This window comes from Sphingobacterium thalpophilum, from assembly GCF_901482695.1.
GTDB classification, from domain to species: domain Bacteria; phylum Bacteroidota; class Bacteroidia; order Sphingobacteriales; family Sphingobacteriaceae; genus Sphingobacterium; species Sphingobacterium thalpophilum.
Genome location: NZ_LR590484.1, coordinates 3,573,545 through 3,688,887, shown reverse-complemented (window position 1 = coordinate 3,688,887; position 115,343 = coordinate 3,573,545). Strand labels below are relative to the sequence as shown.

76 protein-coding genes, 2 tRNA genes and 3 rRNA genes (2 of these 81 running past the window's edge) are annotated in these 115,343 nt (G+C 44.3%); 23 read left to right on the top strand and 58 right to left on the bottom strand.

Annotated elements, in window-relative coordinates:
• The 13 genes from FGL37_RS15130 to FGL37_RS15070 form a co-directional block, all read right to left on the bottom strand.
• Positions 1-300: the start of a hypothetical protein gene (locus FGL37_RS15130; RefSeq protein WP_051606631.1), read on the bottom strand. 2,424 nt of this gene lie to the left of the window's left edge; only the first 300 of its 2,724 coding nucleotides appear in the window; the start codon lies at positions 298-300; its stop codon lies beyond the left edge, outside the window.
• A gap of 127 nt (positions 301-427) precedes the next feature.
• Positions 428-1,891, bottom strand: a complete 1,464-nt coding sequence (cls, locus tag FGL37_RS15125) for a cardiolipin synthase (RefSeq protein WP_037532539.1) — start codon at positions 1,889-1,891, stop codon at positions 428-430.
• Positions 1,892-1,945: 54 nt separating this feature from the next.
• Positions 1,946-2,638 (bottom strand): sulfite exporter TauE/SafE family protein, encoded by a 693-nt coding sequence (locus tag FGL37_RS15120; RefSeq protein ID WP_028069183.1) that lies wholly within the window; start codon positions 2,636-2,638, stop codon positions 1,946-1,948.
• 2 nt (positions 2,639-2,640) lie between these two features.
• The gene (locus tag FGL37_RS15115) at positions 2,641-3,063 is read right to left on the bottom strand and encodes a FixH family protein (protein ID WP_028069184.1); all 423 of its coding nucleotides are present in this window, start codon (positions 3,061-3,063) and stop codon (positions 2,641-2,643) included.
• 11 nt (positions 3,064-3,074) lie between these two features.
• Positions 3,075-4,463, bottom strand: a complete 1,389-nt coding sequence (gene ccoG / locus FGL37_RS15110) for a cytochrome c oxidase accessory protein CcoG (protein WP_028069185.1) — start codon at positions 4,461-4,463, stop codon at positions 3,075-3,077.
• An 11-nt stretch (positions 4,464-4,474) separates the two neighbouring features.
• The gene (locus FGL37_RS15105) at positions 4,475-5,368 is read right to left on the bottom strand and encodes a cbb3-type cytochrome c oxidase N-terminal domain-containing protein (protein WP_081817812.1); all 894 of its coding nucleotides are present in this window, start codon (positions 5,366-5,368) and stop codon (positions 4,475-4,477) included.
• A 3-nt stretch (positions 5,369-5,371) separates the two neighbouring features.
• Positions 5,372-5,569, bottom strand: a complete 198-nt coding sequence (locus tag FGL37_RS15100) for a hypothetical protein (protein WP_028069186.1) — start codon at positions 5,567-5,569, stop codon at positions 5,372-5,374.
• A gap of 4 nt (positions 5,570-5,573) precedes the next feature.
• Entirely contained in the window at positions 5,574-7,712 is a 2,139-nt protein-coding gene (gene ccoN / locus FGL37_RS15095; protein WP_028069187.1) for a cytochrome-c oxidase, cbb3-type subunit I, read from the bottom strand.
• A gap of 340 nt (positions 7,713-8,052) precedes the next feature.
• Positions 8,053-8,164, bottom strand: a 5S ribosomal RNA gene (gene rrf, locus FGL37_RS15090).
• Positions 8,165-8,310: 146 nt separating this feature from the next.
• Positions 8,311-11,194 (bottom strand): 23S ribosomal RNA (locus FGL37_RS15085).
• Between the two features lie 273 nt (positions 11,195-11,467).
• Positions 11,468-11,541: transfer RNA gene (locus FGL37_RS15080), tRNA-Ala, on the bottom strand.
• Positions 11,542-11,552: 11 nt separating this feature from the next.
• Positions 11,553-11,626, bottom strand: a tRNA-Ile gene (locus tag FGL37_RS15075).
• A 122-nt stretch (positions 11,627-11,748) separates the two neighbouring features.
• A 16S ribosomal RNA gene (locus FGL37_RS15070) occupies positions 11,749-13,276 on the bottom strand.
• Together the 16S, 23S and 5S rRNA genes with 2 tRNA genes alongside form the textbook arrangement of a ribosomal RNA operon.
• Before the next feature lie 600 nt (positions 13,277-13,876).
• On the opposite strand from FGL37_RS15070, the gene FGL37_RS15065 reads away from it, so the two are divergent.
• Together FGL37_RS15065 and FGL37_RS15060 are read left to right on the top strand one after the other, a co-directional pair.
• On the top strand, positions 13,877-14,056 hold the full coding sequence (locus FGL37_RS15065) for a hypothetical protein (protein ID WP_138096888.1): 180 nt from the start codon (positions 13,877-13,879) through the stop codon (positions 14,054-14,056).
• 688 nt (positions 14,057-14,744) lie between these two features.
• The gene (locus tag FGL37_RS15060) at positions 14,745-15,767 is read left to right on the top strand and encodes a LacI family DNA-binding transcriptional regulator (protein ID WP_028069903.1); all 1,023 of its coding nucleotides are present in this window, start codon (positions 14,745-14,747) and stop codon (positions 15,765-15,767) included.
• A gap of 131 nt (positions 15,768-15,898) precedes the next feature.
• Here FGL37_RS15060 and uxuA read toward each other — a convergent pair whose 3' ends face one another.
• The 9 genes from uxuA to ettA form a co-directional block, all read right to left on the bottom strand.
• Complete coding sequence (gene uxuA, locus FGL37_RS15055; RefSeq protein WP_028069902.1) at positions 15,899-17,059, bottom strand: mannonate dehydratase; 1,161 nt, start codon at positions 17,057-17,059, stop codon at positions 15,899-15,901.
• An 11-nt stretch (positions 17,060-17,070) separates the two neighbouring features.
• Positions 17,071-17,889: an SDR family oxidoreductase gene (locus FGL37_RS15050; RefSeq protein WP_028069901.1), complete on the bottom strand. Its 819-nt coding sequence runs from the start codon at positions 17,887-17,889 to the stop codon at positions 17,071-17,073.
• 105 nt (positions 17,890-17,994) lie between these two features.
• Entirely contained in the window at positions 17,995-18,159 is a 165-nt protein-coding gene (gene ccoS / locus FGL37_RS15045; RefSeq protein ID WP_028069900.1) for a cbb3-type cytochrome oxidase assembly protein CcoS, read from the bottom strand.
• Between the two features lie 5 nt (positions 18,160-18,164).
• The gene (locus tag FGL37_RS15040) at positions 18,165-20,567 is read right to left on the bottom strand and encodes a heavy metal translocating P-type ATPase (RefSeq protein WP_028069899.1); all 2,403 of its coding nucleotides are present in this window, start codon (positions 20,565-20,567) and stop codon (positions 18,165-18,167) included.
• A 10-nt stretch (positions 20,568-20,577) separates the two neighbouring features.
• Complete coding sequence (hemN, locus tag FGL37_RS15035; protein WP_028069898.1) at positions 20,578-21,948, bottom strand: oxygen-independent coproporphyrinogen III oxidase; 1,371 nt, start codon at positions 21,946-21,948, stop codon at positions 20,578-20,580.
• A gap of 6 nt (positions 21,949-21,954) precedes the next feature.
• Positions 21,955-22,365 carry a Rossmann-fold NAD(P)-binding domain-containing protein gene (locus FGL37_RS15030; RefSeq protein ID WP_028069897.1) on the bottom strand — a complete coding sequence of 137 codons (411 nt, stop codon included), beginning with the start codon at positions 22,363-22,365 and terminating at the stop codon, positions 21,955-21,957.
• A 164-nt stretch (positions 22,366-22,529) separates the two neighbouring features.
• On the bottom strand, positions 22,530-23,597 hold the full coding sequence (locus FGL37_RS15025) for a response regulator (protein WP_028069896.1): 1,068 nt from the start codon (positions 23,595-23,597) through the stop codon (positions 22,530-22,532).
• Between the two features lie 27 nt (positions 23,598-23,624).
• Positions 23,625-24,815, bottom strand: a complete 1,191-nt coding sequence (locus tag FGL37_RS15020; RefSeq protein ID WP_028069895.1) for a PAS domain-containing sensor histidine kinase — start codon at positions 24,813-24,815, stop codon at positions 23,625-23,627.
• A 9-nt stretch (positions 24,816-24,824) separates the two neighbouring features.
• On the bottom strand, positions 24,825-26,507 hold the full coding sequence (gene ettA, locus FGL37_RS15015; RefSeq protein ID WP_028069894.1) for an energy-dependent translational throttle protein EttA: 1,683 nt from the start codon (positions 26,505-26,507) through the stop codon (positions 24,825-24,827).
• Between the two features lie 185 nt (positions 26,508-26,692).
• Between ettA and FGL37_RS15010 the strand changes: the two genes are divergently transcribed.
• A complete protein-coding gene (locus FGL37_RS15010; protein ID WP_028069893.1) occupies positions 26,693-29,221 on the top strand; it encodes an ATP-dependent Clp protease ATP-binding subunit in 2,529 nt (842 codons plus the stop codon).
• 136 nt (positions 29,222-29,357) lie between these two features.
• Positions 29,358-29,813: a hypothetical protein gene (locus FGL37_RS15005; RefSeq protein ID WP_051606854.1), complete on the top strand. Its 456-nt coding sequence runs from the start codon at positions 29,358-29,360 to the stop codon at positions 29,811-29,813.
• A 236-nt stretch (positions 29,814-30,049) separates the two neighbouring features.
• On the opposite strand, the gene FGL37_RS15000 is transcribed toward FGL37_RS15005, so the two are convergent.
• The 9 genes from FGL37_RS15000 to recN form a co-directional block, all read right to left on the bottom strand.
• Entirely contained in the window at positions 30,050-31,903 is a 1,854-nt protein-coding gene (locus tag FGL37_RS15000) for a carbon starvation CstA family protein (protein WP_232048710.1), read from the bottom strand.
• A 37-nt stretch (positions 31,904-31,940) separates the two neighbouring features.
• Positions 31,941-33,854, bottom strand: a complete 1,914-nt coding sequence (locus FGL37_RS14995) for an FAD-dependent oxidoreductase (RefSeq protein WP_051606852.1) — start codon at positions 33,852-33,854, stop codon at positions 31,941-31,943.
• Positions 33,844-34,788 (bottom strand): hypothetical protein, encoded by a 945-nt coding sequence (locus FGL37_RS14990; protein WP_028069890.1) that lies wholly within the window; start codon positions 34,786-34,788, stop codon positions 33,844-33,846. The genes FGL37_RS14995 and FGL37_RS14990 overlap by 11 nt, the downstream gene beginning before the upstream one ends.
• Positions 34,781-37,258, bottom strand: coding sequence for a hypothetical protein (locus FGL37_RS14985; RefSeq protein WP_028069889.1), 2,478 nt, complete (start codon positions 37,256-37,258; stop codon positions 34,781-34,783). Before FGL37_RS14985 ends, FGL37_RS14990 begins: the two co-directional genes overlap by 8 nt.
• Positions 37,258-38,940 carry a RagB/SusD family nutrient uptake outer membrane protein gene (locus tag FGL37_RS14980; RefSeq protein ID WP_028069888.1) on the bottom strand — a complete coding sequence of 561 codons (1,683 nt, stop codon included), beginning with the start codon at positions 38,938-38,940 and terminating at the stop codon, positions 37,258-37,260. The genes FGL37_RS14985 and FGL37_RS14980 overlap by 1 nt, the downstream gene beginning before the upstream one ends.
• Before the next feature lie 6 nt (positions 38,941-38,946).
• Positions 38,947-42,045, bottom strand: coding sequence for a SusC/RagA family TonB-linked outer membrane protein (locus tag FGL37_RS14975; RefSeq protein ID WP_037533181.1), 3,099 nt, complete (start codon positions 42,043-42,045; stop codon positions 38,947-38,949).
• Positions 42,046-42,110: 65 nt separating this feature from the next.
• Positions 42,111-43,202, bottom strand: a complete 1,092-nt coding sequence (locus tag FGL37_RS14970; protein ID WP_028069887.1) for a FecR family protein — start codon at positions 43,200-43,202, stop codon at positions 42,111-42,113.
• 89 nt (positions 43,203-43,291) lie between these two features.
• On the bottom strand, positions 43,292-43,885 hold the full coding sequence (locus FGL37_RS14965) for an RNA polymerase sigma factor (protein ID WP_051606846.1): 594 nt from the start codon (positions 43,883-43,885) through the stop codon (positions 43,292-43,294).
• Between the two features lie 236 nt (positions 43,886-44,121).
• A complete protein-coding gene (gene recN, locus FGL37_RS14960; RefSeq protein WP_028069885.1) occupies positions 44,122-45,783 on the bottom strand; it encodes a DNA repair protein RecN in 1,662 nt (553 codons plus the stop codon).
• Between the two features lie 420 nt (positions 45,784-46,203).
• Here recN and FGL37_RS14955 point away from each other — a divergent pair, with 420 nt between their 5' ends.
• Complete coding sequence (locus FGL37_RS14955; RefSeq protein WP_028069884.1) at positions 46,204-46,818, top strand: SprT-like domain-containing protein; 615 nt, start codon at positions 46,204-46,206, stop codon at positions 46,816-46,818.
• A 67-nt stretch (positions 46,819-46,885) separates the two neighbouring features.
• Positions 46,886-47,299 carry a hypothetical protein gene (locus FGL37_RS14950; RefSeq protein ID WP_028069883.1) on the top strand — a complete coding sequence of 138 codons (414 nt, stop codon included), beginning with the start codon at positions 46,886-46,888 and terminating at the stop codon, positions 47,297-47,299.
• Positions 47,300-47,592: 293 nt separating this feature from the next.
• On the opposite strand, the gene FGL37_RS14945 is transcribed toward FGL37_RS14950, so the two are convergent.
• The 3 genes from FGL37_RS14945 to FGL37_RS14935 form a co-directional block, all read right to left on the bottom strand.
• Complete coding sequence (locus tag FGL37_RS14945; RefSeq protein WP_028069882.1) at positions 47,593-47,853, bottom strand: hypothetical protein; 261 nt, start codon at positions 47,851-47,853, stop codon at positions 47,593-47,595.
• 336 nt (positions 47,854-48,189) lie between these two features.
• Positions 48,190-50,880, bottom strand: coding sequence for a carboxypeptidase-like regulatory domain-containing protein (locus FGL37_RS14940; protein ID WP_028069881.1), 2,691 nt, complete (start codon positions 50,878-50,880; stop codon positions 48,190-48,192).
• Between the two features lie 159 nt (positions 50,881-51,039).
• A complete protein-coding gene (locus FGL37_RS14935; protein ID WP_160169487.1) occupies positions 51,040-52,254 on the bottom strand; it encodes a DUF4934 domain-containing protein in 1,215 nt (404 codons plus the stop codon).
• A 704-nt stretch (positions 52,255-52,958) separates the two neighbouring features.
• Here FGL37_RS14935 and FGL37_RS14930 point away from each other — a divergent pair.
• Together FGL37_RS14930 and FGL37_RS14925 are read left to right on the top strand one after the other, a co-directional pair.
• Positions 52,959-53,561, top strand: a complete 603-nt coding sequence (locus FGL37_RS14930) for an SMI1/KNR4 family protein (RefSeq protein WP_028069878.1) — start codon at positions 52,959-52,961, stop codon at positions 53,559-53,561.
• Between the two features lie 89 nt (positions 53,562-53,650).
• Entirely contained in the window at positions 53,651-54,607 is a 957-nt protein-coding gene (locus FGL37_RS14925; protein ID WP_138096886.1) for a hypothetical protein, read from the top strand.
• Positions 54,608-54,733: 126 nt separating this feature from the next.
• Here FGL37_RS14925 and FGL37_RS14920 read toward each other — a convergent pair whose 3' ends face one another.
• The 7 genes from FGL37_RS14920 to FGL37_RS14890 form a co-directional block, all read right to left on the bottom strand.
• A complete protein-coding gene (locus FGL37_RS14920) occupies positions 54,734-56,590 on the bottom strand; it encodes a DUF4859 domain-containing protein (protein ID WP_028069876.1) in 1,857 nt (618 codons plus the stop codon).
• Positions 56,591-56,616: 26 nt separating this feature from the next.
• Positions 56,617-57,585 carry a hypothetical protein gene (locus tag FGL37_RS14915; RefSeq protein WP_028069875.1) on the bottom strand — a complete coding sequence of 323 codons (969 nt, stop codon included), beginning with the start codon at positions 57,583-57,585 and terminating at the stop codon, positions 56,617-56,619.
• A gap of 79 nt (positions 57,586-57,664) precedes the next feature.
• Entirely contained in the window at positions 57,665-58,807 is a 1,143-nt protein-coding gene (locus FGL37_RS14910) for a DUF4859 domain-containing protein (RefSeq protein ID WP_028069874.1), read from the bottom strand.
• Between the two features lie 19 nt (positions 58,808-58,826).
• Positions 58,827-60,302 (bottom strand): RagB/SusD family nutrient uptake outer membrane protein, encoded by a 1,476-nt coding sequence (locus FGL37_RS14905; protein WP_028069873.1) that lies wholly within the window; start codon positions 60,300-60,302, stop codon positions 58,827-58,829.
• A gap of 45 nt (positions 60,303-60,347) precedes the next feature.
• Positions 60,348-63,515 carry a SusC/RagA family TonB-linked outer membrane protein gene (locus tag FGL37_RS14900; protein ID WP_028069872.1) on the bottom strand — a complete coding sequence of 1,056 codons (3,168 nt, stop codon included), beginning with the start codon at positions 63,513-63,515 and terminating at the stop codon, positions 60,348-60,350.
• 256 nt (positions 63,516-63,771) lie between these two features.
• Complete coding sequence (locus tag FGL37_RS14895; protein ID WP_051606844.1) at positions 63,772-67,179, bottom strand: family 43 glycosylhydrolase; 3,408 nt, start codon at positions 67,177-67,179, stop codon at positions 63,772-63,774.
• A 51-nt stretch (positions 67,180-67,230) separates the two neighbouring features.
• Positions 67,231-68,091 carry a helix-turn-helix domain-containing protein gene (locus FGL37_RS14890; RefSeq protein WP_028069871.1) on the bottom strand — a complete coding sequence of 287 codons (861 nt, stop codon included), beginning with the start codon at positions 68,089-68,091 and terminating at the stop codon, positions 67,231-67,233.
• 410 nt (positions 68,092-68,501) lie between these two features.
• Here FGL37_RS14890 and FGL37_RS14885 point away from each other — a divergent pair, with 410 nt between their 5' ends.
• Positions 68,502-69,380 (top strand): hypothetical protein, encoded by an 879-nt coding sequence (locus tag FGL37_RS14885; RefSeq protein WP_051606842.1) that lies wholly within the window; start codon positions 68,502-68,504, stop codon positions 69,378-69,380.
• Between the two features lie 147 nt (positions 69,381-69,527).
• Here FGL37_RS14885 and FGL37_RS14880 read toward each other — a convergent pair whose 3' ends face one another.
• Positions 69,528-71,738 carry a TlpA family protein disulfide reductase gene (locus FGL37_RS14880; RefSeq protein ID WP_051606840.1) on the bottom strand — a complete coding sequence of 737 codons (2,211 nt, stop codon included), beginning with the start codon at positions 71,736-71,738 and terminating at the stop codon, positions 69,528-69,530.
• Between the two features lie 376 nt (positions 71,739-72,114).
• Here FGL37_RS14880 and FGL37_RS14875 point away from each other — a divergent pair, with 376 nt between their 5' ends.
• A complete protein-coding gene (locus FGL37_RS14875; RefSeq protein WP_028069870.1) occupies positions 72,115-72,642 on the top strand; it encodes a hypothetical protein in 528 nt (175 codons plus the stop codon).
• A 74-nt stretch (positions 72,643-72,716) separates the two neighbouring features.
• Here the strand turns inward: FGL37_RS14875 and tamL are convergent, their stop codons facing one another.
• Positions 72,717-75,068, bottom strand: coding sequence for a translocation and assembly module lipoprotein TamL (tamL, locus tag FGL37_RS14870; RefSeq protein WP_028069869.1), 2,352 nt, complete (start codon positions 75,066-75,068; stop codon positions 72,717-72,719).
• Between the two features lie 8 nt (positions 75,069-75,076).
• Between tamL and FGL37_RS14865 the strand changes: the two genes are divergently transcribed.
• The 4 genes from FGL37_RS14865 (at position 75,077) to FGL37_RS14850 (ending at position 78,904) form a co-directional block, all read left to right on the top strand.
• Positions 75,077-75,826, top strand: a complete 750-nt coding sequence (locus FGL37_RS14865) for a TrmH family RNA methyltransferase (protein WP_028069868.1) — start codon at positions 75,077-75,079, stop codon at positions 75,824-75,826.
• 190 nt (positions 75,827-76,016) lie between these two features.
• Positions 76,017-77,186, top strand: a complete 1,170-nt coding sequence (locus FGL37_RS14860; RefSeq protein ID WP_028069867.1) for an MFS transporter — start codon at positions 76,017-76,019, stop codon at positions 77,184-77,186.
• Positions 77,187-77,306: 120 nt separating this feature from the next.
• On the top strand, positions 77,307-78,221 hold the full coding sequence (locus tag FGL37_RS14855) for a hypothetical protein (protein WP_028069866.1): 915 nt from the start codon (positions 77,307-77,309) through the stop codon (positions 78,219-78,221).
• Positions 78,218-78,904 carry an ABC transporter ATP-binding protein gene (locus FGL37_RS14850; RefSeq protein WP_028069865.1) on the top strand — a complete coding sequence of 229 codons (687 nt, stop codon included), beginning with the start codon at positions 78,218-78,220 and terminating at the stop codon, positions 78,902-78,904. Before FGL37_RS14855 ends, FGL37_RS14850 begins: the two co-directional genes overlap by 4 nt.
• 67 nt (positions 78,905-78,971) lie before the next feature.
• On the opposite strand, the gene FGL37_RS14845 is transcribed toward FGL37_RS14850, so the two are convergent.
• From FGL37_RS14845 to FGL37_RS14835, 3 genes are all read right to left on the bottom strand, one after another.
• On the bottom strand, positions 78,972-80,384 hold the full coding sequence (locus tag FGL37_RS14845; protein ID WP_028069864.1) for an exo-alpha-sialidase: 1,413 nt from the start codon (positions 80,382-80,384) through the stop codon (positions 78,972-78,974).
• A gap of 17 nt (positions 80,385-80,401) precedes the next feature.
• Positions 80,402-82,705, bottom strand: coding sequence for a TonB-dependent receptor domain-containing protein (locus FGL37_RS14840; RefSeq protein ID WP_028069863.1), 2,304 nt, complete (start codon positions 82,703-82,705; stop codon positions 80,402-80,404).
• A gap of 132 nt (positions 82,706-82,837) precedes the next feature.
• Entirely contained in the window at positions 82,838-83,227 is a 390-nt protein-coding gene (locus FGL37_RS14835) for a hypothetical protein (RefSeq protein ID WP_138096882.1), read from the bottom strand.
• A gap of 241 nt (positions 83,228-83,468) precedes the next feature.
• On the opposite strand from FGL37_RS14835, the gene FGL37_RS14830 reads away from it, so the two are divergent.
• Complete coding sequence (locus tag FGL37_RS14830; RefSeq protein WP_028069860.1) at positions 83,469-86,180, top strand: DNA gyrase/topoisomerase IV subunit A; 2,712 nt, start codon at positions 83,469-83,471, stop codon at positions 86,178-86,180.
• A gap of 89 nt (positions 86,181-86,269) precedes the next feature.
• Here FGL37_RS14830 and msrA read toward each other — a convergent pair whose 3' ends face one another.
• Together msrA and FGL37_RS14820 are read right to left on the bottom strand one after the other, a co-directional pair.
• Positions 86,270-86,785, bottom strand: a complete 516-nt coding sequence (gene msrA / locus FGL37_RS14825) for a peptide-methionine (S)-S-oxide reductase MsrA (RefSeq protein WP_028069859.1) — start codon at positions 86,783-86,785, stop codon at positions 86,270-86,272.
• A gap of 98 nt (positions 86,786-86,883) precedes the next feature.
• A complete protein-coding gene (locus tag FGL37_RS14820; RefSeq protein ID WP_028069858.1) occupies positions 86,884-87,915 on the bottom strand; it encodes a glycosylasparaginase in 1,032 nt (343 codons plus the stop codon).
• A gap of 304 nt (positions 87,916-88,219) precedes the next feature.
• Here FGL37_RS14820 and FGL37_RS14815 point away from each other — a divergent pair, with 304 nt between their 5' ends.
• The 4 genes from FGL37_RS14815 (at position 88,220) to FGL37_RS14800 (ending at position 95,433) form a co-directional block, all read left to right on the top strand.
• On the top strand, positions 88,220-89,446 hold the full coding sequence (locus tag FGL37_RS14815) for a C40 family peptidase (RefSeq protein ID WP_028069857.1): 1,227 nt from the start codon (positions 88,220-88,222) through the stop codon (positions 89,444-89,446).
• Positions 89,447-90,508: a dipeptide epimerase gene (locus FGL37_RS14810; protein WP_051606838.1), complete on the top strand. Its 1,062-nt coding sequence runs from the start codon at positions 89,447-89,449 to the stop codon at positions 90,506-90,508. It abuts the gene before it with no gap.
• A gap of 205 nt (positions 90,509-90,713) precedes the next feature.
• Entirely contained in the window at positions 90,714-93,926 is a 3,213-nt protein-coding gene (locus FGL37_RS14805) for a SusC/RagA family TonB-linked outer membrane protein (protein WP_028069856.1), read from the top strand.
• 19 nt (positions 93,927-93,945) lie between these two features.
• Positions 93,946-95,433, top strand: a complete 1,488-nt coding sequence (locus tag FGL37_RS14800) for a RagB/SusD family nutrient uptake outer membrane protein (RefSeq protein ID WP_037533176.1) — start codon at positions 93,946-93,948, stop codon at positions 95,431-95,433.
• 107 nt (positions 95,434-95,540) lie between these two features.
• Here FGL37_RS14800 and FGL37_RS14795 read toward each other — a convergent pair whose 3' ends face one another.
• From FGL37_RS14795 to alaS, 6 genes are all read right to left on the bottom strand, one after another.
• The gene (locus FGL37_RS14795; protein ID WP_081817860.1) at positions 95,541-96,950 is read right to left on the bottom strand and encodes a M14 family zinc carboxypeptidase; all 1,410 of its coding nucleotides are present in this window, start codon (positions 96,948-96,950) and stop codon (positions 95,541-95,543) included.
• The gene (locus FGL37_RS14790; protein ID WP_028069854.1) at positions 96,947-98,008 is read right to left on the bottom strand and encodes a S66 peptidase family protein; all 1,062 of its coding nucleotides are present in this window, start codon (positions 98,006-98,008) and stop codon (positions 96,947-96,949) included. Before FGL37_RS14790 ends, FGL37_RS14795 begins: the two co-directional genes overlap by 4 nt.
• Positions 98,009-98,019: 11 nt before the next feature.
• Entirely contained in the window at positions 98,020-99,357 is a 1,338-nt protein-coding gene (locus FGL37_RS14785) for a dihydroorotase (protein WP_028069853.1), read from the bottom strand.
• Between the two features lie 188 nt (positions 99,358-99,545).
• Positions 99,546-100,241 carry a response regulator transcription factor gene (locus FGL37_RS14780; RefSeq protein ID WP_028069852.1) on the bottom strand — a complete coding sequence of 232 codons (696 nt, stop codon included), beginning with the start codon at positions 100,239-100,241 and terminating at the stop codon, positions 99,546-99,548.
• A 103-nt stretch (positions 100,242-100,344) separates the two neighbouring features.
• Positions 100,345-101,442, bottom strand: coding sequence for a TlpA disulfide reductase family protein (locus tag FGL37_RS14775; RefSeq protein ID WP_028069851.1), 1,098 nt, complete (start codon positions 101,440-101,442; stop codon positions 100,345-100,347).
• A gap of 13 nt (positions 101,443-101,455) precedes the next feature.
• Positions 101,456-104,068, bottom strand: coding sequence for an alanine--tRNA ligase (gene alaS, locus FGL37_RS14770; protein WP_028069850.1), 2,613 nt, complete (start codon positions 104,066-104,068; stop codon positions 101,456-101,458).
• Between the two features lie 427 nt (positions 104,069-104,495).
• On the opposite strand from alaS, the gene FGL37_RS14765 reads away from it, so the two are divergent.
• The 3 genes from FGL37_RS14765 to FGL37_RS14755 all read left to right on the top strand — a co-directional run bounded on the left by FGL37_RS14765 (position 104,496) and on the right by FGL37_RS14755 (position 107,634).
• Positions 104,496-105,344, top strand: coding sequence for a universal stress protein (locus FGL37_RS14765; RefSeq protein WP_028069849.1), 849 nt, complete (start codon positions 104,496-104,498; stop codon positions 105,342-105,344).
• A gap of 11 nt (positions 105,345-105,355) precedes the next feature.
• Positions 105,356-106,198: a universal stress protein gene (locus FGL37_RS14760; protein ID WP_028069848.1), complete on the top strand. Its 843-nt coding sequence runs from the start codon at positions 105,356-105,358 to the stop codon at positions 106,196-106,198.
• 89 nt (positions 106,199-106,287) lie between these two features.
• On the top strand, positions 106,288-107,634 hold the full coding sequence (locus FGL37_RS14755) for an OmpA family protein (protein WP_028069847.1): 1,347 nt from the start codon (positions 106,288-106,290) through the stop codon (positions 107,632-107,634).
• Between the two features lie 186 nt (positions 107,635-107,820).
• On the opposite strand, the gene FGL37_RS14750 is transcribed toward FGL37_RS14755, so the two are convergent.
• The 4 genes from FGL37_RS14750 to FGL37_RS14735 form a co-directional block, all read right to left on the bottom strand.
• Complete coding sequence (locus FGL37_RS14750; RefSeq protein ID WP_028069846.1) at positions 107,821-108,630, bottom strand: hypothetical protein; 810 nt, start codon at positions 108,628-108,630, stop codon at positions 107,821-107,823.
• 120 nt (positions 108,631-108,750) lie between these two features.
• Positions 108,751-112,101 carry a TonB-dependent receptor gene (locus FGL37_RS14745; protein WP_232048709.1) on the bottom strand — a complete coding sequence of 1,117 codons (3,351 nt, stop codon included), beginning with the start codon at positions 112,099-112,101 and terminating at the stop codon, positions 108,751-108,753.
• Between the two features lie 159 nt (positions 112,102-112,260).
• Positions 112,261-113,226, bottom strand: coding sequence for a FecR domain-containing protein (locus FGL37_RS14740; protein WP_028069844.1), 966 nt, complete (start codon positions 113,224-113,226; stop codon positions 112,261-112,263).
• Between the two features lie 99 nt (positions 113,227-113,325).
• The gene (locus FGL37_RS14735) at positions 113,326-113,940 is read right to left on the bottom strand and encodes an RNA polymerase sigma factor (RefSeq protein WP_051606836.1); all 615 of its coding nucleotides are present in this window, start codon (positions 113,938-113,940) and stop codon (positions 113,326-113,328) included.
• 247 nt (positions 113,941-114,187) lie between these two features.
• On the opposite strand from FGL37_RS14735, the gene FGL37_RS14730 reads away from it, so the two are divergent.
• Positions 114,188-115,343, top strand: the 5' portion of a protein-coding gene (locus FGL37_RS14730; RefSeq protein WP_028069843.1) for a DEAD/DEAH box helicase. 656 nt of this gene lie beyond the right edge of the window; only the first 1,156 of its 1,812 coding nucleotides appear in the window; it begins with the start codon at positions 114,188-114,190; its stop codon lies off the right edge, out of view.

Below are 115,343 nucleotides of genomic sequence, written 5' to 3'. Positions count from 1 at the left end.
GGGCACCCTAAGCGTCTGGATCAATGAATCACGGCTATTCAGCACTTCGACATAGACAATCTTACTGGGTTCATACTCTGCGAGATTACGGGACAGATAGGAAGAAAACCATAATGTATCACCAACGGCATAGTAAGGTTTATCAAAATGTAAGTGTACTTTCTCAACCGGATAAACCTGAAAATATTTCTGAACGCGTTCTACGATCGTATTAATAGGCAATGTAGGCGCGGTCTGCGCATAACTAGACCCCATTCCTAATAGTCCTATCGATAAAGTCAATAGTTTGATGTGCTTCATTGAAAGTCTTAGAATAAAAAATGAATAGCTAAATATATTCAATTTTAGGCAAAGACCAACCCTATCAGGGCATTTTTAACATTTATCAGATCAAATCAAGACCCCAAAAACGCATATACCACATCACTTAGAGCAAGGGAGCCAGTAAGCGGCAGATCGAGTCCACTCCCCTCTTCCATCTGCTCCGCTGCATCCATTTTCGAATAGTAATTAATTCAGAATCGTCGATATCTTCCAGAAACTGGGCACAGAGCCGATCACAGACCGCTTTGTCTGAAACGATGCCTGATATCTCAAAATTGATATAGAAACTTCTGATATCCAGATTAGTGGTACCTATATACGCCAGTTTTCCGTCGATACAGATTGTTTTGGCATGTAGAAAACCTTTAGTGTACAGGTATACGTTGACTCCCCTTTCGAGCAGGGGTTTGATAAAAGAAAAGGAAGCGTGCTGTACGAAAAAAGAATCCGATTGTGCTGGCAACATGAGATCGACACGGACGCCCGAAGAAACCGCCAGCATCAAAGCTGTAGTCAACTGGTCACTTGGGATAAAATAAGGCGTACATAGCTGCACATACTCCTTCGCTTCGTTGATCCCCGCAATAATGGCTTCCATATTGAATGGTGCGGGCGACCCCGGATCGCTAGCCGTAAAACCTACGCCGCTAGCATCCTCCTCGCTCACTGGAAACCGATTTAAATACCCTTTGCTAAGCTCAAAAGGCTCTCCATCGGTTTGGTTCCAGCTGTTCCAAAACTGGATTTGCAAGGTATTTACAGCAGCCCCAACAACCATCATTGACGTATCCCGCCAATAAATTTCATTTTTTTCATTATTGATATAACGGTCCGATATATTGATTCCGCCTACAAAACCGACTTTGCCGTCGATAACTGCAATCTTACGGTGATTTCTATAATTGCTATTGGCCAGAGAAGTGAACGTTACCGGAAGAAAAGCTTCATAGCTAAAGTCCGGCTTGTGCCTGCGCAGATATTTAATCACATCAGGCGCACCAAAACTGTCTAAAATCAGCCGTACCGTGACACCTGATTGTGATTTCTCTTCCAGAATCTGCAATATCTCGCGGCCAATTTCATCCAATTCCCAGATATAATACTCCATGTGGATCGAATGTCGCGCAGCTTTTAGTTGCGCTATCAGTTCCGGAAACTTCTCTTCGCCGTTAATAAGGAGGCGTACTTCATTATTGAGTGAAAACGTAGAGATTTTTTGGTTTTTGAGATACCGGTATACCATGGCAAGACTACCGATACGGTCGTTCAAGGTATCAATATGTTCTTCCATAATCTCCGATTCTCTGCGCCATGCGTCCAGGAGTTTTTTAGACTGTTCCCGGTACATCCGCTTCATCTTCTTTACCTTCTTAAATTTTTGACCGAAGAAATAATAAATCAACAGACCGATGACCGGTAAAAAGACGATAACCATTATCCAGGCGATGGTCTTTGCCGGATTACGGTTTTCGATCAGGATCGTTCCAATTACACCGATATAGAGTATAAGTAAAGGAATCCAATAATACTGTAATGCAATCTGTAAAATATGATGAAGTACCTCCATGTTGCAGACTAAGTTTAATCCCAAATATAATACTTCGAAATGATATATTGTTTATCATGATATACAGTTTACCGCACCCTCGATATGGATCAGCGGACTTAAATAAGGAATGTTCAGATTGGCCCCCCTTAACATAAACCAAATCCCCAGCAAGAGGTACAGAAAGGGTATCCATTTCGAAAAACCAAGTTTAAACGAGCGGGAGAAGTTCCCCAGGAAGGAAAATAGAAATAGTAGAGGCAGGGTTCCCAGACCAAAGTACAGCATGAATAAAAAACTCTGCTTCGGTCCATCGGCGTTAATAGCAGATACGAGTGCCATATAAACCATTCCACAGGGCAACAAACCATTCAAAATACCCGCGATAAAACTTCCGCCGGGTTTAAGCAGCCAACGCGAAAGAAGACGGACAAAAGGCTGTACAGCCATGGTTTGCCAGTGGCTGACAGTCTGATTGGCTCTGCCCATGAAATGGAGCAGAGCGATGAGCACCAACAAAATACCGGTAGACCAGCTTAGGGCACGCTGCCAGCCCTGAATCTGGGCCAACGTTCCGATTGTGCCGAGAGAAAGCCCAATGCTGCCGTAGGTAAGTATCCTTCCCAATTGATACAGTACTTTATTGGTCAGCGCACGCCAGCCGATCCCTTGCCTACCTTCTATGGCAAAAATCAGCGGCCCACACATGGCTGCACAATGAACGCTGCCCAACAAGCCCATAAAAAATGCAAAATAGGTGTAACTCATTTTTAAAACAGAATATGCTCTTCAAACAAAAAATCTCGTCCCAAACTTTTCCAGTCAATATAGAGGTTCCACATCCCCCGGTCAAAGGTCGAAAGTGGCAACACAAAGATATTGTTGCTGGTTCGGAATGGTAACTCTCTATCCAGACGACTATCCGAAGGTTTCCGCAACAAGAGCTTTCCCGTGTTCACTTTCGACACAAAATGGATATATAAAGTATCTCCACTGATCGTTATGGTGGGTGACTCCTGCATAATAAGCACATTTTGCTTCTTTTCGTAAGCCCGGTCATAGTTAAGCCCCTGTTCGTAATAGTCATCTTCCTCTAGGCTATCCGAATCCCGGCTGACCATATAAATTCCCACAGCCACGATACTCGCCATAAATACCCCCAAGCTTAAAAAAATCTTTATACCCCAGTTCATTGTCGTTGTGTTTAATTCATGCCGGGAGGCGCAATGAAAGTAGTCTTCAAACTCTCTACTTTTCTGTCTCCCGAGTAGATAGATAATTTTATATTACTTTTATAGGACTGAACATCCTTGTTAGCTATGATCAGAAAAAAGCTGAGCGTCGCATGACCATCCTTAGCAAGTTGCTGTATTGGGTTGACCAACTGAACTTTTAAACGCGGATCCTCACATACCAGGCGAAAGGGCATGGTTTTACCGGACTTATTGATCAGCTCGAGGGAATAGAGATTACTGATCGTCTTATCATCACGAAGTTGGTATGTACTTCCTTTCGCCCGCAGCAAGCGTCCATCGACTGGCGAACGACTGAACAACAAGAAGCCAAAAACAGCTATCAAGAGAACCAGAACAATCGAGTAGGCCACTGCCCTCGCGTTACTTTTCTTCTTGAGGGTCCCTTCAATTTCCCCCATCGGATAAAAGCCGATCAGGTTTTTGGGTTTCCCAATTTTCTCCATTACGGCATCACAGGCATCGATACATGCTGTGCAGCTCACACACTCCAGTTGCAGCCCGTTACGGATATCGATTCCTGTCGGGCACACGTGCACACAGAGTTTACAGTCCACACAATCCCCTTGTGGGACTGTCGTATGTTTACGCTGCTTTCCCCGGGGCTCGCCGCGTCGGCGATCATAAGCGACAGTGATGCTCTGATCATCCAGCAGCACTCCCTGTAAGCGGCCATACGGACAGATCGCAATGCACACGATTTCTCTGACATAAGCAAAAACCGCATAGAAGACCATAGTAAATACGATAATGGACAGTAAGCCGCCGGTATGTTGGTCCAATGGATCGGTAATTATTTTGATCAGCGCATCCACACCGATGATATAAGACAAGAAGATATTTGAAATAAAAAATGAGATAATTAGGAATATACTGTGCTTCAGGAGCTTTTTTAGCTGCTTTTGATCTGTATCAGGTCCCTCGTTCAGTTTTTTCTGTTGTTGCCAGTCGCCCTCTATCCAATATTCGATCCTTCGGAATATCAATTCCAGAAAAATGGTCTGGGGACAGGCCCATCCGCACCAGATGCGGCCAAATACCACGGTAAACAACACCACACAGACCATGATGATCAACATCCCGAATACGAATATGTATAGATCCTGCGGGTAAAAAAGCTGACCGAAAATAGAAAACTTACGTTCAATAATATTGAACATCAAAAAGGGCTCGCCATTTATCTTGACAAAGGGTGCGGCAAATAAGAACAGTAGCAGCGCGTATCCCACCCATTGTCTCCTCTTGTACCATTCCCCATGTGGTTTCTTGGCGTAAATCCATTTTCTTTTTTTTGATTTATTCGACTCCTTACTACTGTTATCGACTGCTGCTGTGCTCATTGCTCTCCAGTTTACTGTTCTGCTTTTTTATCTGTCCGTTCCTCTGCCGTATGCTCCTGATCCTTATGATCTCCATAGGTAACCTCGTCACCCTGAGGTTCCTTCGGATTGGCCGGGTGCGTGTCCCGCAATGTAACGATGTAGCTAGCGACCTGTGCAATTTGCGCAGGACTCAATGTTTGCTCCCACGGCACCATTCCTTTGTCCGGAACGCCGTATTTAATAGTTTTGAAAATATCTTTGATTTCACCACCATGTAGCCAGAATTTGTCGGTCAGGTTAGGCCCTATGCCCCCTTCGCCATTAGTGCCATGACATGCTACGCAGTTTGCTGCAAAGATGGCCTTTCCATCACCTGCCATTTCGGGTTGGAACTCCACCGTATTTTCATCGACATTGCTTGCCGAGGCCAGCAGGTAAGCCTGACGTTCTTTTTCAGCAATCTTCATTTCGTGCAGATACTCCTGGTCCTGGTTCATGCCGATCCCCGAAAGCTGATAGATAAATAAATATACCACAGCAAAGAACACAGTACCATAAAATAGAAAGTTGAACCAGATCGGAATCGGATTATCCAGTTCACTTATGCCGTCATATTCATGATCGATGACGATGTCTTTTTCCTCCGATATCGGCCGGATGCCCATAACCTTGTTCCAGAAGCGTCTTGGCCAGCCTTTTTTCGCTAATTTTTTCTGTTGTTCTTCTTTAAACAGTTCGGGCATGGTTATCTTTATAATGGACTTCATGGCGCGATTGACCATCAGCGCAGAAGCTAGAAGAGCTAGCATCACCACAATCAGAACGACAATTAAAATATCCGTGTATACATTATCCGAACCAAATCCGATAGTGGACTGGACAGTTTCCAAGGTGGCTGGGGCAGTATCCAATAATAAACTCATATACTATAGACTTTCAGGTGAATGATTCAGTTCCTTTTCAGTTTCATCTTCTTCCAAAGGCAATTCCTTCATATAAGTGATATACTCCCTTTTCATCCGAAACAACATTACGGCGACCGAAAGGAAGAAGATAAGGAAGATCCAAAGTGACACGATAAGATAAAGTTCACTTCCGTTTAGATTTGTTATTTGCTTAAACATTTCTCTATTGATTTGCGTTTATTTGTTCAGTTGTTTTCGGAGCGGCTTTTATATCTGTTCCCAATCGCTGTAGATAAGCGATTACGGCTATAATTTCGCGGTCAGCCAATACATTGACCTGATTATTCTTCAGATCATCTGCAATCGCCTGTGCTTGCTTCTGCAGGTCCTGGTCGGCATTTTCAATCGCTGCATCAGTATAGGGAATCCCCAGTTTACGCAAGGCTTTCATTTTGTCTTTCAAAATGGAATTATCCAATTTCTGCTCTATCAGCCACGGATAGCTCGGCATAATACTGCCCGGCGAAGTAATTGTTGGGTCCAGGAGATGATCAAAATGCCATTTGTTTGGATATTTGGAGCCTATACGGTGCAGATCGGGGCCTGTTCGCTTCGATCCCCACAAAAACGGTGTATCATATACGTATTCACCCGCTTTACTGTACTCTCCATAACGGGCAGTCTCCGAACGAAAAGGGCGGATACTCTGGGTATGACAGTTAACACAGCCCTCGCGTACATAAAGATCACGTCCCTGTAGTTCCAGCGCCGTATACGGTTGTACACTGGCAATTGTCGGCACATTTTTCGAAATCGTAAATGTGGGAATCATTTCGACCATACCGCCAATCAGAATCGCGATAAGAGCCAGCACCATAAACAATATCGGCTTACGTTCAAGACGGCGGTGCTTGGATCGTTCGTTGACCTGAACCGGTAGCAAGGCAGGTGCCTCCGCAGGTTCATCCGCAACGAGCTTGCCTTTTTGCATGGTTTTAACCAAATTAAAAGTCATTAGTAACACGCCAGACAGGTACAACGCACCTCCTAATGCGCGCATCATATGCATTGGTAAGATCTCCAATGTTGTAGCTAAGAAATTGGGATACTTTAGTACGCCTTCCGGTGTGAATTCTTTCCACATCAGTCCTTGTACCACTGCGGCCCAATACATGGGAATTGCGTAAAACAAAATACCCAGTGTGCCTATCCAGAAGTGCGTTGATGCCAGCTTCTTTGAATAGAGTTCGGTCTTGTAGATACGTGGAATCAGCCAGTACAGAATACCGAATGTCATAAAACCGTTCCAGCCCAGTGCGCCGACATGCACGTGTGCGACAATCCAATCCGTAAAATGGGCAATGGCATTTACCTGTTTCAAGGACAGCATTGGGCCTTCGAATGTCGCCATACCATAACAGGTCAATGCCACAACCATAAATTTAAGCATGGGTTCTGTCCGCACCTTATCCCAAGCTCCACGCAAAGTCAACAGACCATTGATCATACCACCCCAGCTTGGAGCGATCAGCATCACTGAGAAAACAACGCCCAAGGATTGCACCCAGCCAGGTAGCGCGGTATACAACAAGTGGTGTGGACCAGCCCATATATAGATAAAGATCAAGGACCAAAAGTGAAGAATGCTCAGTTTATAGGAATAAACGGGCCGATTAGCCATCTTTGGCAGGAAATAATACATCATCCCCAAATAAGGGGTAGTCAGGAAGAACGCGACAGCATTGTGGCCGTACCACCATTGTACAAGAGCGTCCTGTACTCCCTTATATATATAGTAGCTTTTCCATCCGGCCACAGGCAATTGAATGGAATTAACAATATGTAATACGGCTACAGTAACAAATGTGGCAATATAAAACCAGACGGCCACGTACATATGCCGTTCACGGCGCTTGATAATGGTGCCAAACATATTGACTCCAAATATCACCCAGATCAATGTAATCGCGATATCGATCGGCCATTCCATTTCCGCATACTCATGACTAGAGGTAAGGCCTAATGGTAATGTAATCGCTGAGGCAACTATAATGAGCTGCCAGCCCCAAAAATGGAGTTTACTCAACATATCGCTAAACATCCTTGCTTTTAGCACCCGTTGTAAGGAGTAATATACTCCCATAAAAATACCGTTACCAACGAACGCAAATATCACTGCATTGGTATGTACGGGACGTACACGACCAAATGTCGTAAACTGCAATCCGAAATTCATCTGGGGCCAAACAAGTTGCGTTGCCACAAGCAATCCTATAGTCATACCAACTATCCCCCAAATAATGGTAGCGATTCCGAAATTTCTGACAATCTTATTGTCGTAATTAAACTGCTCTAACTGCATTACTTAAATTGTTGATTCTGAATCAAAAGTAAGCAGCATTTTGTGACAATCTAATGATGTAAAATGCGTACAAAAATGATGTACGTCACTTTGTTATTGAAACAGCAAAAATTAGATTACCATATGTCACATACTGATTTTTAAATAGTTAACTTAAGCAAAAGTAACCTGTTATGAGGGAACGGCCAACGCGTGTACATAAAAGTGACGGGTGTCACAGGCTGAAGCATGCCATTCCAGATCGAAAGCGGTTCCCTCCGGGTCATCCAGCTGCGCGCAGCATGTACCGCTGTAAACGGAAGAAGCCCTTGACTGTTTCCAGCAAGGGCTTCCGTGTAAAAAAAGGCACCGACCTACTCTCCCACCTGTTACGGCAATACCATCGGCTCTGGCGGGCTTGACTGCTCTGTTCGGAATGGGAAGAGGTAGACACCGCCGATATAGGCACCTAAAGATCATTTATGGTATCAAGCAGCTGGAGATGGTATTCAGCTTCCCTCCGCAGGGAAAAATACCGGTCCGGCAGCACGCACCATACTGACATATATACCGAAAGAGTGTCCAAAAATTAAAGAGGAAGACAACAGTGTCTGTCTGCATGAGAAAGCTTCGGGCTATTAGTACCACTCGGCTATGGTCTCTCAACCTTTACACCTGTGGCCTATCAACGTAGTCATCTTCTACGGCCCTGTCAGGAAGTCTCATCTCGTGGCCAGTTTCGCACTTAGATGCTTTCAGCGCTTATCTGCTCCAGACGTAGCTACCCTGCCGTACACCTGGCGGCATAACAGGTTCACCAGAGGTCTGTCCAACCCGGTCCTCTCGTACTAAGGTCAGATCCACCCAAACTTCCAACGCCCACAACAGATAGGGACCGAACTGTCTCGCGACGTTCTGAACCCAGCTCGCGTGCCACTTTAATGGGCGAACAGCCCAACCCTTGGGACCTTCTCCAGCCCCAGGATGTGACGAGCCGACATCGAGGTGCCAAACCTCCCCGTCGATATGAGCTCTTGGGGGAGATCAGCCTGTTATCCCCAGCGTACCTTTTATCCTTTGAGCGATGGCCCTTCCATACAGAACCACCGGATCACTATGTCCGTCTTTCGACCCTGTTCGACTTGTGGGTCTCACAGTCAAGCAAGCTTATGCCATTGCACTCCTCGTACGGTTACCAAGCGTACTGAGCTTACCTTTGAAAGCCTCCGTTACCTTTTTGGAGGCGACCACCCCAGTCAAACTACCCACCAAACAATGTCCTCCGCTCTGCGGAGTTAGAAACCGGATACAGAAAGGGCGGTATTTCAAGGGCGATTCCACGGATCCTGGCGAACCCGCTTCGATATCTCCCGCCTATCCTACACATCCTGTACCCAGTCCCAATGTTAAGCTATAGTGAAGGTGCATGGGGTCTTTCCGTCCCGTTGCGGGTAACCGGCGTCTTCACCGATACCACAATTTCACCGAGCTCATGGCTGAGACAGCGCCCAGATCGTTACACCATTCGTGCAGGTCGGAACTTACCCGACAAGGAATTTCGCTACCTTAGGACCGTTATAGTTACGGCCGCCGTTTACTGGGGCTTCGATTCAATGCTTCTCTTGCGATGACATCCCCTCTTAACCTTCCAGCACCGGGCAGGTGTCAGGCCTTATACTTCATCTTCCGATTTTGCAAAGCCATATGTTTTTGTTAAACAGTCGCCTGGGCCTTTTCACTGCGGCTGCTCATCGCTGAGACAGCGCCCCTTCTCCCGAAGTTACAGGGCCATTTTGCCGAGTTCCTTAGCCATGATTCACTCGAGCACCTTAGGATTCTCTCCTCGACCACCTGTGTCGGTTTGCGGTACGGGTCTTCTTAACCTGGAGCTTAGCGGGTTTTCTTGGAAGTCTGATTACCTGCTCTATCAGCGCCGCCGGAGCTTTGCTGTACTATCGGGTTTCAGCTAGAGTTGCGGATTTGCCTACAGCTCCAATACCTACGCCTTTCAACGAACTATTCCGTCAGTTCGCGGCAGTGTCACTACTCCGTCACCACATCGCAGTTAAAAAGAGTACTGGAATATTAACCAGTTGTCCATCGGCCTGCCCCCTTCGGGTGCGCCTTAGGTCCCGACTGACCCTGATCCGATTAACGTTGATCAGGAAACCTTGGTCTTTCGGTGGGCGGGTTTCCCACCCGCCTTATCGTTACTTATGCCTACATTTGCTTTTCCATAACCTCCACACAGCATTACCACTGTGCTTCCCCGGCGATGGAATGCTCCCCTACCAGTTGTACATCTTTCAGTACAAATCCATAGCTTCGGTACCGTTCTTGATGCCCGTTTATTATCCACGCCCGGCCGCTCGACTAGTGAGCTGTTACGCACTCTTTAAATGAATGGCTGCTTCCAAGCCAACATCCTAGCTGTCTGGGCAGCCGGACCTCGTTAGTTCAACTTAGAACGGATTTGGGGACCTTAGCTGATGGTCTGGGTTCTTTCCCTCTCGGCCTTGGACCTTAGCACCCAAAGCCTCACTGCAAGACATATCTGTCAGCATTCGGAGTTCGTCTGGATTTGGTAGGATTTGACTCCCCCGCACCCAATCGGTAGCTCTACCTCTGACAGACTCAGTTCTCACGCTGTTCCTAAAAACATTTCGGGGAGTACGAGCTATTTCCCAGTTTGATTGGCCTTTCACCCCTACCCTCAGGTCATCCGGAAACTTTTCAACGTTTATCGGTTCGGTCCTCCATTACATGTTACTGCAACTTCAACCTGCCCAAGGGTAGATCACAGGGTTTCGCGTCTACCTCATCTGACTATGCGCCCTGTTAAGACTCGCTTTCGCTTCGGCTGCGTCCCTGAAGGACTTAACCTTGCCAGACAAGAGTAACTCGTAGGCTCATTATGCAAAAGGCACGCTGTCACAGAATCTATCTGCTCCAACCGCTTGTAAGCACACGGTTTCAGGTTCTTTTCACTCCCCTGTTCGGGGTTCTTTTCACCTTTCCCTCACGGTACTGGTCCACTATCGGTCTCTCAGGAGTATTTAGCCTTGCCAGATGGTGCTGGCAGATTCCCACAGGATTTCTCCGGTCCCGCGGTACTCAGGATACCACTATGTCTGTATTCTTTACCTGTACGGGGCTCTCACCCTTGTCGCGCAGTTTCCCACCTGCTTCCAGTTCATAGCACAGTACAATATCGTGGTCCTACAACCCCGCACATGCCGTAACATGCACGGTTTGGGCTCTTTCCCGTTCGCTCGCCACTACTTGGGAAATCATTGTTATTTTCTTCTCCTACGCCTACTTAGATGTTTCAGTTCAGCGCGTTCGCGTATCATACGGCATGTCTTCAACATGCCGGGTTGCCCCATTCGGAAATCCACGGATCAGTTCGCATTTGCCGATCCCCGTGGCTTATCGCAGCTTATCACGTCCTTCATCGCCTCTGAGAGCCTAGGCATCCCCCGTGTGCCCTTATTTACTTTCTTCACCGGCATAGCCTTTTGCTACTATGCGGCTGCTTTTGATATATACCGGCATGCTACGCAATGATTCCTCCGGCATTCACCGGATATCTCCTCATCACATCAGACACATACCAGCATTGTCTCTACTGTTGTCTTCTCTTGTAATTTTTTTTCTCTTTCAGTATGTCAAAGAACTCTTTGGTAGATATAAGTAGTTAGATGTTAGTATTAAGATCATTATATGTCGCCATATCATCTCTAAATACTATATACTAAATACTATATACTATCTCGTGGAGAATAACGGATTCGAACCGTTGACCCCCTGCGTGCAAGGCAGGTGCTCTAGCCAGCTGAGCTAATTCCCCTTTTCTATCTGTAGTCCCGAGCAGATTTGAACTGCTGACCCCTACATTATCAGTGTAGTGCTCTGACCAACTGAGCTACGGGACTAGCTGTATTATTCCATCTCTCCTTCCGGGACCGCTCCTTTAAGGGGAGGGCACTTTCTTCTGATGTTTCTATTCTTTTTCAATCATGTGGTACGTGACGAGCAACGGTCCGCGATGCTCTAGAAAGGAGGTATTCCAGCCGCACCTTCCGGTACGGCTACCTTGTTACGACTTAGCCCCAATTATCGGTTTTACCCTGACACGCTCCTTGCGGTAACATGCTTTAGGTACCCCCAACTTTCATGGCTTGACGGGCGGTGTGTACAAGGCCCGGGAACGTATTCACCGCGTCATTGCTGATACGCGATTACTAGCGAATCCAACTTCACGGGGTCGAGTTGCAGACCCCGATCCGAACTGTGAACGGCTTTTAGAGATTAGCATGCTGTTGCCAGCTAGCTGCCCGCTGTACCGTCCATTGTAGCACGTGTGTAGCCCCGGACGTAAGGGCCATGATGACTTGACGTCGTCCCCACCTTCCTCACTGTTTGCACAGGCAGTCTGTTTAGAGTCCCCACCATTACATGCTGGCAACTAAACATAGGGGTTGCGCTCGTTGCGGGACTTAACCCAACACCTCACGGCACGAGCTGACGACAGCCATGCAGCACCTAGTTTCGTGTCCCGAAGGACGGATGCGTCTCTGCATCCTCCACTAACTTTCAAGCCCGGGTAAGGTTCCTCGCGTATCATCGAATTAAACCACATGCTCCTCCGCTTGTGCGGGCCCCCGTCAATTCCTTTGAGTTTCACCCTTGCGGGCGTACTCCCCAGGTGGATAACTTAACGCTTTCGCTGGGACGCTGGCTGTCTATCGCCAACATCGAGTTATCATCGTTTAGGGCGTGGACTACCAGGGTATCTAATCCTGTTCGATCCCCACGCTTTCGTGCATCAGCGTCAATACCAGCTTAGTGAGCTGCCTTCGCAATCGGAGTTCTAAGACATATCTATGCATTTCACCGCTACTTGTCTTATTCCGCCCACTTCATATGGATTCAAGCCCGTCAGTATCAAAGGCACTGCGATGGTTGAGCCACCGTATTTCACCCCTGACTTAACAGGCCGCCTACGCACCCTTTAAACCCAATAAATCCGGATAACGCTCGGATCCTCCGTATTACCGCGGCTGCTGGCACGGAGTTAGCCGATCCTTATTCTTCCGGTACATTCAGCTCCCTACTCGTAAGGAGGTTTATTCCCGGACAAAAGCAGTTTACAACCCATAGGGCAGTCATCCTGCACGCGGCATGGCTGGTTCAGGCTTCCGCCCATTGACCAATATTCCTTACTGCTGCCTCCCGTAGGAGTCTGGTCCGTGTCTCAGTACCAGTGTGGGGGATTCTCCTCTCAGAGCCCCTAGACATCGTCGCCTTGGTGGGCCGTTACCCCACCAACTAGCTAATGTCACGCGAGCCCATCTCCATCCTATAAATATTTAATATCGGACCGATGCCGGTCTGATATGTTATGCGGTGTTAATCTCTCTTTCGAGAGGCTATCCCCCTGATGGAGGCAGGTTGCTCACGCGTTACGCACCCGTGCGCCACTCTCACCATTGATAGCAAGCTACCGATGGATCCCGTCCGACTTGCATGTATTAGGCCTGCCGCTAGCGTTCATCCTGAGCCAGGATCAAACTCTCCATTGTAAAATGAAGTTTTTGATTCCGACTATTTATAATAATCAGAATTCTTTTTTTAATATCTCTGATCTTGGACCGAATTGAACGGATTACTTGAATCTGTTCTATGACTTTCGACTTTCGTCTGCCTACTCGTCACGCTACATGATTGTGTGTTATTAAAGAACTTTATGCGCTTCAACTTCCGTATCCGCTGTATTCCGATGGCATTGCGCCCTCTTTTATCTTTTTTTGTTTCCCCGCCGTTTCCGACGGGACTGCAAAGGTAGGAATCTTTTCCGGACTTCCAAAAACTTTCTGAAGTTTTTTTTGGCTTTCTTTTTCCGGTTTCCGCGTTCAGCTACCGTTGAACCCTTCTTTCTTTCATGGCTGCTTTTTCCGGAGCAGCCCGCCCTCCCTTGCGGAGTGGTGCAAAGATAGAAACTTTTATAACAAACTTCCAAGCCTTCTGTGCTTATTTTTTCTGTTTTTAACCTAACCTGCTGGACAGGTGGACGATTCTTTTTGAAACCGGCGGCTCCGCGGCCGCAGAACAGGGGCCGAAAGGCCTGAAAGCCGCCCGGAGCCGGGCGGGCAGAGCAGCCAATTCCCCGGAAAGATGGACGTTTGAGACGGGGCCTGCTCCAAGGCCGGAAAATCCGGCCCGGGGCATACGGTCTGGACGGAAAGACTTCGGCCCACCGGCAGGCGGACAGCATCCGCAGACCATGGCCAACAGCGACGCCCCCCGGAGCCCGGGCAACAGATGCTGAAGACGGATTACCAGAGCCGGCAATACTCCGATAATCCTTGACAGCAGCATGGACTCAGCACGGTGGCTCCACCCTGTTTCCGTGCTGAGTCCGTGCTGAGTCCGTGTTGAGTCCGTGTCCTGCACGCTCTCAGCGCCCCCGGGCCCTGTTCTCACTCCACGGTCATCCTGCCCCGGATGCGGATAAGGCGCAGAGCAGCAGTGGATCCCCGGTGCACCGCAGCCGGAGAAAACATGGGGCAGCACGGACACACACACTCCGGACAGACTATAAGCGGATCCGCAGGCCGATAAAAGGAAACCTGTGCGGAAGCAAACTGAGGACCTGGAAGTCGCTTAAGGTCCGTCAGGATGTACCTTCTGTTCCTACTCCTGACTAACTTTCATTAAATTATAATCAAATTTAAAGCTAACACGGAAATAACATCGGGTTAACAGGGGGTTAACAGGGGTATTATAGGGGTATACCCTTGTTAATCCCCATTTATACCCATTTAAGATGTCTAGAAATCCGACTTTACTAATAAAGTTGGTAGCAAGTTGAACATACGTTATCCAGCCCCCTAAATCGGACAATAGTAAAAACACCAAGCCAATTCCTCACCCTGGCACTCTTGCCGCTCCCGATGTGCAGAAGATCAGGTAATAATTCTTTGATAATTATTAAAAAAACTTGTTTATCTATTTTTTTATGTAGATTTATCTTCTCAATAACCGATAGCGATGAGCAGAACCACCCTGAAAGATATTGCCTTAGAATTGAACATCTCCGTTTCGACTGTTTCCAAAGCACTGTCAGACAGCTATGAAATCAGCGAAGCAACAAAAAAAATGGTTCAAGAATATGCAAAAAAGCATAATTTCCATCCAAATAAATTAGCACGAAGCCTAAAAATCGGAAAATCGAACACAATTGGCGTTATCGTTTCCAATATCAGTAATACTTTCGTATCACAAATCCTCGATGGAATACAGATTGCGTCACAACAAACGGTCTATGACATCATTTTTATGCAAAGCCGTGAAGACGAACGTATCGAAAAGAATTGTATTGACGTGTTAAAAATGAGAGGCATCGATGGTTTAATGATTGCTCCTGTCAGTTTCGATTCAAACATTGAAGAACTTAAAGCACTGATAAAAGCCAAAATACCGGTGATAATCTTCGACCGTATCAATCATGCATTGGATACCTTCAAGGTCGGGGTGAACAATTTTCAGGGCGCTTATAGCGCGACGCAGCATCTTATCCAACGCGGAAAACGCCGTATATTACACATCACCGGAAAAAACCTGGGGGTTGCACAGGAACGGCTCAATGGTTTCAAAGCCGCTCTAGCCGACGCAGCCATTCCATTTGACGAAAAGCATTATATTGAGTGTAGTTTTAATAATACAGCTGAGTTAGACCGTACAATAAAAGAAATCTTAACCAAAGAATATATCGAACATAAAAATATAGACGCGATTTTTGGTGCAACCGATGTCATCACCACAAGAACATTGGGCATCTTAGCCGAACTTCAGATCGAGGTACCTGCACAAATAGCTGTCATCGGGTTTTCAAACACGCAAATCGCAGCTTCGTTGAACCCCGCTCTGTCAACAGTCGTACAGCCAGCAACAGAAATAGGGGAATTGGCGACAAAAAAACTGATCGAAACCATCAACCGAACGAGGCCCGTCCATGAATTTGAAACGATTGAGCTGCCTACACAGCTTATTATCCGAAAATCATCCTTATAAGGCTGTACCAATACGCCGATCGATACAGCAACAAAAAAACAGCCGAAGATAGATGTCAAAACATCATTTCTCCAAGCCGTTTTTTGTTGTCCAGCAGAGGATATTAGCCATCCGACTTGATAAGCTTCCTCCTACTCGCCTATTATTCCGTATTCTAAACCGCGTAATTCAGCCAAGCCTCTTAACCGGCCGATCGCGGAGTACCCCGGGTTGGTCACTTTATGCAGATCATCCAGCATCTGGTGTCCATGATCTGGCCTAAACGGAATCGCTTTTGATCGTTGCTGATTTTCAGCAACAAGAATTCTCATGATCTTGTACATATTAACATCGCCATCCAGATGATCCGCTTCGTAAAAGCTACCGATAGCATCTTTCTTCACGTTGCGCAGATGAACAAAATTCACCCGATGCTTAATCTCTTCCAAAATTGCCGGTAGATCATTTGTCTGACTAGCCCCCAAAGAGCCCGTACAAAAACAAACGCCGTTAAATTGTTGCGGAACCGCATTCAAAAAGTAGTTAAAATCTTCGCCATTGCTCGCAATACGCGGCAGCCCCAAAATAGGATACGGCGGGTCATCCGGATGAATTGTCATATGAATACCGTTCGACTCACAGGTCGCCGCAATTCCGTTTAAAAAATAAACCAGATTTTCACGTAATCCTTCTTTCCCTATGTGTTTATAGGTATCGATACTCGCTCTCAGCGCATCGAGTTCCACACTCTTCTCCCCGGGAATGCCCATCAACACAACATTGGCCAAGTCCTGTTTTTGCTGTTCTGAAATTTGATCAAATCGCCCGCTCGCCTGTTTGACAATATCTTCTGAATATTCTCTATCAGCACCTTCACGCTTTAATATAAAAATATCAAAAACAGCCAGATCAATCCAGTCAAAATAAAGCGCCTTCGATCCGTCTGTCATAAGCAGATCAAGCTGTGTACGCGTCCAGTCGAGTACCGGCATAAAGTTGTAACAGACTGTCTTGATACCGCATTCTGCAAGATTGCTCAAGGTCTCGCGATATTTCTGGATATACTCATCGACTTTGGGTCCCTTTGTTTTGATTTCCTCATGTACAGTGACGCTTTCGACTACGGACCAGGTAAGTCCGGCCTCTTCGATAATTCTTTTACGTTCTTGGATATCTGCTAATGGCCATACCTCACCATGCGGAATATGATGAAGAGCGGAGACAATGCCGGTTGCCCCTGCTTGCTTAACATCTTGTAAGGTTACTGGATCATTGGGGCCATACCAACGCCAGGTTTGTTCTAATTTATTCATTTAAAGTATAATTAAACGCCACACCATGCATTAAATCCTCCGTCGACAAAAACGGTCTCGCCGGTCACAAAGGCCGACGCATCGCTCAAAAGATAAACCAAAGTTCCCTTTAGCTCGCGCGGGTCACCCAAGCGGTTGTAAGGCGTGCCACTGAGAATCCGCTTGGTACGGTCACTATACGTACCGTCAGGGTTTGTCAGCAAAGTTTTGTTTTGTTTCGTCAGGAACACTCCTGGTGCAATGGCATTGACACGGACCTGATCACCGTATCGCTGTGCGAGCTCCGTAGCCATCCATTTGGTATAGCCGTCAATTCCATGTTTGGCAACGGTGTAGCCAAGTACGCGCGTGAAGGGGCGGCTCGCTGCTAGAGAAGAGATATTGACGATCACGCCCTTACCGCTTTCAGCAATTACTCTACCAATGACATGTGTAGGGATCATCGTACCATAAAGATTTAGCTCAATGGCTTTAATCGTATCCTGAATATTGCTGGCGAACAGGTCCTGATCCGCTCCAATGGTCGCCCCGGGAATATTTCCTCCTACCGCATTCACAAGACCGTCGATCCGCCCCCATTTTTTGAGAATTTCATCCTTCGCCCGGTTAACGTCCAGTTCGTCCATGATGTCAACTTCGACAAATATGGCATGCCCTCCCAGATCTTCAACCTGTTGAACACGTTCGGCTCCAGCCTGCGCATTGCGGCCCAAGATCGCAACTTTTGCTCCCGCTTCGGCCAAAGCCTCGACGAACGCTTCGCCCAGAATGCCTGTCCCCCCAGTAATGACGACAACCTTATCTTTTAATGAAAATGGATTATTATTCATGTTTTTTATTTCAAATTGGTATTTATTCCCAATTTTATTGATAATAACCTTAATTACAAAAAAAAGCAATTGATTTAATTACGATAACGTTTTAGTTATCGTACGTCATTCCGGATTCCCTTCATCCGCTCTGTCATCATCAAACAGAATCCGTACCGAAGGCGTGTAGGTGTCATTATGCTGTCCAGTTTCGTTTGCCCAAAAAAAGGCACAAAGAAAGACCAGAGCCAGAAAGACACTGCAGCCAATCAAGATATACATGATTTCCATAATTATTATAGTTTATGCCGTTTTGCATAGCATCTTGTCATAAGGCTGGTAAAGGATATGATTGTAACCGTACTAATAGGCATCAAGATCGCCGCAAAGAGTGGCGACATAGTTCCCTGCACAGCAAAGCTCAGCCCAATGATATTATATAAAAGCGATATGCCGAAGCTCATATGTATCACTTTCACCGCATCTTTGCTGAATGCAAAAAAACGGGGCAGCTTAGCAAAAGAGTCGCCGTCGAGTATCGCATCGCAACCCGGTGAGAAGTTATTGATATCATCACTCACGGCGATCCCCAGATCTGCCTTGCGCAACGCTCCCGCATCGTTCAGTCCGTCTCCCACCATACAGACATGTTTCCCAGCACCCTGAAATTGCTGAATTGCGTCAAGCTTTTCCATCGGCGACCGGTTAAACAACAGAGTGGCATCTGATGGGAAGATAAGCTTCAACGCGTCGAGGCGTCTGTCATTGTCACCAGATATCAAATGAAGACCGTAATCTTCCCTTAAATCTTCAACTAATGTCGATAAGCCCTCACGCCAGGACTGCTCCACTGTAAAATAGCCTTTAAGGTCCTCCCCTATGCGGATAAAGACAACCGAACCATCAGACTTTATATTTCCAATTCCCATAAATGTGGCGCTCCCGATTCGCACCTGCTGCCCTCCCACCTTGGCGAGCATTCCCCTACCCGGAAATTCCTTAAAATCCGCCACCTGAGAATTCGATAGGCCATGCGCGGATCCCAGCCACTTGACGATTTCACGGCTCAATGGATGACTCGAATTTCGGCAAACAGCACTGAGCATATTTTTTTCTGTTGCCGACAACCTGCCTTCAAAATAAATCGAAGCTGCTTTAGGAGAAGAAATTGTTCCGGTTTTATCAAACACGAGCGTATCAATTGATGCCATCTGTTCGATGGCGGCGGTATTCTTCACATAAAACTTATTCCGGTCGAAGATACTCAAGGCTGCAGAAAGTGTAAATGGGGAGCTTAGCGCCAACGCACATGGACAGGCGATAATCAATACCGCCGTAAAAGCTCCCCAAGCCTTATTGGCATTACCATCAATAGCCCAGCTTGCTGCGGCAAAAAAAGCAATCGCCAATAAAACAACAGTAAAATATTTGCTGATAAAGTTGACGAAGGTCTGGAAATGCCTATCGTAATCTTTATAGTTTTCGTTATTCCACAATCTGGTCAAATAGGATTGCGAAACCGGCTTAACAACCTCAAGTTCAATCGCTTCCCCGATCTGCCGTCCTCCAGCATAGATAATTTCGCCCAGAATTTTATGTACGGGACTGGATTCGCCAGTCACAAAGCTAAAATCGATAGCAGCCTCGCCTTTGAGCAACATGGCATCCGCAGGTATAATTTCGTTATTGCGCACCAGAATACGGTCACCGATACGCACATCCGCCAATTGCACGGGCTTATCGCCAGATTCAGTCAAGACCGTTACCGCGACAGGAAAGTAACTGCGATAATCGCGTTCAAAGGATATGTGGTAATAGGTCCGCTGCTGCACCCATTTGCCGATCAGGATAAAAAACACCAAGCTGCAGAGTGTATCCGTAAACCCAGCTCCTGTCTGTGTAATCACTTCAAATGCCGAGCGCAAGAACAGCACCAAAATGCCCAGAGCCAGAGGTACGTCGAGGTTTAGCCGTTTCTGTTTCAGGCTAAGAATTGCGGATTTAAAATAATCGGAGGCACAGTAGAGCAAGACCGGTAGGCCAAACGCTAAATTGACGTAGCCAAAAAAGCTGGCATACTCTTTTTCAAATGCTCCCATGCCGAAATAGTCCGGGAAGCTAAACAGCATGGAATTACCGAAACAAAACCCTGCAACAGCTATTTTGGCAACCAAGGGGTTCAAATTGCGTTTATTCCCCTCCTTGACCACATCCTGAAGAGTGATCTTTGGATCATAGCCGATATTGCTCAGCAGATAAACCAGTTCTTTCAGCGGAAGCTGACCGTGGCTAAATGTGATGCTGGCCTGCTTCTTCATAAAGTCCACACGGGATTGCAGCACATGTGGGGTGAGTCTGTACAAGTTTTCGAGCAGCCATATACAGGAACTACAATGAATTGCCGGTATATAAAAAGTAATGATCGTGATTTTGTCATCCTTAAAGTCGATTAGCTTGTCAGCGATCTGAGGCTCGTCCAAATAGGAAAAATCTTCTTTTTCTGTGCGGTTCGATTTTCCAGGGTGCTGATTATAACGGTAGTACTGCTGCATCCCGCTCTCGTGCAGGACCTGATAAACGGTCTGACATCCCAGACAGCAGAAATCGTGGTTATCGAGGTGATATCCCCTTTCTTCGATTTTATCGCCACAATGGAAACATTTTTCCTCCAACTGTACATCTTGCTTAATATCTGACATATCCCTACGATTAAATTGCCTGACTAAAAAGCTGTTTCTGTGTCTGAGCGTTGCGCAAACGCTGGTCAAAAGCCATGCAGATATTACGTAAAAATGAACGGCCGGTAGCTGTACATTGAACATGATGATCGTCGATGACCACAAGCCCGTCCACAGCAAGTTGGGACAAATCCGCTTTAATCCGCTCACTCAGCGCTGCTTCCGGCTGTAGCTGCACTCTTCCTTTACACATCATATCCAATATATAGCGCCTTACTAACAGGTCCTGTTCGTTGAGCATATGACCTTTCACAACTGGCAGCTGCCTCGATTCAACAAGTTGGTGATATTCTTCAACGGTTTTGACATTCTGTGCAAAGGCTCCCCAAGCGTCGCTGATAGAAGACACACCTATACCGATCAGCAAGGGACTGAAGCGATCGGAGTACCCCATAAAGTTGCGATGCAGTCTTTCCTGCTGAAACGCAAGAAAAAGCTCATCTTCCTTTTTTGCAAAATGGTCCATGCCGATATCCTCATAACCCTGTTCAAGGATCAGTTTTTTGCCTAGATTGTAGAGTGCGAGCTTCGCTGCACCACTAGGCAGGTCTGCTTCTGTGTAATGACGTTGCCCAGGCTTTATCCATGGTACATGCGCATAGCTATAGAAGGAAATGCGGTCTGGAGAAAGCTTCATAGACTGGAGGATCGTATCTTCAACAGAGTTCAGTGTCTGTTTCGGCAATCCATAGATCAGATCGAAATTGATGGAATCAAAGCCGATATTCCTGGCGTTAACCATTACGGCTTCAACCTCTTCCAAGGTTTGGTGTCTGTTGATAACAAATTGCACTAGTGGATCAAAATCCTGTATCCCTAAGCTCAGCCGACGAAAGCCCAGATCATACAAGGTCTGCAGATGAGCTATATCTGTATTCGCCGGATGTGCCTCAAATGAAAAGGAACTGTCCGGCGCCACATCCGCATGATTCAATAGACCTTCGATCAACACTTTCAGATTTTCCGGCCGGAAGAAAGTCGGAGTGCCCCCGCCCAGATGAATTTCCGAAAGCAGTGGTCGCTCGCCATTGAAAATCGCAAGGTACATCTCCCATTCCTTTAAAAGAGAAGCAATATAAGGCAGCTCTACCTGATGATTTTTAGTAATCCTCGTGTTGCACCCGCAGTAGGTACAGAGGCTTTCACAGAACGGCAGGTGAATATACAGGCTGATCCCTTTTTCTTTCGATCGCTGAAAAGTATGATATACCTGTTCACGCCAAGCTTCAGCGGTAAATGTGGACTGATCCCAAAACGGGACAGTCGGATAACTGGTATATCGCGGAGCGGCCACATTATATTTCCGAACCAATTCCGCCCTGATAACTTCTGATCTATTCATTGTCAGTTATTTTTTTGCACAGTCGTTCAGGCAGCAGCATGCTTTGCCAACGCATTTCTCTATGCCCCAAAGGTTAAGATTCCGCACGGTTTGTTCGGCCAGTCCCTTGGGACTCTGGTCTTCAAATGGTGCATTGGCAATCTGAATATTTAGTTCTCCCGCCTTCACCAGATCGATATGGGCGGTATCCATGCTTCTTGTCATGATTTTGTTGATCCCCAGCTGCTTTAGATTAAGTAGCATGGTGGCGTCCAGAATATCTTCAGGGGTAACTACCACGGCGTCCTTTCCGCGGGCATAATGCTGCGTCTCTGCATTTAATTCATTTGAAATCAAGGTAAGATCATGCTGTTTGGCATTTGCCAGCGCCCAGAATTCTGTTTCGAATGATTTTACACTATATACAACTACTTTCATGCTGAATTCTACAATTGCCTTCAATAAGGCTATCCCAAGACAAAAGTAGTCGAAGTCTATCATCAAAAAGATGATAGACAACCACAGCTTAAAATGATATAAATCACTATTTGTATAAGGTAAGTGTGAAGGGAGGAGATGTACTGCGGCGAGCGCCGCAGTCCCTACTGTTTCACATCGCGCAGGTCTTTGATGGAATTGATATAAATCTTTCCTTTTTCCTTGGTAATCAGCTTCTCTTCTTTAAAATCGGAGAGCATACGCGAAACGGTTTCATTCGCAGTTCCAGCAATGGACGCCAGACCATCCCGGGTGACATCAATGGCACAGGCATTGACCTCATGGATGTTGATACCGCTTTTTTCGGCTACACTGATCAATGCATTCGCCACCCGCTTGCGGACGGAATGGTACGCAAATCCCAGCAGCTGTTCTTCTTTCTCACGAAGATCTACGGACAACAGCTTGATAAATTTGCTGGCAATAGCTGGTTTTTTCCATAATAGTTCCAGAAAGCTATCCTTAGGAATCAGCACAATCTCGCTAGCTTCCACCGCTTCGGCATAGTCCTCGTAATTCTCATTCAGAAGTACGGACGCGTATCCGAAATAGTTTCCACTAATATAAATGCCTGTCGACAGCTCACGGCCATCTTTATAGGATCTGAAGCTGCGGACTTGCCCAGATTTCACAAAATAGATATACGTAGGTGAGTCGTCTTTTTCATAGATCGTCTGCTTCTTTTTCACTGTCTTGACCCGAGAATTGGCAATCAATTCGTCCAACACGAGCACCTGTTCATCCGCGCTTAACCCCAGGTCAAACTCTTGTGCTGATTCGGCCGACAGCTGTTCATGTTTTTTAAGTCGCACTTCAATAGCATTCATCAGTTCGACATCATCAAAAGGCTTGGTCAAGTAATCGTCGGCGCCCATTTCCATGGCTTTGCGCATGTCCGCCCGCTCGGCCTTGGCGGTTAAAAAAATAAACGGAATTCTGGCGGTACGTTCAATTTTACTCAGCATGAATAGCACACCATAGCCATCCAGTTCGGGCATCATGATATCACAGAGAATCAGATCAGGAATATGTTTGGTTGCCAGATCGACTCCTATCCGGCCGTTTTCAGCGGTGATCACTTGATAGCGCCCCGTAAGCTCCAGAATTTCGCTCGTTCCCTCACGGATATCACTATTATCTTCAATGATCAGAATTGTCTTTTTATTTTCCATTCGAATGCAATATTTTTTGCTCAAATCTTAATCTTGTTTAAAACTGACACGAAATGATGTCCCTTTATGTACTTCCGACTCAAACTCCATATTTCCTTCCATGAGTTCTATATACCGTTTGACGATATTCAATCCTAACCCTGTGCCCGGTATATTTCCCGTATTATGTGCCCTGAAAAACGGTTCAAATAAATGTACCTGGTCTTCTTCCGGAATACCGATACCGTTATCTTTGACCGATATCGTACATCCGTTGCCATCGATGCAGGTCGTAAATTCGATCAATGTATCCTCTCCCGAATACTTGATTGCGTTGGATATCAGGTTGACAAGCGCATTTTTCAGCAGGTTGGGATCAAGGGAAAAATGTCCCGACTCCCCCGTATGTTGATAGACAATATGCTGGTTTTTCTTGCAGATCAACTGCATTTCTTCGGTAATTTCCTCCGCCAGTTCAACTAGATTAATATATTGTTTGTTTACAGCTACAATACCAGCTTCCAGCTTTTCGAGGGACAGAAAATCGTTAAGAATACTTGTCAGCAACTGCACCGCTCCTTTGATCTTGTTGGTATGCTTGATAATGTTGGCCCTTTCGTCGGGACGTTCTGAATACTTCTCAATCAGTGAAGCGGACAGCTGTACTGAACTTAAAGGCGTACGAAATTCGTGCGAAGCCATAGAAACAAACCGTGATTTGAGCTGGTTCAGTTCGATTTCCTTCTCCAGTGATTTTGAGACTTCGGCTTTTGCTTTTTCGAGTTCGGAAACCAGCGATATCAGGTCCCGTGTACGTTCACTAACCTTATGTTCCAGTTCCGCTGCATGCTGTTTGAGCATATCTTCAGCGGCTTTTTCGCGGGACAGATCGTGAATAAATCCTGTGAATATGTTCTTGTCTTTCAGCCACACCTCGCTTACGGCCAAACGGAAGGGAAAGGTCTCGCCATTCTTCTTGAGCCCCATGACCTCGCGCCCAATGCCGATAATTTTTTTTTGGCCTGTGGTCTGATAATTATGGATGTAACCGTCGTGATTACTGCGATCAGGTTCGGGCATCAGCATAGAGACATTGTGCCCGATCACTTCGTCGGCTTCGTAACCGAACAACTCAAGAGCAGCAGGGTTAATGCTTTCCACATTCCCCCTGTTGTCTATTGTAATGATACCATCAATTGCATGGTCGATTATGGCGGCCAAAAGTCTTCCGCTTTCCATAAACGTCTCCTACTTTACGAGTTTTTTGTATTTAATACGGTGCGGTGTGACATCACCGAGGCGTTTTTTCCGATTTTCTTCATATTCCGAATAGTTACCCTCGAAGAAGTACACTTGGGAGTCGCCCTCAAAAGCGAGAATATGAGTACAGATACGGTCCAGAAACCACCTGTCGTGGGAGATGACCACAGCACATCCACCAAAATTCTCCAATCCTTCTTCCAAAGCCCGTAAGGTATTCACATCGATATCATTGGTAGGTTCGTCGAGTAGAAGTACATTAGACCCTTCTTTCAATGTAATGGCCAGATGTACGCGGTTGCGTTCACCACCGGAGAGCACGCCTACTTTCTTTTGCTGATCGGCGCCATTAAAATTGAATTTAGACACATATGCTCTGGAATTTACCATACGGTTGCCCAACAACATGTTGTCGTTTCCGCCTGTAATATTTTCCCAAACCGACTTTTCAGGATCAAGGTCATGATGCATCTGATCCACGTACCCCAATTTAACTGTTTCACCGACCTTAAACGAGCCGGAGTCCGGTGTCTCCTGTCCGGTGATAAGACGGAACAAGGTCGTCTTACCCGCGCCATTCGGACCGATGATACCCACAATACCCGCTGGCGGCAGCATAAAACTGAGATTTTCAAATAAAATACGGTCGCCATATGCTTTGGAAATATTGGTTGCTTCGATGACAGAGTTACCCAGGCGCGGACCGGGGGGAATGAACAATTCCAGTTTTTCTTCCCGCTCTTTTGTTTCTTCGGAAGCCAGTTTCTCATAGTTATGCAAACGCGCTTTCGATTTGGCATGACGGGCTTTAGGCGCCATGCGCACCCATTCCAGCTCACGTTCGAGGGTCTTTTGACGTTTGGTTTCCTGTTTTTCTTCCTGCGCCAGACGCTTCGCCTTCTGATCGAGCCATGAAGAGTAATTACCTTTCCAAGGGATACCCTCGCCGCGGTCCAGTTCAAGAATCCAACCAGCCACATTATCGAGGAAGTAGCGGTCGTGCGTAACGGCGATGACGGTTCCTTTATATTGTTTTAAATGTTGTTCCAGCCAGTCGATAGACTCAGCATCCAGGTGGTTGGTTGGCTCGTCGAGCAGCAAGACATCTGGTTCCTGCAGCAAAAGGCGACATAATGCTACACGCCTGCGCTCGCCACCTGACAAATTGACAATTTTAGCATCCGGTTCAGGGCAGCGCAGCGCATCCATGGCCCGTTCCAGTTTTGAATCAATTTCCCAGGCATTTGTCGCATCGATTCTGTCCTGCAATTCGCCTTGTCTGGCCAATAGCTTATCCATTTCGTCCGGATTTTCATAGACTTCCGGCAGTCCGAATTTTTCGTTGATTTCTTCGTATTCCTTTAAGATGGCAGTAATTTCAGCGACACCTTCCTGCACGATTTCGAGAACCGTCTTTTCAGGATCCAATTCAGGTTCTTGAGCCAAATACCCCACAGAATAACCCGGAGAGAACACCACTTCACCTTGATAAGACTTGTCGAGTCCCGCAATAATTTTCAATAAAGAAGACTTACCCGAGCCATTGAGACCGATCACGCCGATCTTGGCACCATAGAAAAAAGATAAATAGATATTTTTTAGAACTTGTTTTTGAGGCGGATGGATTTTGTTGACACCAGCCATCGAAAAAATAATCTTCTCGTCTGACATAAAATTTAAAAAAATTGGAAAACTCTTGTTATATTAACATACAAATGTAATCTTTTATACTGACATTTTGGACGTATTATGGTCATGGCTTAATTGTTGATGACATTATTTAAAATAATTTTAAGGTTTGAAATGTAGAATTTACTACATTTATATATCCTTAATATAAAACAGAAAGGTATTCAATGGAAGCAAAATTTTCACCGCGCGTAAAGGATGTCATATCGTACAGTAGAGAGGAAGCTTTGAGATTGCGTCACGACTATATCGGAACGGAGCACTTGTTGCTAGGATTGATTCGTGAAGGCGATGGAATGGCGATCAAAATCCTGAAAAACATAGGCATTGACACTACAGCCCTACGTCAATCTGTGGAGGACGCAGTGAAGGGGGCATCTGTATCACGCGCACCGATTGGCAATATGCCATTAACAAAACAAGCTGAAAAAGTTTTAAAAATTACGTATTTAGAAGCGAAGATTTTCAAGTCAGATATTATTGGAACGGAGCATTTATTATTGGCAATCCTGCGGGATGAAGACAATATTGCTTCGCAGATATTACAGCAATATAATGTCACTTACGACATCTTCAAGTCTGAAGTAGAGCAGAACAGGACAAGCATCAAGGATGAAGCTCCTGGTTCTCCTACTGGTGGCGATGACGATTTTGCGGAAGACGATCAATATATCCAGCCCAAGAAGGTTTCGGATATCAAATCCAAGACGCCGGTACTTGACAACTTTGGTCGCGATCTGACCAAAGCTGCAGAGGAAGGCAGACTGGATCCTATTGTCGGCCGCGAGAAAGAAATCGAGCGTGTGTCTCAAATTCTATCACGACGCAAGAAAAACAACCCGCTTTTGATCGGTGAGCCGGGAGTCGGTAAATCAGCGATAGCGGAGGGACTGGCACTGCGTATCGTACAACGTAAAGTGTCCCGTGTACTATTCAACAAACGGGTAGTCACTTTGGATCTCGCTTCCTTGGTAGCAGGCACAAAGTATCGTGGACAATTTGAGGAGCGCATGAAAGCCGTCATGAATGAGCTGGAAAAATCACCGGATGTGATCTTGTTTATCGATGAGATCCATACCATTGTCGGTGCAGGTGGAGCATCAGGCTCATTGGACGCGTCCAACATGTTCAAACCAGCCTTGGCAAGGGGTGAGATTCAGTGCATCGGTGCTACGACATTGGATGAGTACCGTCAGTACATTGAAAAAGACGGCGCATTGGATCGTCGTTTCCAACGGGTGACTATCGAGCCTGCGACACATGACGAAACTGTGGAAATCCTGAACCGTATCAAAGAGAAATATGAGGATCACCACAACGTGACCTATACACCAGAAGCGATTGAGGCCTGTGTGTCGCTGACCACACGCTATATTACCGACCGCTTTTTACCGGACAAAGCGATAGACGCATTGGACGAGGCCGGGTCACGTGTACACTTGAACAATATTCATGTACCGCAGTCCATCATTGACATCGAGAACAAAATCGAGGAAGTCAAATTGGAGAAAAATAAGGTGGTGCGCAGCCAGAAATATGAAGAAGCAGCCAAATTGCGCGATACCGAGAAAAAGCTGATCGAGGAACTGGAAAAAGAGAAGATTGCATGGGAAGAGGAGACCAAGTCCAAACGCTATACTGTATCGGAAGAAAATGTGGCTGAGGTGGTCGCGATGATGACCGGCATTCCAGTGCAACGTGTCAGCCAGACCGACAGCCAGAAGCTATTGAACATGGCGGAGCTGATGAAAGGCCGGATCATCGGTCAGGACGATGCCGTGGGAAAATTGGTGAAGGCTATCCAGCGCACACGTGCTGGGCTGAAAGATCCGAAAAAACCGATCGGTTCCTTTATCTTCTTAGGCCCTACTGGTGTAGGTAAAACTGAATTAGCGAAGGAGCTGGCGCGCTTCATGTTCGACACGGAGGACGCCTTGATCCAGATCGATATGAGTGAGTACATGGAGAAGTTTGCTGTTTCCCGTTTGGTGGGAGCGCCTCCGGGATATGTAGGTTATGAAGAAGGTGGTCAGCTGACTGAGAAAGTACGCCGCAAACCTTATGCTGTTGTGCTGTTGGATGAGATTGAGAAAGCTCACCCTGACGTGTTCAACCTATTGCTACAGGTATTGGATGAAGGACAATTAACGGATAGTCTGGGCCGTAAGGTCGATTTCCGCAACACCATTATCATCATGACGTCCAACATTGGCGCACGTCAGTTGAAGGAATTTGGTCAGGGAGTCGGTTTCACTACCGCAGCCAAAGCACAGCAGTCGGATGCGCATTCCCGAGGTGTGATTGAGACAGCGTTGAAACGCGCGTTCGCGCCGGAGTTTCTGAACCGTATTGATGATGTGATTGTGTTCAACTCATTGACTAAGGAAAACATCTTCAAGATCATTGACATTGAATTAAAATCGCTGTTCAAACGCATCGCAGACTTGGGCTATGTGATCAACTTGACGGATGAAGCCAAGGATTTCATTGCGGATAAAGGATACGACAGTAATTTTGGGGCACGTCCACTAAAACGGGCAATTCAAAAATATCTCGAAGATCCAATTGCTGAAGAGATCCTTAAAGGCAACGTGCAGGCCGGTTCAGTATTGACCGTAAGCATTAACCCAGAAACCAAAGATATAGAGGTATCTAGCTCGGATCCGAAGTCTTCAAAAGATACGGCAGAGAAATAATTCGCCTGCTGTATTCGAAATAATTTTAAAAAATGCACCAGTATGGTGCATTTTTTGTTATATACCAAGTTAGCGTTAAACTATCGCAGTATTTTATCGTCATATAATAAAAAACGTCACAAATAATACACATAATATGAAAAGACTTTTATTAGCAGCATTAATTGGAACCGCAACGTTGGTTTCATTCTCTTCTTGTAAAAAGGAGTATATTAATAATCCTCTTCCAGGTGTCACTTATAAATTTTCAGTGCCTGGCGACGATTATCAATGGAAGACCGAAGGAAATCCGAGGACTTTTGTTATTTCAGTCCCTTTCAGAGAAATAGACGCCAAATATTTTGATTATGGCCAGGTCTCAGTAGCGATCTCCTTTAAGGATTCACCAGACTTCTACATTAATCTTGGAGCCAACAATGTTCCAACCAAATTAGGCCCATATAATTTCAGGGTGGAATATTCCTTTACTGACGGAAATATTGATGGAGATTTAAATATCTATGCCGACTATCTAGGCACCGGTACAGCAACACCGCCACCGCCATTTACAGCGAAAGTGACGTTGACTGATGGTGAAGATGGTGGCAATTAAAAAAGATCTATCAAATTTTTCGACCATGTAAATGAATAGGGATCAAATTATGTAAATTTGATCCCTATTTTAATGATAAAGCTTTTTATTATATTTTCCCTAAAAGCTACGCTTTCAATAACAATTCCGCATGCTCGAGTGCAGCATCCGTAGGATTTAAAGCCGTACACAGGCTAATTTTAGTGACAGGTATAGATATTCTTCCGGGGAACTCCCGGACCGGAGAGACAAATCTACTACCGTTCAACGAGCACCTTTACTGATTCACCATTTGCGTCAGTCAGTTCCTGTTCTGTCTTGAATAACAAGTACCACTTTCGAAAAGCGCCTATAAAGACAAAAAACATCAACAACATTGCGGCAATCGCTAACATAGCTAATAAGTTTTGACCTTGTGGCATATAGATATCCACTACTTGGAGATATCCAGCCCAAAACGTAATAGCAGCCATAAATACGCCAGGTATGGCGGTGCAAAGTGCATATTTACCTCTGTTCATTCTAATTAACATAGTGGTACAGACAATAAGTCCACAAGCTGCGAGAAGCTGATTACTTATTCCGAACAAAGGCCATATATTACTTATATTACCTGTAAATACAAGATATCCCCAAGAAAAAGTAAACAATGCACTACAAATATAGACACCTGGCTTCCATTCTTTATTTTTGAAGTTCGGGATAATATTTCCAAGCATTTCCTGTAGAAAAAAACGTCCTACCCGTGTCCCCGCATCGATGGCTGTAAGAATAAAAACTGCTTCAAACATAATTGCGAAATTATACCAATAAGCCATGACATCGTTCATAAAAGGTACTTTATCAAAAATATGAGCCATACCTACCGCTAACGATACTGCACCGCCTGTCCGCCCATGAACATCCACGCCGATGCGATCAATAAAATGTGGAAGATCTACGGCTTTCCATTCAGGATGCTGCACTAGAAATTGGGCGTAATCCTCTACTGGCGTGTTAATCGCAAAATAATCGCCTGGCATTAACGTGCAGGCAGCGATTAATGCCATCAAAGCAACAAAGCCTTCTACAAGCATAGCTCCATATCCCACAAATAAAATCTCTTTTTCAGCTCCCAGCATTTTTGGTGTTGTCCCAGTAGCAATGATAGCGTGAAATCCCGAAATCGCTCCGCAGGCAATTACAATAAATATAAAAGGTAGAACTGGACCGCCGATCACCGGTCCGCCACCGTGCGTAAAATCAGTCCATGCAGGCATCTGTATCGTCGGATGGACAAAGATAATCCCCACAGCAAGCATCAATATAGTGCCTATTTTAAGGTAGGTAGAAAGGTAATCGCGCGGCACCAAAAGCAACCAAATGGGTAATACAGAAGCGAAAAATCCATATATAGCAATTGCAATAGAGATGGTTTTGACGTCCCAGTTAAATAAATTATGAATAACGGGAATTGCCATTAAGCGATGCCCGGCGATAATACCTATAATCAGCAGAACTCCCCCCAATATACTCGCCAAGGTTACTGATCCATCACGATATCGCATCAATAATCCCATTGCTATAGCAATCGGCATTGTCAAAATTATTGTGAATAAAGACCACGGAGCCTCGTGCATTGCACTAATGCAAGCTAGTGACAATCCTGCTAGCGTAAGTATAAGAATAAATAAAACTGCGATACCAGCAATCAGGCCTACTGCGGGGTTAATCTCCTTGGCTGCGATTGTCGCGAGGCTCTGACCTTTATGGCGGACTGAAGCAAAAAGTACTACCATGTCATGTACGCCTCCCCCAAGTACACAACCGATCAAAATCCATAGCGCCCCCGGAAGATAACCGAACTGTGCAGCAAGCACTGGCCCCACTAATGGTCCGGCCGCGGCTATCGCTGCAAAATGGTGGCCAAATAGTACTTTTCGGTCTGTCTTGATGTAATCATGGCCGTCAGCAAATTCTACAGCTGGTGTCATTACGGCATCATTTAACCTGAGTACCCTCCTGCTAATGAAAATACCATATAAACGATAAGCAATCGCAAAGATCAAAATAGACGCAAAAATTACGGTCAGCGCATTCATGTTATCAAAAAATCCAATTATTAAGGTCATACAAAAACGGATAAAGTGACTCTTACAAAAAACCAATTTACGAATAACATCTGATCTCAAATAGTCTAGCGAGGTGATCTCCATGAGTTTTCCTAGCGACAAGCCGCATGCGGTCAATGTTTATGGTTTCGAATTGATGATTTACTTTTCTTAGAAAATTGTCTTGAATGCTGATTTTTTTCACCAGCTTATTTTTCTGGTAAAATTCAATATCATAATCACATATTGTCTCCGGCTGAGGTCCGCGCACCTGATTTTTCATGGTTCCATTTTCACCGGAGAGACGGAGATGTCTATGGAGGCCTGTATCAAATGTAAGCTCGATAGACGCTAAGTTTTGATTTGTCTTCCATTTCAATTCCAGAAACTGATGTCCCGATGATATATCCGCTCGCCACTGATGGATCTGTCCATCTGCAATATCTCTGTTCACACCGTCAATCACCGAGGCTGCTTTACCACCTTCCGCCTCACTAGAGGCTGTTACAGCGGCTAGCGGCGCCAGATCTTTTTGATCCGAGTTCCTGATATGTAAGATTGCCTGATCTTGTCGCAATAGCAATTGCTGATATTCTTTCAGCGCAGATTTATTTGCTACGATCTCATTCACTTTTATATCATTATTTAGTGCAAAAGCCACAGCCGTGCCGACAGCTTGGCCTAACGTGGCGCAGGTAGCCATGACCCGTGTAGTTGACAAAGCGACATGTGATACCGAAATATTACGTCCTGCCATAACGAGATTACCAACGGAATTACTGTATAAACATCTTAGCGGAATGGAGTATGGCCCCTTAAGTGGGATCGATCGGAAGGGACTCAAGGATGTATCATCCATGCCTGCAGGCAAGTGATCATCTAGCGGCCAACCTCCATATGCTACTCTGTCCTCAAAGTTTTCTTGCATGAGAACATCATTTTGAGTGAGTACATAAGCTCCTTTAATCCGACGGCTTTCGCGTTTCCCCGGAATTGCTCCATACCAAGACAACGCCCAGTTAGCCGATTCGGGATGATTTCCGGAGTTTTTGATGTAATCCCAAACACCGAATACTACAGCCATCAGATCGTGTCTGATTTTCTGTCCGTCGTGAACAATATTTTCCAGTCCCCCGAGCTCGATCCACCAGTATCCATATTCCCAGGAATGGATCTTACGATACTTAAAATCCTCAAACTTATATTTCCGAGCCCATTCCGGAGCTTTAAAAGGCATGGGCTTGTCATGTTTTGCCGCTTGAAACAATAAGCTGTTTCCCATAGTAATATCATCGCGTTTGTCGAGACCGAGAGGTTCATTATACTCAGATTTAGCTTCCCGACCACGCATAAAGTCAGCTCCAGCCAAGGCCGCTAATGTACCATCACCGGTGCAATCTGCAAAATATTTGGCCTTTATCTCATAAATCTCTTCCGTTTGCGAGCAATAAGCTCGAATAGCATCTATTTCATTTCCATTTTTTGCGACATCATATAAGGAAGTATCAAACAATAAAGTGATGTTCGGATTGGAAAGTACTTTATCATACATGACATAGTCCAACATTTCCCAGCACCGCTGTGGATTTATAACAGCTTCCGTTAGTAAAATTTCCTCCAGCAATCCAGTCTCACGCCATACTTGGTTAAGCGCCGAAGCGCCGCAGATATGCATACGGATTTCTGAGCTCGCATTACCGCCTAGACGTGAACGATTTTGGATCAATACGACTTTTATCCCATTACGGGCTGCTGCTAAGGCAGCACATACACCCGCCATTCCACCTCCGGCTACCAGCAAATCAGTCACCATATTTCGCGTGGCGAACACATCTGCCCGCTCTTCCATATTGCTTTCGAACCCCTCGGTGACTTTTCCTCCTGCACTCGTTAACCCTAGTACAGGACTGGTCAGAAATACGCCTGAGCCAATCCCTAAATTCCTTAAAAATGATCTTCGATTATTTTTCATAATTATTTGTTAGTTTATGTATGAGTTCTTTTAATTTTCCGGGCAAAGCCGAATCCTTATACTTTGCATTTAATATGTCTATTGTTTGCCTATTCGGATGGCTTAAGCGTTCCAATACGGATAATTGTACATGAGGCTTAAGTCTATCTAGACGGCCCAATATGACATTGTACTTATTTGCGTTACTATAGAAATCTGTTCCCAGCTTATTCCATGCGTAATGGGGTATGTAATCATCTGCCGAAAATAGAAGGTCAACCACCAGTTCTTCGTTATCCTGCACCTGCTCAGGACTCAGCTGTTTTAGAAAGTAAGCTTGATAATCTGTGTTAGTCGACTTCGCGAAATAAGTTTCCAAGCGTTGCTCCTTATATAGGCTGTCCAACCGATGCCGGATCAAGCTTTTAACGGGTCCGTTTACGATATGCCATAATGCGTACACTGTATATAGTGCTCCAGGAACAGTTACATTCGAGAATGCCTTTAGGGTTGGCCGGGTCACCCCATCCAACTTAGCCGAATATTTTTGTCCTGTTTTGTCCAGAAATTGTTCAACAGCATAATCTCTGATCGGCGAAAGTGTATCAAGGAGAATTTTGTGCAGAAGATCATAATCAGCTTTGTCAAAGTATTGGTGGTCGAACTTCGTAAAAACCTGACCTTCAGGCACGACAAAATGGTCATACTCGCCCAATAGATTCCAAAACAGATCAACCTGGACAGGAAGACAAACCTTGTCATTACAAACATCGGTCGATAAAAAAGCATGATAGTAGTAATCGGTGTTTGAGGTATCCCGAATTAACTGCACTTTTAAATCAAGTGTATCATTTACTTTGTAATCGATAAATATGCTATGCTCCACAGGCTTATACTGCCCTTTTGTGTGAATAGACAGGAATAGTAACAAGAAAGCGAACCAATAATTAGTCATACTTTAATAAGGTTGAGACCCTACAGTCGCGATCCACTGTAAATCTGATCCATCGCGCTTCTAGGTGCTTTGGGAAATCAATTTGTACAGCTCCCTTTCCTTTTACGGTCATCTGTTCATAATCCATCCAGGTACCATTTCCGACAGGATCCATCTGAATGGTGAATTTGACGGGGGCCATGTCGTGATTGGATAGTGTGAGTGTTCTGTGTTCATAAAATCCAAATAAATAAGGATCACTTGGTTTTCCTTTTTCCAGTATCTCATTATCTAGCGGACCACCATCTCCTTGCGGTTTCCCAAGCTTCCAAAGATCGTCGATAGTACCTACCCACACCTGACACTTATTATCAACAGAACGTATAATACGGGTATTTGATGATGTCCCGGATTTTATTCCTGAGAACACTAACAAACCTCTATAAGATGCATAATCCATTATATTTAAGTCATGTGATGCAATAGGTCTTACCTTAGCGAAACCATCTGCATTTTCGGCCGGAAGTTCATAAAACGTCCCATGCAAATTCAGTAAGTCTCTCTCTGTTGCAACTTCTCTGCATATCCTCGTCAACCCTCGGCTGACGGCATCATCATATTTTTTATCCCCTTTGGGAAATCTCCATCTCCTGCCTTTATCATCAACGATCAAGATGGAAGAAGATTTAAGCTGAACAAGATTTTGGGATAAAGCAAATTTATTCTCGATATAGCGTTCATCTTTCTGGTTTGCCTGTGGCAACAATTTCATGTCTCCCGTCAATTCATAATAGCCTAGTTTACTCGATTTGTCACCCTTTATTTGCTGACTGACTATCCCCAATGTTCGTTTGTTATTCCCCAGACCAGCCATAAGACCTCCGGTCAATGAATCGTCTCCGATTTTGGCAATCCCTTCAAAAATATCTAGGTCCTTAGTTGATCTTTCGATATTTTTGAAGGTAAATTGCGCCGTTAACTTAGCATCGCTATGACTCACGAGCCTGATCCACTCGGCTTTAACGTCTGCTGCAAAATTCTCTATAAGCGATTTTCCTTTCTCAATAGTACGCTTGCCGAGCGATCTCCATTCACCTGTGCCGTCGCGATCTAATTCGATTTCAACGAGGAGATGTCCATTGCCTTCATTCTTTATCCAAAGGGTCCTATCAGGCCAACCCGCGAACAAAAACGGCTCAGAAATGTCATTTTTTTTCACCTCTTCATTCAGCCAGACGGCTCCCTCCGCGGTGGTATTTCCCAGGTGTTGTATATTCTGCAAACTTGTAAACCATAGGTTAGAATTGGATTGACCAGGCCCTTCGATCTGTCCTTTGACCCCGCGTTTATTTAAAAATTCCTTTTGGGCGGAATCATCACAGCCAAAAACCAGTTCATTGTTCCAGCGTGCGAAATCACCAATGACCTTTAAGTAAGATGATAACGGCCGTAATCCTGCTGAACTTTCTACGGAGAACTGCCGTGGAAAATGCCAGAACATGCCGTGCATCGTCATAAGAAAATAAGGATTATCCGCTGTTCCGATATCTCGAATACGCGGCCACTCTGTATTCCAGCCATGGGCACCATCGTAACTGTGGCTACTTTTAGGAAAGCGATAGAATCTCCAGCCCAGTTTATAATCCCTTGTCGCAAGTATGGCAGATTTATGATCCCATCCTGTTGCCCATATCGGATCCTTAGTGTCTGCATTACCAGATAACCCTCCCGGCCCGGTAATTTCGACGAATTGATTCCGCCTGACCAATTTCCAGTTTTTACCATCCCATTCAGAAAGGCTCCCTGCGGGGATATCAAACTGCTGTAAAGCAAGTTCTCCAGGCTCACCATTATTCGAATAAACAAGAACGCCTTGCCCACTATACAATCCTTTACCGTGAGCCCCGGGCAGGTCAGCAAACTTTTGCGGTCTTTCGGCTGTGATCTTTGCCAGCTCTGTCCTATAACGACCATTTTTGAAATTTCCATCCGTATAGAGTTCTTCAACCCGTCCGCTATACACATTGACAGAGTAGAACCCTTCTTCCATAGTTCCATAGTAAACCAAGGAGTCTGGCTGGAATAGATGAGCAGCGGTCCCTGTCAGCCTACCCGGCATATCTTTTACTGGAATGACTCGGATACGATCATCTTTATCAATGATATACGGACCGATAAGTAACTGATTGGAAGTGCGATGTACAAATCTATTCGCAGGAGTTCCGCCGATGCTCTGGGGCATAACCTTCTGTTTAAAATCTCGCGAAATCTTATATAGTTTGTCACTGGATCCCAGTGGCAAATGTGGTCCATAGGTAACGACATATAAGGAATTATTCCATGGTACAACCGCACCGACGCCACATTCCCCCTCATCGTTGTACATTGCCAAATGGGGATAAATACCACTATATTGCTTCATCTGCCCCATTAATGGGGCAACAAACAAACAGCTGGCAACAAAAAGCATAATTTTCTTTTGATATTTCATTAATAATTGGGATTTTGTTTCAAACCACTTGTTAGTACCTCGGTAGATGGAATCGGCCATAGATATTGCTTTGAAGGATCAAACTTCCGAATGGCCACCGTCTTGATTAATCCCTGCTGGCTAAAAGAACTAAAATCAGGCAAGCCATCTCTGTCTATTGTCGGAGCGCTAGGTAAAAACCATTTTCCTGTTTTGACGACTTTAGCTAGCAGGTCTGCAGGATCCAAAAGACCATAATTCGGCTTATTTAGCGCTTTTTCAGCCAATTTCCAGCGTATAAGGTCCATATACCGGAGTCCCTCCAAGGCAAACTCCATTCGCCTTTCGATACGAAGAGCTTGTCTAAGCTCTTGTTGTCCGCTAAGCTTCACAGCTGGGTATTCCAACGAACTCGGACCAACTCCGTAAGCTCTTGCCCGCACCGTATTCATCGCGTCGATCACAGTTTGGTCGATTTCATTCAATTCAATTTTTGCTTCCGCATAAATCAGCAAGACATCGGCATAACGGATAATGATATTGTCAGGTTCTGTTCTCCAACTGTTCAATAACCAGTCATTATCCACTCCTTTTCTCCACACCAAACCGTTAAATGAAGCGTATTGCGCATTTGCTCTGTTATCATTATTTTTTACTAGCTTACCTGTGGAGATTTTCATAACTTCAAGCGCCTCAGGATGCGGCGTGTAGATATAGTCCAACAGCGGTTCATCAAATGCTGCAATCGTAGCTTTACATCGTGGATCCCGATTTAGAAAAGGATTACTATGATCAAATAGAGGAGATTTATCCACTTGTAAACCATCAGTGCAGGTAAAAGAAAATAACAGATCCCAAGAAGGATCTTTGGCGGCCCATCCCCCAGCGTTTCTGGGGATATAATTCTGTCTGTCATCTAAGGTAACATTTAGCGCGATGGATCTCGGAAGCAAGAATATACTTTCAGGAGATCTTTTGGTGGATGGCAGAAATAATGAAGGAAAATCTGGGTGCAGACTATACTGTTTTAACTCGATACACGCCTTGGCAGCGTCGCGAGCGACGGCAAAATCCCCCATATATAGGGCGATACGCGATTTCATAGCAAGCGCTGCTCCTTTCGTCACGCGCTGCAATTCGTTATTTGCATAACTGACTTTTAGATTCGCGGCAGCAACATCAAAGTCTTCATATATTTTTTGGAGAACAGATTCAGGTGTCGACTGTTTTAAGTTCTTTGCCTGTTCGATATCCAGAATATCGTCTGTATAGATAATATTTCCAAAGTGGCACAGCAAGCTGGAATACATACATGCACGTACAAATCTGGCCTCTGCGACAAAACGGTTTAACTGTTCGGCCGACAACTTATTTTTTGCTCTATCAGCGCCTTTTATAATGGTGTTTGCACGAGCTATCGCTTTATAAGTATCCAGCCACCAGCTTTTAATAAAAGCTGACTGGCCATTCAACGTCGCATTGGTAACTTCAGTCAGACCATCCCGATAGATCCAATCGTCAGACCAGTCATCTAGATCTTTTTTCCAGAACACCTGTTTATAAAGTCCATTTAACGACATTTCTAGCTCCTCAGCATCACTATTCCAAGTTTCGCTGGAGCCATCAGAAAGTGGGTTGAGATCAAGTGAGTGACAGCCTTGCAATAAAAAACTGACACAAAACAAGAGAAGTAGATTTTTCATAACAATTTAAAATTTTAGGGATACCCCCAGTAAGAATGATGTTGTGATAGGATAGGCAAAACTTGTCATCTCTGGGTCCCATCCTTTAGGGTAATTGTTTGCAGCAAAAAGATCGCTTATAGTTCCTGAAATGCCCAGCCCCTTAATTTTGTATCTTGACAATAAAGACGGCGGTACATTATAATTGATACCGATTGTTTTTAGGCGGAAATAACGACCGTTAAATAACCAGAAATCAGACATTGCATAGTTATTATTTGCGGAAGTATTCGAATAGCGCGGATAATGCGCATTTTTGTTCTGTTCGTCCGTATTGTATTTAGACCAAGCGTTACCATCTAGAAACAGTGGAAAATTGCCCCAATTTTCCTGATAAGGCTGTACCATATCTTTCGTTAGACGCGCATTCTGGCTACCCACGCCTTGAAATACCAAAGAAAAACTTAAATTCCTAAAACCGAGATTAATAGTTCCTCCGTACATATACCGAGGAAGCGATCCGCCTAATAATACGCGGTCATACTCCGGTGAGATTTTTCCATCAGGAACACCTTCGGGTCCTGATATATCACGATATCTCACATCACCAGGTCTGACATTTGCATTAAGCACGGCAGAATTCTCTACCTCATCCTGTGTTTGATATAAACCATCGGAAATATAACCATACCACTCATTGAATTGGCTGCCTTGTATCTTAATTTGATCGCCTAAAAATTCTGTTCCCCCCAGATCCCCCATCACCGATTTGAAATCGGATAAATTAACGTTGATTCCATAAGAAAAGTCACCGACTTTATCTTTCCATCCAAGAGCCAGTTCCCAGCCTTTTGTATACATTTTTCCCGTATTTTGATTGGGATTGTCAAAGCCTATATACTGAGGAATCTGCAGTTCAAGCAGCATATCATTAGTGATCTTTTTATAATAATCAAAGGTTAAATTCAGCCGGCTGTTTAGTCCCACGTAATCAAGTCCCACGTCAAATGATTCCGTTTTTTCCCATGAAATATTCCGTATCGCATACTGCCATTGGGCTGCAGACTGGGCTGACACAACCTCCTTTCCCTTATAGAATAGTGAGCTATTTTCAAATCTCAAAAGCGCCTGATACGGGTAATTACCAATGCGTTCATTACCCAATGTTCCATACGACGCTCTGACTTTCAAAAAATCAACCCAAGATAATCCTTTTAGAAAGTTCTCTTCGGTCAGTGTCCATCCTGCGGAAAACGAAGGAAACACTCCCCATCTATACTGAGGTGCAAAACGGGAGGAGCCATCATAACGGACATTAGCCTGTACAAAATATTTGTTGTTATAGTTATACATTAAACGTCCGAAGTATGAACGGTAAGCGTTTTCGTAGGCACCACCTCCATTATCCCTAAACTCCAGTGGTCCGAGGTTCAAATACGGATAATTTGTCAACAGATACTGGTCTCTTGAAGCGGCTAAGTCCTCGTTAAAGTAATAATAGGATTCGTAACCACCTAAAGCATTAAAATTATGATGACCTAAGCTCTTTTGATAATTCGCCAAGAACTGCGCTGTATATTCATAACTCTCCACACGTGTTTCATTCAGTTTAGTTTGATTATACCCATTAAGAAAGCCTATGTTTTGAGCTGGGTTATCCCAGGCGGTATAGGGCACTTTTTTTATAAAAATTTTCGATTTGTCAAAATTCAATAAGGGTGAAAAGACACCTGTCAATTTGAGTCCTTCGACAGGTTTTATATCAAGAGCGAATTTACCAGCAATCTGGTTATATTGATAATTCTTAAAACCGCCTTGTGTTAGCATACCATAAATGTTATCGCCATCTTTACCCGATGCAATGCGTCCGTCCGCCCATTCCGCAGCATAAATAGGTGCGGTAATGCCAATTCTATACATAGGGTCGATCGAGGGGTTATTATTTAACGTGCGCTTAAAATTAACATCGATAATCGAAGATATGATTTCATTAATCTTAATATCATTATTGACCCGAGCTGTAATACGCTTATAGCTTCTATCTATATAAAGGCCCTCCATATTATCATAACCCAGAGAAAATCTGGTCCTTAGGGTTTTGCCCGCTCCAGTTATTGAAAGAAGATGTGTCTGTCTGGGAGCAGAATTTTTCAAGATTTTTCTTTTCCAGTCAGTCATTGGATACTGATCAGAATTCTCTTGATTATTTTGCCGATAATTGTCAATGAGCTCCTTGCTATAAATGGGGTATTCGTTATTGTTATTGTTATTGTCGTTCCAGCGGAGTTCATTACTCAATTGTAGGTATCGTACTGCATCTACATAATCCGGTAATTTTGTAGGTCTGTCGAAACCATATTCACCATTGTATTCAAGAGCTATTTTACCATACTCACCACGTTTTGAGGTAATCAAGATCACTCCCGCCGCAGCTCTAGCGCCGTAAATTGAAGCAGATGCAGCGTCTTTCAGCACGGTAATGTTCTCCACATCATTCGGATTGACTGCATTCATATCTGCGATAGGGACACCATCCAATATGATCAGAGGATTCATCCCACCTTCTGTGATGGTTGTTATTCCCCGTACGCGGACCTGTGCGGTACTTCCCGGAGCATTATTCGACCGTGTCACCATCACTCCGGGTATTGCTCCCTGGAGTGCCTGTGACAACTGTGTCGATTTCCGAGCTTGCACGTCCTTTCCTGAGACAGTTGAGATAGCCCCGGTCAGATCCTTTTTTTGTACGGATCCATAACCAATGACGACCACTTCATCAATGGTGCCCGTGTTGGATTTCAGCCGGATGAGAACCGTATTTTTACTGGTCGCTGTTGCGATGAAGTGCTTTAACGAATCTGTCTTATAACCGAGATGGTGAGCTACAACAGTGTAGTTTTCACCAGCCACGAGTGGAGACAAAATAAACAGCCCTTCATTATCGGCGACAAAATTCAGCTTTTTGTTAGTCTTTTCGCGGATAAGATCAACAGTTGCCCCCGGTAAAGCATTGCCTTCGGCATCCACTACCTTACCATTTACTTTGAGGTTGGATTGTGCAAATCCCACAGAAAAGTATGGAAATAGCCATCCCAGCAGCATTAATTTGATTAGAATATGCTTCATAATTGTTTATATTGGTTGGTTTATCTCGTTATAAAGTTTATATTATCCTTTACATATGTGTTGTGTCACTTTGAAACCTCCTTTCGGTTCACATCACTAAGGTGGATAATGCCATTATCTATATTGAATGTACATCCATTGAGCTGACAGAAATTCGTTAAGAATTTTTCCAACGGTTCTTTTCTATTGAGGCTTCCTGTAAACGAGTTTCCTAGCAATCCCGGACTATCACAAACAATCGATACATCGTAGAGGCTTTCTATAACCTGTAAAAGCTGTATGTTTTTCGTCTGGCTGAAACTAACCGATTGATTTGTCCATTCGACACTACTGCTTAGCCGTGGAATCAGAGCTCTCAGCTTTTTATTGGCACGGGCGCCCATAGACTGAGCCAAGTCATCTCCGGAAGATTTAAGCATCTGTCGCGAACGTAAGCTAACCAGTACCTCTTCACCAGGCCTCAAATACACAAGTTGCGATGCATTTTGCCGTTCCTTGCCGACAGAGATCTTCCCTTCCATCAACTTAATCAATAGTCGCTCGTCGGTCATCGGATCAACACTAAATATGGTACCCAAGGCAGTCGTCACCCAACTTTTATAATGAACCTGAAAGGGTGCTTTTTGATTTTTATGAACCTTGTAGATGACCTTGCCACACAATTGTTGTACTGCTCTTTTCCCTGACTTCTCATAGGTAAATGCAATCCTTGAATTAGGATAAAGAATTGCAATCGAACTATCGGGCAACCATGTGTCAATTGCATAAGCCTGAGTATTTTCATACCAAAACACTGATGGCGTAGACTTTGTGTGGCGCCCATCACCTTTATGCATAAGATAAAAAGCAGCGAACACACACAACAATATGGCTGCACAAGATGCCCAAGCCCAATAATGAATTGTTTTTGGCTGCCTAGATTTAGGTGGATCAAGAGAATAAATATTGTTGAGGACCTCCTTATGCAGAAGATATAAATCGGGTATCTGGATATCCGTCTCCCGCCGTTCATCTTCTTCTAGGATCTCATTAACCCAATTTTCTAATATAACGCTATCGATTTTGGCCATCTCATCGAAGAAAGCTTCGTAGTATTGTGCTTCAAGCCGATTGCGGATATATTGCGCCAATTGATATTTAAAAGATTGTTCTTCCAAAACTGTCTATAATTAGTTGAATACATCACTGTATTTAACTCTCTATACGCTTGAACAGATGAATCACACTATCCATTTTTTATTTTTTTTTAAAGATTAAACAAAAAAGCAGACAAAAAACTGATTATAAACTCGTTGCGATAGTGTTTATGAATATACTCTTTGATATCTTTTAATGCGCTGACTAATTGATTACTCACTGTTGAAACCGAAATACCTAATTGATCAGCTATTTCCTTATAGCTTTTTTCCTGAAATTTGTTCAGCAACAAAATTTCTCGTCGTTTAGGACTTAGGGAATCAATAGCTTTGGAAAGCATATACTGTGTATCCTTTAAAAAAACGTTTTCCTCCGTGTGATAGTACAACTCTACCGCTGAGGCCCATACCTCCAGTTGTAAGACCTTATCCCGTTGTACTTTCCGAAAAAAATCCATGGCCAAATTATCCGATATATGGTTGACAAACGATATAAAGCCTTTGCCAGGGTCAATCTTTTCACGATAAAGCCATATTTTGGTAAAAACATCCTGTAAGATCTCTTCAGCGACGGTCTGGCTTTTAACCAATTTGACCAACCGCACATAAATCTTTGGCGAATACCGGAAATATATTTCATTAAATGAATCCAGATCCCCGTTCTTCAATTTTTCGAGCGTAGCGGTTTCTATAGGAGGCATCATTTTTTATCCCTTATAATTGGCAAGACAATAAATTTCACTAACAATGGATTTAAGGTAAAGATAATTTTCCAAAACAAAAATAGCAGCAATGCGCTTTACCTATTTTTGGATACTATATCATAAAACAATCAATATCCTTATTGCATTCAATAAGAAGTAAAGGCTGGGATAAGTTTAAAGATGTCTATTATTTTACGTTAAAAATAAGCACGCTCCTGAATTAGCGTTCAAATATGTTAGTAATGCAGCAATTGTACGGCATGCTCGAGTGCAGCATCCGTAGGATTTGCCCCGCTGAGCATCTGTGCGATTTCTCTGACCCTACCCTCTTGATCTAGCCGGACAATATTGGATATCGTACGATTCGCTTTATCCTCCTTGTATACCTTGAAATGTGCTGTGCCCTTCGAAGCGATTTGCGGCAAGTGCGAAATAGCGATCACCTGCATATTTTGAGCCAGATTTTCCATCACCTCCCCTACACGTAAGGCTACTTCACCGGAGATACCAGTATCGATCTCATCAAAGACAATCGTCGGTAAGGCAGAAGTCTTCGCCACGAGCGATTTTATTGCCAGCATCACACGTGAAAGCTCCCCGCCGGAGGCTATGCGATGAATGGACTGCAAAGCCTGCCCTTTATTTGCCGAGAATAAGAACTGGACGGCATCCAGCCCTGACTCGCGCATATCGCCGTCTTTAAGCGTCTCCAGTACAATCTTAAGAGCTGCATTAGGCATACCTACATTCGACAATGTACCTTGCACATCCTGCGCAATCTGATCTAACACCAATCTTCGTTTATCCGACAATTCTTGAGCATTCTTGCGGGCTTCCTCAAGTTTGAACTCCACCTCTGCTTCCAGACGTTCAAGCTGTTCGTCCGACGAACTGATGGCTAGTAGTTTTGATTCCAGATCATCCCGCAACTGAATTAATTCTTCCACCGAATCGACGTGATGTTTTTTCTGCAGAGAATACAACAAACTTAAACGTTCGTTGATCTCCGACAGTGTTCCCTCGTCCAGTTGCGTATCATCTGCCAGAGAAGTCAGCTCACCCGAGATATCTTTCAATTCGATCCATGCACTTTTCAGGCGGGCAGCAAGATCTGCTGCTTCCGGTGTAAATGTTGCAATATTTTCCACCTGGTTCAGCGATTCTTTTAACTGGCTTAGTACTGCAACTTCCTGATTATCCAACAGGCTCGAAGCAGTATGAAGAGCCCGTTTGATTTCCTCCGCATTTTCGAGCTGTCGCTGCTGCTGCTCCAAGTTCTCCTGTTCATCAGCCAGCAGTTTGGCTGCATCCAGTTCATCAAACTGAAACTGGAAGTAATCCTGTTCTATAGCGGCCTTCTTGACGGATTCTTTGAGTTCATCCAGCTCCCTTTTGGCTTTTTTATAAGCCTGGAAGCTTTCTTTGAAGGTTTGCTTTAACCCAAAAGTACCAGCTACACTATCGAGCACCAAAAATTGAAACTCCTCTGTATTGATCTGTAAAGTCGCATGCTGTGAATGCACATCGATGAGCTGTTCGCCCAATTGCTTAAGAACCACTAATGTGACAGGAGAGTCATTGACAAATGCCCGCGATTTTCCATCGGGAGTTATTTCCCTACGGATAATAGTCTGATCAGCATAATCCAGATCGTTCCGCTCAAAAAAGTCGGCTAGCCGATAAGCGCCAATGTTGAATTCGCCTTCAATCACACATTTTTTTGATGGATCAAAAAAATGTTTTCCCTCTGCCCGATTGCCCAAAATCAGCGAGAGCGCACCCATAATAATGGATTTACCTGCTCCAGTTTCCCCGGTTATCATATTCAGCCCTTTATCAAACTGTATCTCCAGTTCGTTGATAAGGGCATAGTTTTTAATATGTAAGGTATCTAGCATATTGTTGAAGGTCTATTTCTTTTTCTAACTCCCGTCGCCGCTTACGTAACCAATTTAATTAAAAATCAGCCTATTTCAATGTTTTTTAGTGATAATAGACGATTTATTTGGTGGGTCAGCCATTAACCGACTACTAAATACTAAAAATAATATCATTTTTCCAAATTAAACTAACATTTATAGTTAAACAACTCTTCAGGTCATGAAAGTTATCTATTCGGAGCAAGGGAAAATCACCTTCATATCGCTACAAACCAAAATTGGAATCCCCCGTCTACCATGAGCATAGTGCTCTTATTGGCTGTGCATCACGCTGATTGCTCTATAAAAAATACCATTTTGACAGAATAATGTTTGCCGATGACAAAATAATGTTGTCAGCTTATGAGGCAAAGCTGAATAAATCCTTATTTTTATGACATGCAAGATTACAGTGCTACCCTAAAAAAATATATGCCCGAAGAAGCTGCCCCGATTATATCCAACTGGATAAACGATACGGGCTGCTTATTTAAAATCTCCCGTTCACGCAGCAGCAAACTGGGCGACTACCGCGCTCCATTTAGGGGCAGCCCACACCGCATTTCGGTCAATCATGATCTGAACCCCTATTCCTTTCTGATAACGACTATTCATGAGTTTGCGCACCTGCAGACCTGGAATAAGCATCAACACCGTGTCAGGCCCCATGGTAGCGAATGGAAGAATCATTTTAAACAATTGATGGATCCGTTTCTAAAACTAGCTATTTTTCCAGCCGATATTAAACAGGCGATACTCAATTATATGGAGAATCCGGCGGCCTCCAGCTGCACTGACCTTCATCTTTTCCGGACGTTAAAGGCTTATGATACGGCAAAGTCGAGCGCGCTCACCGTAGAGTCCCTGGAGGACGGCCATTACTTTGCCCTGAAAAACGGACGTTCTTTTCAACGGATTGGCAAGATCCGCAAACGCTACAAATGCATGGAACTGAGCACTAGACGTATATATCTTTTTAACCCGATAGCCGAAGTATTTCCGCTCGAACGATGATTTTTAACAAATACAACCATTATATTTTTATCTTTGCTAACTTAGGAAACAATTAAAGAGAGGTTTTATGTTACACTTACACTCGACAATAGCAATTGTCTTATTGCTAGCCCTGGTGATATCTATTGTGATCACCTTAACGAACTACCTAGGCAACAAACCATACAATCGTAAGATTGCCTTGTTAGGTTTTATCGTATCGCATATTCAGTTATTAGTAGGACTGATCCTATACTTCTATCTGAAATATCCATCCATGATTTCTGGCGGCGTGATGAAAAACGCGGATTTGCGTCTTAAAATCATCGAGCACCCGCTGACGATGATTATTGCCATCGTGCTGATCACCATCGGTTACTCCAAAGCCAAAAAGATGGAAAATGCCAGAAAAGCAAATCAGACTGTTGTAATCTTCTACATCATTGGTCTTATCCTGATGCTTGCACGTATTCCTTGGGGTACATGGTCATTCTTTGCATAATCAAACCAATACATAAAAAAAGGCATCAAAAAAATTGATGCCTTTTTTTATGTATTGATCCGTTTTTTCTTTTAGTGCATTGATGAGTTGGCTATGCTCCTATTGATCCATGTCCATTAAAACAGCGATGGACTCTCTATACGCGTTTATTCGTAGGAACGGCCTACAGTTGGTTTTCTTAGCTTATTGTACATGGAATAGCAGGAGCGTCTTATCGCCAAGTGCATTGCTGAGGGGAAATCATAAAAAAAAGCCTCAGGAACTGAGGCTTTCATATCTTAAATAACTGTTCGTTAGTCGCGGTTTTTTCCAAATCCCAAAATACCGAAAACGGTTTTGAAAGCAATAAGAGATCCTACGATCATCGCAATATTCGCGATTGCAGAGAACAAAAATGTTTGTTGTCCCAATGCTGGACATACATCCGGTACAAAACGGATAAATGTACCTATTAAACCTAAAGCGATAGCCACTACCAATGTTTTGTAGTAATGAGTTTGATTCGCATTATTATCTGTTGTCTTTGGAGCTCTTGGTTGTACAGTATCTGCCATTTCTATTTCGATTTTATTCGATACAAATGTACAAAATAATCTATGTATGAAAAATAAAATTGAAAAAAGCGGGTATCATCTAAAAACCGTTTATTGCGATCCATTTTCCACACTCCATTTTTCACGTATAGACCCAATTTATATCTTCATGGAATCTGATCGCCACCCAGTTATGTTTATCTTCCGGCAGAAACCTCTTTCCGTTCCTTTCATTATAGAAAATATCCAAGTAAACGATGACGAATTCGTTAATCGAAATTTAAGTTAGAAAAACAGATAGCTATCAGGATAAGAATTAACATCACAACTCATGGCGGAAATATTCGGAGTCGGCAACTAAAATATCCGCGGATAATAGGATAGACTGAAAAGGAAGAATTGCTGTATATTATTTACACTCACCTGTCTGACAATATTATCTCGAAGGACAGTGCGGACTGTTCTGTTGTTCCTCAGAATGTCGTATCCGGATATTTTGATTTCAAGCTGCTCCTTTTTTAGCATACGATAGTACAGCTCGATATTCCAGAGATATTGTTGGTTTGAGGACAGGCCGCCAGCGTAAAAATTTTTACTGACAAATCTACTTATCAATGTTGTACGTCGCGGCCAGGTCAGCACAACATCCAGACCAAGGCTATGACTGCCTGCCCGCACCGCATCGTTTCCCGTATGGTTCCAGTTTGAACTAAATGCACCCAGAACACCGATGTTCAGACGTTCGAGCAGACCATATTGCGCCCGTGTTTCAAGCCAGGCGTCAGTCAACAGACTTTTATAACGTGCCCCATCGCTGAAAAAATAATACTGACCTGAACTGAACCGGCTTGTCAGTTCAAGATTGAGCGCTCTATTCCAGACTTTCTTGCCCGTCCGATACTGATAGTCACCCTGTAAGGCTGGAAGTCCATCGGTATTGACGGTCTGGGTGAGTATGCCGCCATCCGTACGGTATGTGATATTTTCGGCCAGTACATTTCTTTTGAGAGAATAGGTGAGGCGCAGACGTTGCGACATATTCCTGGCATACCGCAAATCCGTAAATTCGAGTGAAAACTGATACTGTTCTTCAGGACGAAGGCCATGATTACCAATACGATTATAGTCTTTTTGAGTCGTATCCATCAGTGCCGTCAGCTGATAAATTTCCGGCTGCTTCAACAGTGAACGAAATGTAAAGGTGAACGCCTTATTCGAAAGCTGCTGTGCGCGCTCATACCTTAACATCGCTGTTGGCAGAGCATATAAAAAATGTTGATCCACGATACGTAGCTCATGGCTGGATACATTTTTTCGGATAAAGGTTTGCATCCCCAATGCTGTCATGGCAAACAAGCTGTTTCTGCCCTGCCCAGTGGGCCTGACAAATCCTTTTGACACACTCAGTTGGGGAGTCCAGAAGACCTCCTTTAGGCGGTCAGTATAGGACAATGCCTCATTTTTGACAGTATACGTGTTTTTTATTGTATCAAGGAACTGATCAGACTGAGTTTCGTCGGCCTGTCTGAAAACCAGATTATTGTTCATTTCCAATTGAAGACCGGCCGGCCATCCGAACAAGTTCCTGAAGAGCTTATTGAGACCAACATCAGTATCGAGCTCGTGACGGCTGCTATTTTGGTCAGTCTGTTTTATCCGGCTGAGTGGGTTTCGCCCATTGAAAAGAATATTCTCCCGCCTTCCAAGCTCATTCCTTTGCGTTTCAAATTTATAATTGACTTCCAGTTTTGAGACAACAGAATCTGTTTGTCGCAGATTAAAGCCCAGTCTCCCGTTGCGTCGATTCTCATCATCGTAAACGCTTTTGTTTAAAGTCGACAATGCCTCCTCTTCCTTGTCAGTTACATATCGTTCATGCCGGTTCTCCTCGCTTGATGCTGTCTGTCCGGCTTCACTATTGATGCGCAGATCCCACTTGCTGTTTCTGTATCTAGCTAAACCGAGATAAGATTGGCCGGAACCGTCATTGCTGCGCTGCTGCTTTTCCGCAATATACTGTTTTTGACCGTCCTCGAGCAATCTCATCTCTTGGATTTCCGTTACATTTTCTGATCTTCTGTCGTTGAGAAGAAACTGTATATCGGTATTAAATCTCTCATTCCATTTCCGTTCAAACTTTGTCCCCCCAATAACATATCTGTTTAATCCGGACTGTCCGAACATGGGGGTGTTGGGCTCCAAACGTTCACCTCCGGGCTTGTACACGTTGGCTGCCAGAAAATCTCCCACATTTCGGACGATTTTATTGGTGTTGTTTCCGCCCGCAAAAAGACTGAGCTGGTTTTTCGGGCTAAATGCATTGACCAGAAATGTACCTTCCCTATGGTCTTTTGTACCCTCACTGTACGATATTTTCCCGAATAAGCCCCTCTTTTTTTCGTTTTTAAGAGTGATATCGATTTCAAGCTGCTGCTCTTGATATGCAGTGTTTTGTGGGCTCTCATACACCTTTACTTTATCAATGGCATCCGATGGTATATTGCGCGTCGCAACAGTGGGATCCCGTCCGAAAAAAGGTCTACCTTCAACCAGTACTTTAGCCACGTTTTTGCCATTGACAGTAATCTTACCATCCCCCCAGACAACAATGCCCGGCACTTTGGTCAATAGATCTTCCACCACCGCATTGGGCTGCAGATCAAAAGCCTCAGGGTTGATTTCCAGGGTATCCCTGTTCATCAGCATCGGCGGTCTGTTTACAAGCACTTCCTCGATCCTCCTGGATCTCTTTTTCAGGAAAACTTTAGCCATATCAGCCTCGGACTGTCCACATACGACCTTCAGATCCATTTCTGCCTTCTCATAGCCGATATGCGAAATGCGGATCTGTAACAGGCTATCCCGCAACGGTAAGTTGGACAAGGCAAACGAGCCAGTATTATTCGTAAATCCGTATTGTAATATTTTACCGGCTTTCTTATGGTAGACACTCACCGTAGCAGCAATGACAGGTTGATTGGTGAGGCTGTCCAGCACCTGCCCCCGTATGCCAAGCTGTCTGTTAGAGCTGGGCTGACAATAGGCCATAATAGGTATTGTAAATAAAAGTAAAAGATTCAGCAACCTAATCATTTAGTACAGTCTTGACATTTTCCAGATATGCATCTGTCTATCGCTCAATTGAAATTTATTTTTAATTAATGCCTTAAATTGATAAAACCAACGAATTCCGATGCGGACCTGTTATTAATGTTTTTTTAAATAGGACAGCCTGAGAATGCTATTATGGGACTTTCTGTCCATCAACGCATTTAACTGAGCTGGAAGTAAATCTGCTCGTTCTGATTTCGAAGCTTCTTCGTATTTCTTTTTTAGCGAAAGGAAAGACAGCTCGGAGATCAGTGCGCCCCGATCGTTACCAATCACGGGCTTCAATCGTTCTACAATGGGAAGACCTGTCGCTCCGTCTTCAATTTCTCCAAGATTAAATAAGTCGCCTGTTATCAGGTGATATAAAAAGGTACCTCCTTTCCGGGTGGGAAATAAATGAAAAGTAAGCCAATTCTCCGCTTGATAGACAGCCTGTATGGAATAGATGATCGATTTATTTGATCGTAAATATTCACTCCACTTATTATAGTATACGGCATTGCTCAAAAAGTCAGGGGGAATTACGTTTGATAATGGTAAAATAAATCTGTACCGTATAAAAGGTACTGCGCTGCTGTCAAATCCATAGACCGTATAATCATAGGGTCTTGTAAAAAGGAGGTGCCCATGGTCAGAATGATAGAAATGATGAAAACTCTCCGCCAATGAAACGTTTTTCCGCGCTGTGTCGGCTGGTAGATAAGAACCAAGTCTTCTACCAGTTTTTGCGTCAAAGCGTACGATACTGGCAAAATCAGATCCTATATCCTCCTGTAAATGATAGTATAGCTGATAACCGTTAAATGATATATAATCTCTATAGCTTTCATTCCGCGGTTGATGTGTCACGGAATTTGTGTTCAGATCTAAAGTATATCTTCGCGAATTCATGAGATCATCAAAAGACAGAACATCTTTTTCTTTGTCGATAGTAAATCGGGAAATAGATGTAAACGGCACATTCGCATTGTATTTATCTAATTTGTGACTGAAGCTTCCATCCTTCCTAAAAAAATACAATGTGTTTAAATTGCGATCCAAAATAATATAGTAATTTGTGGATACCTCAAGTTGTGATATCGCAGAGAATTCTGATTGTGGATTAGTTTCAAGGGGAATATACCGAATAGAATCAAACAGGATTGCGTCTATTCCTCCGTTCGCTGAGACTGGATCAATCCGAATTTCTAGAGGCTGTGTGACAGAATCTCTCCTAAGAGACATCGTCGCTTCACATACGTTCAACTGGACAATCGACATAAATACGAAAAGAAGAATCCAGTAAGCTTTTGTCTTAGTCTTTAGCATCATAAACAATTTCATTTTTGGGTTCGATTAATGTTAAAGCCGGGTTTTAATGATTTCTCTTTTAACAACTAAGCTGGCACCGTATTCATATTAGAAACAATATCTTCGGGAGCCAAAGTAATTGATTGTATATTTACCCTACATGATAGGTTTCCCGAATTTTATAATCAATAGGCTTTTATACGACCAGAGCCCTGTCAAAGCAGGTGATTTTACAAAAAACTCACAAGGTTATAACGTATTTAATAAAATTTGTACCCAGCATTTAAACCAAGGGTCAATAAAGCAACATTTTATAAGAAGCAATCAGAACGTTATATATCATTTGGCTATAAAAACTAATTATGGCAACTCACTTCATATTCAAAACTTGAAAGTAAATATAAAATAAAAGAATATTAACGATATATAGGTTTTAGTTAAATTATCGTTAAAAAAAACGAAATAAAACATACAATACTCAGCCGAGTCTATCGCATATTGTGTCCCACTCAATTGCGAACGCAGTGCGTTCACAATTTAAAAATGACCAATACTATTACTACCTAAAGCCCTCGCTGTCCTCACTATTCCGGCTTAGAAGTAACTTGTATTGGCCTCAGCTCAATTGTGTCCACAGTGTAGACACAATTGGAAATGTACGGTAAAACTGGTATACACGGTATTTCAGAAAGTTTATTTAACTTCACTTGCTAACAACAAGTCGAATGAAAACAGCTGTAAATTATATTTCCGCCCTCAGAAATGCGTACTACGAGAATGGCGGTAAAAAAATATGGGACAATTTTGAAAAAATCAAACATGGCGCAAGCGACGAGAATATCTACAGACTCAAACAGATTTATCCAGCCATACCCGAAACGTTAATCGATCTGCTGCTCTATGTGGATGGCACTTATTGGAGGACCTACAATGACGAGAAAATTGCTTTGTATTTCATGGGATCCGATGTCTTTGAGTACCCATATTATCTGCTTTCATCGGAGCAAATGATAGAGAATCAAGGGGTGGCCACAACCTACTATCGGGATTATATCAATCGAGAATACGATCATGTGGAGATCGACCCGAAAATCACGGATAATGTCGTCCATTTAAATTGGCTTCATTTCTCTGATTGTATGAACAACGGTGGAACTTCACAGTTATTCATTGATTTCAGTCCCTCGGAGAGAGGCAAAGCTGGCCAAATCGTACGCTTCCTGCATGACCCCGATGAGTTTCGTGTCATAGCAGACAGCTTTGATGAATATCTTCAAAAATTGATCGACAATCAATTTGACTTCATTATCGAAGATTATCTGGAGTAGATTACCAAGCAAATAGCCAGACATAATTGGGGAACAAGAAAATAACCATAAATTAGCACCAAAAGCCGTATTCAAACACCTTAGATAAAATGAAAATCAAATACATCTTTACCTTCCTCGTTCTCTTCCTAATGAGGACGGGAGCCTATGCGCAGGTGGATACTATCCCCTTTGCCGCCTACTGGGCAGCTGGTGATTCGTACGACTTTACAATCACAAAAATAAACCAACAATGGCAGGAAGATCGGCTTATACGAAATGATTCTGCAGCTTTTCAGGCCAGCTTTACTGTACTGGACTCGTTGCCCGATGGTTATAGGATCAAGTGGGCTTATGACATCGATTGGTCACAGTTTTCATTTGCCGACAGTTCAACTTCAGAATTGATAAAAAGTATCGCAAAAGATATAGTCATGAATGTTATCTATAAGACAGATGATATCGGCCAATATGTAGCAATCGAAAACTTTGACGACATTAAAAACAGCATGTTGAATATTTTCAATACGCTGTCAAACCACTCCAAAAAATCCAATAAAATTTCGGCACAAGAGTCAGAGAAAATGAAGCAGGCACTTTACAAGATATTCAGTTCAGAGGAAATGGTCGAACAAATGGTAGCGAAGGATATCCTCCTGTTTCATACACCTTTTGGCACAATGTACCCTGTAAAAGACACATTACTCTGGAAGGGTGAAATGGCTAATCCTTTTGGCCAAACTTCGATACCCGCAGATATAAAGGTTGTTGTGCAGGACGTAGACTTAGACAACAGCTTTTGTGTCATTTCTCAAGAAACGACCATAAATCCAGCTGATGCCAAAGCTTTTCTACTAGATCTGCTACCTCAGCTGGGACTTCAGGCAAATGAAATAAATGAAATAACCAATACATCGAGATTCGATATGTACGATAACAAACATCTGGAATATTGGTACAACCCCGGCGTTCCTTATTTCATAGAAGCTAAAAGAGAAGGAGCACTACAACTCGGAAAAGAAAAACTCAAGCATGTTGAAATTACGAGAATACAATACAACCAGTAGAGAAACTGGACAGCGCTTAACGTAGTTTACAATCAGCATGAACTTTCTATAGGAAGGCAACACTGGAGAATGTATTATCATTTAAAAGAATCCCCTCCACTCAAATTAAAGTAAGGGGATTCGTTATTATTTGACATTGACAGTAAACGTAAATGTAGCCTGAACAGCTTTCGTTGCGCTGTAGGTATACACCAGTGCTTGTTTGAAAGTATATTTTTTTCCAGCCGCCAGAGCGCCTGGATATTGTCCAATGGAAAATGTAATGGTACCGGCATTAAATTCTGAGAACAGGGCCGAAGCAGCTCCCCAGTTCGTTACATTGCCAGTCTCGGTGAACCAATGGCCGTAACCGGTAGCTGTATTATTGGGATTTAAGCTTCCATTCGGCTCCACTCCATAAAATTTTATTTCTCCCCTGGTCATCATATTTTCCAGATCCGCGGATGGTATTGCAAAGGCCTCACCAAGTTGAGCTGCATTGACGCTTACTTGCGTGCCCGAATAACCTGTGGCATCGGCAGGGAAGCTGACATCATAATTCAATGCGATATCTTTCGGCTGACCACTCACATCATTGTATCCTATCGCTGTTGTCTGCTGAATTTTAATTTCGTAAGGCCATTGCTCATCATTGCTATCGTCATCATCCCATGCGTGTGGTTCATAGACAGCTGGAGCACCAGTGACAACAAACCACAGATTGCTACAATTAGCAGGAACAGTAAAAGCGACCGTATTTTCTGTACCCTGCGCCATATCACCGTATACCCGCGTGCCATCCTTCAATAAAGCTACGTAGCCGTATCGCCACCCTGCACGACTGGCATCCACCTGATTGAATCCAGAAGCATTTGGCAGTCCCTTAAAAACCACGGAAACCTGGGTTCCCGCTGCGGGGACTTCCAAAGGGATCACATTATAACCCGTAGTACCCGGACAACGATCATAGGTAACGCGAAGACTTCCGTTGGACTGTCGGGTAAATTTCGTAGTGAGCTTACCGATATAATTCTTTCCATAATCCCTAATACTGTTCAGATCCCAGGTGACAAAATGGGACGCAGCTTCATAGATCTCACTATTGAATTGTTTCACATCGATACCGGTCATACGCATATAAGCCTGAACCGGATCTTCTGGTTTTAAGGCTTCACGCCAGATCCGGCCAATCATATCGATGCCGTGTTTACTGGCCCAATACCAATGAATGAAATAGCTGGCATAACGATATTTCTCGTGATGGATATGGCGATGGTAATTTTCGGTATAAACGGGAAAATCAGCACCCGAAAATGCCTGTGCCGGATACGTTTGATAGGCTTGCCATTGCGCTGTCTGCTCCCAAAATCCGTTGCCACTCTTTCCGCCAAAACCGTAGCGAAACCCATGGTCGCCTTTTAGGTCTGCAAATACCTGATATTGAAAACTGTGCCCAATCTCGTGGGCAATCACAGCGCCTACGGGCTTGCAGGTCGCCGGATTAATCCACAGTGCTCCGATCGTATCGTCGTAACCGCCACCATAAGCCATCCACTCCGTCGTATAGTGCACGAAGATCATCATTTTATATTTATCCAGATTGGATCGGTTCACCTTACGTTCTGCAAATTTCAGCGTCCCGACGTTCAATGCGTAGAACTGTTCGGCCTTGGCCAAAAGATCATCAATATCGACGCGATATTCTTCGGGGACATTGTTCGAATTGGGATCGTTCTTCCCATAACTTGCCCCCCAGAAGACGATAAAATGCTCTGACTGACGGCTACGCGAATAAGACCATTTACTGTCTTTATCGTTATAATCCATCCCTTCAAATTCTTTGGGCTTATATATCGTCAAAGAATCTGTCCCTACGGTGGTGGGCGGAGTAGTTGTCGCCTCCTCTATGGGAAGTTCTATTTCTTTCTTGCTGCATCCCTGCGAAAGTACCACAAGCACTGAGACCAATATCAGCAGAAGTTTATTCATTACTGTTTTTTTCATAATTTAAACCGTTAATAGACTAGATATCAACTATGTGTGATTGCTAGAAAACGGAAGCGAACGATGTAGGTACCGCTTCTGTAGAATTTGATGGTCGATACCGGATTGAGATTACGCCCCAATGAATTTGCCGTACCCACCACACGGTAATAAGAAATGGGATCGCCCGACCAAAATTCCGTGCCTACATAGGTACCGTTCATAATGGGATATACCAAGCCCGACACGTCCGGATAGCGATACACCAAAGCCGTATCCGTGACTTCCTCCGGATAATAAGGTGACCAGTTTTTGAAAGTTGGCCGATCCCCACGTTTGATGATCTCGCCTTTTTTTGGATTGAAAGGCTTGCCGTTTTTATCTTCCCATATATAGACAATTTTGTTTTCTCCTTCGGCCTGATGTCCAACACTGATCTGATAATCGGTATAAGGCAAAAAATTGGATTCTGCACCGTAGTCCGAACTTGTGCACGATTGAAATAAAATATCCTCTTTCTTAGCGCCGATGACAGTAAAATCCAGGATATTCTTAACTATTTTCTGACCGGCGATATTGTTCACCTCCACATCGATCGTGTACTGCCCCGGAGTCACAAATTGCGTTGCCTGCGTAAATCCCACCCGGCCACCGGTGGCATTGAGCATCATCGGTGGATATTTAGCCTTCCCAATTTTAGCTTTCAATTGATCCAGAGTGGTATCCCGCCAGGTAATCTCAGCAAGGTAGGTGGATATCTCATGCTCTTTTGAAAATTCTGTTGTCAGTTCACCGGTTTCCTTATTCCGTACCGCGAGTAGATTCACCGTCAACGGGGTTGTGCTTCCATTGGCGACCAGAGCTTCTGTATACACCACCGCCCCCTGGTTGACTTGTAAGTTTTCAACATTATACCGTATATTTTCACTTAAATAACCTATTTGGTCACTCTTGCAGGAATCCAATATCAACACGGATAAACCTGCTAAGCCTAGGATAGAACTTGGTCTTTTCATCTGTTTTATTTTTTCCTTTGTAACAAAACTATCCGTTTAATCCAGCACTGCCACCGGATCATCCAGATAGGTTCATAATTTATTTGATCTTAACATTGAATACAAAAACAGCATTCAAATCACCTTTTGCTTTGGACTTGTATACGAGGGACTGTCGTACGGTATAGGTACTGCCCACTGTTGTTTGCCCCGGATATTGCAGTACATTAAAGGTCATCGTTGAGGTTGACAGCTCAGACACGATGCGTGCATCCGTACCCCATGAACAGGTTTGTCCTTTGGCATCGAACCAGTGCCCCGGAGCATTCGCTGTACTATTTGCATTCAGGCTGCCATCCGGCTGCACGGCATAGTACGTGATATCCCTCCCCACCAGCGCGGATATAGCCCCACTCTCCACGCCATAAAAGCGGGCTAAACGTGGCAGCAGCAGATCCACTGTGGTGCCTGTATAACCGGCTGCATCATATTTGATGCTCAGATCATAGGTAAATGTCAGTATAGAACCGGTTTCTACGATTTTAGGGCCCGTGATGATGCGCGGTACAAAATCACCTATAAACGTATGGGTATTGGCCAGCACATTCAGCGTGGTTCCTGATGCTGTTTTGATGCCGGTAGTCTGGCAGTATACCCGCATATCGGCCTGATCATCTTCTTTGACCGTAACAATGCCGTCGGGACTAATCTGATCCGCCTCGCCACGCACTTTCACGTAATACAGGTAATAAACGGGCTGTGAAGACCAGGCCGCTTTGGGCTGCCTTTGCCTATGATAGAAAAATCCGCCCACATTGGCCGCATTGCTGATCGTCGTATACGCTGTGCTAGCCGTTTCCAGATCGTAAGGAGCATCGTTGTAGATGTACGCCCTAACCGAATCTAAGGGGATGTCGTTCAAAAACTGGTCGAAAGAATACTGTGCATTTTCATCCACATACTTGACCGAGTCTTCTTTTTGCTTATAATAACGCTTAACCGAATAGTCCGAAGGTGCCCAAAAGGTTTTTGCCCTGTTAATTTCATCTTTTAGTTTAAAATGGTCGATTACCAAGAGCAAGGTATCAAACATCCTATTGGGATGAGCAGCGAGGTAGTCGTAAGTAGACAGATTGACTTCGGCTACATGGAGACCGTCATCCGTCAGATAAGCTGCTTTCTTGCAACCGATCACTGTCAGTCCAAAAGCCAACAGCAATACAAATCGATATAAGGTTTTCATCTTTTTCAAGTTTAGTGGTTTACATATTGACAGTTCCCCAGTATGGTGTCTGATTCAGCATTGGATTGGATGACAACAACGATGGGTCAAATGGCCAAAGGTATTTCTTTGCATTAAATTGAGCCTGATTCATTTTTCCCTCTGGAAATTTATAGATATTGAAGTGCTTATATAGCCTAACGAGATCGAAATAGCGATGGCCTTCCAAAAACAGCTCACGTGCTCTTTCATTAAAGATAGCTTCAATGAGCGGCTCCTCATTTGTATAGGCGGGCAATCCCGCTTGGCTCCGGATTTCATTTAAAATGCTTTCTGCCGAACTAGCCTTACCGATCGCTGCCAAGCCCTCTGCCATCAGCAGCTTGATATCCGAATACCGGAAAATGATGATGTTATTTTTAAATATTGCAGTGGCATTTGACGCATTACTCGAGAACTTAACATTCGCATATTTCGTACACAGCGCATAGTTATTGTTATAAGCAATATCAAATACACTTTTAAATCGCTTGTCATTGCTGTCTTTGAAAAGCGTTTTAATATAATCCTGACTGATTCTAAGTACCGGATCGGTTAACAAGCGGTAATAGGGTCCTGCCAGTGTAAACGCACCGATACCCGAGTTTGTACCTTCGTTTTCACCGTTTTGGGAGATCTCAAAAATACCTTCATTGGATTTTCCCTGATAGATACCGCGGTAGTTCAGGCTGTCCCTTCCCACAAAAGAATACTGACCGCTTTCCAATACCGATTTAGCCGCCTCGACGCAGCCGGCATATTCACCGCGCCAGGCACTCAGGTGCGCCTGTAGAGCAAGCGCTGCTCCAGTATTCCCACGCAATGCAAAATCATCTTGGTCGATATTGTCCCATTTGAGCAAAGTCAACGCTTTGGATAAATCGGCCTGACTCTGATCCAGCACATCGCTCTCCTTGCTTGCTGGAAGGTTTACCGCATCTATTGGCAACACAGACTCTGTTATAATTGGTACTGTTCCCCATACCCTAGCCATATAGAAATACGCAAATGCTCGCACAAAATAAGCTTCGCCGATATAATAATCTCTGACCGATACGTCATCAAAGGCATTTTCATCCATTTTAGGAAGCCTTTGGATCACGCGGTTGGCCTGGTCTATGACCTGATAGAAAACATCATAGCGGCGCAGCTGATACGCGGGCCGCCACGTTTCCGAAGCTGCTACGGGCGTGTTGAGCTGCATATTGACAATCGGGGCAAAGTCCCCATTGGTCGAAGAAGTAATTTCGTCCGTGAGCAGATCGCCGTAGGTATAGAAAGCCATACCATTGGCCTGATTTAAGGCCTTGCGCAGCAGCGCATACATGGCGTTGGTCGCGCTAGTGGCATCTTCCTGCGTTTTCCAAAAGTTCTCATCCGTAGCAGAACTTACAGGCTCAATATCCAGAAACTTGGAACAGCCTGAAACGAGATACATGAAAGCACTCAGCATTAAAAACAATATTTTTCTTTTCATCTGTAAATAATTTTGATCCACCGTTATCCGATGAAACTGACATGATTAAAAGGTAACATCCAAGCCTATTGTCCATTTCTTAGGGATCGGATAACCATTCCCCGTAGAATAACCGTTAGCTTCCACAGCTTCAGGGTCCGGCACCGACGACCACGACTTGACAGCCACATTATCCACCACACCATAAATGCGAAGCATTTTCAACTTAAGTTTCTTCATCATGGCCTGCGGGAATGTGTAGCTCAGCTGAATATTTTTCAGGCGTACAAAACTGGCATTTTCCACAAAAGTACTATTGGCGATATGCCAATTATCTACCGTATTACGAAACAAAGTCGGGTACTTGGTCTGATCCCCCTCTTTCATCCAGAAGTCGCTGGGTTTAAAATCGCCTGCAATGGCGGAATTGGTTCCCCAAGTAGTATACAAGGCAGAAGAACCAGCATCCTGTAACTTGTCAGACAGGTAGCCGTTCCACAGGGAGCGTCCGAACACGAAGCTCACGAGGGTGGATAAGCTAAAATTCTTGTAGGAAAACTGGTTAATAAATCCGCCAACGAGGTCAGGATTGGGATTTCCCATATCAATTTTATCGTTGTAGTCGATCACATAATCCCCATTGACATCCCTTCTGCGCGGATCACCGGCCTGATAAAGGACTGACCGATTAAAGTGCGCTATTCTTCTCCCCGTCAATGGATCGACAGGCACATCAGCATTGGTTGCATATACCCCATCCACATCCCACACTTTAAATGGAAAAATAGGCTGACCTACATTCAGGGCGCGTTGCATCCAGGGTGGCCCCACCTGTATTTCCTTTCCACCGTCGGGGAGGCTGGTCACATAATTTTTATTGTAAGCGATATTAAAGTTGGTCGTCCACTGGAATGCCGATCCGGGGGCCATATTTCGGGAAATAAGCGTCATTTCCACACCGCTGTTTCTGACACTGATAAAATTGTTGGAGACCGTGCTGTATCCCGAGGTCGCTGGCATGGTCAGATCGTATACCAGCTCTTTGGAGTCGCGCACATAAAAATCGGCAGTCACGGTAACCCGGTCGTGCAGCAGGTTCATATCGAATCCGGCATTAAACTGCGGCGATCGCTCCCATCGGATCGTCGGTGATGTTGCCGCCGCCGCATAATTAGGAGATACTGCTGGCTTGCCATTATACGAGAGTACCGAACCACCGATGCCATTTTCCAGCACGGCGCCTGCATAGGATGCATCAAAAGTCAGCCCTGTATAGCGCGCGTAGTACGAACCCGGATCGCGTCCCGTAATACCGTAGCTGCCCCGCACTTTAAAAAAGGATATTGCATTTTTGATGCCCTGAAAAAATGGCTCTTCCGAAAGTACCCAGCCGGCAGAGATCGAAGGGAAAATACCCCAGCGGTTGTCCTTGCTGTAACGCGACGAAGCATCCATCCGGTAGCTTGCAGAAAGCAGGTATTTGTCCTTATAATCATAGCCAAAACGTCCGAACACCGATACGCGCGAGCGCTCACTGATGGAAGTCGTCGCATAGAGATCAGGCCCCGAAGGGATACCGGTTACGGTCTTTACATAATTCCCATTATCGTTATAGCCATACATATAATTATTGTTGGACGTATTGCGTTCGATACCAGTACCCAAAACGGCACTAAAATTATGGGTATTGCGAATGCTTTTGATGTAGTTAAAATAAGTTTCCCATTCCCAGCGCTTATTTTGATTCTGCCAATTCTGTGCAAAGTTTCTATAGCCTGTAAGCAGTTTGGGACGGAAGAGGTCACGTGTATTATTATTGACATTAAACGAAAACTGCGAGCGCAGGGTCAGGCCATTGATCAGAAATTTCTTGAGTGTACCGGCGAAATTTCCATTCAGGCTGAATGAGTTGTCACGGTCCATCAGGCCATCGTAGCGCCCCGTATAGATCTGCTGGTCCACATCCGTAATCTGATAGAAAGAAGAAGGAAATCCCCAGGTACTAAATGGATATTTCGCATCGTCACCCGAGCCATGTTTCGCTTTAGTAAAACCTGCGAACAAATTTGTTTCAAATTGGAAATTGTCCGTCGGGTTAGCTTGCAACATCAGGCGCGGGGTCAGGTTTTCATTTTCAAAGCCCATCATTACGCCCTCCTCATAATAACGCTGTGCCGAGAAACGGTATAGAAATTTCTCCATGGTGGCACCGATACTCACATTGACATTGTTGATATTGGCCGACTGCAGAAAGAGCCCCTGCCAATCGGTATTATTGTTAAAGGCGGGGTTTAAACTATCCGTCAACATGGGGCTGATAGAGCCGTTGTTGAACCAGTCGTACGATCCACCCTGATAGAGCAAATTCATTTTCAGCCTGCGCTCGGCGGCTCCCACAGTAATGGGCTTCATGGCCGGACGGCTTGAAACTCCGTTGTATGCCGAGATCCGTATTTCGGGTTTCCCCTGCGCCGGACGTTTGGTTTTGATAATAATGACCCCATTTGCAGCACGGGCACCGTAGATGGCCGATGCCGAAGCATCTTTCAGGATATCGACCGATTCGATGTCATTGGGGTTAATCGCCTGCAAAGGGCTCGCGTTGCCATAAGCAGCCTGAATATCACTCACGTCGTAAATGATATTGTCGATCACATACAGCGGTGCCTGCAGCTGGTTGTCTGCTAAGCCTAGGTTGCTCGTGCCGCGAATATTGACAATATTATTGGTACCCGGTTCGCCCGAAGTACTCAACACCGTCAGACCAGCGACACGCCCCTGCAACATGGCATCGAAGGTTGCGTAAGGTGTATTTTCAAAATCTTTACCTTTTACAGTAGCAATAGCACCTGTGGTCTTCCGACGCTGCACGTCCTGATAGCCCATGACGACCACCTCATCAAGTCCGGTCCCATCTTCTTTCATCGTAATCTGCAGCATATTTTCACCAGTACGTAGCGTCCTTTCTTGTCGGACGTAACCAACGGAGCTAAAAATCAAGGTCGGATTTGCCGATTTAAGCTTCAGGGAGAACTTTCCATCGGCATCGGTCTTAGATGCGTTTCCCATTCCTTTTTCGAGTACACTCAAATCAGATAAAGGAATTCCTTTGTCATCTTTCACGACCCCTGTGATCATTCGTTGTTGCTGTGCACTTAGCTGTTGACATACAAACAGCAACAACATTAAAATACCAAATAGGATTTTTTTTGGATAGGTTTCATACATATTCATAATTTATTAAACAGGTGTAATTCAGTTTAGCACAGGCTCAGTTACATCGCTCATTTTCTAGAGAGACTACATTCCCCCCTTTGCCAGATCGATACTTGTAGTATCGTTCAAATTGATTAGTTGCGTTTCTGATAAACCAAAAATAGCGTTTGGACATACGCTATTTTTATCAGATTTTACCAACTGCTTCTACTATTTTAACAGGAGTATAATAAGGAAATGTTCGAATAGCCGATTGGGCGCGGCATTTAATTAATCAATTATCAGCCCAGATCTTTACATGGTCAAAATCTCCATATCCCAATTGATCGGAACCTGCAAGTTGATATAAACCCACTCTTAATTTTTTACCACGAAGATCTGTTCTCAAAAAAGGTGTATTCGGAAGATCATTCCACGTAAGACCGTCTTTTGAGCAACGCAAGAAGAAGTAATCACCGGCTTTTTGGACCTGTAGATAGGGTAAAAAATCTAACCCTGTACCTGTATTTCCTTCCTGTAAAATGCCTTGACTTGTACTTCGGGAAAGATTGCCCAAGTTCCATCCGGTTAAAATATTGTTAGTGATATAGGCCTCCCTGCTGTCTACAGCCTGTATCATAATACCTGCTTCATTCGATGTCCGGTGTTTACTGCGCTGTCCGGCGACATCTTTTATATGCACCTCCATGGTAAAATCACCGGTGATTTCTTTGAACAAAAATGGTGGCTGGAAATTAACATCTCCCCACTTCGTATACCGGGATTGAATTCTCCAAGATTCTCCCAGACCAGCGATAGCTATTTGCGCGCTATCTATTAGCAAACTAGCCTGATATCCGTCCCAGAAAGGAATGGTATTCTCCTCAATCGTATACTTTTGGGTGAGCATGGAACTGAAACATTTTGGCTCCTGTGCAGGGACATGCATGGTCTTCGTGTAACCAACATTTCCAAACTCGTCCTTTACGTAGATTTCAATTGCATTGCCTAGCTCTGTCCTGTTAAAAAGATGATGATTTTGCATTATCCACCCTGAATGCCCTCCTTTACTACGAAAGAGATACTGAAGCCCGTCGCGTTGCTTTTTGATTTGCACAAATACATTATTCGCATTAATATATCGGACTGAGCCAAGGATTTCCGGTGTTTCGGGAACTGCATAAGCGGCCATTTTTTCTTTCCAGTCCTGCCACTTCGCTTTGATTTGATCATCCCTAAGTTGATCAGGATAAGCTTGCAAGAAGTTAAAAGGGTAAGTCAGGCTGACTTTTTTATTGGCAAAAGAAAACAGTCTGTCGAAAATTTCTTTATCTACCACCGTGCCATTTTGATAAAAGGTCCTTTTACCGCACTGAGATATTAGCAGACCATGTTGCCAGTTCACTCCATCGTACCAATCAAATACAAAAGAATAGGCCGGTTTCTGGAGGATTTCTGTCAAAGAACCATTATCAATACCAATGCCCTTTAATGCAATTCTACCTCCGAGAATAAGTGCTTGGGCACCGTCAATGCTGACCGAGGTATCCACTGATGTCCCCTGATTTCTTAATTTACTTACCTTTCCAAGGTTGAGGTCATCTGTTTGCAGGGCAAAAAAGCTGTCTTTTGCAACGTTCAATGCTGCCGCTTTAATTGTCTCTTCATCCCAGTTATAATCATAGATCTCTATATTCGAAATGTATCCTGAAAAGTTATCATCTAACCGATCAGAGGCTCCGAGTATAAAAGCATCGGCCGGATTTACAAATAGCATTCTGTTTTCCCTACGCTGCATTTTACCGTCAATAAAAATAGACTCCTGATATCCGTCGAACGATAGCACAATATGATGCCATTCATCCTTCGAAGGAATGACAGAAAATCCCATGTCGGGCCAAGAGCCGTGGATAATGGCTCCACGCTGTGGATCGCTTCCAAACCCAAACACCGCCTTGCTCAGATCCTGGTTTCCCGCAGACCAAGCCACCAATTGTTCAAATCTACTGATGTCGGGGTTATTGACCCACATCGAGATAGTGAAAGAACCGTTTCCCGAAAACGACGGTGGTACGGCAAAAGTGGAACGCAAGCTTGTAGCACCATTAAAAAAGAATGCTTTTTTGCCTTGATAATTTTTAACGACCACAGGCTTTGTTGCGATAAGATCTCCAGGCAGCAGACCTTTGTTTGCAATGCGATCCAACCGCTCGCCCTCGCGATAATCATTAGCTTCTATCCGTAATATATTCCCATATTCGCGGTGATGCTTAGGCATGGGTTGGGGCGATGACCACAGTGTTTCCTGAGCGACTCGCTTAGCGTAAACCCTTAAATTCCAAACGCCTAACGGCAGACCATTCAATTGAGTACGGCATAGCTGCAGACGTACAAATCGCGCATGGGCGTTTCCATGTTCCATAACAGGACTTGCCCATCGATCGTTTTCTGAACGATCAACGAACGATTGCCAAGATTTGCCGTCCAAAGAAGTCTCTATCCGGTATTGATAAGCATAAGTTGGATATTCAAACTGGATAGATATCGTAGATATTTTTTCGGATTTACCGAGATCTACTTGTATCCATGCTGGCTTTTGATTATCCTTTGCCCGCCACAAAGTGCCATTATTATTATCCACCAAAAATGAAGGTCGAAAATCATCATTATAATAGGATGAAGCAGTTACTATCTTTCCAAAGGCTAAATCTTCATCCCGACGTTGCAGTTTCAGCAGATCGCCTACCCCTTGATGAGTCGGGACGACTTTTTGGATATGGCCATCAGCTGTAAAGTGCAATTCATCCACCGCCACCTGCCGATGAAAACCGCTACCTGAATGTGGGTTATTATGCCTATGGTAAACGATAAAATAACGATCATGTTCTTTCAGAATACTATGATGTCCGGGCCCATGAACAGTACCATCCTCGCTCGTTGCCAATATTGGATTGCCTTCTGGATATTCAAAGGGTCCCAGAGGGCCCGTTTTACTCATCACGTATTGGACACGGTAAGTATCATTTTCACAATAGCCGGAAGAGTACATCAGATAATAAATCCCATCACGCTTAAACATATATGGTGCCTCAAAGAAGTCCTTTGCCACAGTATTTGGAATCAGATCTATACTTTCAAAGCTCTTCATGTCCTTATTCAGCACACCAACAGCGCAACCATGTCCAGGATATATGCCCCATGTGCCCCAGTACATGTATATACGCCCATCATCATCCTTAAATGTCTGTCCATCCAGCGTAATTACACCGGGGATCATATAATTTTGGATGATCGATTTGCCATCTGCAACCAACGGTTTCCAAGGTCCTATTGGCTTCTCTGACACCGCACCAAAAATCTCAACAGGCTGACTATAATACAGGTAATATCTTCCATCATATCCTTGAGTGACATCCGGAGCCCAGTACCAGTGTGTATTTGGCCAATTCATTGGCTGTATCGTCCAATTACAAAAGTCTTTGGAACTCCACACCTGTGACGGTCCTGCTCCCCAACCATTGCCATCTGTAGTTGCATAGATATAGTAGGTGTCTCCAATTTTTTTTATTGTCGGATCTGCAAAATACCCCGGTAAGATGGGATTTAGGACGTTGGGCTGTTGATGTGGCTTCAGGTGCTGGCCGTAAGCGGGTCCAATGCCTAATGCAATTATGGCCAGGACAAAAAGACAATAACGGTACATAATTTTCACTGAAATAGGCTTTACAGGATAATGGAATAGATATACGGCAAACTATTGGTACAGATAGCTTTTATAATTGCTACTGTAGATTTTAGGAGATATGCCCAGTACATTTCTAAAAACACGGTTAAAATTAGCGATGCTATTAAATCCCGAGTCGTAAGCAATCATAGATATGCAGTCATGCCGGTCACCCAATAATTTACAGGCCTCTCTGATCCGTAATTCGTTTAGATAAGAGACAAATGTCTTTCCGGTACTGATCTTAAAATAACGGCAAAAAGCGTGTGGGGTAAGATTTGCCTTCTCTGCTATTTCACATAAGCTTATATTTTCTTTAAAATGCTCTTCCAAAAATTTGCATATTGTCTCAATACGAAATGGTTTACCGACTTCAAGCCTATTGATCTGCACACCGGAAAGAGGTTTGAGTTCGGCAGAAACGTTGCTTAACACCTTCAATAAATAGAAAAAATTCACAAGCTGATCGAGCTGATCAGATTTCTGCAGGATCTCAATGCGGCGACGTACTTGTGTAAGATATCGGCTGGGAACTTTAAATCCCCGATGACTTTTATCAATAAAATCAAGTAGATGACGAAGTTCGGGCATTCTTGCCATCGTAGACAGTGCTCCTTTCGCATTAAAGAATACGGAAATGGATCTCACTCCCTGACCTACGCGGGTACTTTTAAATACATGGGCTTGATTTGCACCTAACAGAAAAATATCACCTCGTTGAAAATTGTGTAGATTATCGTCTACCAATAGCTGGCCAATACCCTCTTTTATCCAAACTAACTGGTACTCTTCGTGACGATGCATATGTGGATAAAATTTATCCAATACGTCTTCCTGTACATAAACAGACTTATCCTGGGGAGCAGGTACTTTAAATTGAACTGGCTTCATAACAAATTAGATTTATAATAAATGTCAATCTAACATTAAATTTATAGCTTCGGTATTAACATTACAAATTTTAAGACCGATCGGTTAAGAATCGTGTATGGTATGTTAAAATACTCCCATATCGTCATATGAATACTCCATTTTTGTAGTTATCGATCGCCAATTGAAAAAAGCCCCAAATCTTAAAAAGGCTATTTTCTGGTACAACTCCGGCGTTCCTTGTTTATAGAAGCTAAAAGAGGAGGAGCACTACATACTATCCGTCACTCAGGGCTTTATCAGAATAGAGGTATTAGCTATCTGGGTATCTTAAGTTACTCAATCTAGTATGGTTACAGAAAGTTTTAGCTTCATCAAAAGATGGAGAAAATAAAAGCAAAAATTCGTATCTTACCATAAATCACAGTCCTATGGTACGCATATATATCCTATTCAGTTTTGTACTGTCCATCTCTACAGTAATTGCCAAAAACAAACTTTCTATTGGGCAACCCAATATAAAAATGTTGACTGATACACTTTCTGACGATATACGAAAGTATGTTACAAAATTAGCTGCTTCGGAAGGCTTAGATAAAGGCTCCATTAAAATACAAACTGATAGCTGGGGAGATGTCATCGTTTCAGACAACTGGGGTAGAAGTATCAAATACAGTAAAGACCACTGGGACGGATATACAAAAACGGATAATAACGGGCTTAAAACATCGATAAAACAAGATTATTCCGGCAATATAGTCGTAAAATATAACAACGGAAAGGAAAAAACGGTCAGAAAAAATATAAGTGGGGATTTTGATATTACTGATCACGACGCGAGTCCATCCACTGCTTCCATAAATACTCTCGATAACATGGAGATCCGTGACAGCCACGGCAACCTTACTAATGTATCAAAAAATATTTTCGGGGGTTTGGATGTTCGAGATAACAGAGGAAACAATACAACAATATCGAAAGACATCTTTGGAGGCTTGGACATCCGGGACAACAAAGGCAATTCAAGTAAAGTATCCAGAAATATTTTAGGTGACCTTACCATTGAAAGTAACAACGGTAAACGTACAACCATTAGAACCGACATATTGGGAGGCAAAACAATCGAAGATAACAAAGGGAGCCATGTTTCCGTAAGAAAGGATATCTTTGGGAATTATGAAGCCAGCGATAACAAGGGAAACCATGCGTCTATCAAAAAGGATATCTTTGGGAAAGTAATCATTGATGATCCAAAAGGGATCTTGGAAAATGTCAAGTTTCAACTGATCGAAGATTTATTGAAACAATAAAAACTACATTCCTCATTGTCAGATATGGATTTTTCAACCATGAAATACATGCCGATTCATTTGTCAATGAAATCGTGAACTGATAGCATCATGATTTCAGAAAGAAAATCCAGGATGAATAAACGTCCTCAGACTAGGAATATGCCATCAGAAGGTCGCGACTTCTTCCAACAAAGGCTGCCAGTCAAAACCGAACGGCATAGCGATCAGCTTACCGTTTGGTGTTAGAATATACTTGCTTGGATAACCTCTGACCTGAAAGCTTTTTTCCACCTGTCCATCTGACATCAACACCGGTATGGTATAATTGTTTTTAGCAATAAAGTTTTTCACTTTATCTGCGGTATCATTGCACGCAATACTTATAAAACCAATCTTGTCTTTTCTTGATTTATCATTCTTCAAGTGCTCAAAAAAACTATTGAGTTTAGGCATCTCTGCAACACATGGACCGCACCAGGTTCCCCAAAAGTCGACCAATGTCCATTTGCCCTTTAGGTCCGTCTTTTGGATTTTCATATTCTCGAGATTCGCCAAAGCGAAATCTGGCGCATCGGGTAATTGAGGAACGACCTTCTGAATGAAAAACTCACTGAATTTCTGTTCCGGATAGTAATGCTGGTAAAAATCACGTAAGCCCTTATAACTTATACCCTGAACGGTCAAAAACTCATCGACATATTTCTGTAAAGCGACATCTTTCCTACCGCCTGCGGCCAATTCTGTAAGGTAATCTTCCGCATAGCTTTTCTTAGATTTCAAAAACATAATATCATAAGACGAGTTGTACGCAGTCTCCGCCTCATTTTTGGGAGAGTATATGGCCGCTTTCTCCAAATAGTGCAAGGCCTCTCCCTTATTGCTTTTATCCATCATTTGATAGGCAAAATAGCAAGCTGTAGCAAGATGCGCACGAGTTATATTCCGATACACCGTCTTATCTGAATCATAAAGCACCGTTAATTTTGAAATAATATCCATTAGCAGTTGGTGGGTATAATCCTGATCTGCAGAAGCCAGACGTTGATATGCCAATAGTGCGTATCTCCCAACATTTCCATTGATCCAATAATCATCGTTAAGGTTAATCAACTCATTAAGTAAATTTTTGGCCTGTGACAGATCGTCTGCCTGTCGCATAATCCGTCGCCCCAAAATCATCGGATAGGTATATTGCTTCTCATTTTCGGAAAAATGATTTATTAATAAATCGGCCTTTTCATCAGAAGACAGCGTTCCATCTGCAGCTGGACGCCCCAGGTCTTGATATAAACCATTCTGTATCCAATCATATCGCTTTTCGTTGTCTAATAACGGTATTACGGTTATAAATTTATCCCTTGATAGGGATCCATTGTAGAGCAGGTTCGAAAGATGATGTGTTCCCGAAAGCAAGTTGACTGGCACGTCGTTCAAGCTCAAATTATACAGTTTATTGTTCTTAATCTGCTGAAGTAGATCTAACTTTTTCTTTACGAATGTCCTATCATTCGAAAAAATAGCATCATTTTTAGTGATGTATTTCATGACCTTCACACTATCCATTGTCTCCCCCGAATACAACGCCTTACTAACAAAACTACCTGACAATAACATCTCCGCATAGGCTTGATCGTAAGTACTGGATACATTCGTATACAATAGTTGCATCATAGCGGTATTGACAAATGAACGATTATCTTGGATATATGTAATTCTTCGAGAGAGAGTGATTGGCTGAAGTGTCTTCTTATCAACGACAAGTTCCCCATCCAAATGCCGGGAGGTATCCCTAAAAGTGAGATACAAATTTTTCTTATCGTTTTTGACAATGTTATACAGTTGACTTTTGATTAGTACAGGTCCGGATTGAAGTCTCTTTAACATATCTTTACCTAGACAATTATAATTTAACCAGCCACAAATAAACCCTGCTCCTACCGTAACATTGTTCCTTACCATCTCTGCGATATTGTCTGTTAACTGCCAGTCCTTGGCCTTTAACAGAATCTCTTTTCTAAGTGATGAAGTATCTACAATGGTTTCTTCACGCTGGAAATTGAAACGGATAGGCTGTTGTAAGTTCATCAAAATATCAGCCAGTATGCTGGAAGACAAAACATTTTGGTTACTGTCAGGATGAAAACTTGAAAAGAAAAATGGATTGCGGAAATCCTTATATTCAACAGCATTAATCTTTATTTCTGAAGGGAATTCTTTTTTTGACGCTGATTTATTGGGAGACAAAGAAAAATAGGTTGATTTTAACTGTATTAGCTTCCCTTCGGATATGGATTCCTCGGTTATTTTATAATTAACGCTCTTTTGACCAAAACACAATGAATTAAACAAAAGAAATACGAACACGATTCTTTTCATCAATAAATAGTTTTATATGGTAATTTATTAAAATTAACAAAAATTCGTCTAAATACGAATTACCAATTAAAATATACAAAATAAGAGTATAATTCCGAAGGGAAGTTCCTTTACTGATACAAAAGAATGGGATCTATATCAAGAAATGAATGGAGGAAAAGCGATATTGATATCCACAATCAGATCGCTACAGGAATTTATCAATATAGATTTTTTGACATTGAAGTTTTCGATTAAAATCAGCCTGGAATAATTTAACATTTCCGAAACAAGATTAAAATTCCTAAAATTGCAATCCCGTTTTGAATGGATGTGCCGGGAGGTAGGTGGCTCATTTATTCGGATGGGATTAAATCCGCATAAACAATTTTACAGGATGAAAAAGATTATATTTTTTCTATTATTACTGCCTTTCTGGGCAGCGGCGCAGCAACAAAATATCCAGAACTTTGTCGTCAAAGAAAACCTATCCAAAAATGGCAAGCTTGCCATCGTGGCACTGGATTCTTTAGGCCATACCCATGAGACGATCAATGGCAACTATACATTTACGATCAACGGCTTTTCACAGGCACTGCAATTTCACGACGGTGTGGCGGTACCCAACCAGAAAATTGAGTCGTCGACATTTGTTTTCTTCAGTCACAAAAATCAGCAAGGATCCAAGGGCCGACTATTTTATATCTTCAAAAGTGACAGTGGTCTGTCCCCTTTCGCCATTAGCGGCCTGATGTTTTTGATTATTCCGGCAATTGTGCTGGGTATCGCCTATATGTTTAAAAAAGTCATTATGACCGCCATAGCTTTAGCAATCGTTTTTTTTATCTTCAACCATTCACAAGGATTAGATCTGAGCAAAATTTTTGAGTCCATCTTTTCCAGCCTGAAAAACCTCATCGGATAGCTGCTGCTCTGAAACCGACGAAACAATATCAAGCCTCACTACTCTAGGCCCAGTTGTCCCTAAAATTGCTCCCACTAAAATGGCATACCGATTCCAAAATTATACTGAATGAAATTATATCGGTCGGGCCTATGCGTGTCATAGTACTGTTGCTTAAACTCTTTGGAATCAAAGAAATGCTTGATCACCCACTGGTCACTACCGGAAAATTGCGGGTCTTTGACCTTGAGGCCTGCATCCAGCCGGATGACAAAGTAATCGGAATCAAAACGGAGTCCAAAACCGGTACCTATAGCCACTTGCCCCAAAAATTTGTTGAACTTAAATTCACCACCGGGATTTAGTTCTTCATCTTTTTTCAGCCGCCACACATTACCCATATCGACAAACGTCGCTCCGTTCATCTTAGCGCCCAGAAAATTGTTGAGCAGCCGGAAGCGATATTCGGCATTTGCCTCCAGTTTGATTTCACCCAGCTGATCCAGATTCCGCAAATTGAGCCGGAGGTCTTCACTAAGGTTTTGCCTATTGTACGAGCCCGGCCCCAAAGTGCGCGCCTGCCAGGCCCGTATGCCGTTCATGCCTCCGCTATAGAAGCTCTTTTCAAAGATCAATAGCTTCGAATTGTTTCCGTAAGGGATTGCAATCCCGGGATTAAAACGAAAAACAAATTGCCTGTTGCCGCCCAGATTTCGGTACAGACGGTAATCAAGCTCGGTCTTCGCATATTGAAGGAAAGGCACACCAAAGATTTTTTTTTCACCGTCAGCATTTGACGGCAGCTTGGCCAAGCTGCTGATTAGATCCAGCACATTGCCACTGAGGTCTATGGTCCCCCGAAAATACTGAAAGTCCTCCTTGCTGTTGAGCTTCTTGCCGTTCAGAACAAAGTTATACTGGGTTCCTAAACCAAAGTACTGCCTGTCATTGCTACGCACATACAATTGGTAGCCTTGCTGTTCGAGTTTTTTTCGAAAATTGGAGTCCAGTCTTCCGTCCCGGTACTCCAGTACGATAGGCGTAAAACTATGGTACTTATTTTCGGTCTCGTACCACGAATAGTTTAAGGAGGTGATAAAGTAACGGTTTGAATAGGTCCTATCTTGGTCAAAGAGCTGCAAAGTCATCGAATAGGTCGTCTTAGGCAGACCAAACTTACCTCCCGGATTGATGCGAAAAGGCACCATCAGACGCGGGATGACGAGATTGACTCCCGCCTGAAAATCATTATTAAAGATCTTGCTGGAAAGCCCCCCCGACAGACGCGGATCAAACAGTACTCCGTAACGCAACTTAACTTCCAACTGCTCCGATCCACCAAAAATATTGCGCTGTGAAAAGGTATTGCCGATGTTAAAACCGCTCATGCCCGAACTGAATGTATACTCCCCTTCGATCTGGTTGCCCATGCGCGGACGCGGCACAAAATCATAATGTACATTGAGCTTATTGGAGTCCTTTTTCACAAATTGTATTTTAACCGACCGGAAACCATTCATCTCATAGAGACGATCATAAGACTTATTCTCTTCGGCAAGTGAATAATATTGTCCTGCGCGCAGATACATATAACGTTCCAGTGGTTTATACCTGAAACTATTGGTTTCATCAATAAAGAGCAGACGCTTGGCCGTGTCCAAAATCTGGCGCGGAGCTTTCTTGGACATCGATCCATAATTCCTAACAGTCATATAAACACTATCAATCTGATACCTTTTATGTATCGTAGAATCACTGGGATTTTCGACGTTAATTTTTAGATCAATCAGACTACCGCTGATCGCCGAATCAATCCCCACACGCATGTACTGCCGCAAATAGTCGTAATAGCCATTATTGCGCATCACGACGTACATCTTTTCCCGCTCATCCAGCAACTTGGCGGCATCATACTGTGTATTCGGCCTGACATTGCTGGAAGGCAGTACATCACGCTCAAACAACGCTTTCACGTCGTTGTCATCAAACTTGCGGCTGATATTTCTGATCTGGTAGGCATTACCAGCAGCTACTTGAAAATCGATGCGGGCCTTTTTCTTGACAACACGGATTTCCGGATCGACTTTGGCATTAAAATACCCCTTGGTGAACAAAAAGCGTTTAATCTGATTGGCAGACAGATCTACCATGGCAGAATCCAGCAAATGTGGGGGTTCGCCCACATTGCGGATATTTTTGGTCTTATAGCGTCCTTTTTTGGTATTGAACGTGTTATAGATAAATAGATTGACACGCGAGTTGGGCCTGATCTGATTGGAAATATACATTTCAGCGGATTCCTTCAATGCTGGCTCAACGCCAGAAATCTGTACTTTTGTAACCAGAGCCTGGTCGTCATCGATATATTTTGAAGACCGGCAAGATGCAAAAAATAGCGTCAAAAGCAGTATACTTGCAAATCCGATAAAACGAGGATACTTAATCATCAATAAAAATGTTGTCAAAAGCGCAAATCAGTCTAATAACGTCTCTACAAAATAAAAAGTATAGAAAGCAGCATGGCCTATTCATCGTTGAAGGCATAAAGTCCGTTGCAGAATTTGTGTCCTCCAGCTACCAGGTCGAATCTATTTTCTATACAGGCGACGCAAACACAAAAGTGGGTAAAATCTCGCATAATATAAAATCATATGCACTCACCGAGGCTGAATTTCAAAAGATTAGTACGCTAAAATCACCGCAGGGTATTCTCGCGCTGGTCAAACTCCCGGCAGCGCAGCGTCTGGATACTGTGGATCTAAAAAACAGCTTTACTATTGTCCTGGATGATGTACAGGACCCCGGCAACTTGGGTACGATCATCCGTACGGCCGAATGGTTTGGCATCAGCCATATCATCTGCTCGGTAGGAACAGTGGATGCGTACAACCCCAAGGTGGTACAGGCAACCATGGGCTCGCTTGCCAGAATCCAGATACACTATACGGACATTCAAAAACTCATTGCCGAAACACAACTGCCGGTATATGGCGCGCTGCTCCGCGGCCAGTCCATCTACCAAATGGACTGGGGAAATGAAGGGCTCATCGTGATGGGCAATGAAGGGAATGGCATCAGCGCCGCTATCGAGAACCTGGTAGACCATGCCGTCACGATACCACGGATCGGACAGGCCGAATCCCTAAATGTCGCTGTGGCGACAACGGTATTCTGCAGTGAAATCGCGCGACAAAAACTATCCTGAACAAAGGCCTTTTTTCGCGCCATAATGGGGGGGATCCGGGGCGCCGTGTCCCACGACGGGACATCTTAATTTCCAGCAAAAGCGAAAATTTATCATACCAAAACTGTACCTTTGACGATCCGTCGCAGAGCGTGTAGGAATAGCAATCATTCCTCCACTTTCGGGCGATCATACATCAGAACAGTATATCATGCCAGCTGAACAGAAATCCATCTATACGCTTCAATTTATATTACTTTGCTTAAGCTCCCTCTTATTTTCGTCGAGTTTCAATATGATTATCCCCGAACTGCCCAATTATCTCAGCAGTCTGGGGGGGGCCGAATACAAAGGTCTGATCATTGCATTGTTCACCTTGACAGCCGGAATCTCAAGACCCTTTAGCGGTAAATTGACGGACCGCTGGGGACGTGTCCCGGTCATGGCCATCGGCTCATGTGTATGCTTTATCTGTGGTTTTTTATATCCTGTTCTCACCTCGGTGGCGGGCTTTCTGTTTCTTCGCCTGATCCACGGATTCTCCACGGGCTTCAAGCCGACATCGACCTCAGCTTATGTGGCCGACCTTGTTCCCCAGAAAAGGTGGGGTGAAGCGCTTGGCATGCACGGTCTGGCATTCAGCATCGGGACGGCAGTGGGACCTGCGATAGGCAGTGCTATTTTCGAAGCTTTTGGTATCAATGTTATGTTCTATTGCTCCTCGCTGATGGCGCTGTTATCGATTGTCATCGTCATCAATATGAAAGAGACTTTGATTAAAAAGGAAAAGTTTACCCTCTCCATGCTTAAGATCGACCGCAAGGACATTATTGAATGGCGCGCCCTCCCTGCAGGTATCGTTACCTTTTTATCGTATACCGCATACGGTGTCATATTAACGCTGATACCCGACTGGAGCGAGCACCTCGGGCTCAAAAACAAGGGGCTGTTCTTCTTAGCATTCACGATCGCTTCGGTGATGATCCGATTTGTATCGGGTAAAGTGTCCGACCGATATGGCAGGCCCAAAGTCATTATCGTGGGCCTGGTCATCATTGCGATCGCCCTGGCCGTCATTGGTGTGGGTGACAGTTTCATCGGCCTAATGACAGGTGCCAGTATTTACGGTATTGGTACCGGGATACTTTCGCCCGCAGTCAATGCCTGGACCATCGATCTCAGCCTGCCCGAACACCGTGGCAAAGCGGTGGCAACGATGTATATTTCGCTGGAGGCAGGCATCGGACTCGGCGCCCTGCTCGCAGGACTTTACTATGGCGATGTTATTCTCCGCATTCCTTTAATTATGTATGCGAACGCGACCGTCCTACTCATTGCGTTGCTGTATATGGCCATGTGGCAGAGAAGGCACAAGGCTTAATCAACGCGGACCGGCTCTGTGCGCCAGCTTACGTAAAAGATTTGAAGATTGGCCCAAGTGCGGAAAACAATTCGACCTGATAGCCGCCTGTTTTAACTTTGATTTTTTACTTTTGCTAGCATGGTAAGCAACTATTTAAAACTCCAGTATAGGTTACTATCCCGTCATATCAAGGATACAGGCCTGCCTGTTGTGGCCGCTTTCCTCCTGTTGCTCGCATTAGGTTATGCAGTCTACCACGCTCTGGCTCAATACCCGATATTCGGCTGCTATGCTATCGTACTTGGCAACTTTCAGATGCTTTTCCTCCTGACAGAAAAAAACAGAAATGATTTTCTCAAAAATACATTTCGTAAGGTAGATTTTCACAAAATCAGATTATGGGAAAACAGCCTGCTGATCTTGCCCTCACTGATCATTCTTCTGCTCCATGATCAATGGTGGTATGTATGTTTAATAGCGATACTGTCCATTGTTTTTGCCTTTTTGTCCTTTAGGACCTTCGGCAGATCCATTCCGACCCCATTCACCAAACAACCTTTTGAATTTATTATTGGATTCAGACGGAGTTATCTGCTGCTGCTCGTTCTCTATGTACTTGCCAGCATTGGGTTTTATGTAGCCAATCCCAACCTTGTCTTGTTCTGTGTTGCCTGTATTGCCCTCACCTGCATTTGCTACTATCAACTGCCCGAACCTATTTTCTACCTCTGGAATGACCACCATACAGCAAAAGGTTTTCTGATGCGAAAATTGGGAAGGGGCGTCCTGCATTGTCTGATATTAACGATTCCACTCCTGCTGATTTTTGTGCTGTTCTTTCCCGCGGACTGGTTTAACGCCGGCATCGTTTTAGCTGGCATACTCCTTCTGCTTCCTTTTGCCATCACACTCAAGTATGTTGCTTTTCCAAGGGAGATCAATTTTCCGGAGGTATTCGTCCTGATATTATGCTTTAGTTTTTATCCTTTGATATTGGCGCTGTTGCCGTTTTATTATATCAAAGCAATCAGCAACCTAAAAAATCATTTATGATCGAACTTACCAATCTCAGTAAATCTTTTGGGCAGCATCGTGTTCTCCGGCAGATCAGTTATACCTTTGCCAGTGGTAAGGCATATGGGATTGTCGGCGAGAACGGCGCAGGAAAGACAACACTCTTCCGCTGTATAGCAGGGCTAGAAAGTGCCGAGGGCGGCATTAAGTCGGATCTACGGCCCCTTAAAAATAATCTCGGGTACCTAACTGCCGATCCTTATTTCCTTGCAAAACTAACAGGCGAGGAATATATCTATCTGATGACGGATGCCCGTGGAAAGAAAATCAGAAATCTCAACGAAAGAAATATTTTCGACCTTCCACTACGGGAATATGCCAGTTCTTATTCGACCGGTATGAAGAAAAAGCTTGCCTTGACGGCCACTCTGCTACAGGATAACAGTTGCTACATTCTGGACGAGCCTTTCAATGGCATAGACTTACAAAGCAGCGTCATCCTGACGGAAATCATCCTGCGGCTGAAAGGGATGGGAAAGACCATATTGATTTCGTCACATATCTTTTCGACTTTAAAGGATACCTGCGATGACATATTGTTATTGGAAGCCGGCGGCATCAGTCAATCGGTGAGCAGCGACGCGTTTGATCACTTTGAAGAGGAAATGAAAGAGCGGATTCTGAAGAAAGACATCGACAAGCTGTGGCAGCAGGATTTCTAAACAAGAAAAGCAACAGCCTTTCAAGAAGATTGTTGCTTTTCAAGAGGCATCTTTGCGGTGCTGCACGCTAATGTGCCTTATTTAAGAATGTCCGTTTACAGGCAGGGCTGCAAAATCTGATGGTCTGGCCATCCTTCACCACCTGTTCCGATTCGGCTGTTGCGCTGACCATCATTCCGCACACGGGGTCTTTTGACGTCGCAAGCGCTGCGGATGTACCTGTTTCGCCTGTGTCCGAATGCGCTGCTGCATCTTCCTGAACAACACGATTGATCGCAGTGCTGTGTTCAAGTGTATAGTATACCTTGCTATCATCTGTCCAGGCCACCACTACCTGATCTTTTCCCAACGTTGTTATAACCGGATAAGAAGCATGTGATGACGGTAAGGAGACTTCTTTTTCCAGAAATTCCTTATCCTGGATTTTATTGAGCATGATTTTCTTAAATATCTTCCCACCTTGTTCATAAGTAACATCGAATGCGGCCACGCGGTCTCCATTAGGCATCATAGTGAGCTGTACAAATCGCCCTGCACGGCTGAGCTCACGTTTCACCAGCGTTTTGTTGTTGCCATCCAGCGCCGCGTAATAAACCCCGCCCTGCTTGGCACCTGTATACCAGGTGACATATTTTGTATCCTTATTGAATACAACGGACGGGCCATTGTGCGGACAGCCGTCCACAACCCAGTGGTCTCCGCTAAACGGCACAGCCTTACCGAAGCTCAATCCGTTATCTGAAGAGACGCTGATGGAGATATCCCTGACAGATCCGGGCAGAAGATCCCGAAAGACCACATTGACCTGTCCTTGCCCATTTGTGCTCATCGCGGTACGACAACACTGGCAAGCTGCAGAATCCACCAATACAGCTTCGCTAAAACCGCTCTGTGCGCTGGTTTTTGCAAATTTCACAGGCCTCCCCAGTTCAGATCTTACAGGATCGGTATCCAGCCAGGACACCGCTACCTCCCCGTCATCGAGACGTATGATGTCTGCAAAGGACCGGGATCCCAGTAAGGCAGGATCTGACTGAATTGATTTTCGTTCCGTCCATGTTCTGCCACCGTTATAGGACATCGTATATTGAATATCGCTCAAGCCCCATTTACTTTTGGAAGAAGGCACGGAGGTCTCGTATATTGCAACAATAGTCCCGTCAGCCTTGAATGCGATTTTAGGCATCCCTTCCTCATGTATGCTGGTATTCGGTTCGATGGGCACGGTGATCGCGGATCCAAACCTGCCGGTAACTGTATCCCAGCTTGAAAAATAAAACTGTTTATTCTTTTTGCTATCCTGTTCGATCCAGCTGATAACCGGCAGGTCTCTATGGTCCTTTGTCAAAGACACACAAGATGCTCCAGCATTAGCTTTCGAAATCAGGACGGGTTGCCGTGCCGTATTTTCGTGCTCACCCGTATTACAGGCCTGCAGTAGGCTCGCGATGACCGTATATAAAAGAAGGAACTTTTTCATGATAAAAAAATATATAACTAAAAACTGTATTTTAAATTGAATCCTCCGTATCCATTCCTTCGCGGCGAAGGGTTAAAGTAGGGTGCCGGTCCACCATTCCAGCCGCTTGCATTCAGAGAAATCAGCGAACTATAGTTTCTATTGGTGATATTGTCCATCCCGCCATACACGTTGACTACAAAATGCTTCGCAAATTCTTTTTTCCATCCGATTTTCGCGTTGAGCAGCTGATAAGCAGCGTTGAATACCGTATTGGCGTCGTTAACAGGCAGCCTGTCGTTAAAGTAATAACTTCCAAAAAAGTAAATCCCCAATCTGGTTTCCATCTGTAGGCCTGCGTTTGCTACCCATGGCGCTATGCCTGTAAGATCGTTCCCATCGTACACGGCGGTTACCTCATTTTGAGGTCCGAGTATCTTATAATCCACGAATTTAAAGTCCGAATAAGTCAATGCGACATAGGGACGCAACAGCGTCACCATATGTCCATCGCTTGCTCTGACCGGCAAGTAAGCGATCGACAGTTCGGCTCCTTTGTGGTCTGTCCGGCCAGAATTATTATAAACCGTGATTCCCTGCTGGATGGACTGTGCGATAAGTTCACCCTTCATGTTCATCTTAAAGAGGTCAAGTTCATACGACAGCCGCGAGTCAAAGAAACTGCCTTTCGCATTCAGTTCGTAGTTGGTGCCCTTTTCGGCCTGTATCCGTGTATTGATGGACCGGTCTTCATTTTGTATCTCGGAGCTCGAAGGTGGAGAAAACCCTGCACTAATACTTCCATGCAGGGAGAGCGCATGGCCAAAGTTGTGACTTAAAGCTATTCTTGGTGAGGCCTGCGGATTAAAACGCTTGGTACCACTTCGTGTGGAGATCAGGTAATCCTTCACCTTGTAGCTGATACCAGTATAACTTACCCCCAGGGTCAATGCAGTCTTTTTACCGATGGCGGTAGTCGATTGATAGAACAAAGAATATAAGCCATTCTTATAATCGCTATTCCCGCTGATTGCCCCTTCGGTACCATGTTCGTTTACATACTGAACCCCTTTGGTAAGTGCTCGGTTGAACTCGGCCCCCACGGTAAACGTTGTGGGAAAAAGCTTTATTCCAGCATCATAGGTAAACCTGGTTCTACCGCCATAACTCTGATAGTAATTTCTTAAATAAGCGTATGGCAATGGATGATCCAGATCGTAGAAATAGGTGAAAATACTGGTGGAATTTGAAAAACGGTCATTGAAGAGATACTGTTGCCCCAGACCTATGCGGGTCCAATTTTGGTAACGTGCGGCTTGCTTATCCAGGTTACTGGCATTTGCCTGCTTCGGGTTGTCGTCCACTTGTGCCTGTGTAAGTGACCCCGGTATCTGTGAGTCCTGGGAAGTTCTATTGAGCAAAACAGTGACTGTACGTTTCGGAGACGGGAAAAGCTGGAAGTTACCCGTAAAGAAACGTCGTTTGTCTTCGCTATGATCCCGGTAGCCTTTATATTGTTGCCAGCCATAAGAAACATAGCTGTTCATTTTATCTCCTCCCGAACGATAGGCTGTCGCCAAGCGCCTGAGCCCATAAGACCCCGCTATGGCCGAAACCTCCAGACTCTGCTCCTGATAAGGAGAACGCATCAACTGAAAATTAATCACGCCCCCAGTGCCGCCGCCATATATACTGGAGGCTGGGCCTTTGATAACTTCTGCTTTGCCCAGGTCATTTACATCAAGTGCTTCGATGCGCGAAGTCCCGTCTGCCTCCGTGACAGGTATGTCGTTGACATATATTTTGACATTACGGATTCCGTACTGGGCCCTCACCCCATTTCCACGAATGGAAATACGGGCTTCTGACAGTGTACTCTGATCCATCCGGACGCCGGGGATACTGTTTAACGCGCCCTGCAGTGATACTCCGCTCCCCTGGCGGATCTGATTGTCGGTAATTACGGCAATCGCTCCTGCGGTTTCTTTTATGGATTTATTGCTCAGGAAAGCTCCAACGCGGACTTCATTCAGATGCACCTCATCCGTTTCGAGCTGAATATGAAGTTCCTTGCCGCCCGCGTCATACCGCACGGTTTGTTGTTTATAGCCCAACATGGCGATACTCAAGGTGCCTGCTGTACGATCTGTGCTGAACTGAAAATACCCCAGATGGTCAGAGGTTACCGTTTCCTGCGGCGAAATTTTGATCGATACCCCCTGCAATGGAACTTGTGTCAGCAGATCGTAGACCCGTCCTTTAACGTTATATTGCTGCGCGGCCGCCCATTCGCTGACCATAATGGCGACGGCACATAGTAAATAGCCTTTTAGTGATTTCATTAAAATAGTATGTGAAAGAAAAGATACTTTCCTTAGTTATTAAGCCCGGCAGATATGCCTTTCGAAAAAACAACCAGCATTCTGATTCCTGCCCGCGAAGGCGTGCAAAAATAGAGATGCCACAAATGAAATCTAGCTGATGGGTGGTTTAAAAATGGAACGTGGCTGTTCTATTGTTTTTACTTCGGGAAGCGCACTAAAGAGTCTTTCGCTTTCATCCATCGGAATAAAAGGATGGTCAAAGCTGTACGAATCAAAGCAGTAATACTCACTTCCCCTGTCGTTTCTCTTTTCCTGCTGCTTTTTCTCGTCTTCCTGCTGCTTTTTGATCAATTTGGAAAGCTGGCACTTTCCATCACAATGCAGCCAGGTTTTCAGCTTGTTTTCACAGTTTTTCGCATACCGGTCCGTATGAAGATAATAATCGCCCACAAGCAAGGTTTTATTGAATGCCTGCAGCAGCAATGCCATCAATAGAAGCGGGATGCCTATTCTCTGATATGTGATTAACGTCTTTAACACCTGCCACAAAACTATTAATAATTTTTCCGATTACGGCTTTAAAAATGAAAATACTGTATTCCCGTATCTTTAGAGAAAGCACTAAAGCAACAAAACTAATATCGTTAGTTTTTAAAGCTAATTTTTTTAACTTTTTACAGATTCACTGGGATAAAACAAAATGGTTTTGTATTTTTACACGTTCGAATAAAATAAAATTTGAATATTTCTGTATTGTACAATTTAATCTATTGCTGAGTAAATGAGTGACGAAACAAACTTCCCAACGGAAGACAATCCGGAAGAATTAGGATCAGAAAGAACAGAAAGCGGCAGCCAGACGATACCCTTGTCAGGCCTTTACGAAAACTGGTTTTTAGATTATGCGTCCTATGTCATCCTGGACAGAGCAGTACCCCATATAAATGACGGCTTTAAGCCTGTACAGCGCCGTATACTCCATTCTTTAAAGGAAATGGATGACGGAAGATATAATAAAGCAGCCAATGTGATCGGTAATACCATGAAATATCATCCGCATGGTGACGCCTCTATTGGTGATGCGATGGTGCAGCTGGGCCAGAAAGACCTGCTGATCGACTGCCAGGGTAACTGGGGTGATCCCATTACCGGAGATTCGGCGGCGGCTCCACGGTATATCGAGGGCCGGCTTTCCAAATTTGCCAACGAGGTCGTCTTCAATCCTGAAACCACTGAATGGCAGCTAAGCTACGATGGCCGTAACCGCGAACCGGTTACATTACCTGTAAAGTTTCCGCTGCTGTTGGCACAGGGGGCTGAGGGTATCGCAGTGGGATTGGCGACCAAGATCATGCCACACAACTTTATTGAGCTTATCGATGGATCGATTCAGGTCTTGAACGGCGAACGGCCTAACATTTTCCCTGATTTTCCAACCGGGGGTATGGCAGACGTTTCCAACTATAACGAAGGACAGCGTGGCGGCAAAATCCGCGTCCGTGCGAAAATCGAAGAACGCGACAAAAAGACACTGGCGATCACCGAAATTCCTTTCGGCACCACGACGGGCGGCCTGATCGAAAGTGTGGTGACGGCAAATGACAAAGGAAAAATTAAGATCAAGAAGATTGAGGATAATACGGCAGAGAATGTGGAGATCATTGTACATCTAGCTCCGGGAATATCGCCTGATGTCACTATTGATGCACTCTATGCATTTACCGCCTGTGAGGTTTCGATCTCACCGAATACCTGTGTGATCAAGGGAGAAAAGCCTCAATTTATGAGTGTCAATGACATCTTGATCGAGAACACCAAAAACACCAAAAATCTGCTGAAACAGGAGCTGGAGATTCGCCTCAACGATCTTCAGGAAAAGATCTTCTTCAGCAGTTTGTTAAAGATATTCATCCAGGAAGGCATGTACAAACATGCGGACTACGAAAATGCGGGTGACTTCGATACTGTCGTCGAAGTGCTGAACCGCCTGTTCGAACCCTTCTTCGATCAATTCTACCGCGAAATCCGCCCTGAGGACTACAAAAAATTGATCGACAAACCGATGAGCAGCATTACCCGTTTCGATGTTAAAAAAGCAGACGAAATGATGAAAGCGCTCGAAAACGAAATCAAGGAAGTCAAACGCAATCTGCGTCAGCTCACGGAATATGCTATTGCCTGGTTTGAAAAACTGCGTGAAAAATATGGCAAGGACCGTGAACGTAGGACAGAATTGCGCATATTCGATAAAGTAGAAGCCACTCAGGTTGCGCTGGCCAATACCAAGCTCTATGTCAACAAAGAAGAAGGATTTATCGGCTCGGGTATGAAAAAAGACCTGTTTGTCTGCGATTGTTCGGACATTGATGACATCATTGTATTCCGTGAGGATGGTAAATACGTGGTCACCAAGATCCAGGACAAGGTATTTGTCGGTAAAGGCATCATTCATGTAGCTGTCTTCAAAAAAGGAGACGAGCGCACCATCTATAATGCAATTTACAAGGAGGGTGCAACAGGCACCAGCTACATCAAACGCTTTGCAGTCGTGGGGGTCACAAGAGACAAAGAATACGATGTGTCCAAAGGCTCTAAGGGATCCAAAATATTGTATTTTACCGCAAATCCAAACGGTGAAGCAGAAGTCGTCAATGTGCAGCTCAAGCCACATACCAAATTGCGAAAGCTGAACTTCGACATGGATTTTGCCGAAATCGCCATCAAAGGACGTGCTTCACAAGGAAATATCGTGTCTAAATATCCGATCAAGAAAATCGTGTTCAAAAGCGCCGGTGTATCGACGCTTGCAGGCCGCAAGATCTGGTACGATACGGTTATGAAACGGCTGAATGCAGATGAACGGGGACAATACCTGGGTGAATTTGACGGTGATGATAAAATCCTGATCGTGATGTCTGACGGTAGCTATGAATTGTCAAACTTCGATCTGAGCAATCACTTCGATGAAAAGATGATCCGGATCGAAAAATATTATCCTGAACATGTGTACACCGCCGTGCATCAGGACGGTAAAAGCGGAACCTATTATGTCAAACGCTTTAAATTTGACGAACAGCCAATCGGCAAAAGGGTTTCTTTTATCAATGAAGAGCCCGGCTCCAAACTGATCCTGTTGAGCAATGCTGCCGAGCCCGTCGTCAAATTGGATATCCTAAAAGGCAAATCTCAGACGGAAGAGACCCTGGAACAGCCATTAACAGAAATTATTGATATCAAAGGTATAAAGGCACAAGGCAACCGTCTCTCCTTCCATACCGTAAAAACGGTTTCACTGCTTACGCCTGATGAGGATCTCAGTGAAAAAGATAAAAAGAAAACGGCTACCGAAACGGAAGGAGACAGCCCTGCGAAGACCACTACTGCAGCTGAAGATGCGCAGACAGAGGACAAAAAAGAGGATGAAATCAAATTGGAAATCACCAATCCGGACGATATACAGATTGATGATAATGGACAAATGGAAATGTTTTAAAGGTGAATCGAATATCTAAGTGATATTACAGGCATACGTATAGAATCGTAATAAAAAAGGTGCAGTCCAACCGTGGACTGCACCTTTTTTTATGATTTAAATTCTTTGAGAAATTTCTGAAGTTTCGGTGCAATGACCACCGAACAGAACGGATTTTCGGGGTGATCATTGAAATAATTATGGTGATAGTCTTCAGCCAGCCAGAAGGTAGATGCCGGCTCCACTGCTGTCACAATAGGATCATCGTATATTCCCTCGTTCTCTAGCTCGTCAATGAAATTTTTGGCCAGTATTTTCTGTTCTTCGTCATGATAGAATACCACCGAACGGTACTGCGTCCCTACGTCGTTGCCCTGACGGTTTAACGTCGTAGGATTATGTGTCCTGAAAAAAATTTTCAGCAGATCCTCGTAGTTTACCAGGTCTTCATCGTATTCGAGTTCAACAACTTCAACATGGTCTGTAGTACCAGTGCATACCTGCTCGTAAGTAGGGTTGTCCACATGTCCCCCCATATATCCCGGCAATACCGATGTGACTCCTTCGGTATGCTGGAAAATCACTTCAGTACACCAGAAACATCCGCCTCCAAATGTTGCTTTCATATTTTATTAGTATTGAGTAATGAGACAAATTTATAGAAAGATATCCAAACTTCGATTATCCTCTGTTTTTATGATGTTGCGATCAATCGTCCGGCTGATTATTTATAATAATGTTTGCCTTTAATCAACAAGTCCTGCTGTTTACCATCGCATACGGCATAAGAGAATCCCTGTTGCAAGGCATAGGCACCATATTCCCCTTTTTTATTGATCGCCAGAAACCCTACCTGTATTTCTTTGGCTATGGCGGGTTTCTTCTTGACGATACGCATGACGGCTTCTTTACAGGCATCTTCAGGCGAGTAGCCCTGACGCATCAACTCCACCACCAGAAAACTGCCCACATTGCGAATGACCTCCTCCCCCACGCCGGTAGATGTCGCTCCCCCAACTTCATTATCCACATAGAGCCCTGCACCAATAATCGGACTATCGCCTACCCGGCCATGCATTTTAAATGCCATACCACTGGTTGTACAAGCTCCGGCGATATTTCCATTAGCATCCAGGGCTAGCATACCGATGGTGTCGTGGTTATATTGGTTGCCCGGCAGCCGTTCAGCAGCGAATGACTTGTTCTCAATATTGACGACTGGTTTGTATTTTTTTTCTTTCAGCCACTCCTTCCAGGCTTTTTCTCCTTCAGGGGTCAAAAGATTCTCTTCTTCAAAACCGTTTTCCAGGGCAAACTGCAAAGCTCCGTCGCCTACCAGCATCACATGTGGCGTTTTTTCCATCACCAGCCGGGCAACCGATATCGGGTGCCCGATGTTCTCCAGGCCTGCCACAGCACCACAATTACCATCCGCGTCCATAATGCATGCATCCAAAGTCACATGTCCATCCCGATCCGGATAACCGCCTTTGCCAACGGTCATATTCTTTAAGTCGGCTTCGGGTACACGGACGCCCTGCTCGACCGCATCAAGCGCTTTCCCTCCTTTTGACAGTACTTCCCAGGCAGCTTTGTTGGCAGCTATCCCAAAGTCCCAGGTGGATATAACGATCGGATAATTTTTCACCTTACGTTCCGTAGCGACTGTTATCCCCTTTGCATCAAACGCCTGCAGGGCGCCCATAGCCGTGGCAGCGAAAAGCCCCTGCTTTATAAAATTACGTCTCGAATTCATATCTACGTTATTATTACTTATTTATATTTTTTTAGCAAGCTTGACCTATAAGCTTACCTGGCTTTGCCGCATCGTACCCTGATCACGACAGCACCCGGGCGCATCGCGTATACTACAGTACGGATAGGACAATCCACAGCGGATAGACAATAATACAAAATGGTTTTAGCAAATAGACAAATTAATTAAAATTAGACCTAAAAATTCGTTTTTTAGCAACCTCACAACCAAATCACTTAAAAATCGACAATTAACATTGATTTATATTATGAATTAATCTATCTTTAGGAACAAACTAATCAGCATGAGAAACACACTAAAATTCGCGATTTTAGCATGTGCAAGCCTTATTGGCGCGAGTCATGGCCATGCACAGCAAGTAGATTCGACGACTTATTTCAAAATCAAAGAGCTGCAAGAAAACGTAAAACGTGAATTTGCCCCCGACCGCCGAACAAAAATTGTCGCTATTCAACACGCAGATATTCCGCAGAATCAGTATATCTTGGAGACCACAGAAAAGGATGCCCAATTTGTCCTTGAGCAGAAAGCGAAAGACATACCGGCTCATATCCAGGTCAAATTGTTACCAGATGCCAGTGTAGAGGGCAAAACCGCAGGTGTTATCCGGCTTTCGGTGGCCAATATGCGCACTTTTCCGGACAATGCCGCCGAGCTGACCAGTCAGGTCCTACTCGGTACCCAGGTGGATCTCTTACAGAAAAAAGGTGGCGAGTACCGTGTTCGTACACCGGACGGCTACATTGCTTGGGTGCCAAGTTCATCGATCGCTGCCATGGACGAAACAGAAATCGCAAGCTGGAGACAGGCAGAGAAAGTAATCTACACAACAGAGTTTGGCCGGTCATACTCCGAACCCAATGAAAAGAGTCAGCGAGTATCTGACCTGGTATATGGCGATATATTAAAGCTTACTGGACAAAAAGGCAATTTTTATGCGGTTGCTTACCCTGACGGCCGCAAAGGATATATCCGGAAATCAGAAAGCCTGACCTTAAAGAGCTGGCTGGATTCCCGTAATCCGACGGCGGAGAATATCATTGCCAGTGCCAAGTCCATGCTTGGCCTACCCTATCTGTGGGGTGGCACCTCAGTCAAAGGCGTCGATTGTAGCGGGTTTACCAAAACCAGCTTCTTTATGAACGGTTTTGTGATTCCCCGGGATGCCTCACAGCAGGTCCTGGCAGGCCAGCAGATCGATATTCTCGATAGTGAAGGGCATTTCGACCCGGAAAAAGCACTTAAAAACCTTAAACCAGCAGACTTACTTTTCTTTGCAGCAGGTAAAAACAGTAATCCCAATGCGCGTGTGACTCACGTTGCGTTGTATATTGGCAACGGTACCTTCATCCACGCAGCCGGATTGGTCCGCATCAACAGCATGTTAAAAGACGCTCCGGACTATGATGACTTCCAGACCCGCACCGTTGTGGCAGCCCGCCGTTACCTAGGCGTACAGGACAGTGCCATTCAAAAAATCGCCGAAAGCAATTATTACACTAAGAAATAAATGATGATGAGCAATCAATCTGAATGGATCAGCAAGGACTTCGGTGCCTTCAAGTTAAGGTTTCGCCCATACACGCTCAGTTTGCGGCATGTATTTACCGTTGCTTCCTATAGCCGGAGCACCACGCCTGTCGTTCTGACGGAGCTCGAATATGACGGTATTATCGGTTACGGTGAAGCGAGCATGCCTCCTTATCTTGGCGAATCTCAGGAAAGTGTGATCTCCTTTTTAAACCAGATCGACCTTTCGGCATTTGGTTCGCCTTTTCAAACGGAAGAAATCCTCCATTACGTCGACCGGGTGGCGGCGAAGAATACTGCCGCGAAAGCAGCTATTGACATTGCTTTGCACGATGTGCTCGGCAAGATTATGGGGCAGCCTTTTTATAAAATATGGGGATTGAACCCAGAGCTGATCCCACCCACCTCCTATACCATCGGCATCGACAGCGAAGACATGATTCGGAAAAAGGTGGCTGAAGCGGACCAATTTAAAATTCTGAAAGTAAAATTAGGCCTCGATACGGACAAGATGATTATCGATACGATCCGCCAGGTGACCGACCGGCCACTCTGTGCCGATGTCAACCAAGGCTGGAAAACACGGGAGGAAGCTCTTGAAATGGCACAGTGGCTCGCCGAACGGAATGTCGTGTTTTTAGAGCAGCCGATGCCCAAGGAACAAATCGATGACAACGCCTGGCTCACCGAACACAGCCCCATACCGACCATTGCAGACGAGGGATGCCAGCGGCTCATTGATGTGCCGGCATTAAAAGGTGTTTATAGCGGGATCAATATTAAGTTGATGAAATGTACTGGTATGCGGGAAGCAAAACGCATGGCTGAACTGGCCCGTTCCCTCGATATGAAGGTAATGATCGGCTGCATGACGGAAACCTCCTGTGCCATCAGCGCCGCAGCGCAGCTTGCTCCATTGACGGATTGGGCGGATCTGGACGGAGCATTACTGATTGACAATGACATCTATAACGGTATGAGCGTGGTCGACGGCCGGTGTATTCTGGCGGATCGGCCCGGAATTGGAATTGTAAGAAAATAACCTTAAATTCAGTGCAATGCTTTTATCTTAAAGAAAACATTGTACTGAATTTGCATTAGCCCGCTGAAGGCAACGGGCAAAAGCACCAACATATTAACAAACTAAATTAATTACTCCATACGACTATGGAATATCCTCCCCGACAGCCCAGAGGCGATGGTATCTAGCGGATATTCTGTATGGCCTTTAAAAGACAAAAATTCTTATGAAACAACATGTGCTCACAACGTTGTGTCTCTTAGCCTGCAGCTCTCTGCAGTCCTTACATGCACAACAGATTCAGATTGCTGGTAAAATAGTGGACGGCAACGGCAATCCGGTCAGCGGAGTGACCGTCAACATCAAGGGCTCCAGCCAGGGGACATCCACCAATGAAAGGGGTTTATTCACTCTGCATGCCAGCCCAGAGGCGACTCTAAGTATCTCCGCCGTTGGTTACCAGACGCAGGAAGTTCAGGTCAATGGTCGCAAGACCATTAGCATCACGCTCGTCGGCGGCGAGCAGGCACTGGACGAAGTTATGGTCGTTGCTTACGGTACAGCCAAGAAAAGCACTTATACCGGATCGGCAGCAACAGTAAAAGCTAAAGATATCGATGATGTTCCGACGACCTCCTTTGAGAGTGCCTTAAGCGGACGAGTCGCCGGCTTAACGGTTTCCTCTCCTTCGGGACAGGCCGGCTCAACGCCCAGCATCCGTATCCGTGGAATTGGCTCCATGAACGCCTCCAATGAACCGCTTTACGTCATTGACGGAGTGCCGGCAAACTCCGGCTCGGGAGGCCAGATGGCAGACTATATCTATACCTCAAACAATGTTATGGGAAACCTGAATCCCGACGATATTGAAACCATTACCGTGCTCAAAGATGCGGCAGCCTCCTCTTTGTATGGCTCCAGAGCCGCCAATGGGGTCATTCTAATTACCACCAAGAAGGGTAAAACCGGAAAACCGGCTGTCAACTTCAAAAGTTCAATCGGATTTACGCCAACCTGGGCTACAGACAATTATGAAACGGCTTCGCCCCAGGATCAGGTCAATATGTTATATCAGATATTTCATGACTACCGCACCTCTAACGTCAACAAAGAGACAGGCGTCAACTATACTGACGCCGAAGCCAGTGTCTATGCATTGGGGCAATTAAATAACAGATTTAACAAACATGGTTATCGATTTGAAGTCAACGATCCCTTAAGAATGAGCAATGTGCACATTCTGGGAATGACGGATGGCATAGAGAACCGAGAAGGCAGGTATTACGATTGGGATAAAGCATTGTTCCGTACCGGTATTTATCAGGACAACAACCTATCGCTATCGGGCGGCACTGAAGCCACAAAATATTTTTCTTCCCTAGGTTATACCACTGACAAAAGCAGAATCCGCGTCAACGATTTCGAACGTATTTCTGGCCGTCTCAACTTAACGCAAAAAATCGTTGACAATCTTGAGTTCGGCGCGAATATCAATATCGGTCATAATAAGAAAAAGGGCTTCAACGATACCAGAAATACGGGAACAAATTATTTCATGCAATCCAGAAACCTCCTTTGGCCGCTTTACTGGCCGACGAACTATAAAACCGGAGAGGCATGGACAGACCGTTATGGAAGTTATGCCTATAACGCGGATTACTACGATCAACAATGGGACAACAGCTCCAAGACAAACAAACTGGGTGTCATCAGTAACCTGACCTGGACAATTCTTCCTGAGCTCACAGCTAAAACTGTATTCTCGTACGACTATACAGACATGAAGGACTATTTGTACTATAGCGCAAAACATTTTAATGGCATCAGTGATGGCGGCGTCGTACATCAATTCAATACGAATATGCTGAAACTGGTAAGTTCAAATACGGTCAACTACAACAAGTCGTTTGACAAACACAATCTGAACTTGCTCGCAGGATTTGAGGCTGAAAAAAATAAAACAGACTTCATGCGTACGACGGGCCGCGGGCTCGGTTCGGCCGAACTTCCTTACATTTCATCCGCTGGCAAGTTTGAAGCCAACGCTTACAGCTGGGGCTACAACCTGATGTCTTTTCTGGGCAGGGCGGAATACAACTATGACAACACCTACTTTTTGGCAGCCTCTTACCGCCGCGATGGATCGTCTAAACTAGGTCCCAAAAATCGTTGGGGAGACTTTTGGTCAGTTTCTGGAGCCTATAGTCTTAAAAGTCTTCCCGCATTACGCGAAAACGAGGCCATCAGCACGCTGCGGCTAAAGGCGTCCTACGGCGTCAATGGAACCTTACCTACTGACAATTTTGGCTGGAGACGCTTGGTCTCTTTCAATAATTTCAATTACAAAGGACAGCCGGGCGGTAACCTGATCTCCAACCCTGATCCTGATATTACCTGGGAAACGTCCTATACAACCAATGCAGGACTGGAGTTTGGCTTTTTGAACAACCGAATCACAGGTTCGGTAGAATATTTCAACCGCACATCCAAAAACCTGTTGCAGGATGTCCCTACGTCACAGACTACTGGGTTTAGCACAGTATTACGAAATGTCGGCCAGATCAACAACAAAGGTCTGGAGATCGAACTTGCCGGAGATATCATAAAAAAAGAAGATTTCCGATGGAGTGCTAATGTGAATGCCGCTTTCGTGAATTCCAAAGTACAGAAGCTGAATGATCACCAGGATATCATCTGGTATGACCCAACCGGTTCCGTCGGCAATGACACGAAAGGAAGTGGTGATGCCCGCGCGCAATTTATTTATAGAGAAGGTCAGTCAACACTTGCCTTTTATGGTTACGAATGGGCTGGTGTTGACCATACCAATGGTAAAAACGTTTACTATACAAACAATGAGCAGTCCGGAGAAGGAATTTTCGAGTACAATGGCCGGAAAGCGACCTATGATTTTAATCAGGCAGACTATACGATCATAGGCAATGGAGTCCCAAAAGTCAGCGGCGGTATCAATACTGATTTCGCATATAAAAACTTCAGTCTGGGCTTCAATTTCGTGTACAAAATTGGCGGCAAACTCTATGACGGTGCCTTTAAAGACGTTGCCGATGACGGATACTACTGGGAACGGATCCGGTCGGCATATGCCTTTGAGCATATGTGGACCGAGAATAACACCTCCGGCACCCTGCCGAAACTGGATGGCAATGATTTGACGGACCCTCAAAAATACAGTTCGAGGCAACTGCATGACGCGACGTTCCTCAGACTAAAGAATATCAATTTTGGCTACAGGCTGCCTAAGACGTTCTTACATACTATTGGATTCAGCAGTGCCCGCGTCTATTTCAACGGCACCAATTTATGGACAGCGTCCAAATATAAGATTGCCGATCCTGAAGTCGGCCAATATTCAACTCGTGGCTGGGAAACACCAATCGGCAAAACATACACCTTTGGTATAGAACTGGGTTTTTAATCTTATAATTTAAAAAAAAATGAAAATATTTAAAATATCGATCATAGCAGCTGCCCTATTGACATCGTTCAGCAGCTGCAAAGACTTTCTGGATGTGCAGCCGGGCAATTCCGTCGATGCTGGCACTCCCCTTAACAGTGCAAGCGATGCCCGAAACAGAATCAATGGACTGAGCAGGCTGATGGCTTCTTCCAGTTATTATGGCCGGAACTTTGAGCTCTACGGTGAGGTCAAGGGTGGGGATCTCACCGTATACTCACAGGGACGGGGACTTGATCAGCTGTATTCTTTCAATCAGGACGCCGAAACCAACAACTTTTCGGGATTCTGGTCACAGATTTATTACTGTATTGCACAGACCAATGATGTCCTGGAGAAAATTGAACAGGTAGCTGAAGGATCCAAAGCAGCATATGCGAATGCGCAGGGTCAGCTGTTGACCCTCCGGGCTTTATTCTATTTTGATCTGGTACGACTGTATGGTAGATCCTATACTCATGACAAAAATTCAAAGGGGGTCCCGCTCGTGGTCAATACAGCCTCTCACAGCCAGAAGCCTGGCAGGGCCACCGTGGAGCAAGTTTACACGCAGATCCTAAAGGACCTGAAGGCTGGGCAGGCATTGCTCCAAACCAATAAAGCTATTGATAATGGTTATATCAACTACTATGCTAATCTAGCTATTCAGAGCAGGGTATATTTAACGATGGCGGATTACGCAAACGCTTATACAACTGCCAATGAAATTATTTCCAGTGGGGTCTATAAACTCTATGAAAATGAAAAATGGACGAGTTCCTGGGCTAGTATGTACGGTACAGAGTCGATTTACGAACTGGGTATCAACGAAGGAGAGGCCGATTTAGGAACAGCTAGTTTAGGTTATTACCTGATGCGAAGAACAGGCGGACAGGGTGGAATGTTTTACGCCAGCGACTACTATCTGAATCGTATGAAAGAAGATAACGGGGATATCCGCTGGGGCATCCTGGGACGCGATGAAAGTTCTGCCACACGCATGGGGGCAGTTTATAAAAACCTGGGCAGCGTAAATACCAATAGCTCACTCCCTTTAAATTCGCTTGGAGACAAAGGAAACACGAATAATACAGCCGTCAATATCAAGGTCGTGAGACTTTCGGAAGTTTACCTGATTGCGGCTGAAGCTGCATTGAAAAAAACAGCTGCCGACCCCGCCAAGGCGGCTGAACTGTTAAATGCCATCAGCAAACGCTCCCCTAACCGTCTGCCCTATACAGCTGCAACAGTAACAAAGGACGCGATTATTAACGAAAAAAGCAAAGAATTATTTGGCGAAGGACATCGTTATTGGGATATGATCCGTCTCAATAAAAAGATCACCTACAATGACGATTTCCAGGGACTCAGCATCAAAACACGGCCCAAGGAAATAGACCGATCTTTTGAAAAATATATATTGCCGATCCCACAGTCCGAGATCAATGCCAATCCAACATTGAAAGACCAGCAAAATCCGGGTTATTAGCCAATAAGTACTCTTGTAAACGAATGGTCCTGTCCACTACTTGTTGAGGCAGGACCGTTTATTTATATAGCCCAGCAGCGCTTCCTTAGGCCGTACAAAAACATCTTTTAAACAGCGGACACCGCATTTTTCATTGGCCGCTCCACCAGATGGGCAAGATCGATCAAATAACCATTGACCACCGCAAAGCGGATCTCTTCGGCCGTACCGATAAAAAAGTCTGCATTCTCATTGAGCATCAGGTTATGCTTCAAAAGTGTATGGTCTGTCGTCAATAAACGTAGGGGGAGCGAATGCAGCCTTCCCATATCTTGCTTATCCGAAAGCAAGACAGCAGCATATCCTTTTTTTAAGAGTTCTACCGCCATGGTTGCCAGCAGTTCATTCAGCAAAAATCGTCGCTCCGTATATACCTTTGCCGGAATAAATTGCAAGCCCCTCACATCAACATCGGTATAACCATAGAAGTCCTGTAGATCACCAATATCTTCAATGATGCCATCCACATAATAATCAGTGCCTACTGTCTTTTCCGTTTGGCGGATTGCAACATCTACCTGCATGGTTTTACCATTGCGCACGATCTCCAGATTCCGGATCAGGACGTCATGTAGCTTTTCGTCGTTGAAGGGAATGGCGGCATAATCCGCGATATCATAACGCGTATAGGTTGCTGCAGCAATTTCCTGGAACGCGTGTAAGAGTGCTGCGAAATTACATCTGCGGACAGTCAACTTCTCCGGATCACCAGCATAAGCTCCCGATTCGATCAGGATGGTGCGTGCACCCCACTTTTGAAAATTATCGCCAAAACCGCGCGGGGTGTGCGCATCGTCATATCTGGCGACAGCTCCCGGTATAAGTTCCTGCAAGAGCCTATTGATCCCCACAATAACACGCATGGCATCTCCTCGCACCGTATTGATGCTGCGTTCGTAATCGTAGGCAGGGGCCAATAGCGAAATTGTCACTGGAGTGCCTGTACCGGGGATATTATAATAGTTGTTCTGATTGTGAAGGTTAAAAGCAAAATCAGGTCTGAGCGTCATGGCCTGTTCCTTTAGCAGCGCCGCTTCCACTGTCGCTGTCGCACGTGCATCTCTGTTCATGTCAACATCCATCGCTGTTCTGCGCTGAAAGCGTTCAGCCCCGTCAGGATTGAGCATGGGAATGCAATACAGCGTCAATTTCGAAGCTAGCTCTTCCCGCCAGCTGTCGAAACCATCCCCCTCAGCCTCAAAAAAATTAAAGAGGTCGAAAAGAGCCATCGTCGCTGTAGGTTCGTCGCCGTGCATCTGTGACCATAGGAGCACTTTGATCGGCCCTTCGCCATATTTCAGCCGAAAAATAGCACGATCCTCCACCGAACGTCCAATCTCATCCACCATCCACCGTCTGCCCGCCGCACGCTTTTTCACTAAGGGCAGGATATCCCGATGCTTAAATCTCCTATGTGTCAACGCCTTTTCTTCGTATAAAGAAAAGGCGTTGATAAAATCTTCTTTTGTCAATATCATTGTTCATCTGTTAACGCTGGATCCAATACAGTGATGGTACCCAAACGTGCATCCATACGGACTTTAGCCCCTACCGGCAAAATAAATTGCTCGGCAATATGTCCGATCATCGCACCTGCATACGCCGGGATACGCAAGGGTACAATATAATCATGAAAGAGCTGATCCAATGTCACCGAACCATAACCACCTGAAGGTTTGCAGTTGGTACATTTTCCGAAAATAAATCCCTTGATTGCCCTTAGTATCCCTGCATTTTTCAGTTGGCAGAACATCCGGTCCATACGTTCCATATCTTCATCCACTTCCTCCATAAAAAGGATTTTATCCTTAAAATCGGGCAGATAGGGTGAACCGCATAGCCCTGTCAATACGGTCATGTTACCGCCCAATAATACAGCGTCTACCGTCCCCGGATGGATGGTGGTAATTCGGTCCTTGGTCTGTACGATATTTTCACCTTTTGACTTTGGATTCTCAAATAACGCGGGATTATTGGCAACGAACTGTGCCCTGAACGCTTCTGCGAGCTTGTTCGTCCAGGTACTGATTCCCACGGCACCATGAAAACTCACGAGTCCCGTTTTTGCATATAAAGCGAGGATCAGCGCCGTGATGTCAGAATAGCCAAGTAAGATCTTTGGATTGCGGGCAATCATCCCATAGTCTAGCCGGTCAAGCAGTCTCGATGTACCGGATCCACCACGGATACAGACAATAGCTTTAACGCTTTTATCGCCAAACATCGCATGTATATCCGCAATACGCTCTTCATCGGTACCCGCTAGGTTGCCATAACGGCTCCGGATATGCTTGCCTTCCTTCACATTAAAGCCCAGCGCCTCGAAGATTTCGCGCGCGATGCTGATCGATTCCTCATCGTCCAGTGCGCCCGCAGGTGTGATTAAACCAACGGTATCGCCCAAATGCAGCTTTCTGGCCAGCAGAGCCGCATGACTGTCGAGCTGGTTTCCAGCCTGAGCTCCATTCCCCGCTCCCAAAACTGGAATAGACAAAGCGCCCAAAGCCAGGGACCTTATAAAGGCTCTTTTCTCCATGGATGAATAATCTATCGGTTAAATAATAAACGTTCCCCTGCTCCTTTCTCGATGATCTTTCCATGGGAAAAGGCAACCTTACCCGACACGACGGTATGCTCGATCGTCGAACTGAACGTATGTCCTTCAAATGGCGACCAGCCACATTTGGACAGTATATTGGATTTTGACACGGTATAAGGTTTATTTAGGTCTACCAGGACCAGGTCTGCCCAGTAGCCCTCCCGGATATATCCGCGGTCTTCGATCTGAAACAATGTAGCTGTGTTATGGGCTGATTTTTGAACAAGCTGTTCTAAAGTCATTTTGCCGGCTTTAACCATATCCAGCAGCGCCTGTAATGCATGCTGAACCAAGGGGCCGCCGCTAGGGGCTGAAGCATACGCCTGCGTTTTTTCGGCAATGGTATGTGGTGCGTGATCCGTGGCGATCACGTCGATATGACCATCCAGCAATGCCTTAAGGATCTGGTCACGGTCATGAGCTGTTTTTACAGCAGGATTCCATTTGATAAAATTTCCTTTTGACGCGTAATCCTGATCCGAAAACCAAAGGTGATGGATACAGGCTTCGGCTGTAATTTTTTTATCCTTTAGTGGGATATCGTTTCTGAACAGCTCAATTTCTTTCGCCGTTGAGATATGAAGAATATGCAATCTTGTCTGGTGCTTCCTGGCGAGTGCAACCGCTTTGGAAGAGGACAGGTAACAGGCTTCTTCGGAGCGGATCAGCGGGTGCATTTCGATTTTCAGGCCATCTTCACCGTACTTTTCTTTAAAGTGAGCAAGGTTCGCCTTGATCGTTGCTTCGTCCTCACAGTGAGTGGCAATTAAAGTGGGGGCATTTGCGAATATACCTTCCAGCGCCTTCTCATTGTCGACCAGCATATTTCCTGTGGAGGAGCCCATAAATACCTTGATACCACAGACGGTCCTGGGATCAGTCTTCAATACTTCTTCGAGATTATCGTTGGCCGCTCCCATAAAAAAAGAGTAGTTGGCCAGGGCATTTTTTGCCGCGATATCATATTTATCCTGCAGCAGCTCCTGAGTCAACGTGTTGGGTACCGTATTGGGCATTTCCATAAATGAGGTTGTACCGCCCGCCACAGCAGCACGGCTCTCGTGCCAAATGTCGGCTTTGTGCGTCAATCCCGGCTCACGGAAATGGACCTGATCATCAATTAAACCTGGAAAGAGATGTAACCCTTCAGCATTAATTTCTTGATCTGCAGGATGATTGATTTCCTGCGCGATCATTTCAATCCGACCATTGCTGATGTAAACGTCCGCTGCCTCAACTTTGCCTTCATTGACAAGCTGCGCGGATTTTATAAGAATAGATGACATGTTGATCTTTTTTACTTTGCTATATACACCAAAAGTAAAGATTTGCGCTGTTCTTAACAAGTGCGTTGTGAATCTCTGCTGTGGTGATACTGAATACAAGCGCGGGAGTCATCAAGCGATAACATGGTCGTACGTTCTGGTGAACAGGAGCTGAGGCTATGCGAAAAAAGAGGCTTTAGCCTCTTTTGTTATTCTTTATCAAACTTATATCCGACCCCCTTCACGGTAGTCACATAATCATCGCCTATTTTTTCGCGAAGTTTTCGGATATGCACATCAATGGTCCGATTGGTGACGACCACCGAATCTTCCCAGATACTCTTTAAGATCTGTTCACGGGTAAAAACCTTGTTCGGTTTGGATGCCAGCAGATAGAGCAGTTCAAACTCTTTCTTGGCAAGTACAATCTTTTGCTCGCCTTTATAGACTAGGAAGGAGTCCCGATCAATGACCAGATCCGCTATTTCAATTTTGTCCTGTGCAGCAGCATCCGATTCTTCCGATGCATTTCGTCTCAGAATTGCATTGATACGACTCATCAAAGCCCTTGGTTTAATCGGTTTGGCGATATAATCATCGGCTCCCACATGGAAACCGGCAATTTCAGAATATTCTTCGCTTCTTGCGGTTAAAAACACCATAAAGGTACTTTTAAACTCAGGCATCGCACGCATAATGCGACAAGCTTCGATACCATCCATCTTGGGCATCATTACGTCCAGGATGATTAGATCCGGGTTCACTTGTTTGGCAACTTGTATTGCCTCTTCCCCATTTTGCGCTGTAGAGACCTGATATCCCTCCCGGTTTAAATTAAATGCAATTAAATCCAGAATATCCTTCTCGTCGTCAACAATTAAAATCTTTTGTTTCGAAGAACTCATTTGTCTTATTTTTTTTGCTAAAATATAAACAAAATGATAATAATTAGTTAATCTAATGTTACCAAATTATTAAGTAATATTTCAATTAACAATAACATACAGATTACTTAATTGTTTTTTTCAAAAATGCTGCGAGCTCTTCTCCACGTAGATTTTTAGCGATAATAACACCGTTGGGATCCAGGATATAGGAAGTAGGCAAAGCCTTCACACGATATTCTACGACCACGGGCGAGCTCCACGCCTTCAGATCAGATACATGTGTCCAATCCAGCTTATCGTCTGCGATTGCCCGCATCCATGATCCCGGGTTGTCATCGAAAGACACCGAAAGTATATCAAAACCTTTGTTATGATAGGTATTATATAGCTTGACGAGATTAGGATTTTCCTGACGGCAAGGCATACACCATGAGGCCCAGAAATCCACCAACGTATATTTGCCTTTGTAACTCGATAACCTGACCTCCTTGTTAGATGGGGTAAACGATACCAGTTCGGGCGCCGGCTGCCCAATGGCCATCTTTTTTAGCTTCTGCGTTTCCTCTTTAAACTGGCTGACATACCTGTTTTCAGTAAATTGATCTTTAATCTTGTCGGCATAAGCTATGATTTCTGCTTCTGCGACCTCAGGGTCCAAGGTCGAAATGGCATAGAACCCAGCAAGATCGTTGTGCTTATTGGAAAACTCCACGGCTTTTGCCGTATACGCCCGCAGTTCATCCGCAAATTTGGCTTTATATGCTGCGCGCAACTTTTCAATCTCATCGGCAGTTGAATTGGCCGTTAGCTTGGAAAAGACGGTTTGAAGCGAATCCTGAATATAGTCACGACGATTCCGCTCTTTGGCAAATGGCTGTATTGTTTTGGACAGTTCCGACCCTTCGATATGATAGTCGTTGACATCTTTGTGCAAATCTGCCTGAAACGAAATGGTTTCCCCCGGAGTGGCGATCAGATCATAGCGATTTTTGCCAACACGCAGCGAGAGCAGCCTTGACTGGCTCGCCGGACGGACAAACTGGAACTTATTATTGTCGCCAAAAAACATCGAATCCAGCTTGTTATCTCCTTCATACAAGGAGATAACTTTGATATTGCCTGGATTTTCTATCTTTCCTTCGATGGTGAACTGTTCCTTATTCTGGCAACTAAACATTAATCCTACTACACCAAGTGCTAAATAAATTGCCTTTTTCATCTATTCTTCCTTTTTATATAAACTCTTTTGCCCGTTCGATGGCTATCTTCAGCCCTGCAGCATGTTTACCGCCTGCTGTAGCGTAAAATGGCTGGCCACCGCCTCCGCCTTGTATATCTTTGGCTAGATCGCGGACGATATGACCTGCATTCAGTCCTTTCTCTTTTGCGAGCTCATCTGAAATCACAACGGTCAGGCTGGGCTTACCGTCAAATTCAGCGCCGATCACCAAAAATAGATTGTTAACACCGCCTTTTATCGCATAAGCCAGAGTTTTAACGGCTTCAGCATTCGGCAGATCAACGATTGTTGCCAAGAAATTGATCTCCCCCACCTGTTGAATCTTAGCTTCCAGATCAGATTTTAGCGCAAGTGATTTTTCTGTGATACTCTTCTCTATTTCTTTTTTCAAGGCACCATTTTCATCGAGGACTTTTCCCAGTGCAGCGACAAAATCCTTCGGATTATTCAGTAGTTCTTTGAGATGCTGTACCAGTTCAAAATGTTCACGGATCACCGCCGCCGATTTTGTCCCTGTGATGGCTTCAATACGACGTACGCCGGCGGCCACAGCAGATTCGCCGATAATTTTAAAAAAGCCGATCTGCCCTGTAGCTTTGACATGAGTACCGCCGCAGAGCTCCTTCGAAAACTGGTCATCGAAGGTAATGACGCGGACAAAGTCACCGTATTTCTCACCGAACAATGCCGTCACGCCCGAGTCCAAAGCTTGCTGATAAGGGACATTACGTTCCTCTTTCAAGGGGATATTTTCACGGATCTTGGCATTCACGATATCTTCCACCTGCTTGATTTCCTCATCAGTCATCTTGGCAAAATGGGATATATCAAAACGAAGTATATCGGCGTTGACCAGCGATCCTTTTTGATTCACATGGCTACCAAGCACCTGTTTTAATGCCGCATGCAGCAAGTGTGTCGCCGAATGGTTATTCTCTGTATCCAGGCGTTTGTTTTTATCTACCTGAGCCACAAAGGTACCCTTTAGTTCGAGTGGAAGTTTATTCGCGAAATGGACAAATAAGCCATTTTCCTTTTTGGTATCGGTGATATAAATCTTCTCGCCCGTCTCTTCGGAAACCAGTTCGCCCGAATCTCCCACCTGTCCACCGCCCTCCGCATAGAATGGACTTACCGACAGCACGAGCTGGTACTGCTCTTTGTTTTTGGTGACCACCTTACGATATTTTACGATCTCGGTGGTGGCTGTCAATGTATCGTATCCGACGAATTCAAAGCCCTCATCCTCATTCACAACTACCCAATCACCGGTATCAATAGCTGTCGCAGCACGTGAGCGATCTTTCTGGATCTGAAGGGCCTTATTGAAACCGTCCATGTCGACCGAAAGTCCCTTTTCACGGGCCAGTAACTCGGTGAGATCGATGGGAAAACCATACGTATCATAAAGTTCGAAGGCAAAGTCGCCGTCAATTACATCGTGATCTTCGACGTAATTTTCAAAGCGCTGTACGCCAGTAGACAAGGTCCGTAAAAAGGACACCTCTTCTTCAAGAATGACTTTTTGTACAAAATCCTGTTGCTGGATCAATTCATCGAATACGCCTGCAAACTGCGCTGCCAATACCGGAACAAGTTCATGAATAAAAGGATTTTTAAATCCTAGAAATGTATAGGCATAACGTACAGCACGACGCAAAATACGTCGAATGACATAGCCCGCTTTATTATTGGAAGGTAATTGTCCATCGGCGATAGCAAAGCTGACCGCACGGATATGGTCCGATACGACGCGCATTGCGATATCCGTCTTCTCATCATCACCATATTTCACTCCGGCCTTTTGGGAAATAAAATCAATAGTCGGTGTAAACACGTCTGTATCGTAATTGGAGGTTTTGCCCTGAATGCATCTGACCAAACGCTCAAATCCCATTCCTGTGTCGACATGTTTTGCTGGCAAGCTTTGCAGTGATCCATCTTTTAGACGATTAAACTGCATAAAAACGAGGTTCCAGATTTCTATCACCTGAGGATGATCCGCATTGACCAAACTTTGTCCGGACACAGCAGCGCGCTCAGATTCACTCCGCATATCGAAGTGGATTTCCGAGCACGGACCACAAGGACCAGTCTCCCCCATTTCCCAGAAATTGTCTTTCTTATTGCCAAGCAAAATACGGTCTTCGGCGATCCATTGTTTCCAGAAATCAAAGGCTTCTCTATCGCGCTCCAAGCCCTCAGTCGAATCGCCTTCAAAAATAGTTACGTACAAGCGGTCTTTATCCAGCTTATAAATTTCTGTAAGTAGCTCCCAAGCCCAGGCAATAGCCTCCTTTTTAAAATAATCACCAAAGCTCCAATTGCCCAACATTTCAAACAGGGTATGATGGTAGGTATCGATGCCCACTTCTTCTAAATCATTGTGCTTGCCAGAGACCCGCAGACAACGCTGTGTGTCGGCAACACGGGGAAATTTAATTGGAGCTTCCCCAAGAAACAGATCCTTAAATTGGTTCATCCCTGCATTGGTAAACATCAATGTGGGGTCGTTTTTTACAACTACTGGTGCTGAAGGTACTATCTGATGACCTTTGCTTTTAAAAAAGTCCAAAAAGGCTTGACGAATTTCTCTACTTGTCATTTAATCTATCTAAAAATATGTGCAAACTTACTCAAAATTGGTAGGTTATGCAATGTGGAATTCCAGATATTGACGCGGATATGGCGATTTTGATCCGTCTTGGAGTCTAGGTGGGCTGACTTTTCAAACGAAAAAATCAGGATAGAAAAACAGTATCGCAGACTTGTCAGCATAAGTGTATGACAGAAATCACAGATACTGATTAAATACAACATTTTATAGCTATAATTTTCTGCAGATCTTTACCTCGAGATCGTTAGATTGAACACGCAAAACAATAAAAACAATTTGACTTATTGCCACTGACTATTGCATTTGTTTTATTACATTTGATAGTATATAGGAGTAGGAAACATAATTTCCGCAAACGCAGTTCCTGAACGATGGAAAAAATTAAAGTAAGATATTGTAGCTAAAATTCCTTCCAATGAAAAAAAACATTCTACTACCGGTAGATTTTTCGGCTCATTCCAACAATGCAGTACACTATGCCGTCAACCTGGCAATACAAAAAGGGTATGCCATCCATCTTTACCACAATTATACCTCGGCATCCGCAGTCTTTGAGGAGGAAACCGGTCCCAATGGAAAGCAAACCTCAACATTTAAAGCCGACGTACTGATCAACAATCTTGCTGGCGATATTCGTTCTGCACACCCCCAGCTGACTGTTATTACGCAATGTGAACGAGGCATGATTACCGAAACACTGCCGGAGCTGGCCACGCCTGAACGCTTTGACTTTGTCATCATGGGCACCAAGGGTATTACCAATGATGACAGCCAGCTGATCGGAAGTACAACCTATGTGATCAGCAAAAAAGCAAAAGTACCGGTACTGGCCATTCCCACAGAAGCGACATTCGGACCAATCGATAAAGTCGGCCTGCTGTCCAACTTCAAGGAAGAGGAAGTACAAACTGTACAGGATTTTGTCAACATTATCGGAAAGGATTTTGAGCTCAAACTGTTGCACGTACACTATGATCATTCGTCTGAAAACCGGATTGAGGAAAAGTTGGAAGTCTGGAAATACAAGATCAAAAAATATATCGGTGTGACCAATATTGCTATTGAGGTCGACTCCATACAAGGCGATGTTGAAGATCTGGATACAGTTCCGGAGGTAATCAATGAAATGATCCATCAAGAAAAGATCAAAATATTGCTGGTAACGCGTTCACGGAAGTCATTTTTTGAACGCGTCTTCACCAGGTCGGTGGCAAAAGCGCTTTTTAGTCACCCCTTAGTTCCCATATTTTTCACCAAAGCATAATACGCAAAGCTATGTCAAAATTATTAATACCTGTCGATTTTTCTGAGAACGCACGAGTCGCTGCCGACTATGCTGCTCAGATCGTTCAACACACGGATGATGAAATCACGCTCTTCCATTCGTTCACTTCACACGTCAATAAATTTGCAAATGCGAAGCATTTAGTAGACCCCACCGAGGAAGAGGCACATGCCAAAATGCAAAGTCTCGTAGCTGAACTGCTACAAAAATATCCGTCGATTAAAATTTCTACCCTGTTTGCAAACGGAATTTTATCTGAATCTCTGGAAAAACAGGAGATCAAGGACAGCTACCAGACGGTGATTATGGGCACAAAAGGAGCCACGGGACTGGAATCTGTGCTGATCGGCAGCAATACCTACGACGTCATCAAAGAGTCCAGAATCCCGGTCCTGGCGGTACCAAAAAATGCTATAAAATTGAAAAAAGATAACATTGCATTACTGACAAATTTCAAACCCGGTGAACTGGAAGTGCTGAAACAAGCCATCCCGCTATATGGCAAAAACTTCCATTTGCAGCTCATCCATATCAACAAAAACGAACTGGATATCAATATATTAGACGACAAACTAAAAAAATGGATCGAACAGATTGTTGTCGAAACCGGAATCGAAGACATCTCGTACATTGTCAAATCGCCAAGCTATTTTGCCGGTTCACGAGAGAACATTGCCAACGGAATCCATACGATCATACGGGACGAAGATATAGACGTCATTCTGATTACAAAAAGCAGAAAAACTTTTTTTCAAAACATTTTTACAGAGAATATTGTTAAGCACATGGCATTTGAAATTGAGGTGCCAAATTTTTTTGGTCGTGTGGAATGACCAAATTTTTTTTGGCAAACTTATTGCTAAATGTCCAATGAAGTAATTTAACAACAGAATTATAGTAGAAAATTTTACAAAAACACGTTATGAAAATTAGCCTTAAAAAATCAGGATTACTTGTCGCAGCCGGAATCATCTCGACTGCGTCCTTTGCACAAAGCACAAAAGTGGCATCCATCGAGGGAACGACTCCACTGGGACCGGCAACGCAGTACAGAACCTGGTCTATCGGTGTGGGCGCCGGTGTAACAAGCTTGCAGAATATTGCCAAGTTAAATAATGGGGGATATGATAAACTGGACTGGAACTTAGGCTACAGTGCTTATATTAAGAAACAAATCTCCCCATCATTCGGTTTGAAAGCAACTTATTTTGGAGGAAAAACATCTGGCTATACTGCTGATGACAAACAAACAGGCTTCGAAACCAAAACACCTTGGTCTGTGGCTCTTTCTGGAGAATTTTTGGCGGCCAATACCAACTGGAGATTCTTCAATAGCTTTATCAAGCCTTATGCATCTATCGGTGTGGGTGTGATGAATGCCGAAACCGCTGGAATTACTGAAGGAAACCGAGGTGAGTATGGCGATTCGTATTCAAAAATCTTTGTACCAGCTGATTTCGGTTTTAAATTTGCCGTTGCCAAAGGTATCAACTTCGAATTGGGTTATCAGCTGAACTGGGTGAATCAACGCTTCGACAATATCGCTAATCCAGCTGTCGGACCGAAAATGGACAAAAATGACTTATTCACTTATGCACACGCAGGTTTAGAGTTTGCCTTGGGTAGCGGAAGCAAGCCAGCATTGAATAACTCAAACCCAGTGGCAACACTTGTCAACGATTACACGCTGAAATATGACGATCTAAAAGCGCAGAACGATGTTTTGAACGCAAAAAACCAAGCATTACAAAGTCAGCTGGATGGTCTTAACAATGAGCTGAAAGACGATGACGGCGATGGTGTTGCCAATAAATATGACAAATGTCCGGGTACACCTTCAGGCGTACAGGTTGACGGTTCTGGTTGTCCGATCGTCGTGAAAAACGAAACCAAAGTGGTTGAAAAAGTTGTGGTCACTGAAGCCGACAAGAAAGTTGTTGCTGATGCGATCAAAAACTTAGAGTTCGATTTAGGTAAAGCAACGATCCGCCCTACTTCTTACGCAACATTGAATAAAGTTGCTGAATTGCTGATTGAGAAAAACTTTAGCTTAAAATTAGCAGGTCACACAGACAATACTGGTTCACGTGAACTGAACATGCGTTTATCGAAAGAGCGTGCCGAATCTGTGAAAGCATATTTAGTATCACAAGGTGCCAACGCTTCACGCATCGAAGCTACTGGATACGGTCCTGATCAGCCAATTGCATCTAACAAGAATGCTGCCGGCCGTCAACAAAACCGTCGCGTAGAGTTTACACTTTATTAATCGATATTATTCGATATATACAGTCCGAAAAGGCATCACCATCAGGTGATGCCTTTTGTTTTGACCACGCCGTGTGCCGTTGGCTGGCCTATCGGCAACGATTATCCGATACCTCTGCCGAACATGCGTCAGGATTGAGTTTGTCGTTTACTCCTTCTCTCGATAGTGTCCACATTGACTCGCGACTTACTTTTTTAGCCAAACGTTGTCCAGACTATATCCCAACCCATCTACTGCGGTCATGCCATCAAAATCAAAATAAACGTCAGGTTCTTTTTGCGGGAGATAAACGATCCCAATATCTACTGTAAAATAGAAGAACAAAAAGACTTTCTGTCCATTGACAAGAACAGGTTTCAATGCTTCATCGAGTACCTCCGCCTTAAAGAATGCATGTGAAAACGGCTTTTTTGGCAATTTGATAAATTCCTTTGGAATGCTCTCCCCTATTACTCCTGTGGTCAAAAGAGGAGTCTGATCATAGCTGACCAGATCCATGCCCCAAGCATCGTCAAAAACTAATTTACCTTTATAAATAGCTAACCGAATAGGTAAGCCTTCCGGTGAAATTGTCTTATTGTAGTTCAGGATCTTTACCTGAATAGTATCCGGAATAACAGGCAGGTCGGCGCCCAATGGATTTTCAGCAACGACCAAAGTGGGGTCTATCGGGCTTTTTTCGTGCACACCAAAGGTGTTCAAACCAGCCCGGATGGGGAGACGTTGCGCTAAGACATGCTCGTCTTTGCTATTATAGCCCAATACAAGCGATGAGTCCGTATCTTTGCTGCGTACAAAAACAAAGGTACTGTTGTCATCATTCGCAGCTTTGCCATCAACGGTTATCCGTTTTATATCGGGGGACACGGAGCCGTAAGATTTGAATAAAACACGGGCCAATTCTTCTGATTCTTGAACCAGTTCACCTTTTCGGCAGGAGAACAATAAACTTCCTACTGAGACAGTAACAAACACTAGAAATAGATTTTTCAACATAGTATATGATTCTTGCGGCCGCTCAAAACGGCCGCCATAAAACAAACATTCATAATTTTTTGACGCAGATCGAGTACTTAGCTTCGTCATGAAAATGGATCACACCAACCATTTTACGTTTTAAAAGCTGTAAGTGAATGATAGATTAAACCTTCTTCCATCTTTTTTACGGTAGGTAATAATATCTCCATCCGCTTTATTGTACCTGTTGTCCCCTTTTAATTTTTTGATTACATACAGGCCGTCTTCGTTACCGACGCTATATCCCTCGACATTCTGATAGTACCGTGTCCAGTCGTCAAGCAGGTTGGCCATATTGAGCTTAACTTCCAGCTTACTTTTGAGAAAGCGCGCATATAGCTGAAAATCCAGTTGCTTCGGTGCCAGTTCATATTCTATCCGATTAGGATCCACTGAAGTAATATTCGTCCTATACCCCCTGTGGTTGTAACTGGCCGTGGCTCCAAAAGAATCTCCCCAATACCCAATACCTAGATTCAATAACCAAGGCGACTGCCCTATCAGTGGACGGTCTTGGTTAGGTGCACGGTTTTTCATGCGTTCGGGCAGCTCTTTACCATCCACAACTTTGTAATTCCATAAACTCAGTGCGTTGACTTTTGACCTTAAAAAAGTTGCATTGGCGGAGACAAAAAGGTCCGTTAACCAATCTTTATCACTTATAAAACTTAAGTTTTTCCTGACCTCAAACTCAACACCTTTATTTTTAGCCGATTCCATATTGTTAAACACATAATTCCTGCCCTGGAACGACTCATTCTGCACCAATTCTATCGGTTTGTCGATATATTTATAAAATCCCGTTAATGAAATAATCTCTCCGGGAGAAGGATACCATTCCAGGCGCAGGTCAATATTGTCCACGATCGAGCTCTCAACCTGTTCTCCCGAAATATATCCGTCTAACTCGAAATCATACATTGCAAACATGCCCACTTCTCTAAAATCAGGTCGTATCACTGTACGTGAATAGCTTCCGCGGACGTTAAAAGTACTGGTCAGACTATAGGTAGCGTTTACTGAAGGCAAAAATCGCCAATTATTTTCCTCTACACGAAGATTATACTCTTGTACACCACTTATGTCGTCTTTTCCATATTTCCTTCGGTACAACTCTTCCTGCCGGCTAGCCAGATTGAAATACTCAGCCCTCACACCATAGACTAAGCGCAATTTTTGAAATAATTTTTGATCAGCCATAAGAAACAGGGCATGGGAACTCATGTCGCCATTATAATACCTGCCCCCGATCCCCTCCGCATAATAGTAGGCCTGTCCATCTCCATTTCCTATATTTTCGGCAGAAAACAGGTTTTCATAACTTGATTCGATAGGAGGAGCAGGCTTAGATACATCTCCGACCATAGTCGACCGTGTCATGGGCAGAAACTTATACAAATCCAACGATCTTTTTTTCGACCAAGCCTGATATCCCAACTTCAGCAGAGTTGCTAGATTCGGGTGCTGATCAAACTTTTTGGAAAATGCCGCACTCCAATTGTAATCCGTTTCATCGATTCTCGTCCACATTCGCCAGTCTGTTATGGCCCCGTTATTTGACATTGCAGCAGTGGTCAGCAAATTAGGTGTCTGAAAATAAGGCTTCCCGTCTATGGTCGCCGTGATACGATAGGAAAGCTTCCGTTCATCTAAGATCTGCTGCTTAATTTTGTTGACAGAGAACATACCTTCTGCCTTTATCTGCCAGGGCAATATATATTCGCCCGTCAGCTGGTGCTGTTGCAGGGACATGGCCTCAGGCAATTGATACCGTAATTTATTAGCTGTCGGATTTGAATCGTTATATACTTTTCGAATACTCTCATTGTAGTTATCGGCATATGTCCGCGAATACATGTTCCGCAAAGAGATCTTAAATCCTTTTCCCAGCAGCCCCATATTACCGATGAAACCCGCACTGCTATTAAAACGGTAAGAGGTGCCGGCTCCATTATCTCCCACACCAGTGCTATCAATATAATGGCTGCCTATGATTGCAGAACCTCTAACGTTATTGAACTCAACGATATTCTGTTCATTTCGGAAATTTGCAGAGGCCACAAAACCAAAATGATTTCCATTGTTCAATTCGTATAAACGCCCTAAGGAAAAACGTACGTTCTGGTTGGGATACGCCTTGTATTTATAGAGCTTCATTGCTTCGCTGTTAAAACGTCGGGATTGAGCAATAGCATCCAGATCATTATACTTCACCCTGTCTCCGGATTCAGTCGGATTCAATGGTGTGCCGTTCAATTCAGGATCTGTTAATAGATAGCCCGGAGGGGCATCCAGCTGTAGTGCTCTATTATTCCATTGCCAGGTCTGTATTCCCTCCGGCATCTTTGCCGATTTGTCAAAAAAACCGAAATACTCACCTGTATGACGTTTTCCAAGCCGGTAGAAGTTTTTCCCCAATGTCCTGCTGTTACCTCCTGCTCCGACTTGAAGGGTGGTAAAATTCCGTTCGGGAATATCGAGCGTATTTACGGAAACCTGTCCACCCGAAAATTCGGCGGAGACATCGGGGGTAGCTGTTTTATTTACAACGACCGAACTGACTATCTCGGTCGGAATAATATCAAACGAAAAATCACGTCTATTCTGGGACGTACTCGGAATCACCACCCCATCCAGCATGGCCTGGTTATAGCGGTCCGACATTCCTCTAACGATCACATTTCTATTGTTGACCGTTGTTAGCCCTGTCACACGCTTCAGCACCTGTCCGATATCATTGTCCGGCGTACGGGCGATCTGCTCCGCAGAAATACCATCCGTCACCGAGGCTGCATTCTTTTGCGCAGCATACAGTCCAGCCACAGAAGCTTTCTTGAATGAGACGGTGACAACTGCGGATTCCAACGCATTTACCTGTGCTTTCATAGCGATATTTAAGGCTATACGCTGCCCTGAATAAACGGTAAGGTCCGCTATACGCTGAGTCTGATAAGATAAATAACTGACCTCAAGCACATAAGTACCGGGGTCGGCAAGCAATAGATAAGTTCCGTCAATCCCACTTTGTGTCGTCTTGTTGGTTCCTGCCAGTTTAATGCTTGCATTTGCCAAAGGCCGCCCCCGATCATCTATGATTTTGCCTGATATACGGCCGGTCTGCTGTACTGGCTTCTCGACCAATGTTATATATGCTCCGTTGTCATGCGCTACCAAGTTTGTTTGCCGAAGCAGGTAATGCATGATTTCGCCGACACTACTTCCTCTGAAAACTTTGGCGTCCACCTTTTTCCGTGCCAGATTATATTTACTGGCATCAAAAGCTATATGCACACCTTGCAATTCCAGGCGTTCAAAAGCTGCAGGAAGAGCGGATTCACTGAAGGAAACAGAAATCTTTTTGTGAAGCAACTGGCCGTGAGCATCCGAGGCGAAAAGCATCTGCGCAGATACAGCCGACAGAAATAACCCGACCAACGATGTCTTTATCATAAACTTAATATCGTTTTGCGTAACGTATTGGTTAAATTTCATAAATTTGTATATGTATATAATAGCTGTCTATGTTGTTGTATATATGATTATCGCATCCTAAGGATGCCTATTGGAATCAGGACTGACGATGGCGGTCGTCAGCTCTTTTCGTACTGACTAGTAGATGATCACTTTATTCCCCTCCTTTCTGGACCTATTGTGATGAATCTGCCTGATACTCTCCAGGGTAGCTGGCCACGATAGTTGTCTGGATATCGGCATAGTATAAAGCTGTCGGGCGACGCGGCCATTTGCCGCCTCCAATTCGATACCATAGCTATTTTTAACGGCTAGTGCCAGCTCTGCAAAATCGGACTGCCGGAGGTATGTCCGCCCCTCCGTCCAGCTGTTGCGTGTGGTGAGATCGAAGCTGTGCTGTTTATTTTGGTGGCTGTTTTTAGAATAATGGATCTCCTGTCCCCGTTTCAGCACCCCCAGAAGATTGCTACTGCCGGCCACCTTGACCCGGCCGGTGAAAACAGACACCGAAATTTCATCCAGCTCCGCATAGTTTTTCACTGTAAATGAAGTGCCCAGCACGGTCGTCTGCAGTTCCTGAGTTTTCACGATAAAGGCCTTAGCGGCATCTTTTCTAACCTCAAAAAAGGCCTCTCCGGCAAGCAACTCGACAACCCTGTCCTTCCGGCCGAAGGACAGGGTGTCCACTTTCAGCTGTGTACGGGCATTTAAAATAACATTTGAACCGTCTGCCAGCAGCACCCTTTTGCGCTGGCCCACACCCGTCTCAAAAATTCGGTAACTGGGTTTAACAAGAACCTGCTGTTCATTCTGCCCAAAAATTGCATCTTTATTCCAGAATAAAATCCCGGCGCAGATCAGCAAACTGGCCGCGACTGCCGCGGTCCATCGGATGCCGTTCGAAATAGAGATTGTCCGAGGAAAAGAAGGAGTCGCGATCCGGGATTGTATCCGGTCCCACAACTGCGACTCGTCGAGATGTCCAGTAGGCAAATCCTCCCGGTCAAGCGCATCGTACCAGCGGTCGACCAGATCCCGTTCGGCCCTGGTCGCCTTATGCTGTTGATATCTATAAATTAAAAATTCAAATACTCTCCGTTTCACTCCGTACATGTTTTTTTTATACAAGTCTTTAGAAAAGCGAAAAAGTACTTCAACAAATAATTAACGTATTATGAAAGAATTGTTAATTACAGCGCCATATCAATTAGACAGCTGATGCAAGGCAAAAATAAGCAGGAGGGTAAAACTGCCGTTCTGCGCATTCTGTTGGCCTAAAATGGCTTTTTTCAATCTTTTAGAGGCCTCGGTAAGATTATTCTTCACCGTCTGTTCGGAGAGTCCCATCCGGGCAGCGATCTCCCGGATCGACAGATGTTCCCATTTTAACAAAAGGATCTGCCGCATGTTTTGGGGCATCACCTGCAGTTCTTCCTCCAGCATTTTTTCCAGTTCAAGATACGTTTCAAGGTGGCTGGGATGTTGCTGCACGTAACTGAAAACATGCTTACTCCAATGATCGAGCAGCTTGTCTTTTGCTTTATTGGAATTGAAGAAATCTATGATCTTATACTTCAGCGTGCCTTTTAGGTAGGCAGGAAGATTCATTTGAATATCAATTGTGTGCCGTTTTTCCCAGAACTGCACAAAAAGTTCCTGAAGGATATCCTCCACGTCCTGAGGGTCAAGAATACGTCGGGCGGCATGTGCATATAGGTCTTTCCAGCAATATCGATACAATTGAGCATAGGCTGAGGCGTCGCTTCTCTCTTTAATAGCCTGCAGCCATTCCCGATATATAACTGGCACTTGATCCATACTTCAGCAAAAGTAAAACTGAAATATTAAGTTTTTATTAATAAATGGATAAACAAACCGCTTTAATAAAAATATGTTCATCTTCCGGTCTACTTTTTTCAGAATTCATTCAGGCGACCGAAATTTGACTTTATCTGTATCCTGTGGCAGGCATTAAAAATCATTTACTTAAATTATTTGATTATTCAAAAATTATTTTTATCTTTGCAACGCCTTAGGCAATAGTGCCTATTGTATAAAATATTTCATGAACCCATTTTTAGAACTGGGAATCCGTCATGAAGTTGTTAATGCCATCTCTGAGTTAGGTTTCGAAAAACCTTCTCCTATTCAGGAAAAAGCCATTCCTGTATTACTGACTGGTAACGACGATTTTGTCGGATTAGCCCAAACTGGCACAGGAAAGACCGCGGCATTTGGTCTTCCATTATTAGAACAATTAGACTTTTCTCAAAAACACCCTCAAGCGTTGGTATTATGTCCAACACGTGAACTGTGTTTGCAAATTGCGAAAGATTTACAAAACTTTGCGAAGTATATTGACAATGTACACATTGTTGCAGTATATGGTGGCGCAAACATCTCTGACCAATTGCGTCAGATCCGTCGTGGTGTACAGATCGTCGTAGCGACCCCCGGTCGTATGCTGGACATCATCGGACGTAATGCGATCGATTTCTCCAACGTCAAATACGTGGTATTGGACGAAGCTGATGAAATGCTGAACATGGGCTTTCAGGAAGATATCAACAATATCTTATCCGAAACTCCAGAAGAGAAAAAAACTTGGTTGTTCTCAGCGACAATGCCAAAAGAAGTTCGTCGTATTGCACAAAAATACATGACGGATCCTTTTGAGCTCACTGTAGGAACAAAGAATACAGGTAATGCTAACATTGAGCACCACTATTATCTGATTAAAGCAAAAGATAAATATGCGGCGTTCAAACGTATTGTGGATTCCAATCCCGATATCTTCGGTATTGTGTTCTGTCGGACCAAGATAGAGACACAGGATATCGCCGAAGCATTGATCAAAGATGGCTACAATGCCGATTCGCTGCATGGTGACTTATCACAACAACAACGGGATAAAGTCATGAAGCGTTACCGTGAGCGTAGTTTACAGCTCCTGATCGCGACAGATGTTGCCGCTCGTGGTATTGACGTCAACGACGTTACACACGTGATCAACTTCTCTTTACCGGACGAAGTAGAAAACTATACACACCGTTCTGGCCGTACCGCCCGTGCTGGTAAAACAGGTATTTCTCTTTCTTTGGTTAACGTGAAGGAAATGAGCAAAATCCGCCACATCGAAAAGATCATCGGTAAGCCTTTCGAGCGTAAACAAGTACCTCAAGGTGCTGAAGTATGTGAGAAACAGCTATTCTCGATCGTTA

Excerpts from the sequence above, each read along its gene's own strand:
- FGL37_RS15010 (WP_028069893.1), top strand. The coding sequence starts at position 26,693 with ATGGAAGCAAAATTTTCACCGCGCGTAAAGGATGTCATATCGTACAGT.
- FGL37_RS14990 (WP_028069890.1), bottom strand. The coding sequence starts at position 34,788 with ATGACTAATTATTGGTTCGCTTTCTTGTTACTATTCCTGTCTATTCAC.
- FGL37_RS14945 (WP_028069882.1), bottom strand. The coding sequence starts at position 47,853 with ATGGCAGATACTGTACAACCAAGAGCTCCAAAGACAACAGATAATAAT.
- FGL37_RS14800 (WP_037533176.1), top strand. The coding sequence starts at position 93,946 with ATGAAAATATTTAAAATATCGATCATAGCAGCTGCCCTATTGACATCG.
- FGL37_RS15105 (WP_081817812.1), bottom strand. The coding sequence starts at position 5,368 with ATGAGTTTATTATTGGATACTGCCCCAGCCACCTTGGAAACTGTCCAG.
- FGL37_RS15120 (WP_028069183.1), bottom strand. The coding sequence starts at position 2,638 with ATGAGTTACACCTATTTTGCATTTTTTATGGGCTTGTTGGGCAGCGTT.
- alaS (WP_028069850.1), bottom strand. The coding sequence starts at position 104,068 with ATGACAAGTAGAGAAATTCGTCAAGCCTTTTTGGACTTTTTTAAAAGC.
- FGL37_RS14955 (WP_028069884.1), top strand. The coding sequence starts at position 46,204 with ATGCAAGATTACAGTGCTACCCTAAAAAAATATATGCCCGAAGAAGCT.
- uxuA (WP_028069902.1), bottom strand. The coding sequence starts at position 17,059 with ATGAATAAATTAGAACAAACCTGGCGTTGGTATGGCCCCAATGATCCA.
- FGL37_RS14750 (WP_028069846.1), bottom strand. The coding sequence starts at position 108,630 with ATGTTGAAAAATCTATTTCTAGTGTTTGTTACTGTCTCAGTAGGAAGT.
- FGL37_RS14875 (WP_028069870.1), top strand. The coding sequence starts at position 72,115 with ATGAAAAAGATTATATTTTTTCTATTATTACTGCCTTTCTGGGCAGCG.
- FGL37_RS15050 (WP_028069901.1), bottom strand. The coding sequence starts at position 17,889 with ATGAATAATAATCCATTTTCATTAAAAGATAAGGTTGTCGTCATTACT.
- FGL37_RS14820 (WP_028069858.1), bottom strand. The coding sequence starts at position 87,915 with ATGAATTCGAGACGTAATTTTATAAAGCAGGGGCTTTTCGCTGCCACG.
- FGL37_RS14925 (WP_138096886.1), top strand. The coding sequence starts at position 53,651 with ATGAAAATCAAATACATCTTTACCTTCCTCGTTCTCTTCCTAATGAGG.
- FGL37_RS15030 (WP_028069897.1), bottom strand. The coding sequence starts at position 22,365 with ATGAAAGTAGTTGTATATAGTGTAAAATCATTCGAAACAGAATTCTGG.
- FGL37_RS14790 (WP_028069854.1), bottom strand. The coding sequence starts at position 98,008 with ATGGAGAAAAGAGCCTTTATAAGGTCCCTGGCTTTGGGCGCTTTGTCT.
- FGL37_RS14985 (WP_028069889.1), bottom strand. The coding sequence starts at position 37,258 with ATGAAATATCAAAAGAAAATTATGCTTTTTGTTGCCAGCTGTTTGTTT.
- FGL37_RS15060 (WP_028069903.1), top strand. The coding sequence starts at position 14,745 with ATGAGCAGAACCACCCTGAAAGATATTGCCTTAGAATTGAACATCTCC.
- FGL37_RS14880 (WP_051606840.1), bottom strand. The coding sequence starts at position 71,738 with ATGAAAAGAATCGTGTTCGTATTTCTTTTGTTTAATTCATTGTGTTTT.
- ccoS (WP_028069900.1), bottom strand. The coding sequence starts at position 18,159 with ATGGAAATCATGTATATCTTGATTGGCTGCAGTGTCTTTCTGGCTCTG.
- FGL37_RS15100 (WP_028069186.1), bottom strand. The coding sequence starts at position 5,569 with ATGTTTAAGCAAATAACAAATCTAAACGGAAGTGAACTTTATCTTATC.
- FGL37_RS14805 (WP_028069856.1), top strand. The coding sequence starts at position 90,714 with ATGAAACAACATGTGCTCACAACGTTGTGTCTCTTAGCCTGCAGCTCT.
- FGL37_RS14950 (WP_028069883.1), top strand. The coding sequence starts at position 46,886 with ATGTTACACTTACACTCGACAATAGCAATTGTCTTATTGCTAGCCCTG.
- ccoG (WP_028069185.1), bottom strand. The coding sequence starts at position 4,463 with ATGAGCACAGCAGCAGTCGATAACAGTAGTAAGGAGTCGAATAAATCA.
- FGL37_RS14785 (WP_028069853.1), bottom strand. The coding sequence starts at position 99,357 with ATGTCATCTATTCTTATAAAATCCGCGCAGCTTGTCAATGAAGGCAAA.
- FGL37_RS15000 (WP_232048710.1), bottom strand. The coding sequence starts at position 31,903 with ATGACCTTAATAATTGGATTTTTTGATAACATGAATGCGCTGACCGTA.
- FGL37_RS15025 (WP_028069896.1), bottom strand. The coding sequence starts at position 23,597 with ATGGAAAATAAAAAGACAATTCTGATCATTGAAGATAATAGTGATATC.
- FGL37_RS14810 (WP_051606838.1), top strand. The coding sequence starts at position 89,447 with ATGATGATGAGCAATCAATCTGAATGGATCAGCAAGGACTTCGGTGCC.
- FGL37_RS15005 (WP_051606854.1), top strand. The coding sequence starts at position 29,358 with ATGAAAAGACTTTTATTAGCAGCATTAATTGGAACCGCAACGTTGGTT.
- FGL37_RS15040 (WP_028069899.1), bottom strand. The coding sequence starts at position 20,567 with ATGTCAGATATTAAGCAAGATGTACAGTTGGAGGAAAAATGTTTCCAT.
- FGL37_RS14890 (WP_028069871.1), bottom strand. The coding sequence starts at position 68,091 with ATGAAGCCAGTTCAATTTAAAGTACCTGCTCCCCAGGATAAGTCTGTT.
- FGL37_RS14780 (WP_028069852.1), bottom strand. The coding sequence starts at position 100,241 with ATGAGTTCTTCGAAACAAAAGATTTTAATTGTTGACGACGAGAAGGAT.
- ettA (WP_028069894.1), bottom strand. The coding sequence starts at position 26,507 with ATGTCAGACGAGAAGATTATTTTTTCGATGGCTGGTGTCAACAAAATC.
- FGL37_RS14905 (WP_028069873.1), bottom strand. The coding sequence starts at position 60,302 with ATGAAAAGAAAAATATTGTTTTTAATGCTGAGTGCTTTCATGTATCTC.
- FGL37_RS14860 (WP_028069867.1), top strand. The coding sequence starts at position 76,017 with ATGCCAGCTGAACAGAAATCCATCTATACGCTTCAATTTATATTACTT.
- FGL37_RS14940 (WP_028069881.1), bottom strand. The coding sequence starts at position 50,880 with ATGGCCTATTGTCAGCCCAGCTCTAACAGACAGCTTGGCATACGGGGG.
- ccoN (WP_028069187.1), bottom strand. The coding sequence starts at position 7,712 with ATGCAGTTAGAGCAGTTTAATTACGACAATAAGATTGTCAGAAATTTC.
- FGL37_RS14795 (WP_081817860.1), bottom strand. The coding sequence starts at position 96,950 with ATGATATTGACAAAAGAAGATTTTATCAACGCCTTTTCTTTATACGAA.
- msrA (WP_028069859.1), bottom strand. The coding sequence starts at position 86,785 with ATGAAAGCAACATTTGGAGGCGGATGTTTCTGGTGTACTGAAGTGATT.
- FGL37_RS14885 (WP_051606842.1), top strand. The coding sequence starts at position 68,502 with ATGGTACGCATATATATCCTATTCAGTTTTGTACTGTCCATCTCTACA.
- FGL37_RS14920 (WP_028069876.1), bottom strand. The coding sequence starts at position 56,590 with ATGAAAAAAACAGTAATGAATAAACTTCTGCTGATATTGGTCTCAGTG.
- FGL37_RS14845 (WP_028069864.1), bottom strand. The coding sequence starts at position 80,384 with ATGAAAAAGTTCCTTCTTTTATATACGGTCATCGCGAGCCTACTGCAG.
- recN (WP_028069885.1), bottom strand. The coding sequence starts at position 45,783 with ATGCTAGATACCTTACATATTAAAAACTATGCCCTTATCAACGAACTG.
- FGL37_RS14910 (WP_028069874.1), bottom strand. The coding sequence starts at position 58,807 with ATGAAAACCTTATATCGATTTGTATTGCTGTTGGCTTTTGGACTGACA.
- FGL37_RS14930 (WP_028069878.1), top strand. The coding sequence starts at position 52,959 with ATGAAAACAGCTGTAAATTATATTTCCGCCCTCAGAAATGCGTACTAC.
- FGL37_RS14975 (WP_037533181.1), bottom strand. The coding sequence starts at position 42,045 with ATGAAGCATATTCTAATCAAATTAATGCTGCTGGGATGGCTATTTCCA.
- FGL37_RS15115 (WP_028069184.1), bottom strand. The coding sequence starts at position 3,063 with ATGAACTGGGGTATAAAGATTTTTTTAAGCTTGGGGGTATTTATGGCG.
- FGL37_RS14815 (WP_028069857.1), top strand. The coding sequence starts at position 88,220 with ATGAGAAACACACTAAAATTCGCGATTTTAGCATGTGCAAGCCTTATT.
- FGL37_RS14745 (WP_232048709.1), bottom strand. The coding sequence starts at position 112,101 with ATGATAAAGACATCGTTGGTCGGGTTATTTCTGTCGGCTGTATCTGCG.
- FGL37_RS14765 (WP_028069849.1), top strand. The coding sequence starts at position 104,496 with ATGAAAAAAAACATTCTACTACCGGTAGATTTTTCGGCTCATTCCAAC.
- FGL37_RS14995 (WP_051606852.1), bottom strand. The coding sequence starts at position 33,854 with ATGAAAAATAATCGAAGATCATTTTTAAGGAATTTAGGGATTGGCTCA.
- FGL37_RS14830 (WP_028069860.1), top strand. The coding sequence starts at position 83,469 with ATGAGTGACGAAACAAACTTCCCAACGGAAGACAATCCGGAAGAATTA.
- FGL37_RS14760 (WP_028069848.1), top strand. The coding sequence starts at position 105,356 with ATGTCAAAATTATTAATACCTGTCGATTTTTCTGAGAACGCACGAGTC.
- FGL37_RS14965 (WP_051606846.1), bottom strand. The coding sequence starts at position 43,885 with ATGATGCCTCCTATAGAAACCGCTACGCTCGAAAAATTGAAGAACGGG.
- hemN (WP_028069898.1), bottom strand. The coding sequence starts at position 21,948 with ATGAATAGATCAGAAGTTATCAGGGCGGAATTGGTTCGGAAATATAAT.
- FGL37_RS14915 (WP_028069875.1), bottom strand. The coding sequence starts at position 57,585 with ATGAAAAGACCAAGTTCTATCCTAGGCTTAGCAGGTTTATCCGTGTTG.
- FGL37_RS14735 (WP_051606836.1), bottom strand. The coding sequence starts at position 113,940 with ATGGATCAAGTGCCAGTTATATATCGGGAATGGCTGCAGGCTATTAAA.
- FGL37_RS14935 (WP_160169487.1), bottom strand. The coding sequence starts at position 52,254 with ATGATGCTAAAGACTAAGACAAAAGCTTACTGGATTCTTCTTTTCGTA.
- FGL37_RS14840 (WP_028069863.1), bottom strand. The coding sequence starts at position 82,705 with ATGAAATCACTAAAAGGCTATTTACTATGTGCCGTCGCCATTATGGTC.
- FGL37_RS14895 (WP_051606844.1), bottom strand. The coding sequence starts at position 67,179 with ATGTACCGTTATTGTCTTTTTGTCCTGGCCATAATTGCATTAGGCATT.
- FGL37_RS15020 (WP_028069895.1), bottom strand. The coding sequence starts at position 24,815 with ATGGAAAGCGGAAGACTTTTGGCCGCCATAATCGACCATGCAATTGAT.
- cls (WP_037532539.1), bottom strand. The coding sequence starts at position 1,891 with ATGGAGGTACTTCATCATATTTTACAGATTGCATTACAGTATTATTGG.
- FGL37_RS14775 (WP_028069851.1), bottom strand. The coding sequence starts at position 101,442 with ATGAAAAAGGCAATTTATTTAGCACTTGGTGTAGTAGGATTAATGTTT.
- FGL37_RS14865 (WP_028069868.1), top strand. The coding sequence starts at position 75,077 with ATGTTGTCAAAAGCGCAAATCAGTCTAATAACGTCTCTACAAAATAAA.
- FGL37_RS14900 (WP_028069872.1), bottom strand. The coding sequence starts at position 63,515 with ATGAATATGTATGAAACCTATCCAAAAAAAATCCTATTTGGTATTTTA.
- FGL37_RS14850 (WP_028069865.1), top strand. The coding sequence starts at position 78,218 with ATGATCGAACTTACCAATCTCAGTAAATCTTTTGGGCAGCATCGTGTT.
- tamL (WP_028069869.1), bottom strand. The coding sequence starts at position 75,068 with ATGATTAAGTATCCTCGTTTTATCGGATTTGCAAGTATACTGCTTTTG.
- FGL37_RS14855 (WP_028069866.1), top strand. The coding sequence starts at position 77,307 with ATGGTAAGCAACTATTTAAAACTCCAGTATAGGTTACTATCCCGTCAT.
- FGL37_RS14755 (WP_028069847.1), top strand. The coding sequence starts at position 106,288 with ATGAAAATTAGCCTTAAAAAATCAGGATTACTTGTCGCAGCCGGAATC.
- FGL37_RS14980 (WP_028069888.1), bottom strand. The coding sequence starts at position 38,940 with ATGAAAAATCTACTTCTCTTGTTTTGTGTCAGTTTTTTATTGCAAGGC.